Genomic DNA, 114486 nt, shown 5'->3' with positions numbered 1-114486 from the left:
GCAACACCTCCGGACTGGCGGCCCCTCGCAGGCCTCCCCCGCCAAGCTCGTGGCCTGGGTGAGCGTGGAGTGATAGTGAGCGCTACGGCAGCGGCTGCCCGCACGAATCATCGCGCCAGGTCTGGGGCGGCAATCGACCCAGCCACTATCAGGACGCGGCAGCGCCGACGCGCCGACCGGACCGGGCGCGTGAGACCAGCACGCTCACCACGACGAGCAGGGCGAGGAGTCCCGATAACCAGTAGCCGATGCCGTAGACGCCCTTGGCAGCGACCTCGAGACCGGTTCCGACCACCGGAACCAGGGAGGCGCTGAGGTCGGCGCTGACCAGTGCCGTGCCGAAGGCGAAACCCACGGCCATGGACGTACCGGCGATACCGGCCGCCATCCCGGCTTTCTCCTCGGGCACTGCCATCTGCACCATGGTGAACCCCGCTGCGTAGCCGATTCTGGTCCCGAGACCCATGACGGCAGCGCCCACGAGGTAGTGCCACTGCTGGTCGTGCGCGACGGCGAGCCAGGCCAGCCCCGATGCACTGATGAGCGCTCCGATGACGAAGACGGTCGCACCACGGCCGTTGAACAAGGCGCGGTCGAGTACGGTTCCGCGAATCAAGAACGCCGCCGCGAAAGGTGCCATGAGCCAGCCGGTCTGCAGCGCGCTGAGCCCGAGGCCGTAGGCGTCCGCTGGACGAAGATCCTCGGGAGTGATCTGGGCGTACGTGCTGAGCAGCAGCAGGAAGGCCGAGTTCACCGCGGCGAACAATGCGATGCACAAGCACGAAGCGGTGACCAAAGGCGCCTTCATCAGTGCGACGTCGAACACTGCCGAGGTCGACCGGCGCTCGACGCGCACCCAGGCGATGCCCCCGACGATGCCGGCCACCAACGGAATGAGTGCCGCGACGCCCCACACGAGGCCTTGCGTCAGAGTCAGCAGGATCGCGGCGACCCAAGCGATCATCCACACCGTGCCGAGTACCGCGATGCGGCCGGAACGCTCAGCAGGCGGGGTGTGTGGGATCACGGCATAGCATGCAACGGCTGTCACTGCGCACACTGTGGTGAGGATGATGAAAAAGCCTCGCAGCGAAAGACTCTCGACGATGAAGCCACCGCCGATCATGCCCACGACGATGCCGACACCGGTGGCGATGACCAGAACTGCAACACCCACCGTGATGCCGTCCTCGCCGAGATTGCGGCGCAGGAAACCGAGTGGAAGCAGCTGCGCCGCGCCCCCGAAGCCCATGAGAATACAGCCGACCAGAAGGGTCGAGTACGAGTCGCCGGCCGCCGGAACGAGCGCGCCGACCGCAAGGAATGTGGACGCCGCCACCGCGGCGTTGCGGTCGCCGAACAGATCGGCGAGGCGCGGCAGCAAGATGAAGCCCACTCCCCCGCCGAGGGTCAGCGCCGTGTAGAGCCACGTCGTCTCGGCCACTGTGGCGAGGCCGTACTGCGCCTGAATGATCGGCAACAGCGGCGGCAGGATGAAGATGACGGCGTTGGTCAGGACAATCAGTAGCGTGCCGACACCGATGAGCACTGCCTTGTTCGGCGCGGGGCGAGCAGTCGCCGCACGGCCGAGTCCGGCTTGCTGGTGGATCTCTGTCATGAATTGCTTCCTTCGATGATCACGCCGCCGTCTCGCATGATCATGTCGACCATGGCTTCTGCGGTGGCGTCGGGAGTGAGACACGTGAGTTCGTTGGTCACCGGGTTTGTCGCATCGGAATGCGCCGAGCCGCCTATGTGATCCGGCTCATACCGCAAGCCAAGTGAGTCGTATGATCAAGGCATATGACTATTTCTTCGCGTCGTTGCATGCACGTCACGACGGTTATTCGTGGCAATATGGCAACCCGCTTAACGCTCCGACTGGTAGCGTGGAACCGACTTGATCATCCGTTCAGATCTGTTGACAGGAGAAGGCATGGCTCGCATTCCCGCCGCCGAACGTCGCGCCGAACTGGTGGCGGCGGCCGTGCGCGTGATCGCTGCCGATGGGGTCGACGGCGCCACCACCCGCCGTATCGCGCAGGAGGCGAACGCTCCGCTGGCCACCCTGCACTACTGCTTCGCGACGAAGGAGGTACTGTTCGCGGCGGTCTTCGAGCACGTCGCCGGACAGTATCGAGAAGTGCTGACGCGCAACGATGTCCATGGCGACGTGGCGATCACCGCCCGCGCCCTGTTACGCGGCGTGATGGAGTGGTACCTGGTGAATCCGGACTTCGGCGCGGCGATCGTCGAGTTGATCAGCTGGGGCCAGCGTCAGGAGGGCCAGCAGGCCGAGATGGTGTACAACGAGGCCTTCGCGACCGTGCGCGCGATCCTCGAGACTGCCGCGACCGCCGGGGGCCGGCCGGTGGACCCGAGAACCCTCGACGAGCTGACGTACATCGTGTCCACATTGTCGGACGGATTCGCGCTCAACTGGCTGGTGTTCACCGACCCCACAGCGGCGGAACGACAGATCGAGCTCACCGTCGGCGTGCTCGACGCCTGGATGGCCGCCAACCTCGGCGATGCCGCCGAGCCTGCGGCCAAGCTCACGAAGGCCTCGCCCGAGGAAACCCTGCGTTCGCTCGTGTCCTGGGTAAGCGTGGAGTGATACCACGCTGAAACGAAAGTGGATGTCGGCCGCCACCTTTCGGTGGCGGCCGATCGTCTTTCGTGGGTCAGATCCGCCGACTGCCCTCGGCGACGATCCAGCTCAGCGCCGGATCGTCACGTTCCATCCACTCGGGATGCCACTGGACACCGAGCACCGCGGCCCCCGGCAGCTCGACCGCTTCGACGACGCCGTCGGCCGTGCGCCCCGTGACCACCAGGCCGGTCCCGCAGCGGTCGACCGCCTGGTGGTGCCACGAGTTGGTCACCGCGCCGGCACCGAACAGACCTTCCGCGATCGAGCCGGGCTCGAACGTCACCTTGTGGTCGTCGGCGCCGTCGGTGAGCGGGGGCGAACTCGACTGATGCCCGACGGAGCCGGGCGGCAGGTCCGCGATCAGCGTGCCGCCCAGAGCGACGTTCAGGATCTGTAGGCCCCGGCACACCCCGAGGACCGGGATATGTCTGGCGAGTGCGGCACGCACTAGCGCGATCTCGTACTCGTCCCGGTCGGGGTCGTGGACCATCGGATTATCCCGTGGATCCATGTCACGGACCACCGACAGATCCCCACCCCAGTACGCGGGATGAACATCCTGGCCTCCGGTGATGACCACGCCCGCCAGCCAATGGCAGAGTGCCTCCGGGTCGGCATCGTAGGGCAGGTTCACCGGAATCCCTCCGGCCCTGGCGATCCGGTCCGAGAAGTCGGACATGAAGGTGTCAGTGAGCAGGTGACCGTAGCGTTTGTCCAGCCCGTCGATCAGCCCCAGCCGGACCCGTCGACCGGTGATGCCGATCATCGGCCGGATCGTGCCCGGCGTCGCGTTCCCCGCGCTCACGGGAACTCGAAGTATCGCGCCGACTCCCATTCGGAAAGCTCGGCGAACGGATCACCGCCTGCGGTGTGGAACTGCATCCACTCCCAGCGCCGGGTACCGACCCAGTAGTCGACGAACTCGTCGCCGAGCTGCTCGCGCAGGATCAGGTCGGTCTCCAGCGCGGCGGCCGCCTTGGTGATGGTGTTCGGCAGCCGCTCGAGGTCGGGCACACACCACGCCAGGTCGCTGACCGGCTCGGGTGGCTCGATTTCGCCGTCGAGGCCGGCGATCACACCGGCGAGAATGGCCGCGACCGCGAGGTACAGGTTCGCGTCGGCGCCGGGAACGCGGTATTCGAGGCGGGAGTACGCCGGGTGACCGCACACTGCCCGCACCGCAGTGCTCTTGTTGGCGATGCCCCAGGTGATCGTCGTCGGCGGGCCGCTCAAGTCGACCAGGCGGCGGTACGAGGTGATCTGCGGGAGCATGACCGATGCCGCCCCGCTCATGGTCGCGAGCAGCCCGCCGACCGCGTGCCGCATCGTGGGCGACGGCCCGTCCTCGGCGTAGAACGCGTTGACCCCGTCGCGCTGCAGAGACAGGTTGACGTGCGAGGCCTGGCCGTAGCCCGCGGTCGGCTTGGCCATGAAGGTGACGGTGTGACCGCGCTCGAAGGCCACCTCGCGCATCACCTGCCGGGCACGAGCCCAGTTGTCGCAGACCGAGATCGGGTCTCCGGGAACCAGGTTGAGTTCGACCTGACCCGCCGCGTCCTCGTCGCTCCACGCTTCCCACTCGATGCCGATCTCGTCGAGGCGACGGGCGACCGCCGACATGTAGTCGATCCAGTCCTTCGACTTCGCGAGGTGGTACGCGGTTCCGGCTGAACCGCCGAGTGGGGTCAGGTCGCGATATCCCTTTTCCCGGGCCTCGTGGATGGACTCCTGGAACAGAGTCGCCTCGATCTCGACCGCAATGGTTGCCGCGAAACCGCGCGTGGCGAGTCGGTCGACCAGCTTTCGGGCGAGGTTACGCGGACAGGTCCCGATGGGGCTGCCGTCGGCCTGCCAGTAATCGCCGATCACGGACTGCAGACCCGGCTCCCACTGCACCAGCGTCGACATGTCAGGCCTGAACTGCACGTCGGACACGTGCCCACGCCACTCTGGGAAGGCGAAGCCGAAGGTCGGGGCGTTGCCCAGGTCGAGGCCGAACAGGAGATCCGCCATCGCGAAGCCCGAGCCCGCGCTCGCGGCGAACTTCTTGGGTGCCAGATTCTTGCCGAGGAAGCTGCCGTCGTGGTTGGTGGACTCGAGCCGGATCGTGTGCACCGGCGTCTCGAGCTCTGTTGCGGTGTAGGTGGTTTCAGACATCGTAACGAACCTTCCAGGATGCGGCGACCAGCACCGACAGCTGAGAGAACGTGCCGCGCACGCCGATCAGACCGGTGGACAGGGCGGCGATCAGGTCGTCGGCGCCCGAGAAGATGCCGGCCAGCAGATCCGGCGGGCCGGCGATCACATAGTGGGTCTCGCCCTCGCCGACGACGTGCTGATCCAGCCCCTCGGGGCCCTCCGTGATCGCGACGAGCATGTCGGGGATCCCCGGCACCGACCGGGCCGCGGCCCAGAACGAATCCGCGGCGACCTTCCAGTCCGGCAGCGGCGGCGCCAGCAGTGCCAGCGCCGCGGCAGCGAGATCGTCGTCGCCTGCGACAACAGGCTCACCGACCAGGGCGAACCGGCCGTTCAAGTCGACGGTCAACGCGAGGTCGGGCTCGACGAACACACCGCTCGATACTGCGACGACACCGTCGGAGATGCTGATCGTCGCAGCCTGCGGGGTGTCGTGGGAGCGGACGGCCACAGTGCCTGCCACCGCCGCCACGACGGAGTCCGCACCGTTCGCGCGGACGGAATCGGCAATGGTCCGGCCGATCAGCCGGACGATCGGACTCGCATCGTCCTCGATCCGAATGTCGACCCCGTCGACCACGTCAGCCCCGCGTGTCGCGTGGCCGATCGTCGTTTCGGTCATCCTTCTGTCCTTTCGATTCGACGAGATCGTGTGCGCGGTACACCCGTCAGCAGCGGATCCCATATGAAACGCGAACTTATAGTCAAATGACTGGATCACGTGACTATGATATTGAGGTACAGATCACTTCTTGTCAACGACTGCGAGGTTCCGAAATGAACGACGACGCTCCCGCCTGGTGGAATCTGCTCGACGACCAGGCCCAGGCCGTGGCCCGGATGATCACCCACGTGCTGCAGAAACCCATTCGTGAGCTGGGACCTGAGCAGGCCCGAGCGCTCCTGAACACGGCATCACCCGCCGAGTCGATCACGCCGCTGGACCATGTCGAACAATTGACCGTGCCGACCCGTGCGGGTTCGATCCGGGCTCGCCTGTACCGCGCAGACGGTGCCGGCCGTGACTGCAACAGTCCCGCCATCGTCTATCTGCATGGCGGAGGTTTCGTCCTCGGAACCCTGGACGGAGCCGACGAGCTGTGCCGCGCGATCGCCGCCGGATCCGGATGGACGGTCGTGTCCCTGGACTACCGCTTGGCTCCCGAAAACCCTTATCCGGCAGCGCTGGAAGACTGCCTCGACGCCTATGCGTGGCTTACCCGGACAGCACCGGAACTCGGCATCGATCCGGGACGCATCGCGATCGGGGGCGACTCCGCCGGCGGCAATCTCGCCGCCGCCCTCTGCCTGCACCGACGCGGCGGGCACGCCCCCCTCCCGTGACCCAAGTGCTCGCGTACCCCGCCGTCGACGGGACGTTCACCACTCCCTCGTGGTCGGAATTCGCCGATGCACCGCTGTTGAGCACTGCGGACGCGCGCTGGTTCTGGGACCAATACGTCGGCCCAGGACACCGAGCGGACGACCACCTCGCGGCACCCATGCGAGCCGAGTCGCTGCGCGGCCTGCCGTCGGCCCTGATCCTGACCGCGGAGGTCGACCCGATCCGCGACGACGCCGAGGCGTACGCGGCACGGCTGCAGCGCGACGGCGTCCCCGTCTCGCTGACCAGGTATACCGGCGTCTTCCACGGCTTCGTCACCGAGATCGGCGCGTTCGCGCAGACGAAGCAGGCGATCGACGAAGTGTGCCTGCACCTGCGCGAGGCCGCGCAGCGCATCGGCCGTACCTAGCGTTGCTTCAGCCAACACGCGATGCAGCGACCACGAGGACGCCACCATGGCTCCGTTGCGGACTCGAACTGCGAATCCATGGTCCGGCCCGCGGTCAGTGCGCGGCGACGACGAGCGGCGCGGTGATGGTCATCTCGATTCGAATCCACCTTTCGGTGCTCGCCCCACCCCCGTCTCGACCGCCGTCCCCGACCGAGCGCCCTGTGCGCGCGGTTCGTCGGAATTGTGACCGCATCCCGGGGGATGATCACCTCATGAAACGTGCGGAGGCCGGAAGCCACGGGACGTTGATGACGTTCGACCAGTTCGCGGACATCTTCCGGGACGTCGCCAGCCTCGGCGTCGTCAGAGACGACTTTCACCGGTTCGACGACGTCGTCACCGCGAAACTCTACGACCTGATCCTCGTCGCACAGGAGAGCGCGGCGGCCCAGCATCGGCACATCGTCGAACCCACCGACCTGCCGATCACCAGAGGGTTAGAGGAGAACATCGGATTGTTCCGCGAGCTCGGCCCCGGCCTCCGGGTAGACCCCATCGTCGAGCGACTGTCCGACTACCCGCCCCTCGACGGCATCCTCGCAACCGAAACTCGATCGGGGCTCACCGACATCACCGGCGGACTCAGCGTCGCCCTCGCGCGCACCTTCCGCACCGTCTACCCCGAGTTGAGAACCGTGCGGGCCCGAACCACGCACTGGTCGGTGATCAGTACCCTCGTCGACCTCTATCTCTGACCTCCCCATCCACGGCAGTCATGCATTCGGAACACACCCCGGGGTGCAGAAATCCACCCCTGGATGGATGACCGACCACCCCTTCAGGGGGCGGTGCCGGCCCCCTGTTCCGGCGAAGACTGGTGTTCGTCCACAAGGGACGCGGAAATTCACACACCACACTCAGGAGCAACGCAATGAACTCGACGAAGACACGCATCGCAGCAGCAGCCGCAACGGGCGCCGCCCTCGGACTGGGAATGTTCATGGCCCAGAGCGCGACTGCCGTCGCCGCACCCGCGCAGTCGACGTTCCCGCAAGTCGTCTCCCCCGAGTCCGGACTCTCCCCCTACAAGGTCGACGTCAGGGACCGTATCGGCTGCGCAAATGCATGGCCCATGGTCTCCTGCGACGCCCCCGACGAGGACGTCCCCCCGCAGGTGACCCTCGTCGAGCCCGGCACCACCCTGGTCGAGCCCGGCGGCACATCCCTCTACGGACCCGCCGCCGCTTCCGTGAACTCCCAGCAGGCCGCCACCATCCACCAGGTCAACTACCCACTCGAGCCCGACGACGGAGTGATCTCCCACTCGCTCGATCCGGACATGCCCTGGATGTGACATACGTTCGAGGCCGACTCACTCTCGGTCGCCAGCAGAGTCTCACGGCCGCCGGTGCCATTCGCGCCGGCGGCCGAGACGTGTGCGATGACGTGTGCCTTCCGCATCGCGGAGTATTTAGAGAGACGAACCATCGATGACATCCGAATCCATGAGGTGGAGGATGAAACAGACCGGTCTCGCTCTGATCGTGGAACGGGTCTCGTTGTGACGGGTCGTTTCAAGCGAATCGACTTCTCCGCAGTTCCCGAGTGAACGTGAGGCGACCGAGATGACGGCAGAAAACGTGATGGGCGCACAGAGCGCCGATCAAGAATGTGAAGACTGCGGCTACAAACCGGAGCTGAAGCGAACTCTGGGCTCCTTTCAGGTGTTCGCTGTCTCGTTCGCGTTCATCTCGGTGGCGGTCGGGATCTTCGGCACCTACGACGACGTGCTTCGAGACGCGGGGCCGGTGGGGATCTGGCTCTGGGTCATCGTGGCGTTGGGGCAGACCCTCGTTGCGCTGGTGATCGCCCAGTTCGCGGCCCGCATCCCACTCAGCGGCTCCTCCTACCAATGGGCCTCACGGCTGGCCAACCCGAAAGTCGGCTGGTTGTTCGGTTGGCTGACCTTCTGTTACCTGGCGCTCGGCGTGGTGACGGTCGACAATGCGATGGCAAGCAGCGCCCTCATGCCACTGTTCGGCATGCAGCCGGACGAGGGCACGGCGCGCATGATCACGCTCGTCGTGGTCCTCGTTCAGGCGGTGCTCGTCGTGTTCTCCACGCGCCTCGTCGGCTTGATCACGTCGGGCGCGGTGGGGCTCGAACTGGTGATCGTGGTGGTGCTGGCAATCGGGCTCTTCGTCGCTGTCGCAATCTCGGGCGAGGGCTCAGTCGGTAATCTGACCTCGCGCGGTATCACCGAGGGCGCCCCCAACTATTTCGCTGTCGGCGGCGGGTTGATGGCTGCGATGATCATGGGGCTCGCCACACTCGTCGGCTTCGACTCCGCGGCGAATATGGCTGAGGAGGCCAAGGATCCGTTTCGCAGCGTCCCGCGCGCGATCGTGGGATCGGTCGTGGCGGCGGCCGTGCTGGGACTGGTGTTCCTGATCGCGCTCACGATAGCGATCAAAGATATCCCCCGGGTGAGCGACAGTGACACGCCGGTGGCGGCGATCCTGCGCGATCAGCTGGGTCCGGTGATGGAGAGGTCGCTGCTGGTCGCGATCGCGTTCGCATTCTTCGGCGCCGGGATGGTGACCCTGGCCACCTGCTCGCGGATGGTGTTCGCGATGTCGCGCGACGCACGTTTCCCTGCTTACCGGCTGATGCGTCGGGTCAATCCGCGCACGCAGACACCCATTCCGGCGACCATCCTGATCGTCGTCGTGGGGGTCGTCCTCATGGCCGTGCTGCCGGGTGGCGCCCTGCTGGAGTTGCTCACGGTAGGGACGGTCATCTCGGCAGTCCTCTACGGCGCGATAATCGTCCTCTATCTGGCGGTGCGGGGACGACTGGATCGGAAGGCGGGTGCGTTCGATCTCGGGCGCTTCGAGTTGCCGGTCGCGATCAGCGCGCTCGTGTGGTCGGCTGTCGTGTTGTTCGTGATCGTCTCGCCCTCGACAGCTGTGACCTCGATCCTCATTGCGGTCGGCTTGCTCCTCGCGGGCGGGTTGTACTTCGGCTACCTGTTGATATTCAAACGCGAGGTACTGGACACCGAGCCAGGAGACGCCGATGTCTTCTCACACTGACCGAGAGGTGAAGCCCCTGATTGCCGCGACCACCATGCTCACGGGAGACGTGGTGCGTGCGGGCGACTCAGGTTACGAGGCGGCGCGGGTCGGCTGGAACCGCCTGTATTCCCGCTACCCCGAAGCCATCGTGTTCTGCTGCGACACACAGGACGTGGTCAACGCGGTCCGCTGGGCACGCACGGAGGGCATCGCCCTGCGTGCCCGCAGCGGTCGCCACAGCCTCGAGGGCTGGTCGTCGATCGACGGCGGGCTGGTCGTGGACGTCAGTCGGATGAAGAGCATCGTGATCGACGAAACGGCGCGCACGGCGACGGTCGGGACGGGGCTGACGCAGAAGGAGACGGTCGCGGCGCTCGGGCAACGCGGCTTCGTCGTTCCGACCGGCTCGGAGGGCGGCGTCGGTCTCGGTGGGGTGATTCTCGGGGGTGGCTTCGGGCTACTGACCCGAAGCATGGGTTTGGCCTGCGACAACCTACTCGCAGCGGAGGTCGTGGTAGCCGACGGCTCGCGCTCTGCGAAGGTCGTGGAGGCGACCGAGCACAGCAACTCCGACCTGCTGTGGGCGTGCCGTGGTGGAGGCGGCGGCAACTTCGGGATTGCGACGTCCTACACGTTGAGGCTGCACGAGCTCTCGAACGTCACATTCCTGGTCGCGAGGTGGACCGGTCACGGCGAGCTGGGCGCCCTACTTCGCGCGTGGCAGCGCGACGCGCCGGTCGCCGACGAGCGGCTGACCAGCGCGCTCGAGGTGGATTCGACCGCAGTCGAGCTGTCTGCGCTGCTGTACGGCGGTTCATGGCGAGAACTCGAGGACCAACTGCGCCCGCTGCTGACGATCGGCGACCCCGACGTGACTGTGACGGAGGACGCCTGGCCGACCGTGTACGGCGAAGTCGACAGGGGGCCGGATGACGTCGCCCTCTGGAAGTTCTACTCGCAGTTCGTCACCCAGCCGTTCCCCGACGACGCGATCGATCTGATCGTCCACTACATGGGCAACACGCCCAGCCCGCCGAGCAATTTCTTCTGCACGAGCTTCGGCGGGGCCGTCCGGCATGCGCCGCCCGGCGGATCCGCGTTCCCGCACCGCGACGCGTTGTTCTACTGCGAGCCGGGTGCCGCCTGGAACGACCCCGCCCTGAACTCGACGGCACTGGGCTGGGCGGCCGACTTCTGGCGCGCGTTGCGCCCCTACGGTGACGGCGCCTACGTCAACGTGCCCAACGCCGCGGCGGCGGACTGGGAACGTGAGTACTACGGCTCCCACCGCGAGCGACTGCGCGAGGTGAAGGCCACCTACGACCCGGAGAACGTGTTCAACTTCGAGCAGAGCGTGCCCCTGTCGCCGGCTGCCCCGTCCCGCGTCCTACGCTGGGGCGATGGCGGTCAACCGGAGTCGCAGGGCCAGGGGCGCCCGTAAACGCAAGCGTCGGATGGAGAGTGTCGAGCACGATCTCACCGCCGAGCAGTGGAGTGCACTCACCGAGGCGTGGGGCGGCTGCGCGTACTGCGGCGCGACCGACAAGCCACTGCAACGCGACTGCGTGCAGGCACTGTCCCGCGGCGGGCGTTATACCCTCGACAACATCGCCCCGGCCTGCGGCTCGTGCAACGCCAGTAAATGCAACGACGAAGTCACCGGCTGGCTGCGGCGCAAGCGGCTCGACGAGCGCGCCTTCCTGTTGCGTCACATCGAAATCAAGACAGCACTCGCGCTGCGGTTCCCCACGCAACCGGGCACCGAACTCGAGGCGCCGGAAACCACCGCCCCGTGACGACCGCGTCTACTACTTGGTGCCGAAGAGGCGGTCGCCGGCGTCCCCGATTCCGGGCAGAATGTAGCCGTGCTCGTCGAGTTGGCGGTCGACGGCGGCGGTGTAGATCGGGACGTCGGGGTGCGCCTTGTGCAGGGCGGCAACGCCTTCGGGGCAGGTCAGCAGGCAGACGAACTTGATGGATTTGGGACCGCATTCCTTCAGCCGCTCCACCGCCGCCACGGCGGAGTTGCCGGTGGCCAGCATCGGGTCGATCACCACCACGTCGCGCTCCTGCAGATCGCCGGGCATCTTGAAGTAGTACTCCACGGCTCCGAGGGTTTTGGGATCGCGGTAGAGACCGATATGACCGACGCGCGCACCCGGCACAATTGTCAGCATGCCGTCCAGGATGCCGGTGCCCGCGCGCAGGATGGAGACGAAGACCAGCTTCTTGCCGTCGATGACCTTGCCGGTCGTGAATTCCAGCGGTGTCTCGACGTCGATCTCCTGCATCGGGATGTCGCGGAGGACCTCGTAGGTCATCAGCGCGGAGATCTCGTTCGCCAATCGTCGAAAGCTGTTGGTGGAGGCATCCTTGCGGCGCATCATCGTGAGCTTGTGCTGCACCAGCGGGTGGTCGATCACGTGTACCGTGCCCATGTATTCGTCCTCGTTTCGTTCTAGAAGACCGTGCCGTCGCTGACGACGTTCAGTGGCGGCAGCCCACCACGCGAGCGCTGTGCCAGCGCACGGCCCGCCGCCCAGGTGCCGCCCTCCAGGACGCAGGCCAACGGCATCGCTCGGGAATCCGCGCCCAGACGTGCGCGCACCAGCGGGGCCAGCTCGTCCAGGAGCGCTACCGTCAACGCGCGCCACTCGACCACCAATTCGTCTCCCGCCGTCCAGCTTTGCGCAGCCCACGCCGGATCGTGCAGGCGGAGCACGCCGGTGTCGAGAAGCAGACCGCCGTTCCGGTATTCGGGCAGGCCGGTCAGCTCGTCCAACCCGACCACCTCGACACCGGCCCACTGGAAGGGCTCGAGCAACGAATAGCTCAGCCACTGCGACAGTTTGTGAAACGGCATCCAGCCCTGGGTCAGGCCCGGACCGGCCACCGCGTCGTGGCGCCAGCAGTCGCCCAACGGCTCGGCGCCGATGGCGTTGCCCGCCGGCCAGATGCCCGACAGCGACGTCAGGAGCTGCGACAGGATGTCGTGGGCCGCGACCGTCGCCGGGGCCGCACCCTGCGGGGCGACCAGAAGGTCGAACAGGCCACCCGGCCGGCCCTGCGGACCGAACACCTCGGGCTGTGCGGCGAGCGCCTCGCCCAGCCGTCGCAGCAGCAGCACGCGACCTTCGAGGCCTACCAGCGGATTGGACGGGCCTGCCTGGAACATCTCGGCCAGCCGGTCCGTGTCCAGACCGCGCAGTCCGGCCGCATCGACCTGCAGCGGGTGCGCCGCGTCGCTCGAGAACAGGCCGCCCAGGAACGCGTGCCAGCTCGCGACGCCCAGCCCCTCGGAACGGGCGAAGCGCTGCCCGCCGGCAACCTCGTGGTAGTGCCAGTCGGGACCGGCTCCCGCATCGAGCAGCACGCTGACCACGGCCACGTCGATCATGGCGCGGGCGCGGCCCGGTGCATCCAGCGCGGTCAGCCGTGCATCCAGCTCGGCCTTGCGGTCCACGCCGCCGGCTTCGAAATGGCGCCAGCGGCTGTGGTACGGGATCTTCAGGTTCGGATAGCGGGCACGCGTGACGTCGGAGACCTCGGCAGCGGCCGTCTGCAACGCGTCGTCGTCGATGTCGAACCAGAGTGAATCGCCCTCGCGTGCACGGGACAGCAGCTGTCGCGCGCGCTCCCGCACGGCCGACGTGGTGCGCAGAGCCGCGGCCGCGCCCTCGGCCCGCCCGGTGTCCAGGGCAGGACCGACGCCGATCACGCTCATCCGTCCAGCTCCCGGCCCTTGACCTTCGCCAATTCGTCAGCGTCCGGCACCGCGCCCGGGGTGAAGTAACCGGCCGCCATCTTGGCGTCGATCTCCACTCGCGCGTCGGCCGGGATCAGATCCGCGGGGAGGTCCACCCGCTCCACGACCTCGATACCCGAGCCGGTGATGGCGTCGTACTTCATGTTGCTCATGGAGACCAGGCGGTGGATCTTTCTGACGCCCAGCCAGTGCAGCACGTCGGGCATCATTTCCTGGAAGCGCATGTCCTGCACGCCGGCCACGCATTCGGTGCGGGCGAAGTACTGATCGGCCGTGTCGCCGCCCACCTGGCGCTTGCGCGCGTTGTAGACCAGGAACTTGGTCACCTCGCCGAGCGCACGGCCCTCCTTGCGGGAGTACGCCACCAAGCCCACGCCACCGCGCTGCGCACCCTGGATGCACTCCTCGATCGCGTGCGTGAGGTACGGGCGGCAGGTACAGATGTCGGAGCCGAAGACGTCCGAGCCGTTGCACTCGTCGTGTACGCGTGCGGTCAGCTCCACGCCAGGATCGGCAAGGTCACGAGCGTCGCCGAAGATGTACACGGTCTGACCCCCGATCGGGGGCAGGAACACCTCGAGGTCCGAGCGCGTCACCAGTTCGGGGTACATGCCGCCGGTCTCCTCGAACAGCACGCGACGCAGATCCGTCTCGCTGCAGTGAAAGCGCTCCGCCACACCCGGCAGGTGCCAGACGGGCTCGATGGCCGCCTTGGTGACCAGCGCAGCACCGCTGGGCAGGAGGAAGCGGCCGTCCGGGTGCAGGCGACCCTTCTGGATGGCCTCCATGACCTCCGGCAGGATCACGTGCGCCTTGGTAACAGCGATGCTGGGGCGAATGTCGTGACCGGCCGCCAATTCGGCGGCGAAGACTTCGGCCACCGTGGCACCCCACGGGTCCAGGCTCACGATCTTGCCGGGCTCGCTCCACTGCGGGTACGGGCCGATGATGTTCGTGGGCGCGGTATCGGTGAGGTCGGCCTTGTGATGGCGCGACAGCGCGCCCGACGCCACCGCCAGCGCCCGGTAGATGCTGTACGAGCCGCTGTGCGTTCCGATCACGTTGCGGTGGGCGCGGTTGGTGGTGGTGCCGACCACCGGCCCGCGCTCGGACGCCGTGGGCGCCCCCCAGTGGATCGGCAGGGCCCCGACACCGCCGCTGTGTGAGGTCAATCGGATGTGGCCGCCGGCGGACTCGGGCGTGGCGGCGACGGATTCAGCGGACATGGCGTTCCTCCGTTAAGGAAGGCCCGGCGGCACGGCATGCCGCCGGAACGTGTCTCCGGCGCCGGATGCTGCCGACCACCGGAAACCGAAGCATAACCACTCCGCCGCCACAATGTCGTGTGGCGACGACGGCGACCCGTCCAGGCGATCCGGCAGCATGGAAGGCACTCCACCTAGCGCGGAGTGAGCATCATGGGCACACCGTCGCGGGGCCGTAAGGCGATGTCGTAATTGGGCTCGAGCACGTAGCCGGACACGAGCTCGCGGTCGAACCGCTGGGCGACGGTTGCGACAACGACCTGCTGCTCCAGCAACGACAGGTTCGCACCGATGCACAGGCGCTGGCCGAGGCCGAACGGATAGTAGGCTTCGTTCGGCCGCTCGGCGGTGCGGTCGGGATCGAACCGCGTGGGGTCGAAGTTCTCGGGTTGGACCAGTGTTCCGTCAGCCGATGGGTGACATACGGGCTGATGATGAGTGCTGCCCCCGGCGGCAGGTTGTGCGGACCGAGGTGGTCGCTGCCGTAGGACGTGCGGAAGAACGTCGGAAAGGGTGGATACAGCCGCAAGGATTCGCTGATTACCTGGCGCGTGTAGATCAGCCGTGGCAGATCCTGCAACGACGGAACACGACCCCCCAGCACGGAGTCCAGCTCGGTCTGCAACCGCGCGTCCGCGTCGGGGTGCTGGGACAGCAGGTACCACGTCCAACCGAGCGCTGCGGCGGTCGACTCGTACCCCGCCATCAGGATGCTCATCACCTCGTCACGCACCTGCCGGTCGCCCATAGCCGTTCGGGTGCCTTCGTCTCGGGCAAGCAGCAGCATCGACAGTAGGTCCCCGCGGTCGGCCGGGTCTCTGCGGCGCTCCGCGACGATCCTCTCCACGGCCTCGTCGACGACTGACAATGCGGCAAGGAAGCGCCGGTGGCCGGGCCTCGGTATGCACATGGGGAGGAAGTAGCTGAAGACCAGCTTCTCGGAGTGGTGAAAGATGATGTCGGACGCGGCGCGGAGCTTTCCGATCTCGCAATGGTCGATGCTTGTGCCGAACAGCGTGCGCAAGACGATCTCGATGTTGATCGGCACCATTTCCTCGAGTAAGTCGACTGGCGCCTTTCGGGCGATCCGATCGTTCCAGCGGACTGTCGCCGCTTCGACGACTTCGGTCATGACCCCGACCATCTCGGTCAAACGCCGACGGTGGAAGGCCGGCGACATCAAGCGCCGCTGCTGTTGCCACAACTGTCCGTCGCTGCCGAACAGCCCGTCGCCGATGATCAGTTCGACCCCGCGAAGAATTGGTCCTTTCCAGTAGTTGGCGTGATTGTCCACCAACATGTGCCGGACACACGCAGGATCGCTGACGAGGTACACGGTGGCAGGGCCCAACCTCAGGCGTACCAGCCCGCCATAGTCGCGTGCAGCGCCAACCAGGTAGCCGAAGGGGTCGCGCGCGAGCGATGGGATGACACCGACGAGGGGATAGCCGCGAGGGCCTGGGATTACAACCTCCCTGGACGGGTGAGCCGCCATCTGCAACCTCACTGGGCTTCGCGGTGGTCGAGCGGAAGCGTCTGTTCGTTCCACTCCAGGACCGCTCGACGCGCTCGTTAAGGGTGCAGTCAGGAGGTCGGCACCGACGCGCACACAAAAGGCTGGGATAGTGTCGCCGACGTGACGAAGAATCGAGCGCGAACCGTCGACCTGCGAACCCAGATCGAGGCGGACGACGTCTTCGCGCGTGGCGACGCGTTGCAGGCCACCGTGCCGTCGAGTGCGCACGAGAGCGCCGCGGTCGGCGCTGGACGGCCGGATGTGCTCGATTTCGTCGAGGCCAGTAACCAGGGAAGGCTGGCGAATCTGATTCCGCTGCGAATCGGCCGGATGATCGCCTCCCCGTTCGCGTTCTTCCGCGGCGCCGCCGGCCTGATGGCGGCCGACCTCGCCACCTCTCCGGTCACCGGATTGACAGCGCAGCTGTGCGGCGACGCCCATGCGGCCAACTTCGGCCTGTACGGGACACCCGACGGTCAAATCGTCATGGACATCAACGATTTCGACGAGACCGTCCCAGGTCCGTGGGAATGGGATCTCAAACGCCTCGCCGCGAGCCTGGTCCTCGCCGGACGCGAAGGCGGTGTGTCCGAGAACGGTTGCATCGAGGCCGCCGAAGATGCCGTCAAATCGTATCGGCGCACCATCCGCGATCTCGCCGAACTGCCATTCCTTCAGTCCTGGAATGCGCTGCCGGACAAGTCGGTGCTCGAGCGGGCCAAGGCCGACGCTCTGCTCGACGACTTCGACAAGGCCGCGCAGAAAGCGCGACGCAATACCAGCGAGAAGGTGGCGGCGAAGTGGACCGCCCACCTCGAGGATCACGAGACCGGGATCCGCCGGCGACGGTTCATCGACGACCCGCCGGTCCTCACCCACGTCGACCGCGCAACCGCCGATGCCGTGACCGATGGTCTGGAACTCTATGTCGAGTCACTGCGCGAGTCTCGCAGGAACCTGATCACCCGATTCGCCGTGTCCGACGTCGCGTTCCGGATCGTCGGAACCGGCAGCGTGGGTCTGCGCAGCTATATCGCCCTGCTGCACGGAAATCGGGACGAGGTGCTCGTGCTTCAGCTGAAACAGGCCCGGCCGTCCGCACTGTCGGCGTTCCTACCGGTCGACGAGCCGAAACACGAGGGCAAGCGGATAGTGCACGGCGCCCGGCTGGTGCAGGCGGAATCGGACATCCTGCTGGGCTGGACGACGATCGACGGCCTCCCTTACATCGTGCGGCAGTTCCGAAATCTCAAAGGGGACATCGATCCAACCGGTCTGGAGCAAGACCATCTCGACGACTACGGCCGGCTCGCCGGCGCCCTGCTCGCGCGTGCACATACCCGCTCGCTCGATCCGCGGGTGCTCGCCGGTTACTTCGCCGGCGACACGGAACTGGACGAGGTGATCGGACGGTATGCCGTCAGCTACGCCGATCAGACCGAAGCCGATCACGCAACACTGGTCGCCGCGGTGAAATCGGGGCGAGTCGCTGCCGAGCAGGCCTGATCCGGCACGTCAGAACCACGAGTAGCTGGTGGCGAGCCGAGAGAGGTCGCCACTCCCCAAGATACGAGGCGCGGTTGCACCTCGTATCCGCCCGAGCCGGAATGCCTCGGATACGTGGGTGTGAGTGGCGACCTCTTTCGTCGCAACGAGAACATACCCCGCTCCTCTGACATGAATCGGCACCGCGAACTACTGTTCCGACGCCGACCCGATCAATATTCACAGGGCTCTGCCGCGGCAGAGCGTCGGCGCCGCCAGCTCATCCACCGGACGGACAGGGCAAGCACGCGCGGCACGACGAAATACACCGCCGTGGGAACGACGACACCGGTGAGCGACAAAGCCCGTAGCCATGTCGGCCAGGTGGCCGTGATCGGGCCCGACAAGGTCATGACGGTCATGCCCACCGTGACGAGCGGGAAGATGGACACCCAGGTGACGACCACCCGCAAGTGGATGGACGGGGCCCTCACCGGCCCGAGATCCCGAGCATGCCGGTCGGCACGTCCCGTTCGTGGAGGCCGGCGCTTCGTGGTCGTCGGAGCGAGATGTTCGACCACCGTAGATGCGAGAGCAAGAGATTCCATCCCGAGGTAGCCCTTCTCGTAACTCCAACTATTCAGTTGCCTTTTGACCGTAGGGGCTGGACAGGCAGATTGCAACCAGACAGTTGGAGTTGTCGTAGGATCCAGCCGTGGCATGGGATACCGAACGAACCAAGCGACTTCTCATCGAGGGCGGAGTTGCAGAATTCAGTTCGTTCGGTCTGGCCGGTGCTCGTGTCGATCGGATCGCCGACAAAGCAGGCGTGAACAAAGAGCGCATCTACCAGTACTTCGGCAAGAAGGAAGCGTTCTTCAGCGCGGTCCTCGAACATGAACTCGCAACCACGCTGGCCGCTGTCGAACTGTCCGGTCGCGGGGTCTCCGCCATCGCCGACTACGCCGGTCGCCGATTCGACTACCAACGCGAGCACCCCACTTTCACCCGATTGCTGTTCTGGGAGGGACTCGAACTCGAGGCACCTGTCGCGGAAGCATCGCGACAGAAGCACGCTCAGGCGATAGTCGCCAGCGCACGGGAAGCTGTCCCCGAACTTTCCGAGAGCGACGCCCAGGAACTGCTCATCACCGTGATCACCCTCGTCGACGGCTGGGTAGCCCTCCAGACCGCAGACCGGCTGTTTTCGACACCTCTCCCGCGTGGTCGCGACCGGGACTCGCGCCGACGCGATTTCATCGTGATGACGGTCGAGGCCGCAACGCAGGCCGCACTCACCCGAACCCAGTCGGCCCGAACATAGCCGTGGTGTCATCTCGGCGGTTCACGGAAGTGTGGTCTCTTGCGATCGTGTGCAATCTCCTCGAGAGAAGTAAGCAGGTCGTGGGAATCCAGCCCAGTGACAGAGGCTCACTCACTTATTTGCGCGGGCGAAGTGTTCACCCGCCACGGATGAGACGACGACAACGCGGAAATTCTAGACTCGACCTGTCGAGATACCGAGATTTGCCCTCAATTCCGGACTGGTTGCGAGGGAAGCACCATCCTGGCCTGGCTCCAGACGATAGATGAGAATTCTGAGCAACGGAGTGGTTGAAGAAAGCGACGAGTCCGCATGGATCCCTGTAACCCACGAGAACGCTCGATCTCGATGACGAGATCGCGGCCGCGCCGGGCGAGCTCGGAACGGTCGGCGTCCCGGGAACCACGGACGAGGTGACCCTCGAAAGGGGAATGCTGGCCTGGCGAGCGTGCACATTCGATATCTGCTCCACCTAGGCAGTCCACGTGCGGGACTGCCGTCCTCCAAGGAGACTCACACATGATGGATTCATTTTGGGACCTGCTCTGGTACACGCTGCTCGTGTTCGCGTTCGTCGCGTACCTGATGATTCTGTTCCAGATCCTCGGCGACCTGTTCCGCGACCGCAAGATGTCCGGCATCGTCAAAACCCTGTGGATCATCTTCCTGATCGTGGTGCCGTACCTCACTGCGTTCGTCTACCTGATCGCCCGCGGCCCCGGCATGGCGGAACGACACCTCGAGGCACAGGCTGCGGCGAGGCAGGCGACAGATCACTACATCAGGGAGGTCGCCGGGAAGTCCGCGGCCGAGCACATCGCCGACGCCAAGGCATTGCTCGACTCGGGCACCATCACTCAGGCCGAGTTCGACGTCCTCAAGGCAAAGGCGCTCAGCTGACACGCTCGGCTCGATCAAGGCGCATAGCGACCGCACCTCGACCCGGCGTTGCCCAGGCACGAGCGAGCATCGTGCCGATTGCGTGACCTCGAGGGTGCATGGAAGGAAATGCCGGAGTCCCCGGGCCAGGATGGACCAGGTGAGCGATCGAAGGCCGAGCGGAGGACGCGTTTCCGAACGGGGTCGTGCCGAATTCACCCAGGATCGGAGCGGCCACGCGGGGCGACTCACGGCTGGTTCTCGCCGCGGGTGATTGATCGCGGTTCCGCATTGCCGTGCACGTGAGCGGATGCAGCTGGCAAGGTCTAATCATGGCGTTCGGGTGGCGGTCGGTTACGGCAGAGTGGCCGCTGGTGATACCTCCGGTCTCCGTCGCGGTGCTGGGCCTGACGTGGGGACGAGACATCGGCACCGTTCTGGTGCTCGTCGTGGCGGTGGTGCTGGTCGGTGCAGTGCTGGCTGCTGTTCACCACGCCGAGGTGGTTGCGCACAGAGTCGGCGAGCCGTTCGGATCGCTGATTCTCGCCGTCGCGGTCACCGTCATCGAGGTCGGATTGATCGTGACGTTGATGATCTCGGGTGGCCCGGCGACCGCTTCGCTTGCCCGTGACACGGTATTTGCTGCGGTGATGCTCACCGTCAACGGCATCATGGGGTTGTCGCTGTTCGTCGGCTCACGCAGATACGGGGTCGCGCTGTTCAATGCGGAGGGTACCGGCGCGGCGCTGGCGACCGTGGCGTCGCTGGCGACCTTGAGCCTGGTGCTGCCGACCTTCACGACGAGCCGGCCGGGCCCCGAATTCTCCTCGGCTCAATTGATATTCGCGGCAGTGGCTTCGCTGGTTCTGTACGGGATGTTCGTCCTCACCCAGACCGGACCCCATCGGCACTTCTTCCTGCCCGTCATCGCCGATGAACCTCTGAACGTCGATGACCGGAACGCCGCACCCCCGACGGGCAGGATGGCGGGCATGAGCCTCGCCCTGCTGGTGCTGGCGCTGTGCGCAGTCGTGGGATTGGCGAAGGTCGAGTCCCCCGCGATCGAGGACGCGGTCGAGGATGCCGGATTGCCACAATCGATCGTCGGCGTGGTCATCGCACTGCTCGTACTCCTGCCGGAAACCCTCGCCGCGGTGCGGGCGGCGCAGAGGAACCGAATCCAGATCAGCCTGAATCTCGCCCTGGGCTCGGCGATGGCCAGCATCGGATTGACCATCCCCGCCATTGCCGTCGCCTCGATCTGGCTGGACGGCCCCCTCCTACTCGGTCTCGGTCCCACCCAGGTCGTGCTGCTCGCAATCACCGTGGTGGTGGGCATGCTGACGGTGGTCCCCGGCCGTGCCACCCGCCTCCAGGGTGGCGTCCACCTGGTGCTGCTGGCTGCCTACGTGTTCCTCTCCGTCAACCCTTGACCATCGCCCGGCGTGTCACCGCTCGTGGAAACATCACCAGCGAGCCTCGCCGATATGCGTTCGGGTAAGTTTCCGCGCATGAGAACCGCATCGTGGGTCAGCGCGGCGGCTGCGGTGCTGTTCGGTGCCACCACTGCCGCAGCGTGGCGGAAGGCAACCCTCGCCGATCAGGCCCGACGCGAGGCCGAGGCTGCGCTGGACGCGGCGCTCGAACAGGTCACCGCGTTGACCCGGATCGCCGAAGCCGCGCAGCGAGAATTCCCACAGCCGCAGGACGTCCAGTTCGAAGTCCAGCGCATCCGCGGACCCGTCGACCGGTTCCGGCTCCGCAACGTCGGAACCGGTACCGCCACCGACGTGCGGTTCGTCGTCGATCCCGCCGAGGAGCAGAACCGCCGGATTCCCACGCCGCAATGGCTGCAGGAAGAACCCGTGACATTGCTGCCGAAGGAATGGGCCGATTTCGCCGCGAGCGCGTTGTCTCCCGTCGGCGGCTCGTGGCGAATAGTCTTTCCGGCGTTCGTCACCGTGATCTGGGACGAAGCCGGCCCTCCACGACGGGTGGACCTGCCGACCGCTCTCGTTGCCGAAGACGGCGTGATCGGCTGACTCTCCGAAACCCGCACCCGGCGAGCAGCGGGACCGTCAGGGACCTCCCTGTCCCAGACGGTTCCCGACGCGATCGAACCATTCGAGTACGGCACGTTCGTACACGATCCCGAAGTCGAGTGTGGCCAGCGCAAATCGGTTGGATCCGTGCACTGCGGCCTCACGCTCGTATTCGGCGAGCTGACTCTCGTGCGCTGCGCGGTGTGAGTGCAGCATCGCGGCCAACCTCTCGGGCGGAAGGTGCGCGCCGAACGCGACGGTGAGCAGCATCGGATAGCGGATGTTCTCCGGGCCGGGGTCGCGCTCGATCCACTCCGCGAATGCCCGGCGACCGTCCTCGGTGAGCGTGTAGGGCTTGCGCTCGCGGGCGCCTCGCTCCCCCGCCTCGATCAACCCGGCACGCTCCATCGCGGCCAGCTCCCGATACACCTGGCTGGTCGTGATCGACCAGAACTTGCCGATGCGTTCCTGTGCGGTCACCACCAGGTCCCATCCGGTCTTGGATCCCTCGTGCAAGAACCCGAGGAGCGATGCCGCAGTGGCGTTGAGGGGGCGTTCGGCCATGGCACGGTCCTTCGCGCAGTCGGGGGTTGACATTCCACTGTGGCATATCGATGATAGTAGTAGCGACATTCCACAGTGGAATGTCAACGCTGAGGAGGGTCCGATGCAGAACGCGGACAACATCCGGATATCCGATTCCGAACGCGAGCAAGTCGTCGGTGAACTCGGGCGGCACCTCACCGCCGGGCGACTGACGATCGGCGAGTTCGACCAGCGGGTGGCACAGGTATATCGATCGACCACCCAGCAGCAGGCGCATCAGGTGTTGCGTGATCTTCCGCCGGCACCCCAGGCAGTTACCCCCGCGCGGCCCGGGGCACCGACGAGCCGCCCCTCGCGTCGCCGCATCCCGGGTCACCAGCGGATCGAGTGGCTCGCCTGGCTCGCCGCAGGTGGAATCAACATCGCGATCTGGGGCATCGTCTCGCTCGCTACCGGCGTGATGATCTACCCCTGGCCGATCTGGGTGATAGGCCCGTGGGGGGTGGTGCTGCTGGGCAGGACACTGCTCGGCCGCGAGGGCGGGTGCCGCAAGATCACCGATGCTCTGCGCGACGACCGGATCAGAGTCGCGGTGGGGCGCTGAATCCTCGCGGACGAACTGCGTTGCGCCCCGTTCCGCCGGTCACCCGGCGAAACGCGCGATCCAGAGTCGGATCGTCTCGTCGGTGGCACCGCGCCCCCGTAGCCACGCGTGCACGCCACCCGGGTGGGCGTCCCAACGGGCCAGGACACCCTCGATGGCCTCGGGGACGGCACCTCGAAGATCGCGGTCGTTGGGATGCGCCTGGCCCAGCTCGGGAGCGAAACGGGTAATTCGGGCCAGAACGGCGTCCATGTGCTCGTTGGTCGATTCGTAGTCGGCGACGATGTCGTCGGGCTCGACTCCGGCCGTACGCAACAGTAAAGCCACCGCGACGCCGGTGCGGTCCTTGCCTGCGGCGCAGTGCAGCAGCACCGGGCCCGGCGCGGTGGCTGCCACCTGCAGGACGTCCACGAGTCGCTCCCCCGCGTTGGTCAGAATCCCGAGGTAGATGTCGGCGAGCCGGGCGCCCTGGTTCGGCGCTGCGACCTCGGCATCGGACAGCAGCGAGATCTGGTGCACGGCAGTTTTCTGCGACCGCAGCGGATGCGCCCGGGTCGCGAATTCCCGGGGACTGCGCAGGTCGACGACGGTGCGGGCCGGCCACTCCTCGACCGCGGTCGGGCGGGCGTCGCCCGGTGCCGGCAGAGCGCTGCGGTAGAGCACCCCGGCCTGGGTCCGGCGCCCCTCGGCGAGCGGAAGCCCGCCGAGGTCGCGCAGGTTGGGGAGGACATCGAAGTCCGTGACGGTCATAGGAGCTTCCTTCCGAGGCGAGACGCAGTGACCAGGCAGAACGGTCCGTGTCCCCGCCGGACGCGGGCGGCGAGGGCCAGAAGATAGGTATACCCCCCGGTGATTCGGCCGATGCGCCATGTCCCCGCAGTGGGCGACGATGTGACCTGTCTCATACTCACGAACCGGGGTCGCCCGTTGGTCCGACGCCGCCACTGACGGAGGGTGCTCGCACCGATGAATGCCGAACCGATTACCTGCGGTGACTACGTCACGGCAACCTTCGCGCGTGATTTCGTCGCCGAGGGATTCGACCACGACGCTGTCGAACGCATCCACAGCGGTCTGTTCGACGAGTGGGGTCACGCCCTTGCTCAATCGGGTCTGTTCACCAACCGAACCGTCGCGGCCGCGCTGCACTCCTGGCAGGACGATCCGCACTCCCTCCTCGACGCCCTGCTCGCGAACGCGGACGAGATGACCCTCAAGCGCTACGACCTCGTCTGGGAGGCACTGGAGCGTGCCCACGTCGGTTCGGCCGAGCCCCTCGCCGAATACGCATGACGCAGCCGACGGCAGTGGCGCCGCGAAGTCCACCGGAGCCGTTCACCACCACTTCCACAGACATCACCGACCACACCGACGAACGAGAACAATGAGCACCAACACGTATCCCACCATCGAAACCATCCGCATCGGGCAGTCCGGTCACGAATGCCGCTACTGCGGGCACGCCGTCGCGAAGGATGGCCCAGGCTACCGGCACACCACTACCGGTCAGTACCGCTGCGATCCCGCCAGTCGAGCATTGAACGAAGCCCGGCTGTCCAACAGCATGGTTCGGAGCTGAGCACGATGAACGTGCAAGCGATGCAGGTGAGCGCGGCGCCCGAGCGGCTCGGCAGGTACCGCGACGCGGTCGATGCGCTGCGCGTCTTCGACAGTCCCGGCCACCGGACCGACCCCCGCACGGCACTGTTGTTCGACAGTCTCACCGATGATCTGATCGAGGCAGCTCAGACGGCCGGCGTGGGCGACACGGTTCCCCAGCGCGACATCTTCGCCGTGATCGACACCGCGATCTCCCGCCCACGCCCGTCACTCTGAACCTCCCGCGCCATCCGAGTGGGCAGTGACGGTCAACGCGATTCCACTTCCCCGCCTGATGGTGTTGTAGATCGGACAGGACGCCGCGAACTTCGCGGCCAGTGAGTCGGCCGTCGGCTGGTCCACCCCGTGAATCTCGATGCGCACTTCGGTGAAGTCGTAGCGAGTCGGGTCGGCCGCCCCCCGTCGATGAGATGCGTGTACCTCGATGTGCTCGACCCCGATCTCGTCGGCCTCGGCGTTGGACTGAATGTTCGCCATTGCGCACGAAACGATCGCTGCCAGGAGCAGTTCGCCGGCCTGGACGGCCTCGGCCGGCCCGAACCGCGAATCCGAGACGAGGTGGTTCTCGCGGGCATCGAGGATGAATCGTCCCGGCACCCCGGACACCGTGTGCCCGGACACCTCCGCGACGTCGGAAGTCACTGTGCGGCCTCGGCGGCTCGACGCACCCGGTTGGCCCACTCCCCGCTCTGTACTCGGGGTAGCCCGAGGTTCTCGCGCAGGGTGCTCCCCTCGTACTCCTTGCGGAACAGTCCTCGCTTCTGCAACTCCGGAACCACGTGGCGGGTGAAGTCCTCGAACCCTCCCGGTTGATACGGCGCCTGCACCATGAATCCGTCGCAGGCTCCCTGTCCGAACCATTCCTGCAGTCCGTCGGCGACTTCTGTTGCAGTGCCGATGAATCCACCTTCGACACGACCGCCGTAGCGCTTCCCGAGCTCGCGCAGAGTCAGCCCCTCCCGCTCGGTCATCTCCCTGACCTCCTGGTAGTGGCCTTCGACGCCGGGAACCTCGACGTCCGGGAGTCGCTCGTCGAGTGGGAACGTCGACAGGTCCACGTCCAAGTGGTACGCGAGTGTGGACAATCCACCGAGGGGCGGTACGAGGTCGAAGAGTTCTTCGAATGTCTGCTGCGCTATCGCCGTCGTGGCCCCGACGACGGGCGCGATGGACGGGAGGATCTTCACAGCCTCGGGGTCGCGGCCGTGAGCGGTGGCCCGTTCTTTGATCTCCTTGTAGAAGTCCTGCGCGGATTCGAGGGACGCGTGGCTGCAGAAGATCACGTCGGACCACCGTGCCGCGAAGTCCTTGCCCTTGGCGGACGCGCCGGCCTGGATCACCACGGGGTAGCCCTGCGGCGGCCTGGGGACGTTGAGCGGCCCCTGCACGGTGAACCAGTCACCCTTGTGACGGATCGGGTGCACTCGATCCGGATCGGCGAACAACGGCTGTTCGGTATCGAGGACAAGCGCGTCGTCCTCCCAGCTGTCCCAGAGCTTTCCCGCGGCCTCCAGGAACTCGTCGGCCCGCTCGTATCGCTGTTCACGGGGAAACTGCTCGTCCCGGTTGAAGTTTCGCGCCTCCGACTCTTGGAATGAGGTCACCACATTCCATGCCGCACGCCCCTCGGTCAGGTGGTCCAGGGTCGCGAAGGACCGGGCGACGGTGAACGGTTGCGCGTACGTGGTGGAGACCGTGGCGGCGAGGCCGAGGTGCGACGTGACCGCACCCATCGACGACAGCACGTGAAGCGGGTCGAGTCGCATCGAACCGAGTGCGCCGTTGCGTAGCTGGGAATCGGGGCTTCCGCCGAAGCGGTCGGGCACCGAGAGGATGTCGGCGAAGAACGCGAGATCGAAACGAGCGTCCTCGAGGGTGCGAGCGATGTTCTGGTAGTAGCCGGCGCTGAGCCAGCCGGGAACCGATCCCGGGTACCGCCAGCCGCCGGGCCGACCCGGGCCCGCGGTGACGAAGGCGGCCAGATGCATACGAGAGGGAGACATGTGCGGTGACACCTACTTCGCGAGGGCCTGGTTGACAACTGACTTGATCGAGTCGAAACGCGAGTCCTGCAACCAGGTTGTCACGTCGACTCGGTCCGGGTACACGCCGAGGTCGTGGAAGTTGTCCGCGAGGTCCTGGGTTCCGTTGATCGCCGCTGCATCCACCGCAGTGAATTCTCCTGCACCGGAATAGGACAGACGTCTCGCCTTCACCAGGTCGAGATATACCTGCTCCTCGAGATCGCTGTTCCCGAAACCACCCAGTTCCGCGAAAGCGGAGACCGCCACCTCGGGGTTGCCGTCGATCCAGCGCTGCGCATCGCGCACGTTCCGGACGAGTGTGGCGGCGGCATCCGGGTGGTTGAATGCGAAGTCCTCACTCGCGACGAAGAAGGCGTAGTCGTACGTCTTCACATCGGGAAGCGCGACCGCGTTGTGTTTCCGCTTGGCCAACTCGATGGTGGGCTGCCAACTGATCCACGCGTCGACCTTGCCCTCCGCGAAGGCAGCCTCCGCATCTGCGGCAGGAAGATTGACGTACTCGATGTCTTCGAGTGTGAGGCCGACCGATTCCAGATACTTCACCAGGCTGTATGTTCCGGTGGTGCCGCGATGATCCGCGACTTTGCGCCCTCGCAGATCTGCACCCGACCTGATGTCCGATCCCCGCGGCACCAGGATGTCGACCTCGTCGGCGGGAAGTGGATAGGCGACCAGCGGGACGATCGGCACACCACCGCCGATGGCGTAGATCACCGCGGTGGCGGTGGCGAAGGAGAAGTCGACACTTCCCGATTTGACGGCCTCCATCACCGGGAGCGAAGCCGGGAAACCCGACGGCCACTGCACGGGGACCCCCAGGTCCTTGGTGAGGTCGAATCCGCCCAGGCTGTTGCGCAGGATCGTGCCGGGCTCGGCCTTCCCGTCGCCGATCAATGCGTATCGCACCTCGGTCAGCGGGCCGCCCGCTGCGCCGGATGCCGACGCACCGCAGCCGGTCAACGAGAGGGCCGACAGGCCCAGGACTCCGGCGCCGGCGGCCCTGAGGAATCCTCGCCGATCGAGGGCGCGGGGTTGTGAAGTGACGCGGGGTGACATGGGGTGAGGGCCTTTCCAATGGGACCAGGGAAGTGGGACTCGGGAACTGGGGCTAGCGGGAGGAGAGGGCGGTGTCTGCCTGGAGGAGTCCGTCGAGCAACTCCTCCTTCCAGGCCGCGAGTTGGGCGTCTCCGCGGTGTCGTGGCCGGGCGTGCGGGATCCTCAGATCGCGGGTGATGCCCTGTTCGGTGAGGAGCAGCACCCGGTCGGAGAGTGCGAGCGCCTCTTCCACGTCGTGGGTCACGAGCAGAACCGTCCTCGGTTGCTCGGCGAGGACGCGTTCGAGAAGTTGCTGCATGGCCACGCGGGTGATCGCGTCCAGGGCACCGAACGGTTCGTCGAGCAAGAGGACATGAGGCCGGTGCAGCAACGCCCGTGCCAGCGCAACCCGTTGACGCTGCCCTCCGGAAAGTTCTGACGGCCAGTCTTTCTCACGCCCCGACAGACCTACATCGTGCAGCAGCTCGAGTGCGCGCTCGCGTTGGTGCCGAGTTCCGAGCTGCACGTTGTCCAGGACGTTCCGCCACGGAAGCAGACGATCCTCCTGGAACATCATCCGCGACATCGTGCCGCCCGAGGTGCCGCCGGTGGTTTCGACGACGCCGTGCGTCGGTTGTTCGAGCCCGGCGATGATCCGCAGAAGTGTGGACTTGCCGACCCCGCTGGGGCCGAGGAACGAGACGAACTCACCGGGCTCGACGGTCAGGTCGACATCGTGCAGAACGGTCTTGTCACGGTATCGGTGGCCGATGCCGACCAGATCGAGGCCGACGAGGTTGGTTGCAGGCATCAGCGATTTCCTCCCTGGTAGTGGGGGTTCCAGCGCAGGACACGGGCCTCGATCAGCCGGGTGATCTGGTCGGCGAGCAGTCCGGCGACGGCGTACAGCAGGATCGCGAGAACGATGCGGTCGTTGCGCAGCATGTCCCGGCCGTTCTGAGCGAGGAATCCGATGCCCTCACTGGTGGCAATCGTCTCGGCGATCACCAGCGTCAACCAGGCGACGCCGAGTGCATATCGGATGCCGGTGAGAATCATCGGCATGGCTCCGGGAACGATGATGTCGCGAATTCGGGCGCCGCGACCGAGCCCATAGGACTCGCCGAGCTGAACGAGTTTCGGGTCGACGGTGCGAATTCCTGCGACCGTGTTGAGGTACACCGGAAAGATCACACCCAGCGTGACGAGCACGACCTTCGGGAGTTCACCGATACCGAACGCCGCGATCAGAAGCGGGACCAGGGCGAGGTGCGGAAGCGCACGCAGCATCTGCAGGGTGCGGTCCACCAGCCCCTCGGCGATTCTCGAGAGCCCGACGACGAAGCCGAGCACCAGTCCGATCGAGGCACCGAGGGTGAACCCGATCAGAATTCGGCGCAGGCTCACCGTCAGGTGTCGCTGCAGCTCTCCGGCGGTCCACAACTGCTCTGCCGTGGCCAGGACCTTGCTGGGCGGAGGCAGGATGGAGGGTGAGATCGCCCCGGTCGAGGACGCCCACTGCCAGCCGAGGATCACGAGGACGGGCACCACCCACGGCAGCAACACCGACGGTTGAAGTCGGTGTCGCGTGGCGGCACGCCGCGGCCGACGACGATCCTCCCCCGTCGGCTCTGCCCGGGTGGGGCGCGGTGCGGCAAGTTGCGTCTCAGACATTCCCGACGACGTCCGATCCGGCGGCTGCTGATTCCCGGCCACGGACTCGCCGTGCTGAGTGGATATTCATGGCTTCTCCTTGTGCTGACGCGGAGGAGCCTACGAACGACTGCACATCTCTGTCTGCATCTGTATACACATGGATTCAAACTCTTTACTTCGGTTGCTCGCCTCTGGTAAGGCTTGCTTCGTGGCATGGCGTTCGTGCCCGGACAGGGGAACTCGGTGGAGAGAGAATCATCGGCGTACAAACAGCTGCGTGAGCGGATCACCGGCGGCGCCGACCGGCCCGGGACGATGTTGATACCGGCGACCATCGGCGCGGAGTTGGGACTGTCCCGCACACCGGTCCGGGAAGCGTTGCAGCGACTCGAATACGAGGGCCTGGTGGTCCAGGCGCCGCGTGGGTACCGGGTGCGCGAGCGCACCCCCGAGGAGGTACTCGAGATCTGCGAGGCACGGATCGCACTCGAGTCCGCGATCGCCTACTCCGCCGCGACACGCCACACCGAACTGGACCTGGCGCGGTTGAGCCGGTTGTTCGAGCAGGCGACCGAATCACCCGATCCCTCGACAAGCCTGGCGCTACACAACGAATGGCACAGCGCGCTTCGCAGCGCGGCTCACAATCAGACCATCGCACAGCTGATGGACCGACTCGACGCTCAGTTGCGGGTCTACGACGCGGAGGAAGCACAGGCCTCCTCCAATCTGCAGCAGATCGAAACGGAGCACCGCGAGATCCTGACCGCCGTGCAGAGCGGCGACGCCGAAAAGGCGCGGATCCTGATGATCGCGCACCAGGCTCGTACCCGCGATCTGCGAATCGCAGCAATGGCCCGGCGGTAGATCGCCGGCATCGTCGAGGAACGGGGCGCTACCTCACGTCTACTACCATGCTTCGCAGATGGGGATGCGCGGTCAGGGCGCCCGGTGAGACGAAGGATCGGCAATGACGAACGACCGCAGCGCGGACCCGAAATCTCGACCGTCCCCAGGACTGCGGCGTCGCCTGCCCTGGCTGCTGCTCGCCGCCGTGGTGGTCGTCGTGGCAGCGGTCGCCGTTGGCGCCTACGCGCTGACCTCCGGAGCCGACGAGGGCCGCAAGGCCCACGACTTCTCGCCGAGCGCGGACAATCCTGACCCGTCACTGGGGATCGAAGGGATCGTCATCATCGACTATCCGCCCGCCGCCCATGTGCAGGCACCGCAACGAGTGGCTTACGACCAGAGTCCCCCGTTCGGTGGCGCACACGACCAGTACTGGGCAACGTGCACGGGCATTGTCTATCCCGAAGCGATCCGCAGCGAGAACGCCGTGCACTCCCTCGAACACGGCGCCGTGTGGGTGACCTACGACCCGGACCGGCTGGACGACGACGACGTCGCGGCGCTGGCAGAGAACGTCGACGGCCAGCCGTACACCCTGATGTCGCCGTACCCCGGTCTCGATTCGGCGGTGTCCCTGCAGTCGTGGGGTCACCAACTGAAACTCGACGACGTCCACGACCGCCGGATCTCCGACTTCCTCGCGGCCTTGCGACAAAACCCGAACACCTACCCGGAACCGGGGGCAACCTGCTCGACGGTGCGGGGTGGATTCGATCCGGCCGACCCGCCACCGTTCGATCCGTCCGCACCGGGTGCGGATGCATTTCCGGTCGACGGTGAGTAGTCGCTTCAGCGAACGTTTCCCACACCACTTCGGACGAGAGCGGGATCCTGCGGTCGAAGCCGAAAATTACCTACCGAAAATGTGTTCCGCTTGTCGATATCGCGATCGCCGATTCGACGTATCAGTAGGAGCACATGAGGAGGTGAGAGCGATGTTGGCGGCACATCTGTTGTCCGGTCTGACCAGTGAAGAGGTCGATCTGATCGTGGCGGAGGAACTGCATCTGCTCGACGCCTTCGTATGAAGGGCGTCGACGCCGTGTCGAATACCGACCGATGACGAACGGGCACTGCTAGCCGGCCGAACCCGATCGGGGAATATCAGCATCGAGCGTGGTGGCGATCCGCGCCCTGATCGAACGGTAATCGAGGTCGGTCACGAATCGGTGTGCCGGCCCCCGTACCGGAGTGACGCCCCACACGGCGGCCCGGCCGTCCTCGTGGAGCACCCGGGGTCGAGCGTCGGCGGCGGACAGCACGACCGTGGGGTCGAGCATCACAGCGGCTGCGACGGAATCGTGTGCGGTGTAGATCGGGTCCTCGACGCGATATGTGCTGGTGCAGTATTGGTGATAGTCCTCGGTGATGTCGCGGACGAAGGTCGCCGTCCTTCCCACCGCCGAACGAGCAACGAGATCGGCCCAGGCCAATCGAAGTCGGCCGGTGACATTCATTCCCACCCACGTAATCTGCCCAGGCGCTGCAGCAACCACCGTAGCCGCGACTGGATCGTGGTTGGTGTTGGTGTCGCCTTTCTCGAGAAACTGTGGTTGTACTGCGGCCTCGACACCTTTACGGGAGGCAGGTCCCATGCCGCCCATGATGGTGACCGAACGGTAGCGGGTCAGGACCCGCGGGTCGCGCATGACGGCGGCGGCGATATTGGCCAGCGGACCCAGGCACAGCAGGTCTACCGCCCCGGGCCGGTCCTCGGCAACGCGGAGCAGTTGGTCGACGGCGGACTCGGGCGCCGGACCCACGCCCGGTGGTGGCCGATATCCGCGGTCGCCGAGTCCGTCGAGTCCGTGTGGCGAATCGGCGGCAGGTGGTGGCCCGGGACGTGGTTGTCCGATGCACACCGGAACATCGCGTAGGCCGGCGACGGACAGAACGGTGAGGGCGTTCCGCGCGGCCTGCTGTTCGGTGCAGTTCCCGAACGCTGTTCCCACACCCACGATCTCGGTTCCGGAGTGCTGTGCAATGGTGAGCATGGCAAGGGCATCGTCGATGCCGGTGTCGGTGTCGACGAGTACGTAGCGATCGGTCACTGCCAGTCCCGCCCCCCGTGGTCCCTGATCGACTCGATTACATTCGCGCGCAGTGTAACTGGCCCCGGGTCCCGCTCGTTCCGCCGGTCAGTAGCTGAAGGTGACCGCCCCTTCGTCGCCGATCCACTTCCACATCGGTACCGTCCCGGCGAGTTCGGCATTGGATACCAGTGCGTCCTTGTCGAGGTGCTTGGCCTCGAAGCAGATCGGACACACCATGTAGATGCCGCCCGCGGTCTCGAATCGTGCCGCCAGATCGGGAAGGGGCGGACAACCTTCGCAGGCCACGCCCTGAATCGTGCCGTCGAGCGCGAGCCGTACCGCTTCCTTTGTGAGAAACATCAGCGTCTCGCGCTGTTGTTCCGCCGCGCCGACCGCGACCAGAAACGCAACCGTCACCTTCTCGGCGTCCTCGAGACCGGTGGTGAGACTGACCACTGCTTTATTACTCATGGATTCGAGTCTTCGCCGCGCGAGGACTGCCGACAAGGGGCTCATCGAGTCACCGGATTCGCGCGCCGAGATCGGTGGCGGCTGCCGGTTTCGACCGCACCCGCCACTGATTCTCGCCTAACCTGAGTAGGTGTTCGAACAGCGTCCGTTTCAGCAGGTCTCGATGACGTTGCGCCTCACAGTCAGTCGCGATCGCTCCACCAGCGCATCCGCCGGCGAACGCATCGGGATTCACCCGCGGATGCTGACCCGAATCGGAGCCCAGCCGCGTCAGCAGGTTCGTGTGAACCACAGGGGAACGACCGCACTGTTCACACTGATCCCCAATGCCGATACGGAAGAAAACGACACCATCCGGATAACGGAGGGGGGCTGTCGTCGGCTCGGCGCGGAGCCTGGACAGACGGTGATTCTCGACCTTCGGTGCGTCGCCCCGGCGATGACCGAGGAAGAGGCCGAAAAAGAGGGTGAGTTCATCGAGCGGCTCGAAGACGACGGGCGACATCACCGTCTCGTGGTCCTGGCACCACACGGTGGCGCCATCGAAACCCGAACGGATCAGCAGGCTGAACAGGTCGTTGCTTCGCTCGGATCACGCGATTCGACGCTGTGGGCGTGTAAAGGGTGGCGACCGGTCGGCAACGCATATCGTTCATGGCACATTTCTTCGAGCGATCTCAGCGTGCACAGCTTTCCGCTTCTGCGCACCCTGTCAGCGAGACGATTCCAGTGGGCGCTGTCGTTTCACGGCTACCGAGGAAACGACGTCCTCATCGGCGGCCTCGCACCCGCGCGGCGCAAGGCGGACATCCGGAACGCGATCGCGCAGGCACTCGACGGAAGCGGAATCTGTGTTCGGGTCGCCGAACCCGGAGAACGACATAGCGGTGAATCTCCATCCAACCTCGTCAACCGCCTGACCATCGACGCTGCCGGCGGAATCCAGATCGAACAGTCCCGACCCGCGCGGACACTGCACGGCCGAGCGATCGCTGCAGCTGTCAGCGAGGTCTACGACGCATGGATCGACACCGACAATCGTCGGTGAGACTTCACGGGCCCGCGGGAGCCCAGCACGGCCCGTCCGGGGGCGGGGTGTGCTCGTAACCGGGATAGCACGGCAGCACCTGCGGGGCAGGCGCGGGCGCAGGGGCCGGCACAGGTGCCGGTGCAGGCGCATTCGCCGGTGGCGAGCCGGGCGGGAGACACGGACCGTCCGGGGGCGGGGTGTGCTCGTAACCCGGGTAGCACGGCAGCACCTGCGGAGCGGACGCTCCCGGAGGCGGTGCGGGTGTCGGCACTAGCGGTGGTGATTGCGGTGCCGGTGCCGGTATGACCTCCTCCTGAATGGGAGCCTCCGCCACCGGCGCCTGAGTCGGTGCTGGTGCTTGCACCGGCGGCACCTGATCGGCAGCGGTCGGGTTCGCCGTGGCGGTCGGTGACGACGACGGCGATGCCGGCCCGGCCGCGCTCGACGACGGCGTAGGAACGGCGACCTGTGGCGATGACGCTCCCGACCCGATGATCACGCCACCGACAATCGCGACCGCGATGATCGCGGCGAGCGCAAGTCCCGCGGCCACGAGACGGCGGTTCCGGGCGATCGCAGGGTCCGCGGGAGTGGGATCGGCGGCAGGCTGTTGCGGTGGCACCGCGACGCGAGCGGCAGCGGCCAGCTCGCCCGCCGACCGATAGCGCCGCGCGGGGTCGACGGCCGTTCCGCGTGCGATGACGGCGGCCATGCCGACGGGCGGCGTCGGGATCTCCGATGTCGGGAACACCTCGCCGGTGAGGCACTCGTACAACACACAGGTCAGCCCGTAGACGCCCGACGCGGCGCCGAGAATCACGGGGAGCCCGACGTCGGTGAGCTGGATCAGTCCCCCGTCCTGCACGACGACGTTCGCCGAGGACACTTCCTGCTCGACCAGCCCGGCCGCGCGCACTGCCTCCAGCGCCGACGCCAGCTGCTCGACGACGCCGACCGCGCGCGATACCTCCATCGGTCCGGTGGACTGGAGGAGCGTCCGCAGGTTAGTGCCCTGGGTCGTCGGCGTCGCGAGAAAGAGTCGGTTTCCGATCTGCCCGAAGTCGTGGATCGGTACCACGTGCGGGTTCCGGATGTGCGCCGCGATGCCGGCTTCCCGTTCGAACCGATCGCAGAATTCGTCGTCCTCGGAAGCGTCCGGCGGCAGTGCCCGCACCACGACGTGCCGGAACGTGACGGTGTCGAACGCCGCCCAGACCTCGCCGCTCACATCCACCGTCAGCGGACGGTCCAGCCGGTACTTGCCGAATAGCGTTCCAGCTTGCATTGCCACTCTCCGCGCTCGAAATTGCCGCGTCTGCGGAACTGTGCACCCGAATTCTAGGCGGTGCCGGCCACAGGGTCTCGTTGGAGCCGGGTAGTGTGCTCGTATGCGCAGAACGCACCAAGGCTAGCGTCTACGTAGATCTCGTACTATCTGCCATTGGTGTGGCGGGCGTTGGAGATAGACGTGTGTCACGGCTACCCGTATCGCTCTGTGGCGCCGCGGGTTTGATACCCACCGCGGTGCGATGCTCGTCGAGGATTGCGATCCTCTCCTCCAGCTGGGCGCGGACCTCCGGTGGGGCGGTGGCGGCTAGTCGTGTCAACCGGGCGGCTTTGCGGTGCAGCATCTGCCCTTCGGCCTGCAGGCGCGCCAGTTTGATTCCGAGGCCGCGGTCGTCGTAGGTCCAGCCTCGGTAGTCCGAGGACAGCCCGTCAGGGTTTTCGACGGTAATGGCGGCGGCACCTAGAGTCGACGGAGACCAATCGACCCCGACCGCCACGGTGGCCGAATCCAGATCACCTGAAGGGACGAGTTCGGTCGCCGCGCACCGCCAAAGCAAGCCCCGGTGGTCGAGGACCAAAGTCGGTAGATGCCAGTCGGTGATCGCCCGGCCGTGCAGGTGCTTAGGGATGGTGGCGGTCAGCCGCACCCGCCGCCACTGCGCCCGCCCCGCCGGGGCCGGGCTGGTCGGCAGCTTCACCGTCAACGCCAGCTCACGGTCTGTCACGGCGATCTGTGCGAGCTGCCGATCGACAGCCGACAGTCGGGCCATCGCGGCCATCCGGGGCGGTTCCTGCACGTCGGTGATCCGCAATCGGGTCGACTGCGCCCCGTCGGTGCGGCGGGCGTGGGCGATGAGCTGGCGTCGTACTTCTCGAGCAAAACCCGGTGGCACGTAGTCCGCCGGTCCGGTCGGCGGCGCCACAGCCCCGGTGGCCGGGTCGAATCGAGCGGACAGTGCCGTGATCGCGGTGTCCCGGTGTGTCAGGGTCCGCAGGGTCGCCATCACCTGCGCGGTCACCACCCGCGTGACCCGCGACGGCACGTAGATTCCGTCCGGATAGTTCGGGTTCCAGCCGAGGCGGGCCGCGGCGACATGACCCTGCACGGGCAGCTTGCGGTCCTGGCGGTCACGGCCTGCGGCGAGCACATCGAACGTCGCCGACTGCCACAACCGCGACACCAACTCAGCGCCGGCCGCGGCAATCAGGTCGAGCAACCACCCCACCCGGATATTGACATCATCGAGGCCAATCGCCTCACCTGTCGCGTCATCGACCGCCATATATGGGCGGGTGGTGAACGCGAACTGCCGCGGCGCAGTCGCAACCCGCCCGGTCACGCTGGGCACAACTCACGATCAGCGAGCACCCACGCTCGACGAAGGCCTGCGATCCCCCGAGATGCTCAACGGCTACCCCTCCCCAACCGTGCGACGGCTTTGCCCTGAAGCTGGTGTTGATCTTGTTTCGACCGCAGCTGATAGAACCGGCCGGACTACGATGCTGGCAACGGGCTTGACGCCATCCATCAAATCTTTCATCAGCGGTCTGCCACCCCTTGTCTCGCGGGACCCGACTGTAACGCCGACCTCCGACACGTACCTCCCGATCCACGCCACCGACGGACCGGGCCAACCGATCCCGCCCCACCACCTGCTGCACCGACGTGAACCGGCCATGGATCGCGTAGTCGAGCATCCAGTCGCGCCCCACCCGCTGCTCCCTCGAGACCCGAACCGCGATCCCGGCAGACCAGGTATACCCACCAGTGGCGCTCTCCCCCAGAATCTTTTCCTGATCGGCAGCGACACCTCTCGCCCTGCCGAGCCCGACACCCGGCAATACAATGCCTCCATCCTCTCCGGCGTCACTCCCGCACACTCCGATGCAGCCCGCCCAGATAAGCGTCGGGGTCCAGGCGGTCAAAAATTCGGTGACCCGAACCGGCACGCCGAGAAGACAACCACCCCTCCTATGCCGCCCTGCGCACCCCAACTACCGACATCCTCAGGTATTCCGCAGCCTCACCAATTCGCGCAGTTGAGAGCTTGATGCGTACTAACTCTGCAATGCCCCGTTCACCGCATTTGATCACCGGATCGGTTGTGGCCGAATCCGTGAATGGATCCTGCATGTCGGTCAGTCGTGGGACACCTACGATGTCGCACCGTTCGTGCCCGGGCGCGCCCGGAACGAGTCGCGCCATTAGTTCTCGCGCGCCGCCCGGGCGACGAGGAACTCGTCGGTCTCCGCATCGATGCGGGTGCCGAAGCCGCGGCTGATCCCGTCGAGAACCCGCCGCAGCCATTCGGTGTCACTGGTCGACGCTTTGTGCAGTCGCATCTGCCGGGATTTCATCGGCACCATTCGCAGCTCGCGCAGTTCGTGGGTGCGCGCGTCGAGGGTCACCAGGTAGAGCAGACGCAGGTCGTCGCGGAAGCGTTCGTGTCCTCCGATGCCCTCGTAGTCGTTGATCAGGTCGCCGCAGCCGTACAAGATCGGATGGCCTCGGTAGATCTCGACCGGCCGCGGGTGATGAGACGAGTGCCCGAAGACCACGTCGACGCCACCGTCGACGAGCCGATGCGCGAACTCGACATGCGCATCCGGCACGTCGTATCCCCAGTTCGAACCCCAGTGCAGAGAGACCACCACCACGTCCGTGTTCCGCCGTATCACCCGCGTCCGGTCGAGCACACGGTCCGCCTCGGCGCAGGTGGTTTCGGACAGGTACGCGACGCCAGGCCGGCCCCGGCGGGCCGCCCCGTGCGGCGAGACCCCGCTCGACGACATACCTGCTGCCCAGATCAGCAGCCGGCGCCCCGTCCCGGCCTCCACGACCACGGGACACCACGCTTGCGCCACGGTGCGCCCCGCTCCGACGGTCCGCACGCCGCTGCGGGCCAGCACGTCGACGGTCTCCACGAGCCCATCGGGACCGAAGTCGAGCAGGTGATTGTTCGCCAGTACGCAGACGTCGATCCGCGCAGCGGTGAGCACCCCTACGTTCGACGGATGCATTCTGTAGTTGATTCCCTTGGACGCGAAGCGGGCACACGTGGTGACGGTCGTTTCGAGATTGATGACGCGGGCGTCGGGCTCCGCAGCGTCGAGGACGCGCAACGCCTCGCCCCACGGCCAGCCGAACTCGACGGGGCCGGGGATCGAACCATTTCGCTTCTCCACCAACGCCACGTACTCGCGGGCGTCGCGGACGCAAGGCTCCCGCAACTCCGGGTCGCCGGGAGAGGGGAGGATCTGGTCGACTCCCCTACCGGTCATCACGTCGCCGGCGAGGAACATCCTGATGGTGTCGGACATCGAAATCCTCAGCGACAGCTCGAGTACCGGGAACATACTCGGAGACCGACATCACGGCTCGGAGAATGCACCCGTCGCTCGCACTGTCATCAGGCACGAGCGCCGGCTCGGTCGAGCTGAGATACCCGTTGCGGGCTCAGCTCGAGGATGACACCGATATCACGCACCGAGAGACCCGATCGGCGCAGATGCGCCACCGCGGCCCGCGAGGCCCGCGCTGCACATTCCTGCGCGTGGGCGGCGGACTCGACCTGCAAGTGGGCCGCTCTGGCCTCCATGAGCGCCGCTGAATCCCCGATCTCGTAATCGAGGACAACCTCGACGTCCTCGACCGGCACATCCTCGACGAGATGCACGGCATCCGCCACGATCGCAGAAACCTGATCGAGCCGCCGTGCTTGGGTGAGAGCCGCCTCGACTCCCGGAACCTCCACCACCCACCAGCCGCCGCAACGGGTGGCCTTCGCCGTCACCTTCATCACGAACCACTTCCTACCCGGCTCGCATCTTGTGCGAAACTCGCCCCTCCCACGACAAGTCTAGTCCCCCTCTACTGGGCAGAACTACACGGACAGAAGACCTTCAGCGTGCGTGACCGCTGGAGGAACGACACGTCGACACCGGCACGCTCACCAGAAATCCAGTGCCTGTGCAGTCGCGGTGGACTCCGCGTGGGTGGGCCGTAGCGCACCGCCGATGGCGTAGACGGTGTGACCGACCGTCGCGACGGACATCCCGTGAGCCCCCGTGGGCATGGGCGGCAATTGTGACCAGGTCCCCGAGGCGACGTCGTAGGCCTCTACCGTCGACAGCACCTTGGTCGGTTGTTCGCCACCGACCGCGACGATGCGGCCGTCGATGAACGCCGCGCCGAGTCCGCCGCGAGGAGTGGGCATGGCGGGCAACGTCGTCCACGTGTCCGCGGCGGGGTCGAAGCGTTCGACCGCGGCGGTGTTCTGGTCCGACGCCAGGTCGCGTCCGCCGATGGCATAGAAGTACGTGCCGTCCGACACTGCGGCCAGGTGTTCCCGTGGTGTGGGGATGTCCGGGACGGTTGTCCATTTCGTGCCGTCGAACACTTCGGTCGTCGCCACCAGTTCGCCGTCCGCCTGTCCCCCGGCGACCACGATCTGGTCGCCGACCACGGCTGCGGCACCAGCAGCCCGCGGCTCGTTCATCGGCGCCAGATCCACCCATTTGCCGTTCCGAAGCGCGAGCACCCGGTCCGACGTCGTCCCGGTGAGGTTCGGACCTTTCGGCACCCAGCCTCCGAGGACCACCAACTCGCCCCCGTACTCGACGGCCATCGCGTGATTGAGGGGGACCGGAAGGTCGGGGCCCGCCTTCCAGGTGTCGATGGCGGGGTCGTTTCCCTCGACCTTCGGGGTCGACCCCGCATTGTCGAGTCCGCCGAGCACCCAGATCGTGCCGTCCGCGACGGCCGTCGCCGTCTGCTGACGGGCGATCGGCGCATCCTTCAGCGGACGCCACGCCGGCGCCCATTGGGTCTTGCGTGGCGCGAGCTGCAGGGCCTCGGAAACAGCAGTCGATTCGGCGTGTGTCGGTTTGACACCGCCGCCGACGGCATACACCGTGTCGCCGACCGCGCCGACCGCCATCCCGTGCCGCGGTGTGCGCAGAGCCGGCAATTGCGACCACGTCCCCGCGACCACGTCGTAGGCCTCGACCGTCGACAGCACCCGGGTCGGTTCTTCACCACCGACAGCGACGATGCGGCCGTCGATGAACGCCGCACCGAGCCCGCCGCGAGGAGTGGGTATAGGAGGCAACGTCGCCCACGTTCCGGCGACGGGATCGAACCGTTCGACCGCGGCGGTGTTCTGGTCCGACGCCAGGTCCCGTCCACCGATCGCATAGAAGTACGTACCGTCCGACACCCCGGCCAGATGCTCCCGTGGCGTGGGGACAGGGGCGAAGGTCGTCCACTTCGTGCCGTCGAACACCTCGGTCGTCGCCACCAGTTGACCATTCGCCTGTCCGCCCGCGACCACGATCCTGTCGCCGACCACGGCCGCGGCCCCAGCCGCCCGCGGTGCGTTCAGCGGCGGCAGGTCCACCCACCGACCGTCGCGCATGGCCATCACTCGATCGGAGTCGACCGCGGTCAGGTTCTGACCTTCCGCCTTCCAACCGCCGATCAGCACAGGTTCGTCGTTGTAGGTGACGGCCATCGCATGATTGAGCGGAACCGGAAGGTCGGGGCCGGCCTTCCAGGTGTCGATTGCCGGGTCGTAGCCCTCCTGCCGGGCCGAGACGCCGTTGTCGTCCAACCCTCCGAAGACCCAGATCGTCCCGTCCGCGACTGTCGTTGCCGTCTGCTGGCGGGCAACACGGGCATCCTCCACCGGTCGCCACGCCGCAGTCGGGTCGACGGCAGGAGGCGCGCCGGCGTCCTGAACGGTCGGTCCTGCGGTGCCGGGTCCGGTGGTTTCTCGAAGCACGAGGTACCCGCCGCCGGCCAGCACCAGCGCGACGACCAGTGCGAGCGCGGTCAGGACCGCACGCCGACCTGTGCGGGGCTCTCCGACGCTGCCCGGACCTACGGCCGGCGGCCAGGGCGGCGGGCCCGTCGGCGGCCAGAGCGGTGGACCCGAGGGATGAGAATCAGGCTGGAGCTGCTGGGACGGTTCGACCCACAGACGCTGACCGCTGTCCGACCCTTCGTACCGGATTCGACGGTATCCATCGGCACCGGACTCCGACCGGTGCGCCTCGGTCGTCTGCACGGTCTCCAGGGGTGCCAGTGCCATCGCGTCCGAGCGCAATCCGATGTGTCGCTGAGCGGCTTGAAGTTCGTGTCCGAACTCCTCGGCGGTCGGCGGCCGAGCAGCGGGATTCGTCGCCATCGCCCTCTCGATCACGGCGCACACGCCGTCCGGGATGCCTTGGGCGCGCAGGTCCGGCACCGGCTGGCTGCTGATCCTCACGAACTGCGCAACAAGTTCCTCACCGGTCTTCCGCTCGAACGCCGCCCTCCCCGCGATCAGTGAAAAGATCGTCGCGCCCAGTCCGTACACGTCGGACCTCGCCGTCGGCGATTCCCCGTTGAGCACCTCCGGCGCGGTGAACGCCAGTGAGCCGGTAAACCCGCCGGTGGCCGTTTCGTACCCGCCGGCGATGTGCGCGATGCCGAAATCGGTGAGCTGCGGCTCGCCGTAGTCGGTGAGAAGGATGTTCGCGGGTTTGATGTCGCGATGCAGCGTGCCGGTCCGGTGCGCCGTCTCCAAGGCCCCCGCCAACTTCACCCCGATGCTGATCGCTTCCGGCCACGGCAGCGGACCTTCGCGGCGTATCTGGACCGCCAGTGAATCGCGCGGGTGATAGTGCATGACGATGTACGGGCGACCGGTGTCGGTCACGCCGACCTGCAGTATGTTGACGATGTTCGGATGACCGGAGAGCCCACCCATCGCGTACCCCTCGCGCAGGAAGCGCTCACGATTCTCGGGGTCCAGGTCCGACGTCAGCACCTTGATCGCGACGATTCGACCCAGCGAACGCTGCAGGCAGCGATATACGACACCGAACCCGCCCCGGCCGACTTCCTCGGCACCCGCGAACCCGGCAGCGTCCAACTCGGCCACGATCCCGTGGCCGACTGCACGGACCGACGCCGCCTGGGTCGCATCTGGGTCGAAATCGGCCATCGGGCGCCTCAGTTCCTTCCGACATCCACGACGATGTCGCGGCTAGGCCTGCCGAGTAGGGCCGGCTTCGTGCCGACGTGCGCACTCGTGTTCATCGCATTCACCTCTGATGCAGGTCGCCCAGACACGCCGATGCGTTCACCAGCAGTCGACGACACGAATATCTTTCTGTCACAAGGGCGAAGCGCGGAGTCTTTTCGTCGGATCTCGACGGGATCCGTCCTGTCCAGAAAGTATTCGACGGGTCGAGATCCGCGTCAAGATGACAATTTTTCCCTCTAGGGTGCCTAGCGGCAGCCACAACTTCATGTCACGTCGGCCGCAGCGCACCGATCGCGTTCTGCGGCCGTCCTAGAAGGGGCCGTCGTAGAGCGCGTATCCGCCCGCCCCCGCAGCCTTCGCCCGATACATCGCCGAGTCTGCCCGGCGGACGAGTTCTTCGCGGGTGCACTCCGGATCGGAGAGTGCAACACCGATACTGGCACTGATCGGCCAGTCGAGAGATCCTGCCCGGTTCAGGTCGGCGAAGCTTCCGGTGATCCGAGCGGCAATCGCCACCGCCTCCGCTGCGCCCGCGACGTGCTCACACACCACCACGAATTCGTCACCGCCGAGGCGGGCAACGGTGTCGCCCGGGCGCACCGCCGACCGCAGATGCCTGGCGAGAACGATCAGTGCGTCGTCGCCGCCGGCATGGCCGAGGCTGTCGTTGACGATCTTGAAGTCGTCGAGATCGACCAACAACAGCGCAACGCGCGGGCCGCCGCGCGGCGCGGCGTCCAGGGCGTCGTCGAGCCGGCGGCGGGCCAGTGCGCGGTTCGGTAACCCGGTCAGCGGATCGTGCAAGCTCTGGTGCACCAACGCGGCTTCGGCCTCGATGCGGCGGATCGCCGCGGACAGTACCGCCGTCACCGAGCGCAGAAAGGTCAGATCACGGTCGGTGTATTCGCGGGGACGACGACTGTGCGCGGTCAACACTCCCCACACCGCTTCGGAGCCGATCGGAACGCACACACCGCTGTGCAGCCCGCGCCCGGTCATCCCGACAGTGGAGAACCGGGTCTCGTGGACCCGATCGGCGCAGACGATCACCGACCCGCTGGCGGCGGCATACCCGGGTTGCGAGCCCCTTCCCGGGGCGAACGTCGTCGGCGAGGGCTCGGGTCCCCGATAGGCCAGCACGGCGAGTTCGCCGCCGTCGGACATCTGCGCGATCGACGAGCACTGCACACCCATCAATGCGGCGGCCGCACCGGCTGCCGCCGCGAGGAGCTCGTCGAGGTCTCCGCCGACGGCGAGTTGGCTCAAGTCTGCGATCACCTGCTGCTCGCGGGCCCGGTACGCGGACTCCCCCAGAGCGCGCTGCAGGCGTTGTTCGTCCTCTTCGGCGCCGCGGCGATCCTGTGCGATCGAGGCGATCAGCGACGGCCCGGTGCGTGTGTACTGCAGCACGAACGTCGAGATCAGCATCGGGATCGGCTCGCCCGTCACGAAATGGCGGAATTCCGTCAGCCCGTTCCACTCTCCCCGCACGACCAGCGCCGACTCCACCTCACGGGCCTGCACGAGACCGACATCGGTGAACAGCTCCGCCGTCGTCCTCGCGTACGCGTGCGCGGCATCCCCCAATCCGAGCAGACCGACGCCGGCGGGATTGGCATACACGATCCGCCCGGAGACGAATTCGGACACGAACACCAACACCGGAGCGTGTTCGAGGACTGCGAGCAACATCCCCGAATCCGGCAGAGCCTCCATGGATACTCCCTCCCCTGCGAACCGTCCCACACCCGCCTGTGACCTCCTCCACGATAAGCGCGTCGGCAACGCCGCGGCGGTGCGGGCGTGGCACGTTGATTCTGCCCCGATGTAGGCGCACGATCGTGGGCATGCGCAGAGCGCGTTGGCCGGCATTCGCGCCGCCGGCAGCCAGTGGGACCGCGGTGCACGGTCCCACCATTCTCGCGTCCAGAACTCACATCACCCTCGACTTGCTCGGAATCGTCGCCTTCTCGTCCGGAATCCATGTCCGACTCGCGCTGACTGCGACGGGACGCGCCGCCGAACGTGCGCATCACGAGACGCGATCGCTGTCCGATCCCACCGATCCCGACACCCAGTGGTCGTATCTGTCGGTGCTGCTGCAGCTGGGGCCCGTGGCGGGCGAAGCCGACCCCTACCTGCCGCGATCCGGTTCGCCGCTGAAGTGGGGCGGGGTACCCGCGTACCGCACCGAGCCGAATTATTGGCTCGGAACCTGTACACGCCCGCACGACATCATGATCTCGGCAGGGTGGCCGGAGATCGGTCTCGGCCCCACCTGTGTCACGGCCCTCCTCGAAGCCAGTCCGTCCGCTGTCACATCCGACTGACCCGAAAGGTCCAGTCCTCTCCCTTCCCGAAGTGGTTGCGGCTAGCGTCGGAACGACATGCCCCGACATGGAGGTTCACGATGCGTTTGTCCACGAGGAACCAGCTCGCCGGAACGATCACCGAGGTCACCCTCGGCAGTGTGATGGCCACGGTGAAAGTGAAACTCGACGGAGGCGAGCAGATCGTCACCGCATCCATCACGAAGGAGGCGGTCGAGGAACTCGGTCTGAAGGCGGGTGTGGCTGCGACGGTGCTCGTGAAATCCACCGAGGTGATGCTCGGCGTCGAGTAGGCCGAACCTCAGCAGCTCAGCGACCCGCGCACTGCTAGTGCGCCGAGGTCGTGAGGGAATCGGGTGCCGTCACGATCTCGAACGGCATTTCGATATGCGCAACCGTCCCCGATCGAGGTCCGGGGTGGACGGAGAAGCTGCCTCCCGCAGCGACGACACGGAGTTCGTGCGAAGTCAGTCCGATGTGGCCTCTGCTGAGGCTGCGGTCGATCGCCTCACGGGAGATGCCGCACCCGTCATCGGTGACATCGAGGACCGCATGCTCACCCCACCGCGCCAGCTCGACTCGGACGGTACGGGCTTGCGCGTGTTTCACCACGTTGCTGAGCAATTCGCGTGCCGCGCTGAACAGCACATCATCAGCCGTGGTGCGAAGGTCGTCGACCCATTCCGAGGTCAGGAGCTCCACGTCGAAACCGCCACGTGCCTGGGCGGATCGGGTGATGTCGCCGAGAGCGCGAGCGAGACCGACACGATCGAGCACGGTGGGATGCAGCTCCGAGACGGTCGCCCTGAGCAGGGTCGCGGATTCGGTGAGTGCGTGGGTGATGCGATCCACCGCTTCCGGGTCGGCACTGTCGGTGAGGTCGTCGAGGTCCATTTTCGCGGCCAGGACGAATTGAAGCGCCCCGTCGTGGAGTTGCTCGGACAACGCACGTCGTTCGCGTTGTTCGAGACCCATCAACTCCGCGAGCAGGGCGGTGCGGTCGCGCACCAGGTGACCGATGGTCAGCACTCTGGAGCGTTGAATTCTGCTGAGCACGACGGCGCCTGCACCGAGGACGGCGAGGGCCATCGTGCTGAGCAGGATGGAGGTCCAGGGTTCTTCGTTCGAAGCCATCGTGGCCCAGCTGGCGGCCAGGAATACCAGGACCGTAGGCACGACCACGGACGCGCAGACACCTGGGCGCAGCTGCGTGGAGGCCAGTAGCGGGATCACGAACAAACCGTTGCTCAGGATGTCTGCGGTCCAACTCTGTTGTGCTGCAATACCAGTCAACAGGGTGAGGCAGCCGAGGACCGCGAGGTCGACGAACAGTGCGAGCCACATCGCGTTCACCGGCCCCGGACCGCCTCGACGAGTCCACAGCGCGAGCCCGCCGGACCAGAGTGCGTAGCAGATCAGGACCGCGACGCACACGCCCGCATCGTTCATGGGCGGGACGAACCCGAGAGTCAACGCAATGAAGAGCACCAGCACACCGCGAAGCGCGAGTTGCAGATAGGCGCCGCGGTAAGCGTGCTCGAGGATGATGCGTTCGAGATCTGGGCTGCCGCCGAGATCCGCGGGTAGTACCGATGACTCAGCCATGGGACGGCCTCCTCGGCCGGGCGACTCCGACAGGAAGATGCGGGGACATCAACTGCTGGACCTGCGACAATGCCCAAGATTCTAGCACCGGCGAGGTGCGGACCCCGGGTACTTGACGGTCTGCGCGCGGGCCCTGCGGACCTCCGCGAACTGCGCCTCGAGTTCGCCGTGCAGTCGCTGATTGTCCAGCGCCAGAGTGGTTGCGGCCCGCACGGCCGTTAGAAGCCTCGGCTGGTCGGCGACCGCCCGGTCGTACACCAACGCCCCCACCAGGACGCCGTCGCGGATGAGGGCAGTCGCCTCGCGGGGATCGTTCCTGGGTGGCAGAACCTGCGGACGCCCCTGCGCGTCCACGTACCCGTCGTCTGCGCGGGAGAACGACCACAACGCCAGGTCCGGGTCGCGCAATGCCGCACGCAGCGCGTCGATGAAGCCGTCACCGAGCGGGGCGGTGCCGATCTCGATCATCAGGTTGCGCACTGCGGCTCGGGCGACGCGGTAGCGCCACATCCCGACCAGCACCGCAAGCGGGATGAGCGCAGTCGACGGATATCGCAGAAGCAGCGTCCACGTGTGCTGTGAGCTGTGCACCCACACGGAGACCAGCGGTGTCCACGCGGTGGCGGCGGTCCCGAGCAGAGCGGCGATCCACAGCGGCGCCACGGCGGCCCGATAGGCCGGTGAACCCGACCTCCATCGGGCGATCACCACGCCGATCAGGACCACACCGAGGGCGATCCCCACCACGCCGAACATCACTTGCAGCGCCGCGAAGACCCTCGGGTCGTCACTCACCAAGAGCAGATTCAACGACGGCGGATGGGCCGGGCTGATGCGGTGGATGTCGAGGAACGCAAGCTCGGACACGACGGCGACCGCATAGTACGCGTAGCTTCCGCCGACGAACCACCGCTCCCACCGGTGGCGCAACCGACCCCAGGGAAAACTGAACACGAGTTGGATCAGCACCGCAATGTACATGTTGGTCAGCGCCGCGCCGGCCGTGAACAGCACCGGAACCGTCGACAGTCGAAACCCCTTCACCAGCCACAGCAGCCCGGCGGCAACCAGCAGCCACCCCAGGTTGTCCTGCGGCCGGTGGCTCTTGGCAACCAGACCCGCCGCCACGAACACCACTCCGACCATCACGAACAACGCCAATTCCGTCGGACTGAAAACGCCCCGGCACAACTGCCAGTCGACGGATGCCGCCACCGCGACCGCCAGTACGGCGGTCACCAGGCCGGTCGCACTCTGCGCGCGAAGACTCACCGGGTGCCACCCGCGAGTACGGGCAATTCGAGGAACACGAGATCGATCCTCGTGGGGATCCGGATCCGGCACCATCACCACAGGGTGGGGTAATGCGACACCCTGGGTGGACCTTCTCGACACCTTCGGTCACCTACCGCCGCGGTGTTTCGGCGCGGATCGATCGATGCCACCCGGCACACCGGTATTCGTGGGAACATCTCATCCGATCGGTGCAGCAGACTGAAGCGGAAGGGGTGTGGTTCATGACCAGGGTTCGACTTCGGTCCGCGGTGGCACTGGCATCGATCGCCGGTGCGTCGTCCCTGTTTCTTGCGGCCTGCACCCAGGACGCGTCGTCGACCGATGGCACCGAATCGGCTGCGCCGCCGAGCACCTCCAGCGAGGCACCGGCCGCGGAGGCACCGGTCAACGGTGTCGATGCGAAGGTGTACGCCTCCAGCGACCCGGAAACCGATACCTACGGCTTCGTCACACCGTCAGGGAAATGGCGGTGCTCGATCATTCCCACCAAGAATCTGGCCGGATGCGCCACTCATCCCACCGCGGGGCCTTTGGGAGTTCCGGGGACTCCACAGATCGCCTCGCCGGACGGAGGCCCGCCGGCCGAGGCGAACGTCATCGCGGTCGAGGCGGGGAAGGAGCCGAGCTTCCAGAACTGGAACCAAACGGTCTTTCCGGACAACGCCAACGTCCTCCCCTACGACACCACGCTGGCGATCGACGGATTCAGTTGCAATGTGCAGTTCTCCGGCGTCTCCTGCAGGGAGGATGCAACGGACAAGGGGTTCACGATCTCCACCAGCGGCTACAAGTTCGAGTTCACCCCGATTCCCGTGAGCTTCCCCAGCGCGAGCCCGGCGCAGATCGCGCCCACGGCGGCCCCGCTCCCCCAGCAGGCGCGCGGATCGAATCAGTGTGGCCCTGTTGTCTATCCGGAGACGGGAAAGCCTGCGACCGTGGTCATCGTGAAGGGAACGCTCCGCTGCGACGAGGCCCACGCGATGCTCACCAAGTATTTCGCCGCGCCTGACAAGAGTGAACCGGTGTACAGCTTCGACGGGTGGGAATGCCGCCTCGCGGGAGACCCGGAATCCGCGGAGATCGGCTACACGATCAACTGCACCGACGACAACGGGAACACCGTGGTCGCACAGCCGTAGACTGATCACCCGCGATTTCAGGTCAGTCCCCGCGAGACTCGACGCTCGATGTCTACGCTGACGCTATGCAACCACCGAATGACGAGGCCGGCACCTGGGAGGGCTCGTGGCTCGCGGCGATGACGGTGATCAAGAGTGCTCAGCGGGTTTTCACGCCGGAGAACCGCCCTCCCTCCGAGCTCATTCCTCTCGTCGAACCCCTGAGCCGGCTGGGTGATGCGCTCCGGGCAGCACCGCCCGACCCTGAAGAGTCCCGCCGTCGCGCGGCCGACCTGGTGGCCGATCGAGACCTGATCGAATGGGCATGTCAGCCGGATCAGCCCAGCGAGATCCGGGAGTTCGGGGCGACCTTGGCCTTCTTGTCCATGAAACTGACCACCTGAGTGTCGGGCTGACCGCTCAGAAGTCGTAGTCCACGACGACCGGAGCGTGATCGCTCATCCGGCGGTCGGCCGCCGGCTCACGGTCGGTGCCGGCCGTGACCGCCGCTCGTGCCAGTTGCGGCGTCGCGAGGTGGTAGTCGATGCGCCAGCCGATGTCGTTCACGAACGACTGCCCCAGCCACGACCACCACGAGTACGGACCGTCGACGCCCGGATGCTGTCGCCGGACGACATCGACGAGGGTGCGCGGCGACAGGATGGAGTCGAACCACTCGCGCTCCTCCGGCAGAAATCCCTCGGCCTGGTTGCTACGCCGCCAGTTCCGTACGTCGGAACGAGTGTGCGCGATGTTGAGGTCACCCATCAGCAGAAGCTCCCTGCCTCGTGCGCGTGCCGTGCGCCGCGAGCGGGTCAGCTGTCGCGCGAACGCGGAGAGGAAGCGCATCTTGCGGTCGTACCGGGCGCCGCCGTCAGGCGCCTCCCGCATCCGCCCGGGCTTCTGGAGGTGGGCCGGAAGACCACCCTTCGGCAGGTACATCGATGCCACCGTGATCGGCGCCTCGTCGAGGTCGACCTCGACGTACCGACCCTGGTTCGCGAACTCTCCCAGCCCCCGAGCCAGCGGCTCCGGATCCAGTGCGACGCTTTCGGTGTGCATTTCACCCGGTGCACGTATCAGCGCCGTGCCACTCCACGTTCGAACTGCGACGGGCGCACGCCGGGTCAGGACCGCGACACCATTGCGGCCCGCGACGTCCCCCTCGTCGTATGTGAGGTGGTAGGCGCCGAACACCCCCGGCGGGATGGCCTCGGCACGAGCCCGCACCTCCTGAAGCGCGACCACATCGGGGCCGCGGTCGCCCAACCAGTCCTCGAAGCCGCGCCGCTGCGCCGCGCGGATCCCGTTGACGTTGAAGGTCGCGATTCGCACGAGTGACAGTGTAAGGATCCGTCTGACGCGTCGTATGACTGGTGGTGTGCGGTATTCGAAAGGTGCGGTATTTCTCCACCCGTGGCACGAGGGTCAGCCCAGTCCCATCCACTGCCGTTGCAGCTCGATCAGCGCGTACCGCCATCCATCCGGGATGGGTATGTACCAAACCCACCAATCCACGGATTGTCCTTCTCCCCTACCGGCGGTGCCCTCGTCGGAAAGCCCTCGTCTACCGCATCGTTCCGTGAGTCCTGAGTCATTGCCGCTGGTCGGAGCGGATATCGTTCAGTCAACGGCATCTCATGCGTGGCCCAGGCAAAAGAGATCCGGGGTGTCCGTCCATCCGGCTGCCGTGAGCCACCGTTGAACGCCTCGGTCAGGTTGCCGTTCTTCGCTTGCTCGGCGAGCGCTCATGCTGCGACTCGGGACGCTGATCCCGCGTCGACACTCGGCCGTACCCGATCCTCACATCGGGGAATGTATCGCGTACCCCCGACAACGTGACGTTGTTCCGTACACGGTGTTCTTTACACATCCGACCTGGGTAAACGTCAACCGGTCAGTGATGTCTCATGAACGACCGTTTGTGTGTGGGGGGTGTCCCTATGGTTTTCGTCAAGCCGCTGAGGGGGTTGGATTCCGGTAGAGTTCCTTGTTCTTGAGCATGGCGTAGAGAACGTCGCAGCGGCGTCGGGCGAGGCAGATCAGGGCCGCGTTGTGTTTCTTCTTCTCGTCCCGTTTCTTGTCGTAGTAGGCGCGACTGGTGGGGTCGTGGAGGGCGGCGAAGGCGGACAGGAACAGGGCGCGTTTGAGTTTCTTGTTGCCGGAGCGGGCGGGGTGCTCGCCACGGATGGAGGATCCCGATTTTCGGGTGACCGGTGCGATGCCGGCATAGGCCGCCAGGTGGGCGGCGGAGGGGAAGGCGGAGCCGTCGCCGACCTCGATCAAGATCCGAGCTGCCGTCCTGACGCCGATGCCGGGCATCGAGGTCAGGACTGGGGAAAGAGGGTGGTCATCGAGGGCCCTCTCCACGTCCGCGGCGACCGCTTTGCGTTGTAACAGGGTCTCTTTCAGTGAATCCGCGAGTTTGGGGAGAACGGTTTCGGCGGCCGCGGTGCCGGGCACCACCACGGCCTGCTCGTCGAGGGCGGCAAGGATGTCGGTGGCCAACCTGGCGCCCATTCGGGGTGCGTGCTTGACCGCGATCGCGGTGAGCTTGCGCTTGCCGGCCTGCCGGATTCCGGCCGGCCCGCCGCAGCGGGAGAGGATCTCGAGCACCGCCGGATGGGTGATGCGGGGGCCGAGGACCCGCTCAAGGGCAGGGTGGATGGAGGTGAGCAGGCCTCGGATGCGGTTGCTGACCCGGGTGGCCCCACCGGCAAGGTCGTCGTCGAATCCGACGAGGACCTCAAGCTCGGCGAGGGCCTCGTCGCCGGTATCGACCCGGCGCAGGGTGTGCGGCATGGTGCGGGCGGTATCGGCGATGATGAACGCGTCTCGGGCGTCTGTTTTCGCCTGTCCGGGGTACAGGTCGGCGATGCGGCGCATCGCCAGTCCGGGCAGGTAGCCGACCTCGTGGCCGCCTACGCGGGCCACGGTGACCGGCAGGGCGCCGATCGTATTGGGTTGGTCGACGACCACCAGCACCGATCCGTGGCTGGCCAGGCGGTCGAAGACCGCCCGCAGTTTCGCTTCGTCGTTCGGCAACGCCTTGTCGTAGATCTTCTTTCCGGCGGCGGTCAGTCCGACGGCGTGGTGTTCGCCTTTGCCGACGTCGATGCCGCAGTACACCGCATAGTTCGAGTCCATTCAGGGGTCGTCCCTTGTGTCTCGGTCGGCCGGTCGCCGATCCGGCATCGACGCCCGGCACCCACGTTACAAAGAGACCTACCCAATTTCGGTTGGCCGTGTCCCTATCAGCGGTCCGTCGACGCCACCACACCCCGGCGACACCACCCCCCGGATCATGCGAGAGACAGGGGCAAGGAGTCATACCGGGTCTGGCGACCGTAGCCCTTCTGTGAAGGACCGTAAATAAGGTAACGGGGATCTGACCGGTCGCCATCTCCGCGCAGACCCGCCATTGTTCGAGCGCCGGAGCAGGGCGGGAGAATCCTACCGCCGACGCTCACCGCAGTTCCCGCGCGATCGCTCGGGCCGCGCGGCGAGCCTGCTTCGCCGCGAACCCGATCTGCGACGGCCTGGGCACGAACCCGATGAAACGCAACCTCTCGGCGGCCGGCTTTTCACCGGTGGCGTGCGGCCGACCTCGCTCGTCCAGTACGCCGAGGTGCCCGACCAGCTTTTCGAGTTCCTGGCGGAACCCCGTCGCGCAGACCATCGCCTCCGGGTCGATTCGCACACCGTCCACCAGCCACACGCTGTCCGCGTCGAGTGACTCGACTCCGCGAACGACCTCGATGGACCTGTCTCGGATCGCGGCGATGAGCTCCTTGTCGACGATCGCCGGTGCCACGCCGAGGCGGGCGCTGCGGGCGAAGATCCCCTCGTCGGGGATCGGTAATCCGAACTCGCGCAGGTCGCCGATGCTCCTCTCCCGGCCGAACCGAGCGATTGCGTCCGCGATACGGACCGGGGCATGGTAGAGCGGCGTCGCGATGAAGTCTCCCGGTATGCCACCAGGTCCCAGGCGGAGCATGATGTTCGGCGGTGTGCGAGCCGAAAGCCAGACCTTTGCCGCGCCTCCGGTGGCGAGGTCGTAGGCAATTTCCATGCCCGAGCAGCCCGCTCCCACCACGAGGACCCGTTTCCCGTTGTACTGCGAGGGATTCCGGTACTGCGAGGAATGAACCAGTGCACCCCGCCAGTCCCCGCGTCCGGGCCAGTCCGGGACGAAGGGCTCATGATCGAAGCCGGTCGCGACCACCACCTCGGCAGCGTCGACCGAACCGGCAGCGGTGGTCAACCGCCAGTGCCCGTCCGTTAGGTCGAGCCGTTCCACCGGGCAGCCCAGGCGCAGCTCGATCCCGTCCGCACGTGCGTGCCGCTCGAGATGCTCGATCACCTGTTCCCGCGTGGGAAAGGTCGGCGTGCCCTTGGGGTAGGGGCGGTTCGGCAGGTGGGAGAACTGCCTGCCGGTGTTCAGTCGCAGCCGGTCATAACGAGAGTGCCACGACGAACCGACTTGGTCGGCTCGGTCGATCAGCAACGGGTTGATGCCACGGTCGGCGAGGGCCACGGCCGCCGCGACCCCGGAGGTGCCGGCACCGACGATTGCGACTTGATGCTCGCTCATCGTGTGTTCCTTGGGTGTTGTCTTGTTTCATGCGGTTTCGGCGGCAATGACGCTCATCGGGCCGGTGAGCGAGCGATGGTCGCGGTAGCGCCAGCCAGTGTCCTGCAGCCAGGCGATGCCTTCTCCGACGCTGTAGACGTCGCCGTGTTCGAGGTGGACCGCGAATTCGCCCGCCATCAGGGCAGCCGCGACCGGCTGGGTGTGGGTGGGGTCGGTCCAGAAGTCGGCAATCAGCAGCGTGGCGCCGGGTGCGGCGACGTCGCGAATGCGTTGTAGCAGCGCACGATTCTGCTCCGGCGACCAGTAATGCACCAGGTTCGCGACCAGGAAGGCGTCGTATCCGGCGGGCAGCGGGTCGGCCGTCGCGTCGCCGGCGCATACGTCGATTCGCCCCTCCAGCCCGACCGACGCGATGCGGTCCTGCGCGGTCTGGGCAACCGCCGGCAGCTCGAACACGGTCGCGCTCAGTTGCGGGCAGTGGCGCGCCACCGCGATGGACCAGGAGCCGGTGCCGCCGCCGATGTCGAGGAGTCGATGACTGCCGGACAGATCGACCGTGTCCGGCAGGGCGAGCGAGGGGCCGGCCGAAAACGCCTCGATACCGATCGAGGCGATGGGTTGCAGGGCGGCGTCGAGGTCGAAGATCTGGCGTTTCGGCCCGCGGGCGAGTGCGCCGGCCAGGTCTTCCCACGCCGGGAAGCTGATCTTGTCCCAGAACCGCAGCAGCGGACGCAGGTCGGCGGGCGATCCGCCGGCGAGGAACGCGGCCGCCGTCTCGGTATTGACATACTGTTCGCCTCGGCGTTCGAGCATACCCAGCGCGACCATGGCGTCGGCGCTGATCCGGGTGGCTCGGGCAGTAAGCCCGGTGCGGGCGGCCAGGCCATGCAGGTCGGTGGGGCCCTCGCCCAACGCCTCGAACAAACCGAGTTCGCTGGCGGCGAAGAGGTGTTTGGCGGCCATGAACCCGGACGCCAGCTGCATGATCGGCTCCGGGTTAGGCAGGTCGTGGTCGGTTTCGGCGGAGGTATGGGCTGTCATCGTCATGAAACCAGCGTCGTCGTTGTCGGTTCTGCGTCATATCCCTGAATCCTGGGGAATTCACCCAGATTTCTGGGGTAGGCAGCCCTAACCTGCTGCGATACACTTCGGACATGGCGCAGAGCATGCTGCCACGAGTCCGCGATCAAATCTCGCGTGCCGCCGCCGACCAGCTGGACTGGGTGGGGTACAGCGCGCGAATGAGCGAGGCCCTGCGCACGGTGATCCCACATGACCGCTGCTGCTGGCACACCGTCGACCCGGGCACCATCCTGTTCACCGGCAGCGTCAACCGGAACGTCGGGTGTTCCGGATCCTGGTTGGCGCACTACGAATACGAGGTCGAGGACGTCGACAAGTGGGCGTTTCTTGCGCACAGTGGCCGCCTGGCGGGTGCACTTGGTCTGGATACCCACGGAGATTTGTCCCGCAGTGCACGGCACCGTTCGCACGAGGCGTACGGAATCGGCGACGAGCTGCGGGTCTCCCTGGTGTCGGACGGGGTCTATTGGGGTGCAGCGGCATTCCTGCGCGATGCGGGCGCGCCGTGGTACACCGCCGAGCACGTCCGCGCAATCGCCGCGCTGGCGCCCGCGCTCGCGACCGGTCTGCGACGTTCAATGCTCCACGAGGTCGAGGCCGCCGTGACGACCGTGGACTACGGCCCCGGCGTGGTGGTCTTCGACGCCGCGGGCAACCCGGAATCGGTCTCACCCGCCGCGGAACGCTGGATCGACGAAATTGTCGAGGTCCCGGCGCCGTCGACGCCGTTCGAATCGAAGGTCGTGCAGGCCATCGCGGCCCGGGCGCGGGCGATCGAACCGGGCACCGATCCGCTGGAACTTGCCGCGCGCTCGCGGGTACGCACGCGATCCGGCGCCTGGCTGTTGCTGTACGGGACCAGGCTTTCCGGCGTCGAAGACGGACGCACCGCCGTCATCATCCAACCCGCGACGCCGCATGAGATCGCGCCCGTCATTGCCATGGCCTACGGGCTGTCCCAACGCGAATGCCATCTCACTGCGCTGTGCATCCAAGGGCGATCGACAAGGGAGATGGCGCACGCAATGTCGTTATCCGTCTACACAATTCAAGACCACATGAAGTCGATCTTCGACAAGACCGGGGTGCACAGCCGCGGGGAACTGGTGGGGCAGATATTCCTCGAGCACTACGCGCCACGCTGGGAGCTTGCGGCATCCCCGCCATCCGGATGGTGGGCGAAGGGCATCAACTGAATTCGCCGAACTCTCAGCTGTGCGTATCTGCTTCACGGCCAATGGCGCGCCAACCAAGACGGTTCACCGCCCGAACCATCTCTCCTTCCACGACGCCGGCGCTCACCGACAGTTTGCCGTCGACCAGGAAGGTGCCCCTCGCACATTCTGTCGCCGCCGCAGCGAACGGAGGTGGCCCCGACTCCCTCCGTTCGTCCTGCAAGCCCAATCCCAATTCACACGACCAACGGCGGCTCCGCGAGTCCGGCAGGCAGCGCCATGTAAAGCCGCGAAATCAATGCCACTTATCGCCGTGAGTCACAACCGATCCACCGGTCAAAGGGGGTGTCGAAAAGGGATCGATTCTCGACGGCTCGAGAGGACGTGGGTCGGATTCGAACTCAGCTCTCCACCACTTCGTGCGCAATTTGATCGTCCATTGCGGGACCGGGCGAACCGCCGTGTCCGCTGTTACCGAGATTCAGTAGAGCTACTCCGATAATGATGAGCGCAATACCGCTATCGCCAGGCCGGACAGTGTTTCTCGGAACAATACGACACCTAGGATCGCGACGACCGTTGTGCCTGCGGCAGCCCAAATGGCGTAGCCGACGCTGATCGGCAGACCGCGGTTGAGTGCCAAGCCGAGCAGCGTGAAGCTGCACACGTAGCCGATCACCACGAGGATCGAGGGCGGCAACTTGCTAAAACCTTCGGACATCTTCAGTGACAGTGTCGCGACGATCTCGCAGACGATGGCTCCGATGAGCAGGACGTACGCGATCACGCGTAAACCCCCTCATGGTGAAGACTGTCCTGAACGGTACGGCGGCAGACCCACGGCCCGACTGCCAGAGCGAGTACGCCCGACGCCACCGACAGTTCTTTCACTCCGTCGTATTCGGTGTTCTCAGACATGTTTTCCTTGTTTCGGAAGTGGGCGCGAAGGATGACGAGCCAGCAAATCTGCTCGCACAGCAAATCCTGAACGGGGCGCTGCGGAGTCGGGGCATCGAGTACGACCCCCGGGAGGGCGGCAAGAGATGCGCCGCGCGATCTGCCGCACCCTCGGTTACCGGACAGTCCCACAATCGACCCTGCCGAAGGTGTCCGGGTCGACCGGCCGCTCGGCGCGGGGAAGGTTTTCCACCACGAGCAGGTACGACTCGGTCACCAGATCGCCCACCAGGCCCTTGTCGATCGACCCACCCGGTGACAATGTGACCCAGTGCCGCTTGTTCATGTGGTAGCCGGCCGTGATGTCCTCGTGGGCGCTGCGCAGCGCCTCGCCGTCGGCCGGAGCGGCCTTGAGGATCACGATCGGCTCGCCGGTGACCTCGGTCAACAGCATGAACACCTTGCTGCGGACCTTGTACACCTCCCATTCCGGTCCGAACGGGTGCTCGAGATTCGCGCCCGGGAGTTCGGCTGCCCGCGATTTTGCGTGTGCCTGCAGCGTGGTGCCCTTCATACCGTTCCCATCGATCGTTGGCCGCTGTCAGTGCTGCCCGATGAATTCGAGTAGCTGGGAGTTGAATGCTTGGTACTCGTTCAGATGTGGTTCGTGTCCACTGTGTTCGAAGACGCTGAGGTACCCGTTCCGGACGGTGTCGGCGAACCAGCGCATACCGTCGAGCTCGTAGTATGGCGAGTGACGGCCGGTGACGACCCACGTGGGGATGGGAATGCGGGGCAGAACGTCACGCCAGTCTGCGACGAAGTGGTCGAGCAGCAGAGGACGAACCCTTGCGACCGGGAACTCCTTCCACCAATCGTCACCCGACGGTCGGAGTGGCTTGACATGGTCGGGGGCAGGGGGTTCACGGTCCGCATTCGACCAATCGAATCGGAAGTCGGCAGCGTCGTATAGGTTTTCGCCGGTGATGTCGCGAACACCCCACTGCCAGTCCCCTTCGTTGACGATCTTCGGGGACTGATCGATCGCAACGAAGGTCGTGATCCGGTCCCACACGCACCCGGCGATCGAGAAGTACGCCAAGCTGACCGACACACCCATGGAGTGACCGACAAGGACCACGTCGTGGACGTCGAGGGCGGCGATCAATTCGCCGAGGTCCAGGCCGAGACGGCTCATCCTCTGCCCGTGGGCGGGAGCATCCGACCGGCCATGCATCCGGTGATCGAATCGGATGACGCGGTACCCGGCCTCCACCAAGGCGTCGCGCTGGAAAACCCAGCTCGAACCCTGATCTGCGAAGCCGGAAGCAAACACGACGGGACGTCCTTCGCCCTCGTCGTCGTACCGGATGGTCACGCCATCCGAGGTCATTAGAGACAAGTTCGTGCCGCTCATTGATCTCTTTTCCGTTCCGGCTCACAGCGCGTCCTCGAGCCGGTGTGACTGGCAATGGAGGCGCCCTCGAGGCACGTGCCTTGATTGCGGGCGCCTCCTTGGCATGGTTCGCTTTCCTTGTTGGGAGCGTCAGTACGTGTCGGCAGTGGACGGGTGGTCGCGCCAGATCCAGCGGATCGTCCGGGGGAATACAGATCCGCCGTGGCGCAGCGTGTGTCCGCCTTCGCCGAAGATGAACCGGTGGTCGTAGTAGCGGTACTCCAGTGCCGCAGCCATATCCTGGTTCGCGATCGCGAGGTCGCCGAAGACCACCCTCGCATCGCGCCGCCCGCTCTGGAGCCACATGCGGATCGGTTTGCGCGCGTTGCGCCGCACGTGCGGTGCATGGTTGTGGCCCCCTCGGATGTCGACGAAGGACCCGCAGTGTGTGATCACATTGCCGAAGTAGTCCGGTCGGTGCCATGCGGCGGTGAAGGACGCGTTGCCGCCTGAGCTGAACCCGACGATGACGTGGTCACGCGGGTCCGTCGACAGGTTCAGGTGACCTACCGCGTCCGGGAGCAACTCCTCGATGAGGAACCGGGCCCAGGCGTCGTCGATCGAGTCGAACTCGACGCTGCGATTGTCCGAGCCACCGAAGATCGGGTACCCCGGTCCCTGCTGGCCCGCCTCCACGAAGACTGCGACCGTCAGCGGGATCTCGCCGTTGGCGATGAGATTGTCCAAGGCCACGTCGGCACGGAAGTCTCCGGCAAGATATTCCAATCCATCGAGGAACACGATCAACGACGCCGGCACCGAGCCGTCGTACTGTGCCGGCACGTACACCCGATAGTCACGTTCGACATCCGGGTACGCGATTCGGCTCGTGTGCTGATGGACCGTGATCGAACCCGCTGCCACGCCCTCACGGGGGCGTGAGTTCGAGCCGAGCGAGTACTCCGGCCAGGTATCGTCCGCGTCCGCGTACGCTGCCCGGTCTGCGGTCGTGATGTGCTTGTCGGCGAACCACTCCTCCCATTCCTCGGCGGACATGCCGGCGTTTCCTGCGTTGCTACGTTCGTCGGTCATGAAAGCCTTCCTTGTGCTCGGCCTGATGTTGTAGTCGTTTCGCCTTCGGCGCGACCGGGCGCCGCACGCTGGCGGGCGGCGGCGAACTGCCGCCGGGACCGGTCACCACCGGCATTCGGTTAATCCCCACGGGAAACCGCTGCGGTCACTGGCGTCCGATTCGTTTGTAGACCTCGGGGCGCCACCGCTGCAGGGCGCAGGCCAGCACGAAACCAAATGCAAAGACGCCGTAAACGAAAACGAGTAAGAGATTGGAGACGGTCTGCGATCCACCGGTCAGGATCGGGAATCTGAAGATTGACAGCATCACCACAGAGCCGAAGCCCGCCGCGGCGGCCAGGGGAAGGACGATCGATTTCATCACGTGGTCCTTGTGATTGCCTGTTCGCTTCAGGTAGATCGGGATTGCGATAGCAGTGACGAACTGCACCGTGATACCTGTCAGTGCAGCTACGCCCAGCACGGCGGCATAGAACGCCATCGCATCGATGTTCAGGACGACTACCACCATGTTCACGGCGAGGGCTGCCGCACTCATCACCATCGATGCAATGTGAGGTGATCCGTGGCGTGCGTGCACACCGCTGAGGGCCCGTGGGAAGACTCCGTCTGCACTCATGTTGAACAGGTAGCGTGCGCCGACATTGTGGGCGCAGACGAGCACGGCGAGGACGCTGGTGTTGACCAGCACAGTTGCGGCATCGAGGAGGAATCGGCTGCCGAAGGTGACCATCGTCGAATCCATGGCCCCAGTCGGGTCGGCCGTGACCAGCGATACCGCGTCATCAGTTCCGAGTGCGTTGATGAAAAGCCATGTCGTCGTGGCATAGATGACTACCGCGCAGGCGATGAGGCCATACGTTGCCCGGGGAATCGTCTTGGCCGGGTTGCGCACCTCGTCGCGGAACAACACGGTGACCTCGTAGCCGCCGAACATGCCAGCAGCCAGGAGCAGTCCGATCGCGAACGATCCATCGAACCAGTTGCTCGGGCTGAATGGTGCAGCACTCAGTCCTTCGGCACCCCCACGCGCCAAGATCGCCACGTCGTAGATGAAGACGACGATCAGTTCGCCGAACAGGACCGCGGCGGTGACCTTTGCCGAGAAGTCGACCCGGAGATAGCCCAGAACTGCAACGATCAACCAGAACACCAGCGCCCAGACGTACCAGGGCAAATCCGGTCCGTGCAGGGTATTCGAGACGAGCGAGCCGAGCACGATGCCGCCGAAGGGAAGATACCCAACGCAGCAACAGAAGTATGCGAGAAGCATGGCCAGACCGGAACCGAGACCGATTTTCTTGCCGAGGCCCGCCGTGATGTACGCGTAGAACGCGCCCGGACGTGCCAGAACCTCCGACATCCGGAGGAACCCCGTGGCGAAGGCCGCCACGATGAGGCCGCCGATGATGAAGAGCACCGGTGTGCCGAGGCCGTTGCCAATGGCGATCATTATGGGGATCACACCGATCACCACGACGAGCGGGGCGTTGAACGCCATCACGCTGAAGAAGAGCCCGAGAGTCCCGAGGTTGCCCTTCAGCTTGGGGTCTTTGTCATCGAGCGGATCGCTGAGAGTACGCACACTCGTACCGTTGTCAGTCAAGACACTGCCCTCCTGGTGACTGCGATGGACGCAGATTTGGTCTCAGGCGTGCGAGTGCCAAGTGGCTTCGCGCCGCGTAGATGTGCAAGGTGTCGAGTTGTGGACACCGGTGGTTGTTCTTCGCTGTGACCGCGGCGGAAAGAGCGGAGCCCGACTCGCTGCGAATCGATCACTACGCACCCGCGTCCCCGTGCGGAGTTTCCCTGGCAGGTACGGACGCCTTGCCGACCGATTGCGACCGTCGAGGGTGCCGAGAAGTTCGAGCATCGGCTGCCCATCGTCGAGCGGTCACCGCCAGAACGAACACGGCCTCAGGCGGTTTCGGTGATCGGGCGGTCGACCCAGCTCATCAGGTCGCGCAGCTTCTTGCCGGTGACCTCGATCGGGTGCTCGGCGTTGGCCTTGCGCAGGCCCTCGAGCTCGGTGTTGCCGTTCTCGACGTTGGCGACGAGGCGGCGGGTGAACTCACCCGACTGGATGTCGGCCAGGATCGCCTTCATGCGCTCCTTGGTGCCGGCGTCGATGACGCGCGGGCCGGAGAGGTAGCCACCGAACTCCGCGGTGTCGGACACCGAGTAGTTCATGCGGGCGATGCCACCCTCGTACATGAGGTCGACGATGAGCTTGAGCTCGTGCAGCACCTCGAAGTACGCCATCTCGGGCGCGTAGCCGGCCTCGACCATGACCTCGAAACCGGTCTTGACCAGTTCCTCGGTGCCGCCGCAGAGCACGGCCTGCTCGCCGAAGAGGTCCGTCTCGGTCTCTTCCTTGAACGTGGTCTCGAGGACGCCGGCGCGGGTGCCGCCGATGCCCTTGGCGTAGGACAGCGCGAGGGCCTGGCCCTCACCCTTCGGGTCCTGGTCGATCGCGATGAGCGCGGGAACACCCTTGCCGTCGACGAACTGACGACGCACCAGGTGGCCGGGGCCCTTGGGGGCGACCATGCCGACGGTGACGAACTCCGGAGCCTTGATCAGGTCGAAGTGGATGTTGAGGCCGTGTCCGAAGAACAGCGCGTCGCCGTCCTTCAGGTTCGGCTCGATGTCATTGGTGAAGATCGACGCCTGCGCGGTGTCGGGTGCCAGCACCATGATCACGTCGGCCCACTCGGAGACCTCGGCGGGGGTACCGACGGTCAGGCCCTGCTCCTCGGCCTTCGCGCGGGACTTCGAGCCCTCCTCGAGGCCGATACGCACATCGACGCCCGAATCGCGCAGGCTCAGCGAGTGCGCGTGGCCCTGGCTTCCGTAACCGATCACAGCGACCTTACGGCCCTGGATGATCGACAGATCGGCATCGTCGTCGTAGAACATCTTCACTGTCATGGTGGGTGTTTCTGCGGTGAGCACGTGTGCTGCTTTCTCTTCACGGGGATGGACCGGTCGATCGGATGAGCCGACTCGGTGCGGGTAATGATGTTGGTCGATAACGGGTTTGCGTGGTTCCGGATGTCCGCCGATCCAGATGTTGTCAGTCACTGAGCACGCCGGCGGCGAGGAACCCGCCGTCGACGGGAATGACATGGCCGTTGATATAGGCCGCGTCGTCGGAGGCGAGGAAGTCGACGGCGCCGGCGACCTCGCCCGGTGTGCCGTAGCGCTGCGCCGGTACCAGGCGGTTGTAGGCGGCGCGGGTGGCGGCGGTGTGGACCGCTTGCGATAGTGGTGTTTCGATGGGCCCGGGCGCGACGGCATTCGCAGTGATGCCGTGCGGGGCCAGCTCCACTGCTATCTGGCGGGTCAGACCGATCAGGCCCGCCTTCGAGGTGCCGTACGCGGTGCGACCGGCACCGGCACGCATCCCGCTGGTCGAGGCGATGTTGATGATGCGACCCCATTGCTGTTCGAGCATCAGTCGGGCTGCCTGCTGAGCGCAGCGGAACGCCCCGGTGAGATTGACGCGCAGGGTCGCCTCCCAGTGATCGTCGGGATAGTCGAGGAAGGGGAGCGTCTTGGCGATACCCGCATTGTTGACCAGGATGTCGCAGCGTCCGTAGGTTTCGGTGATCCACTTGAAGCCCGCCTCGATCGAGGCGCGGTCACCGATGTCCATCGTCAGTGCGTCCGCGCTCATGCCGCGGCTGGTCATATCGGCAGCGAGAGCATGCGCGGCATCGTGATTCAGATCGGCCAGCACCACGTGCCGCCCGTGCTCACCCAGACGTTCGGCGATGGCAGCCCCGATCCCTGCCCCGGATCCGGTGACAAGGGCTATGCGTTCATTCATCGTGGTTCCAATTCTTTCGTTGCCATTAGGTGTGTATGCGCTGGGCAGCGCGTGGGCATTCAGTCGTCATGCCGACGGCTTGGGAAAGGGGTGCGGCGCTGCCGGACTCCGGGACACCACCGACTGAACCGCCTTCAATGTGGGTGGGGCGCGTGTTCACGATCGGCCGTGCGCTGGCCGACGTCGTCGGATCCTCCGCTGGACTTGGTTCGCCGGGCGTCGAGGATCGCCACGATCAGGGCGGCGAGGATGACCCCGACCCCGATGATCCAGAAGCCCGAGGCGGTGTTGCCGGACGTGGCGACCAGACCGATCAGGAGGGGTCCGACCAGGCCGCCGAAGTTTCCGCAGAGGTTGACGAAACCAACCGAGGCCCCGGCCTGGTTGCGGGGAACGATCTGCATCACCCAGGTCCACCAGAGTGCGAGGGCTGCGTAGATGGAGCCGGCGGCGACGACGAGCATCGCGAAACTGAAAACCGCTCCGAAGTGCACGAAATGTTGGACGATCATCGCTGTGCCGCTGATCGCGATGGGCAGTGCGATGAACGAACCGAGTGAGCGGCCACTGGCGACGGCACGCTTGGTGACCAGATAGAGAGCGGCGGTGCCGACGAGGAACGGGATGGCCGTCAAGAGTCCGACGAGGAACGAGCCCTGTCCGGTGAGATCGCCGATGACGGTGGGCAGCCAGAGCGTGAGTGCGTAGATGCCCATGACCCAGAAGAAGTAGATCAGCGCCAGCAACCACACCACCGGCCGCATGAACACCTGCAACAGGGTCGACTCGTCGGTGGTCTCGACGGTGCGCGTGGCGAGGATGTGGTCCCGTTCCTGGGAGCTCAGGCGGGGGTCGTCTTCCGGCTTCTCGGTGGCCGAGAAGTATAGCCAGATCGCGACGAGGATGGCGGGAATGGCTTGGATGATGAACATCGCGCGCCAGTTGGTGACCTCGATCAGCCATCCGGACAGGGGTGCCATCACCGCCGAGGACAGCGGCACGGTGTACATCGTCAAGGCGACGGCGAGGCCGCGTTCGCGGGAGGGGAACCAGCTGATGAACATGACTGCGAAGGCCGGGAAGATGGCTCCTTCGGCGAGTCCGAGGACGATGCGTGCCGCCATCAGAACCGGCAGGTTGTGGACAGCACCGGTCACGGCCGCGGACAGCCCGATGATCAACATGCACGCCACGATGATGTTCTTGGCGTGTCCCCTGCCGGCCCACGCGCCGGCGGGCATCCCGCTGACGACGTAACCCCAGAAGAAGGCCGAGAACACCAGGCCCATTGCGGCCGCGCTCAACTGCAGTTCGTCGGCCATGTGCGGGGAGGCGACACTGATGTTGGTTCGGTCCATGAAGCAGATGAAGTAGGTCACGAACAGCGGGATACCGATGCGTGCCCACCGAACCTGTCGGATATCGATTCGTGGAGGCCGTGCGGCCGCGGACGTCGGAGTCATTGCGGGTCCTGTCTTTCATCGAGCAAGTTGGGGGCGGAAGAAGTGCTGGCGGGTTCTGCACCGCCCTCCTTCCCAGGAGACCAAGGGCGTGACCTGAGTCACGCTGTGGTGTGACTGTGTTCCCTTCCAGCATGTGACGTCAAGCAGGCAGCCAAAGCCGCAGGAAATCGGTCCATATTATGGAATTGTTGACCGAGATCCAGCTCACGTTTTACTGTCATTTGCAGGCCAGCGCGCCGCCAATCCATTCCAATCTCGCACGACGTGCCCCGAGGGAGATTTCACAATGCGGAACGATTCCATCGACTCGGTGTCGGCTCGCGCCGGCCGGGACGCCCTTCCTGGTTCGCAGAGTGTGCGCCGCGCTCTCGATCTGCTGTCGATGGTGGCGGGCTGGGATCGTGTCGGCGGGCTGTCCCTGGCGGAGTTGGCCTCGGAGAGTGGACTCAGTAAGCCGACGGTGCACCGATTGCTGTCGGAGTTGGTGAGCACCGGCTATCTCGAGCAGGCCGACGACCGGCGGTACCTGCTCGGTCCGGAGGCGTACACCGTCGGAAATGCCGCCGAACGGCGGCACGGACTGCAGCAGCAGGCCCTGGCCTCGGTGGTGCGGCTCGCGCAGGTGTCCGAGGACGCGGCCTTCATCTCGGTGCGCCGCGGCACTCACTCGGTGTGTGTACATCGCGAGGAGGGAACGTGGCCGATCCGCAGTCACGTTCTGCAGGCCGGCGACCGGTACCCGCTCGGCGTCGGGGCGCACGGCATGGCCTTACTCGCTGCCCTGCCTCCGCAGGTCGCCTCCAGTGTGATGGCGGCCAATGCGCCCGAACTGGCCCAGCGGTATCCCGAGCTGACGCCCGACCGGTTGCTCGAGCAAGCCGAGCGCACCCGCCGGCGCGGCGGCATTGCGGTCAACGAGGGCATGGTCGTTCCCGAATCGTGGGCGATCGGGATCGCCGTCCTCGACTCCCACGGCGAACCCGCGCTCGCGCTGAGCATCGCGGCCATCAGCTCCCGGATGGGGCCGGACCGACAAGCGCGTCTGGCCATCCTGCTCAAGGAGGAAGCCGCCCGGCTCGCTCCCACCCTGCGCACCGAATCATCAGCCCTGTAACCACAACCACCGCGGCCACCTGCCCCTGTCGCCGCGACACCGATATCGGAGAAAACATGACTTCTCGCACATCCATCACCGGGTGGGGACACTCGAAGTTCGGCAGACTGAACGAACCCGACGTCACCGCCCTGATCGGTTCCGTCGTTCCCGAAGCCCTCACCCACGCTCACGTGGAGCCCAGCGAAGTCGACGGCATCTTCGTCGGCGTCTACAACAACGGCTTCTCCGACCAGGACTTTCAGGCGTCCCTGGTGTCCCTGTCGATGCCCGAATTCCAGCACACTCCCGCGATGCGCGTCGAGAATGCTTGTGGCACAGGAAGTGCCGCACTGTACGCCGCATGCGACTTCATCGACTCCGGACGCGGTGACGTCGCGTTGGTCATCGGCGCCGAGAAGATGACCGCAGTCGACACCCCTCGCGCCGGGGAAATTCTGCTCTCCGGCTGCTACCGGCCCGAAGAATCGAACGTCACAGGCGGATTCGCCGGTGTCTTCGCCGGAATCGCCCGCGCCTACGCCGAACGCTACGGAGATCCGAGCGCGGCAATGGCCGCCATCGCCGCCAAGAATCACCACAACGGCATGAGCAACCCGTACGCCCAGCTGCACAAGGACCTCGGCTTCGACTTCTGCAACACCGTCTCCGACAAGAACCCCTATGTGGCGGAGCCGTTGCGGCGCACGGACTGCTCCCTGCTCTCCGACGGCGCAGTGGCACTGGTGATCACCAGTGCCGACCGCGCCCAGGCCGCACCGCGCCGGGTGGCCTTCCGCGCCCGCGCCCACGCCAACGACTTCCTCCCGCTCTCGCGCCGCGACCCGATCGAGTTCGCCGGCGCCCGCCTGGCCTGGAATCGGGCACTCGAGCAGGCGGCGACCTCGACCGTCGACCTCGATTTCATCGAAACCCACGATTGCTTCACCATCGCCGAACTGATCCAGTACGAAGTGTTCGGGCTGGCAGAACGCGGCCGCGGCCACGAGGTGGTCGACGAGGGACTCGCCCTGCCCGACGGCAAGCTCCCCATCAACCGCTCCGGCGGTCTGAAAGCCAAGGGCCATCCGATCGGGGCCACCGGGGTGTCGATGCACGCGATCGCGGCCATGCAGCTCACCGCCGAAGCCGGCACCTTCCAACTCCCCACTGCAGACCTCGGAGGCGTATTCAACATGGGTGGTACCGCCGTCACCAACTACGCCTCCATCCTGGAAAGGTGGTGACCAGCATGTCCGCCCTCGAGACCACCACCGCACCGCAACGCACCACCAACCTGGCAACCCTGCTCACCCAGGCCGCCGCCCGGCTCTCGGACCGACCCGCCGTCATCCGCGGGGACGACACCTGGACGTGGGCCCAGCTCGACGACCGCGTCAGCGCCCTGGCCGCCGCGATGCGCGGCCACGGACTCACCGCCGGATCGGTGGTGCTGCTCCACAGCCCCAACTGCATGGACACGCTCACCGTCTTGTTCGCCACCTGGCGACTCGGGGCGGTCATCGTCCCCACCAACTGCAAGCTGGTGCCCGACGACGTCGCCCCCCTCGCCGACCTCGTCACACCGGACCTGGTGATCTGCCACGACACCTGCGCCCCCCACGCCGACGCGCTGAACCGATACGAAACCTGGGCGATCGGCGACGACCGCGACGCCGCCCAGTTCGGCAGCGTCCACGTCGCGGAACTGATCGACAAGCACCTCCCCCACGCGGTCAGCGTCGACGCACCGGTCCATGTCGGAACTCCGGCCTGGTACTTCTTCACCTCAGGGACCAGCGGGCGACCGAAAGCCGCGGTGCTCACCCACGATCAGATGGCGTTCGTGGTCACCAACCACCTGTGCGATCTGATGCCGCAGCTCACCGACCGCGACGCCACCCTCGTGCTGGCACCGCTCTCGCACGGCGCCGGGGTGCACGCCCTGACCCACGTCGCCCGCGGAGCGGCGATCGTGCTGACAGGCAGCGACTCCCTCGACGCCGGTGAGGCATGGCAGCTGATCGAGCGGCACGCCGTCTCGACCATGTTCACCGTCCCGACCATCCTCAACAAGCTGGTCCAGGCCGCCGACGGTCACGATCCCGCACGCAGCAGCCTGCGCTACGTCGTCTATGCGGGAGCCCCGATGTCCTCACGGGACCAGCGGATCGCCCTCGATGTCCTCGGCAAAGTGCTGGTTCAGTACTACGGCCTGTGCGAGGTCACCGGCAACATCACCGTCCTGCCACCCGAACTGCACGGCACGACACCCGAACCGGACGGCATCGGCACCGCGGGCTACGCCCGCACCGGCATGACGATCAGCATCCAGGACGACGGCGGCCGCGAACTGGCCGCCGGTGAGCGGGGCGAGATCTGCGTATGCGGGCCGGCCGTATTCGCCGGATACCTCGACAACCCCGAGGCGAACCGGAAAGCCTTCCGCGACGGCTGGTTCCGCACCGGTGACCTCGGCTACCTCGACGAGTCCGGACTGCTGTACATCACCGGGCGGGCCTCGGACATGTTCATCTCCGGTGGCTCCAACATCGACCCTCGGGAAGTGGAAGAAAAGCTGCTCAAGCATCCGGACGTGGTCGCTGCCGGTGTCGTCGGCGCCCCCGACCCCACCTGGGGAGAGGTCGGCTACGCCCTCTGCGTGCTGCGGCCGGGATCGACCCTGACCACCGACGAGCTGCTCACCTGGTGCCGATCGAACATGGCCCGCTACAAGGTGCCCAAGCGGATCGAATTCGCACCCACCCTGCCCACCTCCGGCTACGGAAAGGTCACCACCACCCTGCTGAAGAACGAATTCTTCCAGTTGGGGCTGTGGCCGAGCGAGGTCGGCTCGTGACCGTCCCCGACATCTCCCTGCTCCCGGGGGTGCCGCGCCTCGAGCACCCGGGCCCACCCGCATCCCAGCGTGTGGACGCCTATCCGGCGACCCTCCACCACATCGACACCGAACTCCCCGCAGGTCAGGCGCTGCTCCCCGCCCTGTACGACGCGGTGTTCGCACGCGGATTCACCAGCGCCTTCGGTGAATTGCGCGGAGGGACATTCGAAGCCTTCGACTACTACATCCCCTCGATCTGCCACGCCGGTACCAGTGTGGCGACCTTCAGCGAACCCCGGCGGGGCCAGGGCCCCGCGACCTTCGTCCGGGGCGGGGTGACCATCGGAAAGCGTGACGGCGAGATCTTCGCGCACTGCCACGCCCAATTCGTCGGCGCCGACGGGGTCATGCGTGCCGGGCACCTGATACCGGACTCGGTGCTCCTCGGCGCCGGTGTCCTGGCCGATCTTTACGCCACCGACGACGTCGCCATGACGGTGACCCCGGATCCGGAGATCAACTTCCCGGTGTTCCAACCACAACCGGCGCAGCACCACACCACGACACACGCGGGCGGGCTGCGCTCGGTGGTGGCCCGGATCCACCCCAACGTCGACATCGTCGCCGCCGTCGAGGACCTCGCCGAAACCCACGGGTTCGACAACGCGGTCGTGCGCGGCAAGATCGGCTCCTTCATCGGCGCCACCCTCACCCAGGGCACACAGATCATCACCGCACCCGGGCCGGCCACCGAAGTGATGTACCTCGACGGGGCGATCACCCGAGACAGCGACGGCCGGGCACGGGCAGAGCTGTCCTGCGCCGCCGTCGCGATCGACGGCAACGTGTACACGGGATCGGTGGTACGCGGCCACAACCCGATCGCCATGACCTTCGAACTCGCCTTGTCCGAACCAGATAGGACCAACCTGTGACCGACACCCTCCGACAGACCACCCCGCCGCGGGACACCGGTGGCGCATCCCTCGAGGGACAAGTTGCCCTCCTGTTCGGGGCGGGTACCGCCGACGACGGGTGGAGTAACGGCGGCGCCGTCGCCATGACCTTCGCCCGCGCCGGTGCCACCGTCATCTGCGGCGACATCGACCTCACGGCAGCGACCCGCACCGTGGACGCCATCACTGACGACGGTGGCAAGGCCACCGCACTGCAGGTCGACGTCACCGCCGAAGACTCGGTAGCCGCCGCCGTCGCCACGGTGATCGACCAACACCACCGCATCGACATCGTGCACAACAACGTCGGCGTGACGAAGATGGGAGATCCCGTCAGCCTCTCCACCGAAGACTGGAAGCGCGCGCTCGACATCAACCTCACCAGCGTCTTCCACTCCTGCAAATACGTGCTGCCGCACATGCGCAAGGCCAAATCAGGTGCCATTATCAACATCTCGTCGCTCGCCGCGGTCCGCCATACCGGACTGCCCTACAGCTCGTACTACGCGACAAAAGCAGCGGTCAACCATCTGACCAGCACCCTCGCCGTCGACGAAGCCGCCCACGGTATCCGCATCAACGCCATCATGCCGGGACTGATCGACAGCCCACTGATCTACCGTCAGATCGCCGGTCAGTACGCCGACGCGGAGGAGATGGTCGCGGCCCGCAACGCGATCGCCCCGATCGGGCGAATGGGCACCGTGTGGGAGCTCGCCGCCGCCGCCCGGTTCCTCGCCAGCGATGACGCCAGCTACATCACCGGTGTCTGCCTGGCAGTCGACGGTGGACTCGAAACGCGGTGCATCGCATGACCGACACACTGACCACCGGCGTACCGTCCTCCGCCCTTCTCGACGCCCTCCCGGCGGCCTGCACCACCACCGATCCCGCTGTGCTCGAGACGTACTCTCGGGATCAGGCAAGCTGGGCAGCCCACGGCACCCCCCTCGCGCTCGTGCGCCCCACCACCACAGACGAGGTACAGCGCACTGTCCGCGCCTGTTACGAGCACCACGTGCCGGTCGTCGCCCGGGGCGCCGGCACCGGTCTGGCCGGAGCGGCGAATGCCGTCGAGGGTTCGGTGGTGATCTCGTTCGAGAAGATGAATCGAGTCAAGACGATCGACACCCTCGAACGCTTCGCTGTCGTCGAACCCGGTGTCATCAATGACGATCTGCGGGCCGCCTGCGCCGCCGAAGGGCTCTGGTATCCGCCCGACCCCGCCAGCTCCCCCTGGTCCACCCTCGGTGGGAACGTCGCCACCAACGCAGGAGGTTTGTGCTGCGTCAAGTACGGCGTCACCAGGGACTATGTGCTCGCGCTCGAGATCGTCACCGGGACCGGAGAACTCACCACAGTCGGCCGCCGAACCGCCAAGGGCGTCGCCGGGTACGACCTGGTCGGACTTCTCACCGGATCCGAGGGAACCCTCGCCCTCGTCACCGAAATCACCGTCCGCCTGCGCCCCATGCAGGCACCACCAACGACGATCGTCGGTTCCTTCGACTCCACAGTCGACGCCGGAAACGCTGTCCGCGCCATCGCCCGCGCCGGACTCACCCCGGCCGCCCTCGAACTCATGGACCGCCACTGCCTCGAAGCGATCGACCAGTGGAAACGAATGGACTTGTCCACCGACGCCACCGTCCTGCTCCTCGCCCGCACCGACACCCCTGGCGACACCGGTACCGAGGAAGCCGACGCGATCGCGGAATGCTTCACCAGCGCCGGCGCCGCCTGGGCGATGCGATCGAATGACGACGCCGAAGCCGAAGCTCTGTTCGCTGCACGCAAACTCGCCTATCCTGCGGTCGAACGTCTCGGCAACGTCCTCACCGAAGACGTGTGCGTCCCGAAAGACCAGCTGCCCGCCATGCTGGCCGCGGTCGAGGAAATCGCCCACCGCAACGACACCCTCGTTGCTACCATCGCCCATGCCGGCGACGGCAACCTCCACCCGCTTATCGTCACCACCCCCGGCGACGCCGACCAAAAAGCCCGCGCGCACCGCACGTTCGAGGAGATTATGGACGTCGCGCTCGACCTCGGCGGCACCATCACCGGCGAACACGGCATCGGCACACTCAAGATGAGCGGTCTCACCCGCGAGCTGCCACCACCGGTCCAGGCAATGCAGACCGCCATCAAGAACGCCCTCGACCCGCGCGGCATCCTCAACCCCGGAAAGGTCCTCGCGTGACGACCCCGATCACCATCAACGGGCACAGGCCCACCGTCGCCGCTACCGCATGGGTGGCACCGAACGCCACCCTCATCGGCGATGCACACCTCGGCGGCGAAAGCAGCCTCTGGTACAACGCAGTCATACGCGCCGACGCGGACCGCATCACCATCGGATCGCGCAGCAACATCCAAGATGGATGCGTACTCCACGCAGACCCAGGAGCCCCGCTGGCCATCGGCTCCGGCGTCTCCGTCGGACACAATGCCGTCCTGCACGGCTGCACCATCGACGACGACGTCCTGGTCGGTATGGGCGCGATCGTGATGAACCACGCCAAAATCGGACGAGGGACTATCATCGCGGCCGGTGCCCTGGTGCCCGAAGGCGTCGTCATCGAACCGAACTCACTCGTCGCGGGCATACCCGGCAGAGTTCGGCGCACATGCACTCCGGACGAACTCGAGCAGATACGACACAACGCCGACAACTACGTCCAGAGAATGTCCCACTACACCCCGAAATCCTGAAGTGGGCCACCCAACTTGTCGGGTGTGGCTGTTGCTTCGGCGGTCTCGATTCGGAAGACACCCGATCGCGGGAAAGCTGCACGTTGAGCACGAGGGCACGAGTCCCCGATCCAACCTGTAGATCCGTTCTTCGCGCGGGGGCGTCTGCCGGTGATTACCACAGCGTGAGAGGAAGTCCGGCGTCTTCGGCGCACCGGATCCGTTCCTCGATCTGCTTGGTGGTGTGGCCGCGCGACAGGCCGGTGCGGACGGCGGCGGCGACTGCGCGGATGCGCCCGGCCGGGCCGCGGACGTCGGCGAGGGGGCTGGCGAGGTTGCGGCGCCGGAGGTGGCATTCGGTGCGGTTGACGGCGTTGGTGCCCAAACGCATGTGATGAGGGTTGACACAACCGGCGAAGTCGCATTGGTGACACAGCACCGTGTCGTCGGCACCGGACCACCCCAGCCGCGGGATGACGCCGTATTCGAGTTGGTAGGCGAACACGTGCGCCGGGACGGTGCTGCGGAGGGGGGACCGGGCAGACTGGCGGCATAAAGACTGGTGGGGTGCGGTATTCGAAAGGTGCGGTATTCCTCCACCCGTAGCACGTGGGTCAGACCGGCGCATCTCATGCGTGGCCCGGGCATATCCGGTACGACCGTGGTACCGGCCCGTGCGATACCCGAACCGGGTCGTCTCGGCACGATCGTTCGATCCCTTCCCTCGCCGGTCGGGACAGCTCATCATCCCGCCCAGCCGGCACGCACCTGACACTCGAACAGGCCCGAGCAACCGCGGTCAGTCCACACGGAAAGGCCGCGCGGCAGCGACGATCACCCAGGGTCAGGTTGAGAATCGTCGAGGCGCGAGGTGCACCTACTCCCGCGCCGACAGGAGCGCCCCGCCTATTGGCGGGACGTGGCGACCCGCACCACTTCTGCGGGGTCGATGAGGTGGGAGTGGTCGTCCGTGCCGACGTCGATCTGGACGACGTGGATGCGGCCGGTGAACCCGGTGGGGTCGTGGTAGTCGGTGCTCACCGGTGTCCCGTAGTCGTCGCCGATGTCGGTGGTCTCGTCGGCGGAGAAGATCAACGGCTGGGTCTGCTCGACCCGGCCGGCGCCCACTTCGCGGCCGTCGTAGAAGAGGGTCACATTCCCACCCTTCGCGAGGCCTCCTCCGTCGTAGGCGAATTCGGCCCGGACCTGATGACTGCCGGTGGTGAGGTCTTCCGTTGCGCCGACGACGAACTCCTTCATGCCCAGGAGGTTGTAGACGAACTTGGCGCGCCCGTCGTTGACGTAGAGGGCCCACCCGCCGAAGCGGCCGCCCTGAGCGATGAGGACCCCGTTGGTGGGCCCGTTCTCCGGTGCCTCGATCGCCGCGGTGACCGAGAAGGACCGGTTTTTGACGTCGATGACGCTGTTCTCGCTGAGCCGCCGCATCCGGGGGAACAGGGTCTGTGTGGTCCCGGTAACCAGTTGCGGTCGGCCGGCGATGGTCGCGTTCAGGCGTTCGAAGCGGCGGTCGTCGATCGGGAGCACGTTGTATTTCACGGCCTCGATCAACCAGAGCCGTTGCAGAGCGGCGAGTTTCTCGGGCATCTCGGCTGCGAGGTCGTGGGACTGGGACCAGTCGACGCTGCCGTCGTAGAGTTCCCACACGTCCTCGTCCAGCGGGGGGAGTTGCTCGTTCGGCAGCCACGGGGTGCTGTGCCGGGTGACCGCGCTCCAGCCCTTGTAGTAGATGCCGCGGTTGCCGGCCATCTCGAAGTACTGCAGATCGTGCCGTTCCGGCGCATCCGCTTGGTCGAAGCTGTAGAGCATGCTCGGGCCCTCGAGCGGGGATTGCTGTACCCCGTTGACGAACGTGGGCTCGGGCAGCCCCGCGGCCTCGAGAACCGTCGCCGCGACGTCGATGACATGGGTGAACTGCGACCGCACCTCCCCCTTGCTGGCGATGCCGGCCGGCCAGTGCACGATGGTTCCGTTGCGGGTGCCACCCCAGTGCGAGGCAACTTGTTTGGTCCACTGCAATGGCGTGCACATTGCCCACGCCCAGCCCACCGAGTAGTGGTTGTAGGCGTCGGCCGTGCCGAGTTTGTCCTTGACCTGCGCCATGAACTCCGGGGTCTCGATGGCGGCGAGTCCGTTGAAGTTCGCCATCTCGTTGAACGCCCCGTTGACGGTGCCCTCGGCGGAGGCACCGTTGTCGCCGATGATGTAGTAGATCAGGGTGTTGTCGAGGGCACCGAGTTCCTCGATCGCGTCGATGAGGCGGCCGACGTGGAAGTCGGTGTGCTCGAGGAACCCCGCGTAGACCTCCATCTGACGCTCCAGCGCCGGTTTGAGGGCGTCGTCCATGTCGTCCCAGGCCGGGATCGCGTCCGGTCGCTGGGTCAACTCCGTGTCCGGGGGGATGACGCCGCGTTGCTTCTGCCGCTCGACGGTGGCCTCGCGTTGGGCGTCCCACCCGCCCGAGAACCGGCCGGCGTACTTGTCCGCCCACTCCGGCGGCACGTGGTGCGGGGCGTGGGTGGCGCCGGGAGCGAAGTAGACGAAGAACGGCTTGTCCGGGGCCAGGGACTTCTGGGTGCCGATCCAGTCGATGGCGTGATCGGTCAGGTCCTCGGTGAGGTGGTAACCCTCCTCGGGGGTCTTGTCCGGCTCGACCGGCGCGAACCCCTCGTACAGCGCCGGGTAGTACTGGTTGTTCTCACCGCCGATGAACCCGTAGAAGTACTCGAAGCCGCCGCCCCCGGACGGCCAGGCATCGAACGGGCCGATCGGGGACGTCTGCCACGGCGGCACTTCGTGACACTTGCCGAACTGCGCCGTCGAATACCCGTTGAGCTTCAACGTCATCGGCAACGCGGCTTTCGTGTTCGGCCGCAACCCCGACGAACCGGGCGCCGCCGTCGCGGTCTCGGTGATCATGCCCATCCCGACCGAATGATGGTTGCGGCCGCTGAGCAGCGCCGCCCGGGTCGGTGCGCACAATGCGGTGGTGTGGAATCGGTTGTAGGTCAGGCCGTCGCGTTGCAGGCGCTCCGCGGTCGGGGTGTGCGCCGGCCCGCCGAAGGCACTGGCGGCCCCGAACCCCACGTCGTCGAGCAGGACCACGAGCACGTTCGGCGCACCGTCGGGAGGGAGCAGGGGTTCGATCGGGGGGAAAGTCGTGTCTGGATCCTTGGCGTCATAGGTGACCAGACCGAGGTAGGGCCGATCCGGAATCGGGAGAACCTCGCGACGCACACCCGTTCGCTCCACCATGACCACTCACATCCCGTTCCCGGACGTCGGAACGCTCACGGGTCCCTGCTGGGCCCGGAGTGCAGTGCTGCAACCAACGATATTCTCGCCCTTGGGGCGCGCGGACGAGAATGGGCATGCCCGCCTGCACGCAACCCCGAATCTGCGGTCAGCCCCGGTCCCGGGATGGGTGCCCAGCTGCTCCCGGGGATCGCGCCCGCTCCCAGAGGTCGAGGTGCGTCTCGACGATCCGTCCCCGCACGCCCAACGCTCCGTTACGGTCCTCATGGCGAACCAACGTGCGCGGGCACGGTGCCACGTCGAGACATGCCGGGCAGGCTCGCGGCACGGAAGGAGCCGTGCCCGGTGGACGAGACGCTGCCGAGCCACACCGGCCACCCGGGCGCCGGTAGGTCTTCGCCTCGAACCGCGCCACAACAGTGGGGTCGTCGAGCCAGGACCGCCACAGCCGTTCGGGGACCCGGATCGGTTGCGGCCGGCCGATCAGGGCGAGTTGCGCGGCCTCGCGGCCCGTCGTGGAGGCGGGCGTCCCTGGCAGCATCGGTGCGGCGGTGACCATGAGGTACCTCCGCTTTCGGGCTCGTCGGGCCTGTAACCGGTGAGGCCAAGGGGTAGGCCTGACACAAAACATCGGGCGAAGACCTGAGCCGCAGGTGGTGTCACCGGGGCGGATGTGCGGTGCGTGCGGCGAGGTAGTCGGCGTGGTCGCGGGCGGCGAGTGCACACCACCGGGCCGCGGCACCGATGAAGATGCCGAGGAGGTCGGCGAGCACGGGTGCGGGCAGGTCGACGGCCAGTGCCACCAGCGCCGCCCCGCGGGCGGACCGCACCGTGAACCCGGCCGTGCGCAGCAGGAGTGCGAGCCGACCGGGATCGAGGTGGAGCCGGGGCGCCTGCCCGGAAACAACCGGGCCGGTGCCGTCGACGGGGCGAGCGCGGCGGAACGACGCTGACCCGGCCTGTCGATGAGTTCGGTGATCAGTGTGGCAAGCAGGACAGGACGGTCGTGCAGTCGCAGGAAGCTGTCGCCCCGCGTGTCGGTGCTGAGATGGGCGGTGGTGAGTTCGACGATGCGGGTGGGGATCTGGCCGTAGAGCAGAACGAGGGCAGCGGCCACCCGCACCCGCAGGTCGAGGTCGTCGTGGGTCAGGCACCGGCGCAGCGCGGACCAGCGTTCGTGGTCGCCGAGGAGGTGTTCGGGCAGACCGTCGCGGCCGAGCCAGGACACGTGCAGGTCGGCGGCGAGATCGTTCTGGTGTGCCCAGCGCACGAAGTCCCGTAGTCGGTGGCGGGTGCTGGCACCTCCCCCAGCCAGCGGTCGACGTCGGCCTGGTCGCCTCGGCGAGGGTGCGGTCCTGCTCGGTGAGCCAGGACAGGAGGTTGGCGGCGACTTGGAGGCGTAGTTCTCGCCATACCTTTCACATGCCGTCTGCCAGTTCTGCGGAGTTGCCCGATTTGTATGTGAACTCGAGTACGCGTTGCTAGCCTTCCCGTGATCGAGACCACACTGCAGGGGGAGATCTGGATGCGGATCGCGCGGACGCGGCCAGGATGTGCGCGGCGAGGTGTGGCTACCGCGGCCCTGGCGGTAGCGGTCGTCCTCGGGGTCGCGACGAGCCCCGCGCCTGCCGTCGCGTCAGCCGAGACGTTTTTCTTCGACGACGTCGGTTCGACGGCCGTTCCGCGGGCGAACTGCGGTCCCGGTTCGCTGCCCGAAACGGGTCTGCAGGGCGACGTTCCGGCCGAGGACCGAAACAACGGCCGAAGCACCCAGGGTTATCGATGCAACATGTCGCTGGTCGGAGGCTTGCAGGATCGCGGTGGTGGCCTGCTGTCGGTGACCTACGACCACTGCTCCTACACCAGCACGTTCTTCCCCGGGAACCTGCTCAACCCCACAACGCCGGGCGTACAGGTGCTCGACGTGTCGAACCCCGCGCGGCCGGTGCTGTCCACGACCCTCAACGAACCCGCGATGCTGGGCGGAACCTGGGAGAGTCTCAAGGTCAACAAGGCACGCAAGTTGCTCGCGGCCACGGCGGTGCCGATCGCTGCCGGCACCGGTTACTTCTCCGTCTACGACATTTCCGACTGTGCCCACCCCCGGTTGCTCAACCGTGGTGCCGGTACCGACGTCACGATGCCGCTGCCCTTCATCTCCCACGAGGGCGGCTTCTCCCCGGACGGCAACACCTACTGGGTGTCCGGTCCCGCACCGGGATTCCTCACCGCCATCGACATCAGAAACCCGGCCGAGCCGCGGATCCTCTGGCAGGGATTGCACGGACTGGGCGGGCACGGATTCGGCATCACCCCAGACGGAAATAGGATGTACCTGTCGAATCTCGGTGGGATCACCGTCCTCGACATCAGCGCGGTGCAACGAGGCGACCCATATCCCACCGTGCCGCAGATCGCCACCTATCTGTGGACCGACGGCTTCTTCAATCAGCACAGCATCCCGGTCACGTATGGGGACAAGCCCTACATCTTCACCGTCGACGAAACCGGCGGCGGGGGAATCAAGGTCTTCGATGTCGCCGACCCGGCGCACGCCGAGATCGTGCAGAAGATCAAGCTCGAGATCCAACTTCCGGCCAATACCGCCGCGAACCTTCGGTCGTCGCAAGGCGGCTCGGTGTTCTCCTACGATCCGCACTACTGCGTGGTCGACCGTCCAGCCGACCCGACCGCGCTCGCGTGCTCCTGGGAATCGTCCGGGATACGCGTGTTCGATATCCGCGATCTGAGCCGCATCAGTGAGATCGCCTACTACAACCCGCCGGCACAGACCGGTAAGAACGTTCAGCTCACCAACTCTCCACACGCATTGTCCTCGCTGATCGGTGTCTCACTCTTCAACTTCGTTCCGCTCGCCCGCGCCGTCTTCGAGGGCAAGACGGATCCGCGGGTCGCGTTCGGCCCACGCGCCGGAATGGTGGCGTTCGGCGACCTGTCCGCGGACTGGTGCTTCTCACCGCCGGAGTTCCACGGCAACCAGATCTGGACCTCGTGCAGCGACAACGGATTCATGGCGCTGCAACTGGACGACACCGTGTATCAACCACCGGCGAATCAGGCATCGACTTATGGGCAGTGACACCAAGCCTTCGTCGTCCCACGGTCCCCTCGTCCTATTGCTGAGCGCCATCCTGCTCGGCGCCGCCGGGATCGCCGCCGGAATGTGGTTGCAATCGGAACGCGACACGAACCCCGAGGGGGTGCAATTGTCATCAGCGGACATCGGTTTCGCTCAGGACATGTCGGTGCACCACGAGCAGGCCGTGCTGATCGCCCAGACGCTGTCGCGGGACATCGATCCGCAGATCCGGGTCATCGCCGATCAGATCGTCGTCGCACAGACCTCCGAGATCGCGACGATGCGCGGTTGGCTCAACCTCTTCGACGAACCGTTCACCACACCGCGCCCGATGCAATGGATGCACGGATCGGATCCCGCCATGAGTGACCACGGCGGCGCACCCATGCCGGGGGCAGCGAGTACCAGCGAGATCACCCGGCTCGCCGGCCTGCGCGGAGCAGATGCCGAGACACTGTTTCTGCAGCTCATGATTCGGCACCACCAAGGAGGAGTCGACATGGCCGAGGCAGCCACCCACTCGGTTGCATCGGAACCGATCCGCCGCATCGCACGCGGGATGATCCGTGACCAGAGCAATGAAATCGCAGTGATGACAGCAATACTCGATACCCGAGACGCGACACCGCTCCCCCACCCTTGAGGCGTTGAGGCTCGCCACCGCTCCACACCCGGAAGCCCACTGTGCGTCCGCCCTTGCCCGGCCGCGAGGACTGTAGAAGCATTTCCGTAGGCGGAGGCCGACCGGTGACTGCATATCGCGCAGATGCCGGGACTGCAAGCTGCCCTCCCTCGCCGCGCCGATGACATGGCGGATTCGGTCAGGGTTGAAACGGCGCAGCCCGCGACGGCGTCCCCTGGGGTCGCGATCAGTCCTGCCGACGGCTGCGGCAGGTCCGAGGAGGAAGCGTGGGCGCTCTGCTCGCAAGCATCCCGACCATCGGCAGCCGACGCTACCGATCGGAGAAACTATGACCACCGAAACCACTCCAGTCTCCATCCAGCGCGAACCGGGACTGGCCGGACAAACCGTCGTCGTGATCGGCGGCAGCGCAGGCATCGGGCTCGAAACGGCTCGCCGCGCCCGGGCGGAGGGTGCCGATGTCATCCTCACCGGCCGCAATCCTGACCGGCTCGAGCACGCAGCGACAGACGTCGGCGCGCAGCGCACCGCGGCCTTCGACGCCAACGACACCGCCTCCTTGGCGAGCTTCTTCCACGACCTGCCGACACCGATCGACCATGTGTTGGTCACTGCCGGGGGCCCGCGCTACGCGCCCCTGCTCGAGATGGACTCCGACGAGGTGCGCGAGCAACTCAGCGGTCACGTGGTGCTGGGGCTCGAGGTCGCGCGCAACGCGGCGAGCAAGATGAGGCCCGGGGGCACTCTGCTACTGATGGGCGGAACCGGCGGTCGGCGCATCGGTCACGGACTGGGGATCGCGTCCGCCGCCACCGCCGCGCTACCCCCGTTCACGGCGGCCCTCGCGCTCGAGCTCGCGCCGGTTCGCGTCAATCTCATTGCCGCCGGCTTCGTCGACACCCCACTGTCGGCATCGCTGCTCGGAGATCGGCTGGACGCGCGCCGGAACGAATTGCGGACAACACTTCCGATCGGCCGGGTCGTCGGCCCCGCCGACGTGGCCGCACTGGCCGTCCACATCATGAGCAACACCGCGCTCACCGGCGCGACATACGACATCGACGGTGGCCAGCAGTTCGTCTCCTGATGACCACACGGCGAAACGTGGGTGGCTCGAACGACCCGCCCCGATCAATCCCCACGACGAAAAACAGAGAGGCAACCATGAGCACCAACGAAGCAACCAACACGCAGGTCGCGCCGGTCGACATGAAGTTGGAGGTCGTCGTCATCCCCGTCACGGATGTCGACCGCGCCACCGACTTCTACACCCGGCTCGGTTGGAGACAAGACGTCACACCGCCGGGCTCCGGCGTCGTCCAGTTCACCCCGCCCGGCGCCGACGCCTCGATCCACTTCGGCGCCGACCTCACAACGGCCGCACCCGGTTCCGCCAAGGGATACCTCATTGTCTCCGACATCGAGGCTGCCCGTGACCAACTGGTCGCCGCCGGCATCGAGGTGACCCTATTTCACCTCGGCACGGACGGCCCGGGCGACGGGCTGGACCCGGACCGTCGCAGCTACTTCTCGCTGGCGTCGTTCAGCGACCCCGATGGCAACGACTGGGTGCTGCAAGAGATCACCACCAGGCTTCCCGGGCGCATCGATACCGCCGTCACCTCGTTCGGCTCTGCACGCGACCTCGCGACCGCACTGCGGCGCGCGGCGGCTGCCCACGGCCGGCACGAAGAGCGCACCGGCGAAGAAGACCCGAACTGGCCGGACTGGTACGCCGAGTACATGGCCGCCGAACAGTCCGGGGCGGAGCTGCCCACCTGAGGAGTTGTGAGGCCACGGCCATCGGCAGCTTGCGGTACGACGGGCCATGGGTCGGGACGGTGTCGGGCCCAATCCAGTCGGTGACGGGCAGCATTTGTCACACTGGCTTCATGAATGATGTCTGGCCGATCGTGCATGCGGAGCGTGCGGCGCTGATCGATGACCTCACCGACCTGACCGACGACCAGTGGGCCCACCCCTCACTCTGTGGTGACTGGACTGTGCACGATGTCGCCGCCCACTTGATCAACAACGCGAAGACCACCCGCCTCGGCATCGTGCGCAATATGGCCCGGGCGCGCTTCAACTTCGATCGCCAGAACGCCCAAGGCGTCGAACGCGAACGCGGCGCCACACCCCGCCAAACGCTCGCCCGGCTCGAGCAGGTAGCAACACGCACGTCGACGCCGCCGGCACCGCTCGACAGCAGGCTGGTCGAAGAGGTCGTCCATGGCGAAGACATCCGTCGGCCGCTGGGCATCAACCGTATATATCCGTCGGAGGCGGTCGTCAGATCGCTGCGGTACCAGGCGCGCACCCCGGTATCCCTGGGAGGTGCGAAGCAACTCATTGCCCAGGTCCGGTTGCGGGCCACCGACGCAGACGTGTCGATCGGTGACGGCCCAGAAGTCTGCGGCCCTGCGCTATCACTGCTCATGGCAATATCGGGACGTAAGTCGGCGCTGGGTGACCTCGACGGACCCGGAGTATCTGCGCTGAAGTGACAGTCTGGCGACAGCGCCCCGACGGACAGGTGGTTCCGCAGAGCGGATATCTGTCGATCGTCGCGCGGTTGTCCGCAAGCCGAACCCTCACCGGGGCGCGACAGGCGCCCAGCGCATTTCGGGCAGCAGCCGGCGCCCGTCCCGAAGCACGCTGGTCAGGAAGCAACCGTGGTCGCGTCGAGGACCAGCTTCCCTCGGACGTGTCCTGCCCGGCCCACTTCGTGGGCAGCTTGCGCCTCGGTGAGGGGATACACGGAGCTGACCGTGGGCCGCACTCTGCCGTCATCGACGAGCCGGGAGATCTTGGTCAGCGTGTCGGCGTTCGGTTCGACGCTGAAGTGTCGCGTCCGTATACCGCGTCGCTCGGCTTCGGCCTTGACCTCGTCCGGAACCTCTGCTGGCAGGGCGACGAGAACCCCGTCTCGCTTCAGCACGTCCAGGGACCGCTGTTGGACTGTGCCGCCGACCGTGTCGATCACGGCATGCACCGGAGCCACCGACGTCTCGAACCGCTGCTCGCGGTAGTCGACGAACTCGTCAGCGCCGAGCGAGTTCACGTACTCCCGGTTGGAGCCGGACGCGGTTGCGACCACGTGCGCTCCCAGGGCCTTCGCAAATTGCACGGCCAGATGGCCGACACCACCGGAGGCTGCATGGATCAACACGCGCTGCCCTCGTTGTAGACCGGCCTCGTCGAAGAGGGCCCTCCACGCCGTCAATCCGGTCATCGGCACCGCCGCCGCTTGTATGTGGTCCAGGATGGGCGGCTTGGCGACGACCTGACTGGCGGGGACTGCCGTGTACTCGGCGTAGGCGTTTCCGGGTTCGGGCAGCCGAACCATTCCATAGACGCTGTCGCCCTGCCGGAACCCGCTGACGCCGTTACCGACCACTTCCACTACTCCCGAGATGTCCCACCCCGGAATCCACGGCAGCGGAACATCGGGAAAGTCTTCGAACCCGCCTTCGCCCAGCAACCAGTCCAGCACGTTGACCCCCGCAGCATGCACCCGCACCACGAGTTCGTCCCCGGCAGGGTCCGGACGGGGGGCATCCTCGTAGACCAGATTCTCCGGTCCGCCATAGGCGTGGAGCCGCACCGCTTTCATTTCTTCCATGTTCCTCTACCTCTCCGGCCTCTGCCACGACGGTGACGACAGAAGAGAGGTCAGGACCTCCTGCGACCTCCGCGCGCCGGCCTGCCCGACCCCAGTCAAGGACGGGCGGGTGTCGATCTAGCCTGTGCTCGGGCTGGTCGGGGTCTGGATCCGCCGCCGCGTCGCCGAACCGCCCGCGTTCGAGGAGCTCCGGGAGAACAACGAACTCGCCGCCAGCCCCCTGAAAGACGCCTTCGCCACCAAAGCCAATCGCCGGCGCATGCTCATGGCCGCATCCCTGCCCCTGCTGAACAGCGTCGGCTACTACGTGCTGTTCAACTACCTGCCCACCTACCTGACGAAGCAACTGAACTTCAGCTCCTCCGCCAGCTTCACCATCACCTCCATCGGACTTCTCGCCCTGATCACCCGCCGTCCCGGTCGCCGCCCTCCTCTCCGACAAATACGGACGCCGGCCCCTGCTCTTCGGCTCCGGCGTCGCCATGGCCCTGCTCGCATACCCCGCCTACCTCGTCATGCAACAGGGCACCATCGTGCTCGCCGTCCTCGGCATCGTCGTGCTCGCCGTGCTCTTCGCCGGCCACACCGGAGTCATCCACACCGCACTGATGGAACTCTTCCCCGCCTCCGTCCGGACCACGTCCTACTCGATCGGTTACAACATCGGCCTGGCCATCTTCGGGGGCGCCGGACCGCTCATCGTCACCGCCCTGATCGCGAGCACCGGCGACCCGGGGATCCCCGCCTACTACGTGATCCTTGCGGCACTCGCCACCGCCGGCTGCGCCTTCTTCCTGTCCGAGACACGCAACAGCGGTGTAGACGCCTGACCGGCGCCCGGGAACCCACCCCGGGAGGCATCCCCCAGCACCCGACCGGCTGGACGGGCACCGCACAGGCCGGCGCCCAGGATCGATGACCGGTACCCGATCACGTGGACCGTCGCGCACTGGGGGCGTTCCCGCGTCTTCCAGACGCGACAGCAACATGTCGTCCCGCACGACCTTTCGAAACCCTGGGTTGACCGCAGCTTTGCGGAAAGAACATGTCGAGATCCCAACCCCGGCTCCGTCCCAGCATCGCATCGGCACAACACCAATTGGAGGATGGATCCCATGGCACACGTACAACGATTCGACCACATCGGCATCACCGTCGCCGACCTCGACTCGGCAACGGCGTTCTTCGTCGGACTGGGCCTCGAGGTCGAGGGCACCGGATCCGTGGAGGGCGAATTCGTGGAGACCGTCTGCGGCATCCCCGGCGCGCACTGTGAGATCGCAATGCTGCGACCGCCCAACGGAGGATCCCGGCTGGAGCTCGCGACCTTCGTCACGCCCGACCACGTGCCCGGATCGCCCACAGCGATGGCCAACGAGCTTGGCCTGCGCAACGTGTCCTTCGAGGTCGGCGACCTCCAGGCGGCCGTCGACGCGGTGGCCGCGGACGGGTACGGGCTCATCGGCGGCATCGGTGAGTACGAGAACAGCGTGCGAATGGCCTACGTGCGTGGGCCCGAAGGGATCATCGTGTCCCTGTTCGAGCAGATCGGCTGACGCACGTGCGCGTTACCCACGTGTGTCTACGTCACCAGTAGCGGATCCCCTCGCGGGAATCGGCTCGGCGGCTCAACGAGCAGATGGCTCGTACCGGCCACGGTCCCAAGTGGCCGCCACCGTGAACTACTCAGGATGGTTCTCGAAGCTGTAGACGAGAGTCAGGACGCCTTGGCGGGCCTCGGTGGCGCGACCGGACAGTCCGGTCAGCTCCGCAGTACCCGAATGCGGGATCACGGTGCCGAACGTTGTCTGGTCTGCGCCGTCGGCCACACCGCCATGTTGAATCACGAACGTCCCGCGCCGGCCGTCCAGAGTCGCGTGGATACGTTCCGAGGCAACGTAACCGGCACCTTCGGGCCCCTGCGTCGTAAGAACGTCCGCGACCCCGGTACCGTCCAGGGCGCCTCGATAGGTCTTGCGAATCACGACCCTGGTCAATTTCGGGCCTTCGTCTGGCTCGTCATAGGGAACTTCATCCCAGCTGTCGATGTCGAACTCGGCGTCGACTGTTCGTTGCGTCGTGGTGTCAGCCATGAGGACAAAGAATGCCAGACCGGACTGACAACCTGTGACGGCACTGCAGCGTCCGCACGCGGATCGGCGCCCGATGTCATCTCAGGTCCTCTGTGCCTCGTGGCGGAGTCTCAGTCGCCGATGTAGCCGGTCTCGGGGTTGATCTGACTGAGGAAGTCGCGGATCGACTCCCGATGCTCGTCAATCGTGTTCGGCTGGAGCGGGGCGGATGGAGCGTTCGGTCCGGATTCCCAGTCACAGTCGCAGGCGCCTGGTTCCTCTGGACGTAGCGTCACGGTGAAGACCTCGCCATCGACCGTCAGCGTGAACGACCCGTCGTCAGCCGTCGGTCGGCTGCCACCTGCGGACTCGTCGTGATTCTCAGTACGCATGAACGCATCTTCACATGCGCCGAGCTTGTGGTCAGGCGCGCTGTGGTGGGCTATGGGGCGTCTTGTCGAGTGCCGGTAGACGGCGGGGCAGATGAGCAGTGTCGACAACCGGTCGGGTCGGTGGGCAGGAAATAGGTTGGACGGGGTTCGGTTCAGGTTGATAGCGTGCGCGAGACCGTGACGTCACGCGAGGAGGTGAGACCCATGAACGCAATAACCATGTGGGTGCTCCCACTCGTGTTCACGGTTCGGCGATTGACGTAGGTGTCGTCGGGAGCGCCTCGACAACACGGCAATCCCGAAAGGCAACACCATGCACTTCACCTCTGAGACATCGTCGAACGGTGTCATCGAACGCAATTTCACTCTGGATGAGATCACCGGCGTGCTCTGGTCGCCCACATCCGGAGCCCTTGGCGCACCGCTGCTGCTGTCGGGGCACTCCGGCGGCATGCACAAGAAGGCGCCGGGGCTGGTAGCCAGTGCACTCCGCTGCGTGACCACCTATGGGTTCACCGTCGCCGCCATCGACGCGCCCGGACATGGCGACCGGCCGCGAAGCCTTCAGGATCAATGGTGGGCCGAGGCGATCCACCAGGCCCGGGCGGCGATCGAGCCGATCGCCCCGATCGTCATCGACTACAACATGTCGCTGGCGGAGCGTGCGGTGCCGGAATGGCAGGCGACCCTGGACGCCCTGCAATCGCTGCCCGAGATCGGCGCCGAAGCGCCGATCGGCTACGGCGGGGTGAATTTGGGCGTCGTGACCGGGCTGATGCTGACGGCGGTCGAATCCCGGATCGCTGCCGTGAGCTTCGGTGGGGTTTACGTACACGACGCTCTGATCGAGGCGGCAAGGAAGATCACCGTCCCGGTCGAGTACCGGATTCCGTGGGACGAGGACGAAATCGACCACACCTCTGCGGTGGCGTTGTTCGACGCCTTCGCCTCGAGGGAAAAGACACTGCACGCCCACCCTGGCAGGCACAACCAGGTGCCCGAATACGAGCGCGACAGTTCGGCCCGGTTCTTCGCCCGCCACCTCGGACGAGCCGTCGACACGGCTTCGGACTGACGTGGACGGTATCGGCGTCCGGCCCGGCGCCGGACGCCGATACCGCCATTTCCACGATCCTGCCGGCCGGATCAGAACAGCGTGTCGCCACCGACTCGTCATTCTGGCCGACCATCGAAATCGGCCGACCACCACCTCAGCCCGAGGCCCGCTCGCCGAGCATGCGTCGGTGCGCAAGTGCCACGACAAGCCCCACCCCGAGCAGACCACCGCACCGCCGGGTCCGCCGCAGCCTGCCCGCCGTGACACCGCGGTTGGAGGTGACTCCGAAACCGCATGTTCCTGCATCACGAGCGTCGGTGTGAAACACGGTCAAACCCGCACCACCGCACGGTGATACGGGTAGCCGTGACACACGTCTACCTCCCGCACCTGCCACGCCAGTGGCAGATAGTATGAGATCTGCGTAGACGCTTGGACGAGGTGGTTGCCGATTCACACGGCCCCCTCGGCCCGACCATCCAGCGTGATGCGCACATACGAAAGGGAATCGCTGATGACCGTCCGCACCGTGAACACAGAGGCAGGGCGACTCTCCGGTGACCACGCCGACGGGGTCACCCGATTCCTGGGAATCCCCTACGCGGCAGCTCCAGCGGGCGAACGCCGATTCGCATCCCCTGGCCCTACCGAACGATGGGCAGGGACCAGGAACGCCACCGGTTACGGCGCTACCGCACCCCAGCCGCCATTGCACCCCGCTCATGCGAATCTGGCGCCGCTGATCGGGCCCGGATGGGTCACCGGAGACGGCGACTACCTCAATCTCAACGTCTGGACACCCGACCCCGGCGCGAGCGGGCTTCCGGTGATGGTCTACGTCCACGGCGGCGGGTTCATGATCGGCTCGGGCGCCGCCCCCGCCTTCGACGGCACCTCGTTCGCGCGCGACGGCGTCATCCTGGTCACTGTCAATTACCGACTCGGGGCGGAGGGCTTCCTCGCACTGCCCGGTGAGATCACGAACATTGGATTGCGCGATCAGATCGCAGCACTGCGCTGGGTTCGCGACAACATCACCGGGTTCGGCGGGAACCCGGACAACGTCACCGTCTTCGGCGAATCGGCCGGCGGCTCCTCGGTCGCGTTCCTGCTGCACTCCCCGCTGGCCGCCGGACTGTTCCAGCGAGCGATCGTCCAGAGCGGACACGACGAGATGGCCCGCCGGCTCGACATCGCCGAAGAACTCACGAAGGCACTCGCCGACCGGCTTGGAACCTCACCGACCACAGACGCATTCCGAGCATTCTCTGCCCCCGACCTGTTGCGCGCGCAGGCAGCTCTGCTCAGAAACGAACCCCGCCCCGACCTGCGCGACGACAACGGCGTCGACCCAGGCCACCGTCGTGCGCTGTTCCTCCCCACCACGGGTGACGACGTCCTCCCCGACCCGGTCGGAGTCCCGAACACACACTCGCGGGGCGTCGACCTGTTGATCGGCACAACACTCGAGGAAGCCAACCTCGGTTTCGGTGCCGACGAGTTCGCCGCCTTCGACGCGCATGACGCCGTAGCCGAGCTGGCCGCCACCTACCCTGATGCCGAAGCGCTCCTCGAACGACACGGTCTACACGACCCGGCCGTCACCCCCGCGCACGCACTCACAGCCGCCTTTACGGACCTGATGTTCCGATCACCGAGCCGCCGCACCGCGCGCCGCCACCCAGGCCCCACCTACGTCTACGAATTCGCATGGCGATCACCACTGCACGGCGCCGCACACGGCCTCGACGTCCCCTTCGTCTTCGACACCACACAAGCATGCCGCGGCCTCGTCGGCGACGCCGCACCCGGCGCCCTCACCCACGCGATGCACCAAACCTGGCTCGACTTCGCGACCCACGGAGATCCCGGCTGGCCCACCTACGACGACGCCAGAATAGCGATGAGGTTCGATGCCAGCCCACACCTCTGCGAGGACACCGCTCCCGACGACACCGGCGCCGAATACCTGCCGTACACCTCCACAAACCGCAGCTCCGCGCACGGGCGAGCATGAGAAACCCGCTCCCAATTTCGGCGCTTGACGAATATAGGACCGTCGCACGAGGTGCGCAGCTTGTGCTGACGGGCAACGCAGTTCATTGCACCCACCCGTCCCAGCATCGCATCGGCACAACAACAATTGGAGGATGGATCCCATGGCACACGTACAACGATTCGACCACATCGGCATCACCGTCGCCGACCTCGACTCGGCAACGGCGTTCTTCGTCGGACTGGGCCTCGAGGTCGAGGGCACCGGATCCGTGGAGGGCGAATTCGTGGAGACCGTCTGCGGCATCCCCGGCGCGCACTGTGAGATCGCAATGCTGCGGCCGCCCAACGGAGGATCCCGCCTGGAGCTCGCGACCTTCGTCACGCCCGACCACGTGCCCGGATCGCCCACAGCGATGGCCAACGCGCTTGGCCTGCGCAACGTGTCCTTCGAGGTCGGCGACCTCCAGGCGGCCGTCGACGCGGTGGCCGCGGACGGGTACGGGCTCATCGGCGGCATCGGCGAGTACGAGAACAGCGTGCGAATGGCCTACGTGCGTGGGCCCGAAGGGATCATCGTGTCCCTGTTCGAGCAGATCGGCTGACGCACGTGCGCGTTACCCACGTGTGTCAATCCGTCGCCATGGACGCGGCCGTAGCTCGACGACGTTTCAGAATGCCCGTCTGTATCCGTCCCGTACGCGGATCCCTGTTCGGTCAGCTCTGTGCACGGTCGTCGGCGCTCAGCCCTCGCCCTTGTGAAGCAGCGAAACCATGACGCGAGATCCCGCCCGACTGGCGACCGGGACTGCAAGCGCGCGGCCCTCCACGTGGCCGGCGATATCGAGGCCGGGGTGTGGATCGTCAACCAAGTGCACGGGTTCGGCGGATACGCGGTCGCATCCCTGGTACTGCTACTGGCGATAGATCTCCACGTGGGCGTTCGTGATCACGCCGGCATCCAACGAGGGGGCACCCCAATTCGTGCTGCACGCCCCCGTGGCCTGACCTGTCGGCACGAATGAGCGACTGGACTGACTGAAAGGCCCGATCGCGTAGAACGGAAAGGCGTTGGGGATGCCGTGAAGGCCCCAACAGTCGACGATCAGCGCGTACTCCCTGCCAGCGGGCGCATCGGTGTCATGGCAGGTCGCCGTCGCGCTGAAGGCATCCCGCTGGATGACGCAGTCCTGGGGGTCCGCCTGGGCGGTGCCGGAGCCGATGATCGCTGTGAAGGCCAGCCCCGATACGACGGCGGCCGTGACGCGTGCTGCAGCAATAATTGTGCTTCTCATTGAGATCCTCTCAGTAGCAAGACGTCTGATGTCGGGCAGCCCCCGCTGGGCCCGTCCGATGCCCGACGGCCCGCGCATCGTGCAAGGAAAAATAACGTTTCTGTTCTTGTGCGAATCCACTAGGCACAGACGAGGGTCGAAGCGAAGAGTGGTTACGACGGCTATGTCACGGATGTTGTCCGGCGTCGAGTGGCCGGGTTCGGAAGGTCTCGGGTCGAGGAGCGGGCAGCCTGATCGGGGTGTGGCCGACCATCGGCCTCGGCCGGACTCAGCCGACAGATGCACATTCGCTGGCAAGTTCGTAGCGACAATGCCGAGCGGCTGGCCTGCTCAGATGACGATGGGTGCCCCCGTGACGAGGTCCCAGAGTCCCAGACCCAGGAACAGCACAGCACCCACTGCCGACTGCACCGGATTTCCGTTCAGAAAACCCTCAGCACCCCAGGCGACCAAATCGGTGAAAATTTCAGACGAACCCACAGTTCTCGCTCCTTGTTGTCGGTATCTTGCGTTAACACCTTGATCGCCCAGACCGACTGGTCTGTTACGGATTCACATCCCTCGGCCGCGCACGGGCGCGGAGTGCCACACGTCGGCGAGCAGGTCGTAGGACTTCAGCCAGGATTTCGGTGGTCTCGGCCTGGGAGGCATCACCTCGTCGGCCTGCGCGTGTTCAGCGAACTCGTCGAGGTACGCCTTGACCGGTCCTCGATCATTGTGCGGCGGTTGGCGTGCGGTGCGCCATCCTCGGCTTGCGTCTCCAGTAGGTCGATACAGCACTCTTTGCTACGTGGATGACGACGAGCTCTACTCCATCGGCCAGTTGGCCGAGCGCAGCGAGCTGCCGGTGCGCACGATCCGCTTCTACTCCGACGAGGGGATCGTGCCGCCGACCGAACGCAGCCCGGCCGGCTACCGCCGGTGCGACGCTCAGGCAGTGGCTCGCCTCGACCTGGTCCGCACGCTACGCGATCTCGGACTGTCTCTGCCCACCATCCGCACGGTGCTGAACAACGACGTGTCCCTGAAGCAAGTCGCGGCCATACACGCTCAGGCACTTGACGTCCAGATCCACACCCTCCGGCTGCGACGCGCCGTCCTGCGCGCCGTAGCCAAGCTCGACACCACCCCAGAGGAGATGACACTGATGCATCAGCCGGCCAAGATGTCCGACGCCGAACGCCATCGGCGCATCCAGAACTTCATCGACGAGGTTATCCGCAGTCGGCATACCGGCTTTCAGCCACCGCGCGCGGTGACGGTCCTCTGTCGAGCCAGACTCCGGACGGAGAACATGGGGAAGCAGAACCCTCCGAGAGCCAAGCCTCGACTTGTCGGGTGGCACGAAGCCGTCGAGCCATCCCCTCGTTCTCCTGCGATTCGCTACGAACCGTCGGTTCGAACACATAGCGGCCACGCAATTCCAGCCGGAGACCGGAGGACTGGTCTGCGTAACGGAAGGTGGTGCCGTCGTAGACGGTCAACGCCGTTGGTGAGAGCGCGATGGCGCAGGATCCATCAAATCCCGGTGCTGTTCGGCGGTGCTCGTCGGCTGTTCGACGTGTTGCCCGCCCGCGTCGAGTTGGAGATCGTTCGGGTGATCGACACGCCGGAGGCCGGCCATATCCGCTACCGCGTGCGTCACTGAGCCTGCTACTTGCTCGTCGCTTCGCGCGCGAGTCACATCTGGTCGGCGCAGGGCGATACGCATACATGAGGGGCGAAACGCGCACACTGATCCTGTCCGTCGCAATGATGACTTGTATCGCGCTGGCTACGGGCTGTCAGTCGACCAGCGAACAAACCGGATCCGTCGACGGGACGACGATCCCGTGGAGCACGGTCCCCGCCGCACAGTCCGGTGGAGGTGCCGCGCCCCAACCACCGGATCCTCCCCCACCGACGTACCCGAACGGGGGTCCCGGCGCCCCCGACCCTCCCACACCGACGACACCGGGCCCGACGATATCCGGCATCCCATTCTTCCCGCCCACAGCGCTGGTGACCCCACCCGTCCCCGGAGTTACGGCCAGCGGCATGCACATCGAGCGGCACGACGGATTCGATCGCATCGTCTACGACTTCGGCGGCACATACGCGCCTGGCTGGCGCGCCGAATACGTCGCCGAGGCAACGCAACGCGGTCAAGAGACCGCGACACGACTCCACGGTCGATCGATCCTGCAGATCTACTTCTTCGACACGGACTCCCCGGCCGAGAGTGGGATCGCCGCGTACAACGGACCGAACCCGTTGTCGGACCCCGCGGCGTACAGCGTGGTCGAGGTACACCTCACACCGAACTACGAGAGAGGCACCCAGTCGTTCGTCGGCCTCCGTACCGACTACCCGCAGTTCCAGGTCACGACTCTCACAGAACCGACGAGAATCGCCGTCGACATCCACGACTAGCGCCGCATTCGGGCACTCGGCGCCCCGGCAGAGATTGCATTCCCGGGGCGACACGAGCCGACTTTCGTGACAGATCGTCAAACTCGTTGACATACTTGAAGTGATGACTATCCGGATAATGCTCGACGGCTTTCACAAGGATGCGATCTCGATGCGAGATAACAGGCCCGCAACCTCCGCACTGCAGCTCTACCGCGCCTTTCAGCACCAGCACCCCCGAACTCCGGTCCCGGCCGACTACGTCACCGAATGCGGTTTCCGACTGGGACGTTGGCAGGACCGCCAGCGGATTGCCCGCATGCTCGGCACACTGCCACCCCAGCGCATCGAGCAACTCGACGCGATCGGCTTTCTGTGGAGCGATGACGACGTCCCACTTCCGGCCGTGTCACGTACCGACGCCAAGCGGCGACGGATGCTCACCGCCATCGCCGCCTACCGCGAAGAGCACGGCAACGCCCTTGTTCCCGCGAACTATGTCACCGCAGACGGTGAACAGGTGGGCCAATGGCTCTACCGGGCGGTGAAGAAGTGGAGGGCCGACGCCTTGCCGGACAAAGAGCGTCGCACACTCTCCGTCCTCGGGGTCTCCCCCGGTCCACGACCACGAGGCCCCCGAACATCGGCACACCTTGTCGGACAGGCGACGTAAGGCAGACGGCCCGCACCCTGAATACTGTTGCTGTACAGATCTTCGAGCATCAGGTCATTCCCCGGACAGGTCGGCCGAAAGATCCCGAACCTCGACACCGGCTGAAATCTCGACCTCGACGGCCAACTCGGGCCGGTCGTCGAATTCGAGACGAAGACCGGTGTCAACACCGGAACTATGGAAGGGTCCGAGCCGGCAGGCCGTTGAAAGCACGAGGCGAGGAAGATGAGCTCATGGATGTGCCCCACCGTGTCGGCGTGCTCGTGTTCGACGGCGTGAAGATGCTCGACGTCGCCGGTCCATCCGAGGTCTTCACCGAGGCCAATCGACTCGGCGCCACGTACCAGTTGATGCTGTGCTCGGTCGGGGCGGTCGACGTGACCGCGTCCACCGGGATGCGGATTTCCGTCGATGTCGATGCCGCGGACACAGGTCTTCTGTCAACCGCGCTGGTGATGGGCGGCGACCGATTTCCGTCGACGCCGGTGAGCCCGGAACTCGCGGCTGCGGCCACCACTCTGGCCGCCAAGGCCGACCGGATGGCCTCGATCTGCACCGGTGCGTTCATCCTGGCGGCGGCCAGGCTCCTCGACGGTAGACGCGCGACCACTCACTGGCAGCACGCCGATACCCTCGCGCGCGGATATCCCCGGATCACCGTGGAACCCGACGCAATCTTCGTCGAGGACGGCACCATCTTCTCCTCGGCAGGAGTCACCGCAGGCATCGACTTGGCCCTGGCTCTCGTCGAACGCGATCACGGCACCGAACTGGCACGAACGGTCGCCCAATCGCTCGTGGTGTTCCTCCAGCGACCGGGCGGTCAGTCCCAGTTCTCCCCCAGCCTGCGCGGGCCGCGGCCACGCACCGGACAGCTCCGCGAGGTGGTCGATGCCGTGGCCGCGGATCCCGCCGGTGACCACTCCATCACTCGGCTCGCCGCACGCGCCAACGTCAGCCCCCGGCACCTGACCAGGCTGTTCCAGGACGAGTTGGGCACCACCCCGGCCAAGTACGTCGAACTGATCCGATTCGACACTGCAAAAGCCATGCTCGATGCAGGCCACACCGTGACTTCCGCGGCGCAGCACAGCGGATTCGGCAGCCCGGAGACTTTGCGACGCAGTTTCATCCAGCATCTCGGGGTGTCGCCGCGGGCGTATCGGCAGCGATTCCACTCCGCCCATCGCTGAGAGCAGCCGACCGGACATGTCCCGATCTGTGCGGAAGTGGGCCGGAATGGCGGTTTCCGCCGCGGTTGACAATGTCACTGTGAAGTAGATCAGCCGCGCCCCGCGGACCAGAACTTCCGGAAGCGAGAAACGCATGACCGACACCGTCGCAGGCATTGACATTCCCGACACCGTCCTGGTCACCGAAGCCACGGAATTGGTGCGGGAGGCCGCGAACCCGTTGATCTACCACCACTCCCGGCGCGTGTTCCTGTTCGGCTCACTCCGAGCCCGGCACCAGAAACTCGCGTTCGATGCCGAACTGTTGTACGTCGGGGCCATGTTCCACGACCTCGGACTCACGACGAAATACCGACGCGCGGATCAGCGATTCGAGATCGACGGAGCCGACGAGGCCCGCAATTTCCTCCGCTCCCACGGAATCGGCGAATACGAGGTAGACACGGTGTGGACGAGCATCGCACTCCACACCACCCCCGAGATTCCACTGCATATGGCACCGGAGATCGCGCTGCTTACCCGCGGCGTCGAACTCGACGTACTCGGTATCGGCTACGACGCGATCACCGACGAGGAACGCGCCGCCGTCGTTGCCTCCCACCCGCGGCCGGCCTTCAAGAACGAGATCCTCGCTGCCTTCACGGATGGACTCGAAGACCGCCCGGATACCACGTTCGGCAACGTGAAGGCCGATGTGCTGGCACACTTCGTTCCCGGCTTCGTCCGGGGTGACTTCGTCGATGTAATCCTGAACTCCGCGTGGTCCGAATGATGTCCGTGCCGGTTCTTCAGTTGACACCGCCCGGCAGATGACATTGCAGCAACGCCGCTGCCGAAACCCAGTCCAGGTTCATAATCTCGGCCGCCCGTTCGTCACCGACACACCCTCGAACTTTGGCTTCGAAATCTGCGACGGATGCAGGCCGGCGCGGATGCCCCATCGGCAGGTCGACCACGGCCTCGAGTTGTGATCCGTCGCGGAGTTCGACGACTACCGTGCAGTCTCCATCGAGCACTCCCTCCCCCACTGGCTCGGCAACCACGCTGACACTGTCGAGAATTCTCCGCACTTCCGGCCGCTGCACAGCAGCGTCCGTGAAGCTCCCGATATCAGGGAATCCGTCCAGCAGGGCGGCCGCTATACCGTAGTTCAGCGAGAACTTGCCTTCCAGGCCTGAACTCGGATAGTTGTGGATCAATGGCAAAACCGCGCTGTGCGGAGTGCGCAGCCGTATACGGGCGATGTCGTCGATCGACAACCTACCGAGCGACCGGACCGCCGAGATAGGACGCTGGAGCGCGTAACAACACGGGTGAAGCTTCAGCCCGAGGCCATCCGGGATGATGGGACCTTCGAACTGCAGGGATCTCTGCCCCCCGACGAGCCGGAACCATTCACCGACAGCACGAGGGTCGGCAGTCGCGCCCGCTGCCGCGAGCGTGGCCGCACGCACACCAGCCTGGGCAGCGAATCCGACTTGCATCGACTTGCCTGCGGTGCCGAAGGCTTGGCGGACGCCACCTGCGGCGGGGACAGCATGCGCCATCGCAGTAGCGATACCGTCAGAATCGAGCCCGAGCGACAGCCCCGCCGCAACAGCAGCCGAGATGGCACCGACCGTCGCGGTGGTGTGCCATCCCTGCGTGTAGTGCTCCCAACCGAGCGCTGCACCCAGGCGTGCCATGACACCCGCCGCCGCCAGGTACTCCCGCGCACCGCCGCCCGCTGCCAACGTGGCAGGAACGCACACCACACTGATGTGCGTCGTGGAGGGTATGTGCAGATCGTCGAAATCGAGCACGTGCCCGACCGCTGCCCAACGCAGTGCAGCCGGCAGACCATCCGTCCACGCAGCCACCGGATCGTCCAGTGCAGCAAGGGCCACTGCAACGGTATCGACAAGAGCACGTCGAGCGAGGTCGAGATCCGCGGCCCCTGGCTCGATACCGGCGGCCCACCTTGCGAGATCGTGCGCGCTGACATCGGTTGATTCATGCGGCGCAATCCTCATAGCCCACTCCTTTTCCCCACCGGTGCGCCCGCTGCGCCCAGCTGGACACTGATGGCACACCATACCGTTCACCGGCACACCCCACAAGAAATCACTCCCGAGATAAGTCGCCGCATGTTCGCTACCTTCCGCTTGTCCTACCAAGCCTGTAGGCCAACGCACTCCACCCCCCGTCGACGAACGTGACGAACCAACCTTGACAGAGTGTGATCCGAAGCACGATACTCATTTTTCGACACACTGTGCCGGTAATTAGCACACCTGTTGTCGGCTCCACTATCTACGCGCCTGTGACGAGCTCGCATCGATCGCAGAGTTTCCCCGTGCGATGTTCGAAGCCACAGACCCGGGGCAGTGCGTCGAACCCGCCCACGAAGCGCCCTCATCGAGCCACAGGCGGCCGAGTGCCTTCCAGAATCACGAGCAATGCCTTCACAGAAAGACACTTCTCAATGAAGATAGAAACATCCGATCAAACGGCTATCTTGAACCCGAGACGACAGCTGATCGCCGGGACCATCGGACACTCGGTCGAGTTCTTCGATTTCCTCGCATACTCGTACCTCGCGGTCTACTTCGCATCGTCCTTCTTCCCCACTTCCGAATCCTCGGGACTGGTACCGCTCTTGAGCGCATTCGGCGTTTTTGCCGTCGGATTCCTCGCACGTCCGCTGGCAGGCCTTTTCATCGGACTCTTCGCAGATCGTTACGGCCGCCGGCGCGCCTTGAGTCTCACCATCAGTCTCATGGCCGGCGGCAGCCTGCTTGTCGCCATCTGCCCCACGTACAGCCAGATCGGTGTCGCCGCGCCCGTGATTCTCACTGTTGCCCGCATCCTGCAGGGGTTGTCCGCCGGAGGCGAATACACGACTGCAGGCGCCTTCATCGTCGAATCCGCGCCCGCCGGCCGACGTGGTTTCTACTCGAGCTTCATGTTCGTCGCCTCGGGCATAGGGAAGTTGACATGTCTCGCCTTCATCACCGTGTTCGTCGCACTCATCGGCGAAGATGCGATGCGGGACTACGGTTGGCGAATCCCCTTCGCTGTCGGCGCCCTGGCTGCGATCGTGGCCTGGTACATTCGCCGCGGGACGCAAGAAACGCTCGAGACCACCGTCTCCGACGAGGGCGCGGCACCGGTTAGTCGCAACCCGCTCAATGCTCTGCAGCGTTACCCCAGACAGTCCCTGATCGTGTTTGCAATCGCAACCGGAATGGGTGTTGGACAATACTTTTGGGCGACCTATCTGACTACGTACTTCCAGATCCAGAACGGCGCCTCTGCCACCACCGCAATGACGGTCGGCATCATCACGCTGATCCTCTACACACTCGCACAGCCGGTGGCCGGGCTGATCTCCGACAGATATGGACGTAAACCGTGCATGTACGCATTCGGCGTCGGCACCGTCATCGTAACGCCTTTCCTGCTCTCGATCACAAGTTCGACCTTTTCAGTCCTGATATGCATTCAGCTCATCGGGCTACTGTTGTTGAGCCTCTGCACATCGATCACGTCAGCTGTGATGGTCGAAAACTTCCCACCGCACGTACGAGTGAGCGGCCTGGGCTTTCCCTACTCGCTCTCGGTGGCAATCTTCGGTGGAACGGTCCCGCTTGTAGCCACTAGCCTGGCCAATGCCGGTTACTCCCAGTATTTTCCGTGGTACATCGTGGCCACCGCGATTATTACGCTCATGGGGGCCATAGCGGTGCCGGAAACGTTCCGCAGCGATATTTCGGGCGACGAATCCTGACCGGCATTTCTCCCCTGTTCGCGGGATTCGCTCCTTCTCGGGCCGCCCCTGGCGGCCCGAGAAGGACCCGTCAACTTCTGCCTATGGTGTTTCGGTAGGTGAAGTGCTCGGGTAAGTAGAAACTGATCGCCAGCTCGACTGCCCGACTATCCGAATCGAGATACACGCGATCGGCGCGCAACAGTGGATGTCCGGCGGGGCAGTCGAGGTGATCGGCGGTCTCCTCGGACGCCGGCGCCACGGTGATCGACTGCACGAGTTCGACAACGGGAGTCGACAGGTGGGGTTCCAGGAGACCGATGATCGTGTGCGCTCCGATCGCGCCCGGCTCCGTCCCCGCGCCGCCACATAGGTGCTGCGCATGAGGATCCGGCAGATGGACGGTCGTCATCGCGAACACGATCCCCGCGTAGCGGCGTACATACGCGATCGTGGAGACGAAGTCATCGTCGAGGCGTAAACGGCTTGCGGCTTCGATATCGGCCCTCCGTCGCAGAGGCGCGACAATTTCCGTGGTGGTGCCAGCGGGGAGATTGGTCAGTTCTTCAATCGCTCCGAGCCGCCGAAGACGCCTACTCCCCAGTTCGGAGACGAACGTGCCCCTCCCCGGAACGCGATACACCAGGCCATCCGCCACCAGATCGTAGAATGCTCGCCGCACCGTCTGCCGACTCACTACATACGTCTCGGCAAGTTCGAGTTCGGTGGGAAGCTGGCGGCCACCGTCGAAGTGGCCCGCGGCGATTTGCTCGCGCAGCGCGTGGGACAACCGCCGATGTGCCGGCGCTCGTTCGTTGTCACGGCCACCCATGAGCCCACACCGCTCCGTTCCTGTCGCCCTTCGGCATCATTCATTGCCGCGACGCGCTGTCTTCACATGCCGATCCATCGGGATCGTCCGCGAATCATAGTAGGTCGAATTAGCACGATATGCCAGATATCGGCACACCACCGGAGTCGCGGGGCACCCACCGAACCTGCTCCCACCCGGTATCCCGTCCGACAACAGGGAACGCACACCCCGTTCCGACCTCGACGCGTATACAGCCCGTACCAGCACTGACGAAGCTCCCGCCGTCCACTCGCCGGAGGGAGGGTTGACCAATACGGCTTCCGTACGGCATCCTGATCGATATCGGAACACTGTGCCGCATAGAGGCACGGATGAAGGGTTGAAGCCTCATGACTGCTGTAGTTGACGACGTCGGGTCGTCAGGAGCCGGATATCTCACCGACGAGCGCCTCGCGATCCAGGCGATGGCGCGGGAGTTCGCCGCCAAGGAAGTGCTGCCCGTGGCGAACGAACTCGATCCGGTCAAGGGCGAAATTCCGATGGAACTGCGCCAGAAGATGGCCGACCTAGGCTTCTTCGGTGTTCTGATTCCCGAGGAATACGGCGGGCTGGGCCTCGGGGTCTTCGAGTACGCCCTGATCGTCGAGGAACTTTCCCGCGCGTGGATGAGCGTGTCGAGCCTGATCGCTCGCGGACAACAATTCACCGCGGGATTCACCGAGGAACAGCGCAGCAAGTACCTGCCACGGATGGCTACGGGCGACTTCCTCAGCGCCTTTGCCTTGTCCGAGCCCGATGCGGGATCCGATGTGGCAGCGCTGTCGACTCGGGCCCGCAGGGAAGCCGACGGGTGGCGGATCAGCGGCCAGAAGATGTGGTGCACGTTCGCCGACGGAGCCGACTACCTTCAGGTATTCGCCCGTACGTCACCCATTGACCGCGACCACCGATCGCGCGGTATCAGCTGTTTCATCATGCCGAAGCCTCGCGGTGAGCTGCCCCCGGGAGTGACGGGCACACCGGTACGCAAGATCGGATATCACGGATGGAAGACCTGGGAGTTGTCCTTCGACAACGCCTACGCCGCTGGTGACTCCATGGTCGGCCCCGAAGGCGAGGGCTTCAAGGTCGCCATGGGCGATCTCGAGACCGCCCGGATTCATACCGCCGCCCGCGCCATCGGCGTGGCACGCGGAGCGCTCGAGGACTCCGTTGCCTATGCGCGGCAACGCGTCCAGTTCGGCCGTCCGATCGGCGAGAACCAGGCGATTCGGTTCAAGATCGCGCACATGGCCACCGAGGTGGAGGCGGCCCGATCGCTGATGTACCGGGTGTGCACCGAGGTCGACGCCGGCCGGCGCAACACCGTGGAGGCGTCGATGGTCAAGTACCTCGCCACCGAGATGGCCGAACGAGTAACCAGTGAGGCCCTGCAGATTCACGGCGGTGCCGGATACACCACCGATTTCGCCGTCGAACGGTACTGGCGGGATGCCAAGCTCACCAAAATCTTCGAGGGCACGTCGGAAATCCAGCTGAAGATCATCTCGGATTCGATCCTCGGAAGGCAGACACGATGAGATCGCCGGCCGCCGGGCCACTGAACGATGTCGTGGTGATCGACCTGACGACCATGCTCGCGGGTCCCTTCGCCACCATGGTCCTCGGAGATCTGGGCGCCGACGTGATCAAGGTCGAACCCCCGCATGGTGACTTCATCCGAGAGCAGGGACCGTTCGCACCGGATGACGAACTACGCGCATTCGGTGGGTATTTCCAGAGCGTCAATCGCAACAAGCGCAGTGTCGTTCTCGACCTCACCACCGAGGAGGGGCGCGCCTCGCTGCTCGAACTGGTCGCGCACGCCGATGTCGTCGTGGAGAACTTCCGCCACGGGGTCATGGACCGGCTGGGGCTGTCCTACGAGCGACTCCAGGAGAAGAATCCCCACCTGGTTTATGCGGCGATCCGCGGATTCGGTGACGAACGCACCGGCAGCAGCCCGATGCGGGACTGGCCGGCGTACGACATCACCGTCCAGGCCGTCAGCGGCTTGATGGAGATCACCGGCGAGCCCGACCGCCCCCCGATCAAGACCGGTCCCGGTCTCGGTGACACCGTGCCTGCGCTCTTCGCGGTGATCGGCCTGCTGTCGGCCGTGCACCGTGCTCGCCGCGACGGAGTCGGCGGCTTCGTCGACGTGTCGATGTACGACGCCATGCTGGCCATGTGCGAACGCGCCGTCTACCAGCACTCCTACAACGGCGACGTACCGACCCGGCAGGGAAACAGCCATCCCCTGCTCTGTCCCTTCGATGTCGTGCCCGCGGCAGACGGGTGGGTCAGTATCGCCGCGCCGGGCAACAAACATTGGCAGCAACTCTGCGCGGTAATCGGGCGCCCCGAGTTGGCGACGGACGAACGCACAAGGGACAACGTCAGCCGACTGGACAATCGTGACTTCACCATGTCTGCGGTGACCGCGTGGACAACCACCCGGACCAAGGACCAGATCGTGGAAACACTCGGCGGCAAGGTCCCGGTGGCACCGGTCAATACCGTCGAGGACATCTATGCGGATCCCCACGTGCGTGCCCGCAACATGCTGGTCGAGGTCGATCATCCCGGTGTGTCCCACCCGCTGACGATCGCCAACACCCCGATCAAGTTCGCGGATGCGCCCCCGACCCACCTCCGGCGAGCACCGCTACTCGGCGAACATACCGACGAAGTGCTGGCCCAGTTCGACAACACCACAGCTGCCTTCCAGCTCGAAGAAACAAGATAGGGAGATCATGTCCAGAACACAACGACCGCGGCGTTCCTGCCTCGCGGTTCCCGGTTCGAACCCGAAGATGATCGAGAAGGCGAAGGGTCTCGATTCCGACCAGGTCTTCCTGGACCTCGAGGACGCGTGTGCTCCACTCGCGAAACCTGGTGCGCGCAAGACCATCGTCGCGGCACTCAACGAAGGCGGGTGGGGATCGAAGATTCGCGTGGTGCGGGTCAACGATCTCACCACCCACTGGACCTATCGTGACGTGGTCGAGGTCGTCGAAGGTGCCGGTCAGAATCTCGACTGCATCATGCTTCCGAAGGTGCAGTCGGCTGCCCAGATCGCCTGGCTCGACTTCACCCTGACCCAGATCGAGAAGACCATGGGTTTCGAGGTAGGCCGGATCGGAATCGAGGCGCAGATCGAGGACGCCGCCGGATTGATCAACGTCGACGAGATCGCAGCCGCGTCGCCGCGTACCGAAACGATCATCTTCGGCCCCGGCGACTTCATGGCGAGTATCAACATGAAGTCGCTCGTGATCGGTGAGCAGCCGCCGGGCTACGGTGTCGGCGACGCATTCCACTACCCGCTGATGCGGATCCTGATGGCCGCCCGAGCGAACGGGCTGCAGGCAATCGACGGACCGTATGTGCAGGTCCGCAACGTCGAGGGCTTCCGCCGGGTTGCCGGACAAGCCGCCGCGCTCGGCTACGACGGGAAATGGGTGCTGCATCCGGCCCAGATCGACGCCGCCAACGACACCTTCAGTCCAGCCCAAGCCGACTACGACCACGCCGAGAACATCCTCGCCGCGTACGAGTGGTTCACCTCCGACCAGGGCGGCCGCAAGGGCGCCGTGATGCTCGGCGACGAAATGATCGACGAGGCGTCCCGCAAGATGGCGTTGGTCATCGCCGGCCAGGGGCGCGCGGCCGGCATGGAACGACTCGATGTGTGGAAGCCGGAGATCGAGACCGTAGAGAGCGGTGTGTGAACAGTGACGACCACGGAGAAAGAGCAGAACATGCAGTTCGGTCGGTACTTCGAGGATTTCGAAGTCGGAGCAATCTACAGGCATTGGCCAGGCAAGACCGTCACCGAATACGACGATCACCTGTTCTGCCTGCTGACGATGAACCACCACCCACTGCACATCAACTCCCACTTCGCGGAGGCGACAACAGAATTCGGCCGCAACGTGGTCGTGGGCAACTACGTCTACTCGCTTCTGCTCGGAATGTCCGTACAGGATGTGTCCGGCAAAGCGATCGCCAACCTCGAAATCGAATCGTTGCGGCACGTCAAGCCGACGTTCCACGGTGACACGATCTATGGCGAAACCGAGGTCCTGGAAGTCACGCCCTCGAAGTCCAAGGACGACCGAGGCGTCGTGTACGTCGAAACCCGTGGCTACAAGCAGGACGGGCAGATCGTCTGCATCTTCCGACGCAAAGTTCTCGTACCCAAGCGAAGCTACGGCGACGCGCGCGGCGGCGAACAACCCGCCCGACCGCTGCCACACGCGTAGTCGCCTCCGGTTGGGGAGCGTTCCCGTCTGCAACACCCACAGCCGTTCTCACCGAAGCCGGATGGGATCTGCGGGTCGGCTGCGCGATCCGCGGATCGAGGATTTCGTCCCTCCGATCTTGGATCCGGGCCGGGTGTTCCCCCGATGGTGGGAGGACACCCGGCCCTTGACAGAGATCGCGGGAACGAACCAAGCTGTCAACAGAAACACTGTGCCATATATCGGCACAAACCCGGTGCGGCCGGTCACCCGGGTGCACCACTCGGAATAGGAAGCACAATGCGAGAGCGTTACGAAACGTTCGTCGGCGGACATGACGAGCCCAGTAAGAGTGGGCAGTACTTTTCCACTCGTGATCCCGCCACAGGCGACGTCATCGCCGAAGTCGCGCTCGGCGGAGCGGAGGATATCGAGGCAGCAGTTGCCGTAGCGCAGAGCGCCTTCCGCTCGTGGCGTGACACCCCGGCCGCCACTCGCGGTCGCATTCTCCTCGAGGTCGCCCGCACACTGCGTGAACATTCAGACGAACTGGCCCGAATCGAAACACTCGACACCGGTCAGACGTTGTCGCAGTCGAACGTGGACATCGAGACTGCCGCACGATACTTCGAGTACTACGGCGGGGCGGCAGACAAGGTACACGGCGAGACGATTCCGCTGGGACCCGACTACCTCTCGTACACCCGCAACGAACCGTTCGGCGTGATCGGTGTCGTCACACCCTGGAATGCGCCGATCAACCAGGCCGCGCGGGCCATCGCGCCCGCATTGGCGATGGGCAACGTGGTGGTCCTCAAACCCGCCGAGGACACGCCACTGTCGGCACTGGAGATGAGCCGTCTCGCCGTCGAAGCGGGACTGCCCGCGGGGATTCTCAACGTCGTCCCCGGATTCGGTGCCGATGCGGGAGCTGCGCTGACCGGCCACGACAAGGTCCGCAAGATCGTCTTCACCGGCTCGGTGGAGACCGGCCGGGCGATCATGCGGGCGGCCGCCCAACGGCTGATTCCGCTGACTCTAGAGTTGGGCGGCAAGTCCCCCAACATCGTCTTCGACGACGCCGATCTCGACGCCGCCGCGGCAGGCGCCTGGACCGCGTTTACCACCAAGGCGGGGCAGGTATGTTCTGCCGGCAGCCGGTTGCTGGTGCATTCTTCGGTGCACGACGAGTTGGTCGATCGGCTCGTCCAGCACGCGAAGACCACGGTCATCGCGCCGGGCATCGAGGACCCGGACATCGGATCCCTGGCCACGCGAGGGCAGTTCGACAAGGTCCGCTCGTATCTCGACCTCGGCCCCAGCGAGGGTGCACGTGTCGCGACCGGTGGACACGTCGCCGACACCGGGCGGCTGGGCCGCGGGTTGTTCATCGAGCCGACCATTTTCGTCGACGTCGTCAACACGATGCGCGTGGCGCGCGAGGAGATCTTCGGCCCGGTGCTGACGGTGCTCCGATTCGATTCCGATCAGGAGGCGGTCGAGATCGCCAACGACAGCGACTACGGACTCGTCGCGGGGGTCTGGACCCGAGACCACGGCCGGGCTCATCGCGTGGCCGGCGCCATCGAGGCGGGGCAGGTCTTCATCAACCAGTATTTCGCCGGTGGTGTCGAAACACCGTTCGGTGGCTACAAGTTGAGCGGTTTCGGCCGGGAGAAGGGCTTCGAGGCGCTCAAGCACTACTGCCAGCTCAAGACGATTACCGCACGGTTATGAGGTCCGCGGATCACGTCTCTCCATGACTGAGTACGCCGACGAGACAATCAACGGGACAGATGGCAGCACCCCTGAGCGGTGCAGTAGCTGGGGCGTCGACGGGAGTGCGAAATGCACCAAACCCGAGGAGGCCCGAGTCGTCCACAATGCCGATCGGCATCGCTTCGAACTCCGGGTTCGAGGAGAGCCGGTCGGCATTCTGGGGTATTTCGATCTGCGACACCTCACTGAACCGCTCAGGATCCAAGGCAATATCGGGCCCAGCCCGAGGACGTCGTGATGTCCTACTCCCACACGAAGTCGTGGAAGAGGTCGAAAACCGTTCATTCGCTGCCCTATTCGTGCGACAGGCGCTCGACCTCGCCCGCGACTACCGATGAAAGGTGCGACCGGTCTGCCCGTATGTTCGAAGTTCCTTGACGATCGACCGGAATACGGCGATCTCATTGTTCGCCCGGACGCGTAGGCGGGCGCGTCACACCGCGACAACGCCCCGGTACAGCGCACAGCTCAACACGGGGCGTTCTCCATCGCTAAAGCATTGTGGAAGGCATTTCCCAAAAGTAGTAGCGATCCGCTGGCTCGTAGAAGCAACGGACCGCGACCCAGGAACCCGTAGCCCTGTCCATCCTCCCGATCACGACTGACGTACCTCGAAGCCCGGTGACTACGAACACGCTCGCAGTGAACACCGCCCGATCGTCGACCGGTGCGGTGCCACCTCCCTGCGGCAGTGCGACGAACCGGGAATTGACCAATGAGGACATTCTCACGAGGTCGAAACAGTGACCAACTGTCGTGGAGCCGGCTGTCAGCTCGGCGACTTGTCGGACAATTCGTTGAGTGGTTGTCGATCGTAAACCGGGTGACGCCGAAACGATCCCCGATCATGTCGACCGCATCACGAATCATGAAGAATCTCACCGCTGCAGCAAGTCGGTCGCCGGCTCGTCCGCGCTGTGCGCAATAGAAGCGCACTCGGGAACCTCGCCACGGCCGTCCCGTCCGGAATCGTGGGGCACACCCCGCGAGCCGACCGTGATTTCCGCAGGTATGGCGCGATCGGGTGTTGTCCTGGGTTGCCCACTCCGATCCACTCCGCATTGCCGCCCGCTTGTCGCCACCAAATCGAGCGGACGGATGCCGGCATCCTCCGAATGACGAACCTACCCGCAGGCGAACCACACTTCGCTCGGGTGTTGAAGGGTCGTGCCGAGACGGGCAGTCAGCGGTGTTGCCAGACAGGGGGACGTTTGGCGAGAAAGGCGGTAATCCCCTCTTGCGCATCGTAAGCGGTGGCATTTACTGCCATCGTCTCTTGCATCTGTCGGTACGCTTCGTCCTCGGACAATTCGATTTGTCGGTAGAAGGCTTCTTTCCCGGTAGCCAGGGTCAGTGCGCTCGCCCCCGCGACCGTTTCCGCCAACGATCGCGTTACCTCGGTCAGGGTTTGGGGTTCGGCGACAAGGTTGATCAGCCCCCAGGTCTCTGCCGTGACCGCATCGATCATCTCACCGGTAAGGAGCATCCGTAGGACCCGCTTTCTGCCAATCGCACGGGAAAGGGCGACCATCGGTGTCGAGCAGAACAAGCCGATCTTGACCCCCGGAGTGCCGAATCGAGCCGTCGAGGACGCCACCGCCAGGTCACAGGCAGCGACAAGTTGACAACCCGCGGCGAGTGCCACACCCTGCACCGAGGCGATGACCGGTTGAGGAACGCGATGTATCGCCTGCATCATCTCGATGCAAGCAGCGAAGACCGCGCGTCCGTCATCGAGAGAGCACCCAACGAGTTCATTGAGGTCGTGGCCGGCGGAAAATGCCGCCCCGTTCGCCTGGAGCACGATCACTCGGATCGAGTTATCGCCTCCCAACGCACCGAGAGCGTCCCGAATCCCTCGCATCATGTTCACCGACAGTGGATTACGTCGATCAGGATCCGTCAGAGTGATCCATCCAATGGGTCCGTCGGCGCTGATGCCGATTGACGCCGAGCCAATTCTCGAGTCGGTCATCGTCTCCCTTTCTGAACCAGCAGCAGGACGATGCAGCCGCTGGGCGCTGATGGCACTCGGCCTAGGGGTAGTTAGCTCTCGCGGATACGCTCGGCGGACGCGAGGGACTTGAGCCCGTACACGACAGCACCTCCGGCTCTGAGGCTGGCAGCGATATAGGTCGCCTCCGCCAACTCTTCATCGCTTGCACCGCAGGCGACGGCATCATTGGTGTGCACCTTGATGCATCCTTCGCACTGCGTGGTCAGTGCGACCGCCACGGCCATGAGTTCTCGATATTTGCGGGGGATCTCACCGGGTCCGGTGAAGACCGAGGCGTTGAAGGCGGCCAGCGCCTGACCCATCGAGCTGGCTCGGTCACCGAGGGGCGCCGTGCGATGGTTGTGCGTCATCACAGTCATCAAGTTTCCTTCAGATAATGGCTCGAATAGCGTTTCGAGACAACGGTCGCCAACTACACCTACGTGTCGATGGTCGGGTTCGCCTATTCCGCGTTCTGCGTCGATGTCTTCTCCCGCCGAATTCTAGGTTGGCGGGTGATGACTACGAGGCCACGCCGTTGCTCAGCGGCGTCCTCGAACAAGCGCTGTTCACGCGACGGAGGACTGATTTCCGTTTCACTTTAACAGGTTTGGTGCATCACGCGGACGCGGGCAGTCAGTACACGTCGCTCGCGTCGACCGAGGCGTTGGTCGAATCCGGGATCACGGGCTCGATCGGCAGCGTCGCCGACACCCTCGATAATGCCATGATGAAATCGGCCATAGGGGCTCTACAAGACCGAGCCCATCCGCCGGGAATGGGTATGGACCGGACGGGCCGAGGCGGAGCGGGAGACGGCCGAGTGAGTTCGCTGGTTCAATGCTCGGCATAGACCTGGGGCACCGTGGGAGCAGCAGCCAGATAGGTCAACCGTGGACAACATCAGATCGGCCATTATGGCCCGACCACCGACGCTATCTCTGACTTACTGAAAACGGGAATTGACAACGCAGACTCGGTGTTGGACTATCAACACGCGGCGTGCCGACCAGCGGAACGGCATGCCAACAAATTGAGCTGCGGCGCGGATCTCCTGCGCACACACCGACAAGAAGGCGGAACCATGGGCGTGGGACTTGACGATGACCTGCTACGTGACTTTTTCGGCAACGCCGAACAACGTGCGATCTTCGACGGACCGCAGCGACTGCAGGGGTGGCTGGATGTAGAGCGTGCTCTAGCACAAACTCAGGCTGAACTCGGAATCATCCCGGCCGAAGCTGCGCAGCGTATTTCAGCGCACTGCCAGAGCGATCTTTTCGATATCAATAAGCTGCGCCAACACGTCAGCGCAACACAGCATCCAATCGTTCCGATGGTTAATGCGCTGGAGAAGTTGGTTGGCACAGAGTTTGGACAGTTCGTGCACTATGGTGCAACTTCTCAAGACATCATGGATTCCGGTCAAGCCCTTCAACTGCGTCAATCACTGCAGGGTATTGAGCGCGATGTAGCTGCAGCCACGAAGGCGGCCGCGTCGCTCGCTCTGAAGCATCGCAACACTACTCAAGTTGGTCGAACGCATGGACAACACGCCGTTCCGATCTCATTCGGTCTGAAGGCCGCTACCTGGGTAGATGAGCTGCAGCGGTTGCAAACACGCATAGCAGAATCGCGTGATCGAATTCTCACAGTTCAGATCTTCGGTGCCGCCGGAAGCATGGCGGGGTACGGTGACCGTGCCTTCGAAGTAAAAGCGGGTGTGGCATCGCGGCTCGGCCTTACGGAACCGGTGGCACCCTGGCACGCGACTCGAGACCGCATAGCCGAACTAGGTTCCTTGATGGCCCTCCTCGCTGGTGTATCCGAGAGGATCGCGGCAGAGGTGATTCGCCTGCAATCCACAGAATTTGGGGAACTGGTCGAGCCTCTCCAGCCTGGTCACATCGGATCATCGACGATGCCGCAAAAGCGAAATCCGCACCTTTCCGAAGGCATCGTAGCCAAAGCGCGAATTGCGCAAAGCCTATCCGCTGGGCTACTCCGAAATGGCGCTCACCAGCACGAACGAGACATGGGGGCATGGGCTGTCGAGTGGCTGACTGTCCCTGAGTTGATGGTTGGATCTGGCGCGATGGCAGCGGATCTGAACCATCTGCTGGAAGGTTTGCAAGTAAATGTCGAGCGTATGCGAAGAAATGTCGGAATCACCGGGGGCCAGGTCAATGCCGAATCTCTGATGATGATTCTTGATTCATCCATTGGACGTGATCATGCCCATCACCTTCTTGTTGAGTTGACTCGATCCGCCGACCTTCGAAACCTGAACTTCTCCGAGGTTGCGACGGCGGATGAACGAGTAGCCTCCCACCTGTCGCAAGATCAGATAATGAAAGCTCTTGATCCAACCCAATACCTAGGTTTCGCGCCCGAGGTTGCAGACCGCATCAGTCGCGCGCTCACCGCTGATGCGGAGGACCGACCCTCGATCAGCCCATAGCCCGGCATCTGATTCTTCGGCTCAGCTCTGCCGCCTGCGACAACATCAAGTTCTGGCGAAGCGTGCCCTGACTGGCAGCAGGTGGAGGGGACTTGTACGGCGTTCCAGAGAAGTTGATTTCGAGCGCACACTCGTGCCCTATTCGGTTCACGAGGGCACGAGCGCAGAAGGCCCACCGGCGGTCGTGACTACTTGTCGCGCACACCACACAAGATGCAGTCGAAACAAGGCCGAACGCAAGCGCTGGGCTGACGAATCGTAAGGAACAAGAATTTGAAACTTGGACTTCGGATACCACAACGCGACAAGGTGAACCTTCGTCTAGACGTCACCGAGGTGGCTCAGACTGCGGAGAATAACGGATTTGACAGCCTCTGGGTCTATGAGCGAAGCCTCTATCCCCTGACGCCCGAGGAACCCTATCCATACTCGGATCCGCCCGGCGGCGATTGGCCATCCTATTATCGGCAAACCGCAGATCCACTCAGCGTACTTGCCGCTGCCGCGATGGTAACCAGTCACGTGCGTCTTGGGACGAGCGTGCTCATCGCCGCGCAACATATTCCTTTCCAACTGGCGAAAACAATAGCAACAATCGATCAGATCAGTGAAGGCCGATTCGTCGCGGGCTTCGGTGCCGGATGGTCGAAGGACGAAATGCGCGCCGCAGGAGCGGATCCCATTCTTCGAGGGCGCTACCTCGACGAGACGCTCGACGTCCTCGCGGCAGCATGGGGACCGGATCCAGTGAGCTACCAAGGACGACGCACGATCGTCAGCAACGCTATCGTCGGCCCGAAGCCGGCGTCACGAGTGCCTGTTCTCATCGGGGGCGGAGGTACCCCCCGGACCATCGAACGAATCGCTTCTCGAGCCGATGGATGGCTGTCCATTCCCTTCGGCTCAAAAGGATTCCAGGAGATCGAATCCACCTGGAACAAGATCCGCGAGCGAGCCGTCGAACTAGGTCGCTCCGCCGAACACCTCGAGCACATCGTTTGTGCAAATATAACTCTCACCTCCGAGCTCGCAGGGGCCGAACGCACACCTTTCGTCGGCACGATCGACCAAATTGTCGAGGACGTCGTCGCCGCGTCGGAAGTGGGTGTCGACGAGCTGATCATCGATCTGAACCTTCAAGATCCGTGGTTCACCGATAGCAGAAGGATGCTAGACACGGCACTCGACATCTTCCACCGTGTCAACAAAACGCTGAAACATACGGTAGCCGATAAGATATCGGGTACTTCGGAACCACGATAGGGAGATATCGGCGTACTTGATCTCGTCGACCGAAGTGGTCTTGTCGTACACCGGCGTATCGAAGGGGAAGGTCTGCGCCTCACAGTGATTGAGCGCCTCGGTGGCCGCGATATCATGGAGCGCAACCGTGATGGTGGTTGCGCTGTTGGTCACCGTCGACGAGCACGTGACAGTGGCCGAACCGATTGCCGGGTTCGCGATCAGGGCGAGAGCGGAGAATCCGGCGATCACGCCGGCACAGACGACACGGCGCGTGATTGATGCAGCCACGTGACTGTACCTTTTCGAGTCACCGCGTTCCCGCGCACCGGTTGCCCAGGCGTCGCTTCCACCGATTGTGGTAACGACGCGGCTGTCCGATCCGGAAGACGTCCTGGGGACGACGAACCCCCGCTCCGATTTCACTACCGACCGGCTTCGACGGGAAGCTTTCGCGGCTGCCCCTTCGTGAGCCGGCGAACTCGGTCCTCCGTCGGGGCTGCGGGAAGAACACTGCGTGGCTCGACGTTGATCAGGCTCGATGTTCACGGGAGGCCAGCGGTGCACTGGCCATCGGTGCGCACGATGTTGGCGAGCCGACAGTCGACCCAACAATCCGCGGCTGGCTCGATCGGCTACCGGGCATCAGTTGTCGTTGTGGTCGCCGTGCAGAGCCACAAACGCAAGCAAGGTGCGGAATCCGGTGACAAAGCGCTCGACGGATCAGAGCAGTGAACTCACGTTCGCTGCAGTGTCGGAGACCTGCTTTCCCCACCAGGGCACACGATGCTCGTCGAAACGGGTCTCCGGCATCGAGATCCCGATGCCACCTACCGGGCATCCCCCCTCCCCCAGCACAGCTGCCCCGACGGCACACACTCCCATCCGGTTCTGATTGACGTTCACCGCATATCCGACGCGGCGGATTTCCTCGATCTTCTTTCGGATCGATTCGGGATCGGTGTCGGTCTGCGGAGTGAGTTGCTGGATGGGGCTGGAGAGAATTCTGTCGACCTCGTCGTCCGGGAGGCGCGCCATGATCGCCATTCCCCCCGACGTGTGAGGTAGCTGCCATGTGCTGCCGACCTTGATGAAGGTGCGAACCGCCTGATGGGAATCCATGCGTTCGATCTGAACCACCCGTTCCGCACCGTCACGGACCTGGAGTGTGATGGTCTCGTTCGTCAGATCCCGCAGCTCACGCATCGGTTCGAGCGCGACCGTTCGCAAGTCTCCCTTGTCCCAGCCGCGCCGGCCCACGGCGAGTGCCCGTGAGGTGAGCTTCCATCGCGTGTACTCGCTCTCATCGCTGCGGATCCAGCCGGCGGATGCGAGTGCCTGAAGAGTCCGCTGCACGGTCGATTTCGGCAACTGAAGGGTGCGTGACAGTTCGCCTACTCCGACCGGCTGGCTCTCCGCAACAGCTTCGAGTACGCGCAAACCTCGTTCGATGCCCTGCACCTACTGTTCCTCTCCCTCGACCGCCGCTCCGCGCGGTGCAACATTTCGTACTGTGCCGATTATCGGCACAGTATGTCGAAATGTCCAGTCTTGATGTCCGCTACGGACTCACCGAAGGCGACTCTCTGCGGCCCCGCCGACGCCGACAGGCGTCGAACTGTCCGCGAGGATCTTGAAGACGCCCGTCGCTGTTGCCACCACCGAGTCGTTCACCCGCAGGTCGGAGTCCGCGAAGACGATCGATGCCGTGCGCCGCACGATACGGGGTGAGCTCGTCAAGAGGTCACCGACCCGGACGATACCGAGGAAACTGACATTCAGCTGCACGGTCGCCATATTCTGCGTGGCGGTTTCCGCGAGGGCGGTCGAACCGAGGGCTCGGTCGGCGAAGGCCATGATCAGGCCCCCTTGCACGACTCCTCGAAGGTTTCGATGTTTGGGTTCACACCGCAGTCCGTATTCCCGTGCACCGCCTTCGCCGCGACGCAGCAGCAGTGGACCGATCAGCCCGATGAACCCACCGTCGTGCACCTCGTCCCATTCGACTTCGCTCACGCCCACCTCAACTTCTACTTCCATCCCGGCTTCGATCTTTCATACCCATCGAGTCGGGTCGCGACCTGACGGGTGGCGCGGTGCCGCCGACGGCGAGGTTGGAGGAACTCGCTCGTCGGCGGCCCGCGAGGTTGCGCCGGCCCCGTGCCTCGTGACCACCACGAGCACTGCCGGCCGCGCAACCGGTCAGTGGTTACTGGGTAGCCGAAAGCACCTTCGACGGCACGGCCGAGTCACGGATTTCCCACAGCACCGGCTTGATGCACCGGAAGAACTGGGCTGCGTCCTCGCTCATCGGGAAGTGTCCGAGTCCCACCATCGGAACGACCTTCGCACCCTCGATCCGCGCGCCGAGTTCCTCGGCCTCCTCCGGTCCCGTCGCGAAGTCGTATTCGCCGTTGAGGATGTACACGGCGGTCTTCGACGTATCGATGTTCTGTGCCGTTTCCCGAAGATCGTGCTCGACGCTGTAGTAGTGGAGATCACCCTTGAAGACCGGCGGGGACCCCTGGCTGTAGACCCAGGTCGTTTCCCTGCGGCCGACCTCGGGCGCCGTCGGCGAGGTGAGCGCGTACATCGCCGCCGGCTTGGAGTCGTTGCTGATCTCGGGGTGGAACCAGTAGTCGAGGTAGAAGCCGGGCGAATGCAACGCCGCCTCGAGCGCGATCACGGCACGGAACACGCCGGGGTAGTGCAGGGCCAGATCGGGGGCGAGGTTGCCGCCCATCGAACTACCCATGTACACCGCGTCCTCGCAGTCGAGAGCCTCGGCCAGGGCAACGACGAACTTCATGAAGAAGTCCTGGGTCAGGTTGTACTCCTGCTCCCACCATCGCACGGAGAGCGGCGGCAGCGACCGCCCGTGATACGGCAGATCCCACGTGATCACGCGGAAGTGCGACGTGATCTCCTCGTCCTCGAGCAGATGACGATACTGGCGGCCGTCACAGCCGGCGGTGTGCTGGAGAAGTAGCGGGATTCCGGACCCGCTCTCCTCGTAGTAGACCCGGTACTCGACGTCGTCGATCGTGAGATGGACGTACCGCCCGACCGCCTTGTCGAACTTCGTCGTGGTCATTTCGCCTCCTCGGCAACGTTGGTGTACGAACGCATGAAATCGAACAGTCGCCTGAGCGCGGCGTAGTAGGCGAAGAACATCTTCATGTCTCCCCCATAGCGGAAGTTGTGCCGGGTGACCGCCGAGAAGAGGTCCTGATAGAACGGGCGAGGCACCCGCTGGAAGAACTTGCTCCATTCTTCGATCGGCGCCGAGATCTCGATGTCGTAGTTCCGCGCAACCGTCATGAGGTTGTTGCCCTCGGGCGGTGCCATGGAGTCGAGTCGACCGTCACGAATCACCAGCACGTAGGTTTCATCGCCGATCTCCAACCGGACGATGGCGTTCCAGAAGCGCGCCGCAATCTTGAATTCGGGATCCAAGTTGAGCGCCTCCGTGAACCTCTCCGTGTCCACAAATGGCATGGCCTTTCCCTTTCCAGTAAGTCGCTATTCGACCTGCGATCACACGCGGGCGGCGTGGGGTTCGCGAGACATGGCGACCGCGGGGGCGTCCCTAGCGGAACTGTGCCGTCCAGCGGTACGCCGTGTCAGTTTCGAGTATGTGGACTGGCTCACAATTTGTCAATACGCTGACGTGAACCTCCGATGCCCGAGCTCGACACACCCCGCCCGGCGCCGAACTGCATCGCTCGGAGACGCGCCTGCTCCATAGGGTTCGTCGGTTGACGTGAATCTCACTATGTGGCACCGCTATTCCAGCATTTGGCTGAGCGCGATAGCTTCTGTGGACCGACGCCCCTTCCGCCCGCTGCACCCCTGCACTCGGCTGGGCGACTCGTCACGCGCGGAAACAGTCCCACGTTCACAGTTCGGAGATCTGATGAAAATTGCAGTCATTCCCGGGGACGGAATCGGCCCCGAAGTCATCGCCCAGGCGGTCAGCACCTTGCACGAGGTTGCCCCCACCATCGACACCAGCTACTTCGACCTGGGCGCCCGAAACTTCCGGGCAACAGGTCGCCTCCTCGCCCCGGAAACACTCGACGAGATCCGGCATCACGATGCGATCCTGCTCGGCGCAATCGGCGACCCCACCGTCCCCCCCGGCACGCTGGAACGTGGCATCCTGCTCGAAATGCGCTTCGCGCTAGATCATCACATCAACCTACGTCCTACGAAGACGATGCCCGGCGCGCCTCGAGTGCTTGCCGGAGATGTGAATGTCGACCTGTTGGTAGTCCGGGAGGGAACCGAAGGCCCGTACACCGGCAACGGGGGCGCACTCCGCGTCGGAACGCCCCATGAAGTCGCTACGGAAGTCAGTGTCAACACACGCTTCGGCGTCGATCGACTTCTCCGGGAGGCGTTCGAGCGCGCCACGGTCAGGCGGCAGAGGTTGACGATCGTGCACAAACCGAACGTTCTCGCCTTCGCAGGCTCCTTGTGGACCCGCGCTGCCAACGACCTGGCAGCGCTGTATCCGGACGTCGAGGTCGATCACATGCTCGTCGATGCGGCCATGCTGCATCTCGTCACAAACCCCGCCCGATTCGACGTCATCGCCACCGACAACCTCTTCGGCGACCTCATCACCGATCTCACGTCCGCCCTCGGCGGGGGTGTCGGACTGGCGGCAAGCGCGAACATCGACGGCTCACGGAGGAACCCCGGCATGTTCGAACCGGTACACGGGAGCGCCCCGGATATCGCAGGTCGAGGAGTCGCCGATCCCACAGCCGC

Annotated in this window: 110 protein-coding genes and 6 pseudogenes (2 of these 116 only partly in view); 59 read left to right on the top strand and 57 right to left on the bottom strand. The window is 65.4% G+C overall.

Translation table 11 applies throughout. The features are described from left to right. On the top strand, positions 1–62 hold the end of the coding sequence (locus CJ177_RS32915; RefSeq protein ID WP_143548733.1) for a TetR family transcriptional regulator. Its footprint begins 592 nt before the window's first position; only the last 62 of its 654 coding nucleotides appear in the window; its start codon lies off the left edge, out of view; it ends in the stop codon at positions 60–62. An 86-nt stretch (positions 63–148) separates the two neighbouring features. Here the strand turns inward: CJ177_RS32915 and CJ177_RS32910 are convergent, their stop codons facing one another. Next, the gene (locus CJ177_RS32910; RefSeq protein ID WP_061700230.1) at positions 149–1618 is read right to left on the bottom strand and encodes an MFS transporter; all 1470 of its coding nucleotides are present in this window, start codon (positions 1616–1618) and stop codon (positions 149–151) included. 318 nt (positions 1619–1936) lie between these two features. On the opposite strand from CJ177_RS32910, the gene CJ177_RS32905 reads away from it, so the two are divergent. Beyond that, positions 1937–2617, top strand: a complete 681-nt coding sequence (locus CJ177_RS32905) for a TetR/AcrR family transcriptional regulator (RefSeq protein ID WP_005246578.1) — start codon at positions 1937–1939, stop codon at positions 2615–2617. A gap of 67 nt (positions 2618–2684) precedes the next feature. On the opposite strand, the gene CJ177_RS32900 is transcribed toward CJ177_RS32905, so the two are convergent. Genes CJ177_RS32900 through CJ177_RS32890 form a run of 3 tightly spaced genes read right to left on the bottom strand, consistent with a single transcriptional unit; the run spans position 2685 to position 5474 of the window. Continuing rightward, the gene (locus CJ177_RS32900; RefSeq protein ID WP_095869517.1) at positions 2685–3458 is read right to left on the bottom strand and encodes a gamma-glutamyl-gamma-aminobutyrate hydrolase family protein; all 774 of its coding nucleotides are present in this window, start codon (positions 3456–3458) and stop codon (positions 2685–2687) included. Beyond that, positions 3455–4810, bottom strand: a complete 1356-nt coding sequence (locus tag CJ177_RS32895) for a glutamine synthetase family protein (RefSeq protein WP_061701296.1) — start codon at positions 4808–4810, stop codon at positions 3455–3457. The genes CJ177_RS32900 and CJ177_RS32895 overlap by 4 nt, the downstream gene beginning before the upstream one ends. Next, entirely contained in the window at positions 4803–5474 is a 672-nt protein-coding gene (locus CJ177_RS32890) for a hypothetical protein (RefSeq protein ID WP_061701295.1), read from the bottom strand. The genes CJ177_RS32895 and CJ177_RS32890 overlap by 8 nt, the downstream gene beginning before the upstream one ends. Before the next feature lie 155 nt (positions 5475–5629). On the opposite strand from CJ177_RS32890, the gene CJ177_RS48595 reads away from it, so the two are divergent. The 7 genes from CJ177_RS48595 to CJ177_RS32860 all read left to right on the top strand — a co-directional run bounded on the left by CJ177_RS48595 (position 5630) and on the right by CJ177_RS32860 (position 11461). Next, positions 5630–6196, top strand: coding sequence for an alpha/beta hydrolase (locus tag CJ177_RS48595; protein WP_257014784.1), 567 nt, complete (start codon positions 5630–5632; stop codon positions 6194–6196). After that, on the top strand, positions 6193–6606 hold the full coding sequence (locus CJ177_RS48590) for an alpha/beta hydrolase (RefSeq protein ID WP_257014783.1): 414 nt from the start codon (positions 6193–6195) through the stop codon (positions 6604–6606). The genes CJ177_RS48595 and CJ177_RS48590 overlap by 4 nt, the downstream gene beginning before the upstream one ends. 254 nt (positions 6607–6860) lie before the next feature. Continuing rightward, positions 6861–7343 carry a DUF1931 family protein gene (locus CJ177_RS32880; protein WP_095869516.1) on the top strand — a complete coding sequence of 161 codons (483 nt, stop codon included), beginning with the start codon at positions 6861–6863 and terminating at the stop codon, positions 7341–7343. Positions 7344–7519: 176 nt separating this feature from the next. Beyond that, positions 7520–7942, top strand: a complete 423-nt coding sequence (locus CJ177_RS32875) for a hypothetical protein (RefSeq protein ID WP_005246587.1) — start codon at positions 7520–7522, stop codon at positions 7940–7942. 271 nt (positions 7943–8213) lie between these two features. Then, on the top strand, positions 8214–9683 hold the full coding sequence (locus CJ177_RS32870) for an APC family permease (protein WP_005246592.1): 1470 nt from the start codon (positions 8214–8216) through the stop codon (positions 9681–9683). Beyond that, entirely contained in the window at positions 9667–11106 is a 1440-nt protein-coding gene (locus CJ177_RS32865; protein WP_231914420.1) for an FAD-binding oxidoreductase, read from the top strand. Before CJ177_RS32870 ends, CJ177_RS32865 begins: the two co-directional genes overlap by 17 nt. 13 nt (positions 11107–11119) lie before the next feature. Then, positions 11120–11461 carry an HNH endonuclease gene (locus tag CJ177_RS32860; RefSeq protein ID WP_005246596.1) on the top strand — a complete coding sequence of 114 codons (342 nt, stop codon included), beginning with the start codon at positions 11120–11122 and terminating at the stop codon, positions 11459–11461. Positions 11462–11473: 12 nt separating this feature from the next. On the opposite strand, the gene upp is transcribed toward CJ177_RS32860, so the two are convergent. From upp to CJ177_RS32840, 4 genes and pseudogenes are all read right to left on the bottom strand, one after another. Beyond that, positions 11474–12103: a uracil phosphoribosyltransferase gene (upp, locus tag CJ177_RS32855; RefSeq protein WP_005246597.1), complete on the bottom strand. Its 630-nt coding sequence runs from the start codon at positions 12101–12103 to the stop codon at positions 11474–11476. Positions 12104–12123: 20 nt separating this feature from the next. Continuing rightward, positions 12124–13389: a URC4/urg3 family protein gene (locus CJ177_RS32850; RefSeq protein WP_061041773.1), complete on the bottom strand. Its 1266-nt coding sequence runs from the start codon at positions 13387–13389 to the stop codon at positions 12124–12126. Continuing rightward, positions 13386–14657 (bottom strand): GTP cyclohydrolase II, encoded by a 1272-nt coding sequence (locus tag CJ177_RS32845; protein ID WP_061041774.1) that lies wholly within the window; start codon positions 14655–14657, stop codon positions 13386–13388. The genes CJ177_RS32850 and CJ177_RS32845 overlap by 4 nt, the downstream gene beginning before the upstream one ends. 173 nt (positions 14658–14830) lie before the next feature. Next, positions 14831–16191: pseudogene (locus tag CJ177_RS32840) on the bottom strand (cytochrome P450). A gap of 141 nt (positions 16192–16332) precedes the next feature. Here CJ177_RS32840 and CJ177_RS32835 point away from each other — a divergent pair. Then, complete coding sequence (locus CJ177_RS32835; RefSeq protein WP_061701292.1) at positions 16333–17718, top strand: DUF2252 domain-containing protein; 1386 nt, start codon at positions 16333–16335, stop codon at positions 17716–17718. 212 nt (positions 17719–17930) lie between these two features. Here CJ177_RS32835 and CJ177_RS32830 read toward each other — a convergent pair whose 3' ends face one another. Continuing rightward, entirely contained in the window at positions 17931–18191 is a 261-nt protein-coding gene (locus CJ177_RS32830) for a hypothetical protein (RefSeq protein ID WP_226955490.1), read from the bottom strand. 221 nt (positions 18192–18412) lie between these two features. Here CJ177_RS32830 and CJ177_RS32825 point away from each other — a divergent pair, with 221 nt between their 5' ends. The 4 genes from CJ177_RS32825 to CJ177_RS32810 all read left to right on the top strand — a co-directional run bounded on the left by CJ177_RS32825 (position 18413) and on the right by CJ177_RS32810 (position 21942). Next, entirely contained in the window at positions 18413–19021 is a 609-nt protein-coding gene (locus CJ177_RS32825; RefSeq protein WP_061041778.1) for a TetR/AcrR family transcriptional regulator, read from the top strand. A gap of 519 nt (positions 19022–19540) precedes the next feature. Further along, the gene (locus CJ177_RS32820; RefSeq protein ID WP_005246608.1) at positions 19541–19921 is read left to right on the top strand and encodes an SHOCT domain-containing protein; all 381 of its coding nucleotides are present in this window, start codon (positions 19541–19543) and stop codon (positions 19919–19921) included. A gap of 311 nt (positions 19922–20232) precedes the next feature. Further along, on the top strand, positions 20233–21333 hold the full coding sequence (locus CJ177_RS32815) for a calcium:proton antiporter (protein WP_005246609.1): 1101 nt from the start codon (positions 20233–20235) through the stop codon (positions 21331–21333). Positions 21334–21411: 78 nt separating this feature from the next. After that, positions 21412–21942, top strand: a complete 531-nt coding sequence (locus tag CJ177_RS32810) for a hypothetical protein (protein ID WP_257014781.1) — start codon at positions 21412–21414, stop codon at positions 21940–21942. A gap of 36 nt (positions 21943–21978) precedes the next feature. On the opposite strand, the gene CJ177_RS32805 is transcribed toward CJ177_RS32810, so the two are convergent. Next, positions 21979–22506 carry a PadR family transcriptional regulator gene (locus CJ177_RS32805; protein ID WP_005246612.1) on the bottom strand — a complete coding sequence of 176 codons (528 nt, stop codon included), beginning with the start codon at positions 22504–22506 and terminating at the stop codon, positions 21979–21981. Between the two features lie 103 nt (positions 22507–22609). On the opposite strand from CJ177_RS32805, the gene CJ177_RS32800 reads away from it, so the two are divergent. Then, a complete protein-coding gene (locus CJ177_RS32800) occupies positions 22610–23092 on the top strand; it encodes a DUF1707 domain-containing protein (protein WP_061041780.1) in 483 nt (160 codons plus the stop codon). A 39-nt stretch (positions 23093–23131) separates the two neighbouring features. Here CJ177_RS32800 and CJ177_RS32795 read toward each other — a convergent pair whose 3' ends face one another. Next, positions 23132–23842, bottom strand: a complete 711-nt coding sequence (locus CJ177_RS32795; protein WP_061041781.1) for a tyrosine-protein phosphatase — start codon at positions 23840–23842, stop codon at positions 23132–23134. 216 nt (positions 23843–24058) lie between these two features. On the opposite strand from CJ177_RS32795, the gene CJ177_RS32790 reads away from it, so the two are divergent. The 3 genes from CJ177_RS32790 (at position 24059) to CJ177_RS32780 (ending at position 24928) form a co-directional block, all read left to right on the top strand. After that, positions 24059–24385 carry a hypothetical protein gene (locus CJ177_RS32790; protein WP_005246620.1) on the top strand — a complete coding sequence of 109 codons (327 nt, stop codon included), beginning with the start codon at positions 24059–24061 and terminating at the stop codon, positions 24383–24385. A 91-nt stretch (positions 24386–24476) separates the two neighbouring features. Further along, positions 24477–24671, top strand: coding sequence for a hypothetical protein (locus CJ177_RS32785; RefSeq protein ID WP_005253188.1), 195 nt, complete (start codon positions 24477–24479; stop codon positions 24669–24671). A 5-nt stretch (positions 24672–24676) separates the two neighbouring features. Further along, entirely contained in the window at positions 24677–24928 is a 252-nt protein-coding gene (locus CJ177_RS32780; protein WP_061041782.1) for a hypothetical protein, read from the top strand. On the opposite strand, the gene CJ177_RS32775 is transcribed toward CJ177_RS32780, so the two are convergent. The 5 genes from CJ177_RS32775 to CJ177_RS32755 are packed head-to-tail and all read right to left on the bottom strand — an operon-like array spanning position 24920 to position 29466. Further along, positions 24920–25354 (bottom strand): OsmC family protein, encoded by a 435-nt coding sequence (locus tag CJ177_RS32775; protein ID WP_061041783.1) that lies wholly within the window; start codon positions 25352–25354, stop codon positions 24920–24922. The two genes, CJ177_RS32780 and CJ177_RS32775, sit on opposite strands and share 9 nt — an antisense overlap. Further along, positions 25351–26715 carry an LLM class flavin-dependent oxidoreductase gene (locus tag CJ177_RS32770; RefSeq protein WP_061041784.1) on the bottom strand — a complete coding sequence of 455 codons (1365 nt, stop codon included), beginning with the start codon at positions 26713–26715 and terminating at the stop codon, positions 25351–25353. The genes CJ177_RS32775 and CJ177_RS32770 overlap by 4 nt, the downstream gene beginning before the upstream one ends. A 12-nt stretch (positions 26716–26727) precedes the next feature. Next, positions 26728–27813 (bottom strand): NrtA/SsuA/CpmA family ABC transporter substrate-binding protein, encoded by a 1086-nt coding sequence (locus CJ177_RS32765; RefSeq protein WP_095869514.1) that lies wholly within the window; start codon positions 27811–27813, stop codon positions 26728–26730. A gap of 52 nt (positions 27814–27865) precedes the next feature. Continuing rightward, positions 27866–28603 (bottom strand): ABC transporter ATP-binding protein, encoded by a 738-nt coding sequence (locus CJ177_RS32760; RefSeq protein ID WP_025432639.1) that lies wholly within the window; start codon positions 28601–28603, stop codon positions 27866–27868. Then, positions 28603–29466, bottom strand: a complete 864-nt coding sequence (locus tag CJ177_RS32755) for an ABC transporter permease subunit (RefSeq protein WP_082764478.1) — start codon at positions 29464–29466, stop codon at positions 28603–28605. The genes CJ177_RS32760 and CJ177_RS32755 overlap by 1 nt, the downstream gene beginning before the upstream one ends. A 225-nt stretch (positions 29467–29691) precedes the next feature. Between CJ177_RS32755 and CJ177_RS32750 the strand changes: the two genes are divergently transcribed. Both CJ177_RS32750 and CJ177_RS32745 read left to right on the top strand, forming a co-directional pair. Beyond that, entirely contained in the window at positions 29692–30315 is a 624-nt protein-coding gene (locus tag CJ177_RS32750; RefSeq protein ID WP_257014779.1) for a GntR family transcriptional regulator, read from the top strand. A gap of 103 nt (positions 30316–30418) precedes the next feature. After that, positions 30419–31141 (top strand): DUF3105 domain-containing protein, encoded by a 723-nt coding sequence (locus tag CJ177_RS32745; protein ID WP_005246635.1) that lies wholly within the window; start codon positions 30419–30421, stop codon positions 31139–31141. Between the two features lie 292 nt (positions 31142–31433). Here CJ177_RS32745 and CJ177_RS32740 read toward each other — a convergent pair whose 3' ends face one another. The 3 genes from CJ177_RS32740 to CJ177_RS48585 all read right to left on the bottom strand — a co-directional run bounded on the left by CJ177_RS32740 (position 31434) and on the right by CJ177_RS48585 (position 33366). Further along, positions 31434–32408, bottom strand: coding sequence for a nucleoside hydrolase (locus tag CJ177_RS32740; RefSeq protein WP_095869512.1), 975 nt, complete (start codon positions 32406–32408; stop codon positions 31434–31436). An 87-nt stretch (positions 32409–32495) separates the two neighbouring features. After that, positions 32496–32861, bottom strand: coding sequence for a peroxiredoxin (locus CJ177_RS32735; RefSeq protein WP_037233968.1), 366 nt, complete (start codon positions 32859–32861; stop codon positions 32496–32498). Positions 32862–32910: 49 nt separating this feature from the next. Further along, on the bottom strand, positions 32911–33366 hold the full coding sequence (locus tag CJ177_RS48585) for a hypothetical protein (protein ID WP_257014790.1): 456 nt from the start codon (positions 33364–33366) through the stop codon (positions 32911–32913). Between CJ177_RS48585 and CJ177_RS32730 the strand changes: the two genes are divergently transcribed. Then, the gene (locus CJ177_RS32730; protein WP_226955790.1) at positions 33301–33909 is read left to right on the top strand and encodes a poly-gamma-glutamate hydrolase family protein; all 609 of its coding nucleotides are present in this window, start codon (positions 33301–33303) and stop codon (positions 33907–33909) included. The genes CJ177_RS48585 and CJ177_RS32730 overlap by 66 nt on opposite strands. Positions 33910–33913: 4 nt before the next feature. Here CJ177_RS32730 and CJ177_RS32725 read toward each other — a convergent pair whose 3' ends face one another. The 6 genes and pseudogenes from CJ177_RS32725 to CJ177_RS32695 form a co-directional block, all read right to left on the bottom strand. Continuing rightward, positions 33914–35176 carry a serine/threonine-protein kinase gene (locus CJ177_RS32725; RefSeq protein WP_061041790.1) on the bottom strand — a complete coding sequence of 421 codons (1263 nt, stop codon included), beginning with the start codon at positions 35174–35176 and terminating at the stop codon, positions 33914–33916. Positions 35177–35399: 223 nt separating this feature from the next. After that, positions 35400–36518, bottom strand: a pseudogene (locus tag CJ177_RS32720) (transposase); the annotation flags it as partial. 865 nt (positions 36519–37383) lie between these two features. Then, the gene (locus CJ177_RS32710; protein WP_005246654.1) at positions 37384–38499 is read right to left on the bottom strand and encodes a CapA family protein; all 1116 of its coding nucleotides are present in this window, start codon (positions 38497–38499) and stop codon (positions 37384–37386) included. Positions 38500–38588: 89 nt separating this feature from the next. Continuing rightward, on the bottom strand, positions 38589–38978 hold the full coding sequence (locus tag CJ177_RS32705; RefSeq protein WP_005246656.1) for a hypothetical protein: 390 nt from the start codon (positions 38976–38978) through the stop codon (positions 38589–38591). Positions 38979–39128: 150 nt separating this feature from the next. Next, positions 39129–42167 carry a serine/threonine-protein kinase gene (locus tag CJ177_RS32700; protein WP_095869511.1) on the bottom strand — a complete coding sequence of 1013 codons (3039 nt, stop codon included), beginning with the start codon at positions 42165–42167 and terminating at the stop codon, positions 39129–39131. A gap of 351 nt (positions 42168–42518) precedes the next feature. Next, entirely contained in the window at positions 42519–43925 is a 1407-nt protein-coding gene (locus tag CJ177_RS32695) for a sensor domain-containing diguanylate cyclase (protein WP_095869510.1), read from the bottom strand. 131 nt (positions 43926–44056) lie between these two features. On the opposite strand from CJ177_RS32695, the gene CJ177_RS32690 reads away from it, so the two are divergent. Continuing rightward, on the top strand, positions 44057–44539 hold the full coding sequence (locus CJ177_RS32690; RefSeq protein ID WP_179443330.1) for a hypothetical protein: 483 nt from the start codon (positions 44057–44059) through the stop codon (positions 44537–44539). An 80-nt stretch (positions 44540–44619) separates the two neighbouring features. Continuing rightward, the gene (locus tag CJ177_RS32685; protein WP_005246663.1) at positions 44620–44832 is read left to right on the top strand and encodes a molybdopterin-binding protein; all 213 of its coding nucleotides are present in this window, start codon (positions 44620–44622) and stop codon (positions 44830–44832) included. 34 nt (positions 44833–44866) lie between these two features. On the opposite strand, the gene CJ177_RS32680 is transcribed toward CJ177_RS32685, so the two are convergent. Together CJ177_RS32680 and CJ177_RS32675 are read right to left on the bottom strand one after the other, a co-directional pair. Beyond that, entirely contained in the window at positions 44867–46144 is a 1278-nt protein-coding gene (locus CJ177_RS32680; RefSeq protein ID WP_061043157.1) for a sensor histidine kinase, read from the bottom strand. A gap of 81 nt (positions 46145–46225) precedes the next feature. After that, entirely contained in the window at positions 46226–47416 is a 1191-nt protein-coding gene (locus CJ177_RS32675; RefSeq protein WP_037180818.1) for a hypothetical protein, read from the bottom strand. 245 nt (positions 47417–47661) lie between these two features. Between CJ177_RS32675 and CJ177_RS32670 the strand changes: the two genes are divergently transcribed. Both CJ177_RS32670 and CJ177_RS32665 read left to right on the top strand, forming a co-directional pair. Then, positions 47662–48579 (top strand): hypothetical protein, encoded by a 918-nt coding sequence (locus CJ177_RS32670; protein WP_061699717.1) that lies wholly within the window; start codon positions 47662–47664, stop codon positions 48577–48579. Positions 48580–48644: 65 nt separating this feature from the next. Next, a complete protein-coding gene (locus CJ177_RS32665; RefSeq protein ID WP_005246671.1) occupies positions 48645–48962 on the top strand; it encodes a hypothetical protein in 318 nt (105 codons plus the stop codon). Positions 48963–48978: 16 nt separating this feature from the next. On the opposite strand, the gene CJ177_RS32660 is transcribed toward CJ177_RS32665, so the two are convergent. From CJ177_RS32660 to CJ177_RS32640, 4 genes are all read right to left on the bottom strand, one after another. Continuing rightward, positions 48979–49893: an exodeoxyribonuclease III gene (locus CJ177_RS32660; RefSeq protein ID WP_095869509.1), complete on the bottom strand. Its 915-nt coding sequence runs from the start codon at positions 49891–49893 to the stop codon at positions 48979–48981. Between the two features lie 618 nt (positions 49894–50511). After that, complete coding sequence (locus tag CJ177_RS32650) at positions 50512–51705, bottom strand: IS110 family transposase (RefSeq protein WP_005242826.1); 1194 nt, start codon at positions 51703–51705, stop codon at positions 50512–50514. A 319-nt stretch (positions 51706–52024) separates the two neighbouring features. Then, positions 52025–53152 (bottom strand): NAD(P)/FAD-dependent oxidoreductase, encoded by a 1128-nt coding sequence (locus CJ177_RS32645; protein WP_095869508.1) that lies wholly within the window; start codon positions 53150–53152, stop codon positions 52025–52027. Between the two features lie 27 nt (positions 53153–53179). Beyond that, on the bottom strand, positions 53180–54199 hold the full coding sequence (locus tag CJ177_RS32640; RefSeq protein ID WP_095869507.1) for a methyltransferase: 1020 nt from the start codon (positions 54197–54199) through the stop codon (positions 53180–53182). Between the two features lie 107 nt (positions 54200–54306). Here CJ177_RS32640 and CJ177_RS32635 point away from each other — a divergent pair, with 107 nt between their 5' ends. Next, positions 54307–55431 (top strand): helix-turn-helix transcriptional regulator, encoded by a 1125-nt coding sequence (locus tag CJ177_RS32635; RefSeq protein WP_095869506.1) that lies wholly within the window; start codon positions 54307–54309, stop codon positions 55429–55431. A gap of 469 nt (positions 55432–55900) precedes the next feature. Here the strand turns inward: CJ177_RS32635 and CJ177_RS32625 are convergent, their stop codons facing one another. From CJ177_RS32625 to CJ177_RS32585, 8 genes are all read right to left on the bottom strand, one after another. After that, positions 55901–56197 carry a multidrug efflux SMR transporter gene (locus CJ177_RS32625; RefSeq protein ID WP_257014777.1) on the bottom strand — a complete coding sequence of 99 codons (297 nt, stop codon included), beginning with the start codon at positions 56195–56197 and terminating at the stop codon, positions 55901–55903. 285 nt (positions 56198–56482) lie between these two features. After that, complete coding sequence (locus tag CJ177_RS32615; RefSeq protein ID WP_061699715.1) at positions 56483–56881, bottom strand: MmcQ/YjbR family DNA-binding protein; 399 nt, start codon at positions 56879–56881, stop codon at positions 56483–56485. A gap of 27 nt (positions 56882–56908) precedes the next feature. Further along, a complete protein-coding gene (locus tag CJ177_RS32610) occupies positions 56909–57724 on the bottom strand; it encodes an alpha/beta fold hydrolase (RefSeq protein WP_082833493.1) in 816 nt (271 codons plus the stop codon). Between the two features lie 129 nt (positions 57725–57853). Beyond that, positions 57854–58795, bottom strand: coding sequence for an esterase family protein (locus tag CJ177_RS32605; RefSeq protein WP_025432647.1), 942 nt, complete (start codon positions 58793–58795; stop codon positions 57854–57856). 145 nt (positions 58796–58940) lie between these two features. Next, positions 58941–60401: an APC family permease gene (locus CJ177_RS32600; protein WP_218835143.1), complete on the bottom strand. Its 1461-nt coding sequence runs from the start codon at positions 60399–60401 to the stop codon at positions 58941–58943. 311 nt (positions 60402–60712) lie between these two features. Beyond that, a complete protein-coding gene (ilvC, locus tag CJ177_RS32595) occupies positions 60713–61726 on the bottom strand; it encodes a ketol-acid reductoisomerase (protein WP_095869543.1) in 1014 nt (337 codons plus the stop codon). Positions 61727–61871: 145 nt separating this feature from the next. Next, positions 61872–62627 carry an SDR family NAD(P)-dependent oxidoreductase gene (locus tag CJ177_RS32590; protein WP_061042159.1) on the bottom strand — a complete coding sequence of 252 codons (756 nt, stop codon included), beginning with the start codon at positions 62625–62627 and terminating at the stop codon, positions 61872–61874. 134 nt (positions 62628–62761) lie between these two features. After that, positions 62762–64090, bottom strand: coding sequence for an MFS transporter (locus CJ177_RS32585; protein WP_095869503.1), 1329 nt, complete (start codon positions 64088–64090; stop codon positions 62762–62764). 286 nt (positions 64091–64376) lie between these two features. On the opposite strand from CJ177_RS32585, the gene CJ177_RS32580 reads away from it, so the two are divergent. The 7 genes from CJ177_RS32580 to CJ177_RS32550 are packed head-to-tail and all read left to right on the top strand — an operon-like array spanning position 64377 to position 71696. After that, positions 64377–65204 carry an IclR family transcriptional regulator gene (locus CJ177_RS32580; RefSeq protein ID WP_037180826.1) on the top strand — a complete coding sequence of 276 codons (828 nt, stop codon included), beginning with the start codon at positions 64377–64379 and terminating at the stop codon, positions 65202–65204. A 56-nt stretch (positions 65205–65260) separates the two neighbouring features. After that, positions 65261–66430, top strand: a complete 1170-nt coding sequence (locus CJ177_RS32575) for an acetyl-CoA acetyltransferase (RefSeq protein WP_005246701.1) — start codon at positions 65261–65263, stop codon at positions 66428–66430. 5 nt (positions 66431–66435) lie between these two features. Further along, positions 66436–68043, top strand: a complete 1608-nt coding sequence (locus CJ177_RS32570) for an AMP-binding protein (protein WP_257014776.1) — start codon at positions 66436–66438, stop codon at positions 68041–68043. Further along, on the top strand, positions 68040–68960 hold the full coding sequence (locus tag CJ177_RS32565) for a PCC domain-containing protein (protein WP_231914109.1): 921 nt from the start codon (positions 68040–68042) through the stop codon (positions 68958–68960). The genes CJ177_RS32570 and CJ177_RS32565 overlap by 4 nt, the downstream gene beginning before the upstream one ends. Beyond that, positions 68957–69796 carry an SDR family NAD(P)-dependent oxidoreductase gene (locus tag CJ177_RS32560; protein ID WP_095869501.1) on the top strand — a complete coding sequence of 280 codons (840 nt, stop codon included), beginning with the start codon at positions 68957–68959 and terminating at the stop codon, positions 69794–69796. The genes CJ177_RS32565 and CJ177_RS32560 overlap by 4 nt, the downstream gene beginning before the upstream one ends. Beyond that, the gene (locus tag CJ177_RS32555) at positions 69793–71184 is read left to right on the top strand and encodes an FAD-binding oxidoreductase (RefSeq protein ID WP_095869500.1); all 1392 of its coding nucleotides are present in this window, start codon (positions 69793–69795) and stop codon (positions 71182–71184) included. The genes CJ177_RS32560 and CJ177_RS32555 overlap by 4 nt, the downstream gene beginning before the upstream one ends. Then, positions 71181–71696, top strand: a complete 516-nt coding sequence (locus CJ177_RS32550; protein ID WP_095869499.1) for a gamma carbonic anhydrase family protein — start codon at positions 71181–71183, stop codon at positions 71694–71696. The genes CJ177_RS32555 and CJ177_RS32550 overlap by 4 nt, the downstream gene beginning before the upstream one ends. 154 nt (positions 71697–71850) lie before the next feature. On the opposite strand, the pseudogene CJ177_RS32545 reads toward CJ177_RS32550, so the two are convergent. The 4 genes and pseudogenes from CJ177_RS32545 to CJ177_RS47575 form a co-directional block, all read right to left on the bottom strand. After that, a pseudogene (locus tag CJ177_RS32545) lies at positions 71851–72236 on the bottom strand (hypothetical protein); the annotation flags it as partial. A 345-nt stretch (positions 72237–72581) separates the two neighbouring features. Further along, positions 72582–74948 carry an arylsulfatase gene (locus CJ177_RS32540; RefSeq protein ID WP_025432654.1) on the bottom strand — a complete coding sequence of 789 codons (2367 nt, stop codon included), beginning with the start codon at positions 74946–74948 and terminating at the stop codon, positions 72582–72584. A 275-nt stretch (positions 74949–75223) separates the two neighbouring features. Continuing rightward, positions 75224–75489 (bottom strand): annotated as a pseudogene (locus CJ177_RS32535) (hypothetical protein); the annotation flags it as partial. 118 nt (positions 75490–75607) lie between these two features. Continuing rightward, positions 75608–75778 carry a hypothetical protein gene (locus CJ177_RS47575; protein WP_179443329.1) on the bottom strand — a complete coding sequence of 57 codons (171 nt, stop codon included), beginning with the start codon at positions 75776–75778 and terminating at the stop codon, positions 75608–75610. A gap of 176 nt (positions 75779–75954) precedes the next feature. On the opposite strand from CJ177_RS47575, the gene CJ177_RS32530 reads away from it, so the two are divergent. The 6 genes from CJ177_RS32530 to CJ177_RS32505 all read left to right on the top strand — a co-directional run bounded on the left by CJ177_RS32530 (position 75955) and on the right by CJ177_RS32505 (position 81198). Continuing rightward, a complete protein-coding gene (locus CJ177_RS32530; protein WP_143548731.1) occupies positions 75955–76230 on the top strand; it encodes a hypothetical protein in 276 nt (91 codons plus the stop codon). A gap of 243 nt (positions 76231–76473) precedes the next feature. Beyond that, positions 76474–78048 (top strand): LVIVD repeat-containing protein, encoded by a 1575-nt coding sequence (locus CJ177_RS32525; protein WP_005242047.1) that lies wholly within the window; start codon positions 76474–76476, stop codon positions 78046–78048. Then, entirely contained in the window at positions 78038–78691 is a 654-nt protein-coding gene (locus CJ177_RS32520; RefSeq protein ID WP_005242050.1) for a DUF305 domain-containing protein, read from the top strand. The genes CJ177_RS32525 and CJ177_RS32520 overlap by 11 nt, the downstream gene beginning before the upstream one ends. A gap of 328 nt (positions 78692–79019) precedes the next feature. Continuing rightward, positions 79020–79778: an SDR family oxidoreductase gene (locus tag CJ177_RS32515; RefSeq protein ID WP_095869497.1), complete on the top strand. Its 759-nt coding sequence runs from the start codon at positions 79020–79022 to the stop codon at positions 79776–79778. A 77-nt stretch (positions 79779–79855) separates the two neighbouring features. Beyond that, positions 79856–80473, top strand: coding sequence for a VOC family protein (locus CJ177_RS32510; RefSeq protein WP_025432656.1), 618 nt, complete (start codon positions 79856–79858; stop codon positions 80471–80473). 110 nt (positions 80474–80583) lie between these two features. Next, positions 80584–81198 carry a maleylpyruvate isomerase family mycothiol-dependent enzyme gene (locus tag CJ177_RS32505; protein ID WP_025432657.1) on the top strand — a complete coding sequence of 205 codons (615 nt, stop codon included), beginning with the start codon at positions 80584–80586 and terminating at the stop codon, positions 81196–81198. A 155-nt stretch (positions 81199–81353) separates the two neighbouring features. Here CJ177_RS32505 and CJ177_RS32500 read toward each other — a convergent pair whose 3' ends face one another. After that, positions 81354–82316, bottom strand: a complete 963-nt coding sequence (locus CJ177_RS32500; RefSeq protein ID WP_005242063.1) for an NADP-dependent oxidoreductase — start codon at positions 82314–82316, stop codon at positions 81354–81356. A 422-nt stretch (positions 82317–82738) separates the two neighbouring features. Between CJ177_RS32500 and CJ177_RS32495 the strand changes: the two are divergent. Both CJ177_RS32495 and CJ177_RS32490 read left to right on the top strand, forming a co-directional pair. Next, a pseudogene (locus CJ177_RS32495) lies at positions 82739–83146 on the top strand (MFS transporter); the annotation flags it as partial. Between the two features lie 285 nt (positions 83147–83431). After that, positions 83432–83872 carry a VOC family protein gene (locus tag CJ177_RS32490; RefSeq protein WP_063819574.1) on the top strand — a complete coding sequence of 147 codons (441 nt, stop codon included), beginning with the start codon at positions 83432–83434 and terminating at the stop codon, positions 83870–83872. 126 nt (positions 83873–83998) lie between these two features. Here the strand turns inward: CJ177_RS32490 and CJ177_RS32485 are convergent, their stop codons facing one another. Next, positions 83999–84409: a DUF3224 domain-containing protein gene (locus tag CJ177_RS32485; RefSeq protein WP_095869496.1), complete on the bottom strand. Its 411-nt coding sequence runs from the start codon at positions 84407–84409 to the stop codon at positions 83999–84001. Positions 84410–84519: 110 nt separating this feature from the next. Then, positions 84520–84780, bottom strand: a complete 261-nt coding sequence (locus tag CJ177_RS32480) for a hypothetical protein (RefSeq protein ID WP_005242069.1) — start codon at positions 84778–84780, stop codon at positions 84520–84522. A 313-nt stretch (positions 84781–85093) separates the two neighbouring features. Between CJ177_RS32480 and CJ177_RS32475 the strand changes: the two genes are divergently transcribed. The 3 genes from CJ177_RS32475 to CJ177_RS32460 all read left to right on the top strand — a co-directional run bounded on the left by CJ177_RS32475 (position 85094) and on the right by CJ177_RS32460 (position 88437). Next, positions 85094–85855: an alpha/beta hydrolase gene (locus CJ177_RS32475; RefSeq protein WP_095869495.1), complete on the top strand. Its 762-nt coding sequence runs from the start codon at positions 85094–85096 to the stop codon at positions 85853–85855. A gap of 496 nt (positions 85856–86351) precedes the next feature. After that, positions 86352–87854: a carboxylesterase/lipase family protein gene (locus tag CJ177_RS32465; protein WP_061043565.1), complete on the top strand. Its 1503-nt coding sequence runs from the start codon at positions 86352–86354 to the stop codon at positions 87852–87854. Positions 87855–87996: 142 nt separating this feature from the next. Further along, the gene (locus CJ177_RS32460; protein ID WP_025432658.1) at positions 87997–88437 is read left to right on the top strand and encodes a VOC family protein; all 441 of its coding nucleotides are present in this window, start codon (positions 87997–87999) and stop codon (positions 88435–88437) included. Between the two features lie 309 nt (positions 88438–88746). On the opposite strand, the gene CJ177_RS32455 is transcribed toward CJ177_RS32460, so the two are convergent. Further along, positions 88747–89127, bottom strand: a complete 381-nt coding sequence (locus tag CJ177_RS32455; protein ID WP_025432659.1) for a hypothetical protein — start codon at positions 89125–89127, stop codon at positions 88747–88749. Between the two features lie 330 nt (positions 89128–89457). Then, positions 89458–89607, bottom strand: coding sequence for a hypothetical protein (locus CJ177_RS47570; RefSeq protein WP_167344014.1), 150 nt, complete (start codon positions 89605–89607; stop codon positions 89458–89460). A gap of 310 nt (positions 89608–89917) precedes the next feature. Between CJ177_RS47570 and CJ177_RS32445 the strand changes: the two genes are divergently transcribed. From CJ177_RS32445 to CJ177_RS32425, 5 genes are all read left to right on the top strand, one after another. Then, positions 89918–90775 carry a MerR family transcriptional regulator gene (locus CJ177_RS32445; RefSeq protein WP_095869494.1) on the top strand — a complete coding sequence of 286 codons (858 nt, stop codon included), beginning with the start codon at positions 89918–89920 and terminating at the stop codon, positions 90773–90775. Positions 90776–90840: 65 nt separating this feature from the next. Next, positions 90841–91539 (top strand): hypothetical protein, encoded by a 699-nt coding sequence (locus CJ177_RS48575; RefSeq protein WP_226955497.1) that lies wholly within the window; start codon positions 90841–90843, stop codon positions 91537–91539. A gap of 151 nt (positions 91540–91690) precedes the next feature. Continuing rightward, complete coding sequence (locus CJ177_RS32435; protein ID WP_005242081.1) at positions 91691–92191, top strand: helicase associated domain-containing protein; 501 nt, start codon at positions 91691–91693, stop codon at positions 92189–92191. Positions 92192–92424: 233 nt separating this feature from the next. Beyond that, complete coding sequence (locus CJ177_RS32430) at positions 92425–93384, top strand: GlxA family transcriptional regulator (protein WP_095869493.1); 960 nt, start codon at positions 92425–92427, stop codon at positions 93382–93384. Positions 93385–93517: 133 nt separating this feature from the next. Further along, on the top strand, positions 93518–94156 hold the full coding sequence (locus tag CJ177_RS32425) for an HD domain-containing protein (RefSeq protein WP_061042789.1): 639 nt from the start codon (positions 93518–93520) through the stop codon (positions 94154–94156). A gap of 16 nt (positions 94157–94172) precedes the next feature. On the opposite strand, the gene CJ177_RS32420 is transcribed toward CJ177_RS32425, so the two are convergent. Next, entirely contained in the window at positions 94173–95540 is a 1368-nt protein-coding gene (locus tag CJ177_RS32420) for an MmgE/PrpD family protein (RefSeq protein WP_231914111.1), read from the bottom strand. A gap of 308 nt (positions 95541–95848) precedes the next feature. Between CJ177_RS32420 and CJ177_RS32415 the strand changes: the two genes are divergently transcribed. Next, on the top strand, positions 95849–97153 hold the full coding sequence (locus CJ177_RS32415) for an MFS transporter (RefSeq protein WP_095869492.1): 1305 nt from the start codon (positions 95849–95851) through the stop codon (positions 97151–97153). A 70-nt stretch (positions 97154–97223) separates the two neighbouring features. Here the strand turns inward: CJ177_RS32415 and CJ177_RS32410 are convergent, their stop codons facing one another. Next, the gene (locus CJ177_RS32410; RefSeq protein WP_005242092.1) at positions 97224–97964 is read right to left on the bottom strand and encodes a GntR family transcriptional regulator; all 741 of its coding nucleotides are present in this window, start codon (positions 97962–97964) and stop codon (positions 97224–97226) included. A 371-nt stretch (positions 97965–98335) separates the two neighbouring features. Between CJ177_RS32410 and CJ177_RS32405 the strand changes: the two genes are divergently transcribed. The 5 genes from CJ177_RS32405 to CJ177_RS32385 all read left to right on the top strand — a co-directional run bounded on the left by CJ177_RS32405 (position 98336) and on the right by CJ177_RS32385 (position 103969). After that, entirely contained in the window at positions 98336–99526 is a 1191-nt protein-coding gene (locus CJ177_RS32405) for an acyl-CoA dehydrogenase family protein (RefSeq protein ID WP_005242094.1), read from the top strand. After that, positions 99523–100734, top strand: coding sequence for a CaiB/BaiF CoA-transferase family protein (locus CJ177_RS32400; protein ID WP_095869491.1), 1212 nt, complete (start codon positions 99523–99525; stop codon positions 100732–100734). Before CJ177_RS32405 ends, CJ177_RS32400 begins: the two co-directional genes overlap by 4 nt. 7 nt (positions 100735–100741) lie before the next feature. Further along, a complete protein-coding gene (locus CJ177_RS32395) occupies positions 100742–101719 on the top strand; it encodes a CoA ester lyase (RefSeq protein ID WP_005242097.1) in 978 nt (325 codons plus the stop codon). Between the two features lie 30 nt (positions 101720–101749). Beyond that, the gene (locus CJ177_RS32390; RefSeq protein ID WP_025432664.1) at positions 101750–102253 is read left to right on the top strand and encodes a MaoC family dehydratase; all 504 of its coding nucleotides are present in this window, start codon (positions 101750–101752) and stop codon (positions 102251–102253) included. Between the two features lie 279 nt (positions 102254–102532). Then, on the top strand, positions 102533–103969 hold the full coding sequence (locus CJ177_RS32385) for an aldehyde dehydrogenase family protein (RefSeq protein WP_061698370.1): 1437 nt from the start codon (positions 102533–102535) through the stop codon (positions 103967–103969). Positions 103970–105194: 1225 nt separating this feature from the next. On the opposite strand, the gene CJ177_RS32375 is transcribed toward CJ177_RS32385, so the two are convergent. Both CJ177_RS32375 and CJ177_RS32370 read right to left on the bottom strand, forming a co-directional pair. Continuing rightward, positions 105195–105986, bottom strand: coding sequence for an enoyl-CoA hydratase (locus CJ177_RS32375; protein WP_061698372.1), 792 nt, complete (start codon positions 105984–105986; stop codon positions 105195–105197). Between the two features lie 71 nt (positions 105987–106057). Further along, positions 106058–106387 carry a carboxymuconolactone decarboxylase family protein gene (locus CJ177_RS32370; protein ID WP_095869490.1) on the bottom strand — a complete coding sequence of 110 codons (330 nt, stop codon included), beginning with the start codon at positions 106385–106387 and terminating at the stop codon, positions 106058–106060. A gap of 45 nt (positions 106388–106432) precedes the next feature. Here CJ177_RS32370 and CJ177_RS32365 point away from each other — a divergent pair. The 3 genes and pseudogenes from CJ177_RS32365 to CJ177_RS32355 form a co-directional block, all read left to right on the top strand. Beyond that, a pseudogene (locus tag CJ177_RS32365) lies at positions 106433–106828 on the top strand (DDE-type integrase/transposase/recombinase); the annotation flags it as partial. 263 nt (positions 106829–107091) lie between these two features. After that, positions 107092–108468: an adenylosuccinate lyase family protein gene (locus CJ177_RS32360; protein ID WP_257014774.1), complete on the top strand. Its 1377-nt coding sequence runs from the start codon at positions 107092–107094 to the stop codon at positions 108466–108468. Positions 108469–108741: 273 nt separating this feature from the next. After that, a complete protein-coding gene (locus CJ177_RS32355; RefSeq protein WP_005242113.1) occupies positions 108742–109731 on the top strand; it encodes an LLM class F420-dependent oxidoreductase in 990 nt (329 codons plus the stop codon). Here the strand turns inward: CJ177_RS32355 and CJ177_RS46930 are convergent. The 5 genes from CJ177_RS46930 to CJ177_RS32335 form a co-directional block, all read right to left on the bottom strand. Next, positions 109639–110001: a hypothetical protein gene (locus CJ177_RS46930; RefSeq protein WP_005242114.1), complete on the bottom strand. Its 363-nt coding sequence runs from the start codon at positions 109999–110001 to the stop codon at positions 109639–109641. The two genes, CJ177_RS32355 and CJ177_RS46930, sit on opposite strands and share 93 nt — an antisense overlap. Positions 110002–110433: 432 nt before the next feature. After that, on the bottom strand, positions 110434–111171 hold the full coding sequence (locus CJ177_RS32350) for an IclR family transcriptional regulator (RefSeq protein WP_005242115.1): 738 nt from the start codon (positions 111169–111171) through the stop codon (positions 110434–110436). A 108-nt stretch (positions 111172–111279) separates the two neighbouring features. Then, the gene (locus CJ177_RS32345; protein WP_257014773.1) at positions 111280–111726 is read right to left on the bottom strand and encodes a PaaI family thioesterase; all 447 of its coding nucleotides are present in this window, start codon (positions 111724–111726) and stop codon (positions 111280–111282) included. Positions 111727–111919: 193 nt separating this feature from the next. Then, positions 111920–112804 (bottom strand): alpha/beta fold hydrolase, encoded by an 885-nt coding sequence (locus tag CJ177_RS32340; RefSeq protein WP_095869487.1) that lies wholly within the window; start codon positions 112802–112804, stop codon positions 111920–111922. Next, the gene (locus CJ177_RS32335) at positions 112801–113208 is read right to left on the bottom strand and encodes a hypothetical protein (RefSeq protein ID WP_037202755.1); all 408 of its coding nucleotides are present in this window, start codon (positions 113206–113208) and stop codon (positions 112801–112803) included. The genes CJ177_RS32340 and CJ177_RS32335 overlap by 4 nt, the downstream gene beginning before the upstream one ends. 415 nt (positions 113209–113623) lie before the next feature. On the opposite strand from CJ177_RS32335, the gene CJ177_RS32330 reads away from it, so the two are divergent. After that, positions 113624–114486, top strand: the 5' portion of a protein-coding gene (locus tag CJ177_RS32330; protein WP_179443334.1) for a 3-isopropylmalate dehydrogenase. 160 nt of this gene lie beyond the right edge of the window; 863 of the gene's 1023 nt are visible here — the first part of the coding sequence; its start codon is at positions 113624–113626; its stop codon lies off the right edge, out of view.

The organism is Rhodococcus sp. ACPA1, from assembly GCF_002300195.1.
Classification (GTDB): Bacteria; Actinomycetota; Actinomycetes; order Mycobacteriales; family Mycobacteriaceae; genus Rhodococcus_F; species Rhodococcus_F opacus.
Note: the sequence above shows the minus strand (reverse complement) of the source record. Positions and strands in the feature narration are given on the sequence as shown.

What these genes read in the sequence shown, in the direction of transcription:
- CJ177_RS32805 (WP_005246612.1), bottom strand. Translation starts at nt 22,506, where the DNA reads ATGGCCGAACGCCCCCTCAACGCCACTGCGGCATCGCTCCTCGGGTTC.
- CJ177_RS32485 (WP_095869496.1), bottom strand. Translation starts at nt 84,409, where the DNA reads ATGGCTGACACCACGACGCAACGAACAGTCGACGCCGAGTTCGACATC.
- CJ177_RS32820 (WP_005246608.1), top strand. Translation starts at nt 19,541, where the DNA reads ATGATGGATTCATTTTGGGACCTGCTCTGGTACACGCTGCTCGTGTTC.
- CJ177_RS32480 (WP_005242069.1), bottom strand. Translation starts at nt 84,780, where the DNA reads ATGCGTACTGAGAATCACGACGAGTCCGCAGGTGGCAGCCGACCGACG.
- CJ177_RS32370 (WP_095869490.1), bottom strand. Translation starts at nt 106,387, where the DNA reads ATGACTGTGATGACGCACAACCATCGCACGGCGCCCCTCGGTGACCGA.
- CJ177_RS32610 (WP_082833493.1), bottom strand. Translation starts at nt 57,724, where the DNA reads ATGAGCGGCACGAACTTGTCTCTAATGACCTCGGATGGCGTGACCATC.
- CJ177_RS32860 (WP_005246596.1), top strand. Translation starts at nt 11,120, where the DNA reads ATGGAGAGTGTCGAGCACGATCTCACCGCCGAGCAGTGGAGTGCACTC.
- CJ177_RS48595 (WP_257014784.1), top strand. Translation starts at nt 5,630, where the DNA reads ATGAACGACGACGCTCCCGCCTGGTGGAATCTGCTCGACGACCAGGCC.
- CJ177_RS32425 (WP_061042789.1), top strand. Translation starts at nt 93,518, where the DNA reads ATGACCGACACCGTCGCAGGCATTGACATTCCCGACACCGTCCTGGTC.
- CJ177_RS32850 (WP_061041773.1), bottom strand. Translation starts at nt 13,389, where the DNA reads ATGAGCGTGATCGGCGTCGGTCCTGCCCTGGACACCGGGCGGGCCGAG.
- CJ177_RS32395 (WP_005242097.1), top strand. Translation starts at nt 100,742, where the DNA reads ATGTCCAGAACACAACGACCGCGGCGTTCCTGCCTCGCGGTTCCCGGT.
- CJ177_RS32725 (WP_061041790.1), bottom strand. Translation starts at nt 35,176, where the DNA reads ATGCAAGCTGGAACGCTATTCGGCAAGTACCGGCTGGACCGTCCGCTG.
- CJ177_RS32770 (WP_061041784.1), bottom strand. Translation starts at nt 26,715, where the DNA reads ATGTCTCCCTCTCGTATGCATCTGGCCGCCTTCGTCACCGCGGGCCCG.
- CJ177_RS32690 (WP_179443330.1), top strand. Translation starts at nt 44,057, where the DNA reads ATGCGCAGAGCGCGTTGGCCGGCATTCGCGCCGCCGGCAGCCAGTGGG.
- CJ177_RS48585 (WP_257014790.1), bottom strand. Translation starts at nt 33,366, where the DNA reads ATGTCGCCCGTCGTCTTCGAGCCGCTCGATGAACTCACCCTCTTTTTC.
- CJ177_RS32670 (WP_061699717.1), top strand. Translation starts at nt 47,662, where the DNA reads ATGACCAGGGTTCGACTTCGGTCCGCGGTGGCACTGGCATCGATCGCC.
- CJ177_RS32515 (WP_095869497.1), top strand. Translation starts at nt 79,020, where the DNA reads ATGACCACCGAAACCACTCCAGTCTCCATCCAGCGCGAACCGGGACTG.
- CJ177_RS32410 (WP_005242092.1), bottom strand. Translation starts at nt 97,964, where the DNA reads ATGGGTGGCCGTGACAACGAACGAGCGCCGGCACATCGGCGGTTGTCC.
- CJ177_RS32895 (WP_061701296.1), bottom strand. Translation starts at nt 4,810, where the DNA reads ATGTCTGAAACCACCTACACCGCAACAGAGCTCGAGACGCCGGTGCAC.
- CJ177_RS32505 (WP_025432657.1), top strand. Translation starts at nt 80,584, where the DNA reads ATGAATGATGTCTGGCCGATCGTGCATGCGGAGCGTGCGGCGCTGATC.
- CJ177_RS32400 (WP_095869491.1), top strand. Translation starts at nt 99,523, where the DNA reads ATGAGATCGCCGGCCGCCGGGCCACTGAACGATGTCGTGGTGATCGAC.
- CJ177_RS32405 (WP_005242094.1), top strand. Translation starts at nt 98,336, where the DNA reads ATGACTGCTGTAGTTGACGACGTCGGGTCGTCAGGAGCCGGATATCTC.
- CJ177_RS32685 (WP_005246663.1), top strand. Translation starts at nt 44,620, where the DNA reads ATGCGTTTGTCCACGAGGAACCAGCTCGCCGGAACGATCACCGAGGTC.
- CJ177_RS32735 (WP_037233968.1), bottom strand. Translation starts at nt 32,861, where the DNA reads ATGAGTAATAAAGCAGTGGTCAGTCTCACCACCGGTCTCGAGGACGCC.
- CJ177_RS32650 (WP_005242826.1), bottom strand. Translation starts at nt 51,705, where the DNA reads ATGGACTCGAACTATGCGGTGTACTGCGGCATCGACGTCGGCAAAGGC.
- CJ177_RS32700 (WP_095869511.1), bottom strand. Translation starts at nt 42,167, where the DNA reads ATGGCCGATTTCGACCCAGATGCGACCCAGGCGGCGTCGGTCCGTGCA.
- CJ177_RS32360 (WP_257014774.1), top strand. Translation starts at nt 107,092, where the DNA reads ATGGGCGTGGGACTTGACGATGACCTGCTACGTGACTTTTTCGGCAAC.
- CJ177_RS32590 (WP_061042159.1), bottom strand. Translation starts at nt 62,627, where the DNA reads ATGAATGAACGCATAGCCCTTGTCACCGGATCCGGGGCAGGGATCGGG.
- CJ177_RS32780 (WP_061041782.1), top strand. Translation starts at nt 24,677, where the DNA reads ATGAACGTGCAAGCGATGCAGGTGAGCGCGGCGCCCGAGCGGCTCGGC.
- CJ177_RS48575 (WP_226955497.1), top strand. Translation starts at nt 90,841, where the DNA reads ATGAGGGGCGAAACGCGCACACTGATCCTGTCCGTCGCAATGATGACT.
- CJ177_RS32800 (WP_061041780.1), top strand. Translation starts at nt 22,610, where the DNA reads ATGCAGAACGCGGACAACATCCGGATATCCGATTCCGAACGCGAGCAA.
- CJ177_RS32880 (WP_095869516.1), top strand. Translation starts at nt 6,861, where the DNA reads ATGAAACGTGCGGAGGCCGGAAGCCACGGGACGTTGATGACGTTCGAC.
- CJ177_RS32795 (WP_061041781.1), bottom strand. Translation starts at nt 23,842, where the DNA reads ATGACCGTCACGGACTTCGATGTCCTCCCCAACCTGCGCGACCTCGGC.
- CJ177_RS32475 (WP_095869495.1), top strand. Translation starts at nt 85,094, where the DNA reads ATGCACTTCACCTCTGAGACATCGTCGAACGGTGTCATCGAACGCAAT.
- CJ177_RS32390 (WP_025432664.1), top strand. Translation starts at nt 101,750, where the DNA reads ATGCAGTTCGGTCGGTACTTCGAGGATTTCGAAGTCGGAGCAATCTAC.
- CJ177_RS32525 (WP_005242047.1), top strand. Translation starts at nt 76,474, where the DNA reads ATGCGGATCGCGCGGACGCGGCCAGGATGTGCGCGGCGAGGTGTGGCT.
- CJ177_RS32335 (WP_037202755.1), bottom strand. Translation starts at nt 113,208, where the DNA reads ATGCCATTTGTGGACACGGAGAGGTTCACGGAGGCGCTCAACTTGGAT.
- CJ177_RS32865 (WP_231914420.1), top strand. Translation starts at nt 9,667, where the DNA reads ATGTCTTCTCACACTGACCGAGAGGTGAAGCCCCTGATTGCCGCGACC.
- CJ177_RS32705 (WP_005246656.1), bottom strand. Translation starts at nt 38,978, where the DNA reads ATGAAGGTGACGGCGAAGGCCACCCGTTGCGGCGGCTGGTGGGTGGTG.
- CJ177_RS32635 (WP_095869506.1), top strand. Translation starts at nt 54,307, where the DNA reads ATGGCGCAGAGCATGCTGCCACGAGTCCGCGATCAAATCTCGCGTGCC.
- CJ177_RS32615 (WP_061699715.1), bottom strand. Translation starts at nt 56,881, where the DNA reads ATGAAGGGCACCACGCTGCAGGCACACGCAAAATCGCGGGCAGCCGAA.
- CJ177_RS32430 (WP_095869493.1), top strand. Translation starts at nt 92,425, where the DNA reads ATGGATGTGCCCCACCGTGTCGGCGTGCTCGTGTTCGACGGCGTGAAG.
- CJ177_RS32570 (WP_257014776.1), top strand. Translation starts at nt 66,436, where the DNA reads ATGTCCGCCCTCGAGACCACCACCGCACCGCAACGCACCACCAACCTG.
- ilvC (WP_095869543.1), bottom strand. Translation starts at nt 61,726, where the DNA reads ATGACAGTGAAGATGTTCTACGACGACGATGCCGATCTGTCGATCATC.
- CJ177_RS32640 (WP_095869507.1), bottom strand. Translation starts at nt 54,199, where the DNA reads ATGACGATGACAGCCCATACCTCCGCCGAAACCGACCACGACCTGCCT.
- CJ177_RS32790 (WP_005246620.1), top strand. Translation starts at nt 24,059, where the DNA reads ATGAATGCCGAACCGATTACCTGCGGTGACTACGTCACGGCAACCTTC.
- CJ177_RS32460 (WP_025432658.1), top strand. Translation starts at nt 87,997, where the DNA reads ATGGCACACGTACAACGATTCGACCACATCGGCATCACCGTCGCCGAC.
- CJ177_RS32510 (WP_025432656.1), top strand. Translation starts at nt 79,856, where the DNA reads ATGAGCACCAACGAAGCAACCAACACGCAGGTCGCGCCGGTCGACATG.
- CJ177_RS32870 (WP_005246592.1), top strand. Translation starts at nt 8,214, where the DNA reads ATGACGGCAGAAAACGTGATGGGCGCACAGAGCGCCGATCAAGAATGT.
- CJ177_RS32465 (WP_061043565.1), top strand. Translation starts at nt 86,352, where the DNA reads ATGACCGTCCGCACCGTGAACACAGAGGCAGGGCGACTCTCCGGTGAC.
- CJ177_RS32765 (WP_095869514.1), bottom strand. Translation starts at nt 27,813, where the DNA reads ATGTCACCCCGCGTCACTTCACAACCCCGCGCCCTCGATCGGCGAGGA.
- CJ177_RS32375 (WP_061698372.1), bottom strand. Translation starts at nt 105,986, where the DNA reads ATGACCGACTCGAGAATTGGCTCGGCGTCAATCGGCATCAGCGCCGAC.
- CJ177_RS32680 (WP_061043157.1), bottom strand. Translation starts at nt 46,144, where the DNA reads ATGGCTGAGTCATCGGTACTACCCGCGGATCTCGGCGGCAGCCCAGAT.
- CJ177_RS32760 (WP_025432639.1), bottom strand. Translation starts at nt 28,603, where the DNA reads ATGCCTGCAACCAACCTCGTCGGCCTCGATCTGGTCGGCATCGGCCAC.
- CJ177_RS32730 (WP_226955790.1), top strand. Translation starts at nt 33,301, where the DNA reads ATGACCGAGGAAGAGGCCGAAAAAGAGGGTGAGTTCATCGAGCGGCTC.
- CJ177_RS32845 (WP_061041774.1), bottom strand. Translation starts at nt 14,657, where the DNA reads ATGTCCGCTGAATCCGTCGCCGCCACGCCCGAGTCCGCCGGCGGCCAC.
- CJ177_RS32810 (WP_257014781.1), top strand. Translation starts at nt 21,412, where the DNA reads ATGAGAACCGCATCGTGGGTCAGCGCGGCGGCTGCGGTGCTGTTCGGT.
- CJ177_RS32905 (WP_005246578.1), top strand. Translation starts at nt 1,937, where the DNA reads ATGGCTCGCATTCCCGCCGCCGAACGTCGCGCCGAACTGGTGGCGGCG.
- CJ177_RS32520 (WP_005242050.1), top strand. Translation starts at nt 78,038, where the DNA reads ATGGGCAGTGACACCAAGCCTTCGTCGTCCCACGGTCCCCTCGTCCTA.
- upp (WP_005246597.1), bottom strand. Translation starts at nt 12,103, where the DNA reads ATGGGCACGGTACACGTGATCGACCACCCGCTGGTGCAGCACAAGCTC.
- CJ177_RS32385 (WP_061698370.1), top strand. Translation starts at nt 102,533, where the DNA reads ATGCGAGAGCGTTACGAAACGTTCGTCGGCGGACATGACGAGCCCAGT.
- CJ177_RS32490 (WP_063819574.1), top strand. Translation starts at nt 83,432, where the DNA reads ATGGCACACGTACAACGATTCGACCACATCGGCATCACCGTCGCCGAC.
- CJ177_RS32815 (WP_005246609.1), top strand. Translation starts at nt 20,233, where the DNA reads ATGGCGTTCGGGTGGCGGTCGGTTACGGCAGAGTGGCCGCTGGTGATA.
- CJ177_RS32910 (WP_061700230.1), bottom strand. Translation starts at nt 1,618, where the DNA reads ATGACAGAGATCCACCAGCAAGCCGGACTCGGCCGTGCGGCGACTGCT.
- CJ177_RS32500 (WP_005242063.1), bottom strand. Translation starts at nt 82,316, where the DNA reads ATGGAAGAAATGAAAGCGGTGCGGCTCCACGCCTATGGCGGACCGGAG.
- CJ177_RS32415 (WP_095869492.1), top strand. Translation starts at nt 95,849, where the DNA reads ATGAAGATAGAAACATCCGATCAAACGGCTATCTTGAACCCGAGACGA.
- CJ177_RS32435 (WP_005242081.1), top strand. Translation starts at nt 91,691, where the DNA reads ATGCGAGATAACAGGCCCGCAACCTCCGCACTGCAGCTCTACCGCGCC.
- CJ177_RS32890 (WP_061701295.1), bottom strand. Translation starts at nt 5,474, where the DNA reads ATGACCGAAACGACGATCGGCCACGCGACACGCGGGGCTGACGTGGTC.
- CJ177_RS32340 (WP_095869487.1), bottom strand. Translation starts at nt 112,804, where the DNA reads ATGACCACGACGAAGTTCGACAAGGCGGTCGGGCGGTACGTCCATCTC.
- CJ177_RS32645 (WP_095869508.1), bottom strand. Translation starts at nt 53,152, where the DNA reads ATGAGCGAGCATCAAGTCGCAATCGTCGGTGCCGGCACCTCCGGGGTC.
- CJ177_RS32665 (WP_005246671.1), top strand. Translation starts at nt 48,645, where the DNA reads ATGCAACCACCGAATGACGAGGCCGGCACCTGGGAGGGCTCGTGGCTC.
- CJ177_RS32455 (WP_025432659.1), bottom strand. Translation starts at nt 89,127, where the DNA reads ATGAGAAGCACAATTATTGCTGCAGCACGCGTCACGGCCGCCGTCGTA.
- CJ177_RS32580 (WP_037180826.1), top strand. Translation starts at nt 64,377, where the DNA reads ATGCGGAACGATTCCATCGACTCGGTGTCGGCTCGCGCCGGCCGGGAC.
- CJ177_RS32745 (WP_005246635.1), top strand. Translation starts at nt 30,419, where the DNA reads ATGACGAACGACCGCAGCGCGGACCCGAAATCTCGACCGTCCCCAGGA.
- CJ177_RS32695 (WP_095869510.1), bottom strand. Translation starts at nt 43,925, where the DNA reads ATGGAGGCTCTGCCGGATTCGGGGATGTTGCTCGCAGTCCTCGAACAC.
- CJ177_RS32710 (WP_005246654.1), bottom strand. Translation starts at nt 38,499, where the DNA reads ATGTCCGACACCATCAGGATGTTCCTCGCCGGCGACGTGATGACCGGT.
- CJ177_RS32605 (WP_025432647.1), bottom strand. Translation starts at nt 58,795, where the DNA reads ATGACCGACGAACGTAGCAACGCAGGAAACGCCGGCATGTCCGCCGAG.
- CJ177_RS32555 (WP_095869500.1), top strand. Translation starts at nt 69,793, where the DNA reads ATGACCGACACACTGACCACCGGCGTACCGTCCTCCGCCCTTCTCGAC.
- CJ177_RS32755 (WP_082764478.1), bottom strand. Translation starts at nt 29,466, where the DNA reads ATGTCTGAGACGCAACTTGCCGCACCGCGCCCCACCCGGGCAGAGCCG.
- CJ177_RS32875 (WP_005246587.1), top strand. Translation starts at nt 7,520, where the DNA reads ATGAACTCGACGAAGACACGCATCGCAGCAGCAGCCGCAACGGGCGCC.
- CJ177_RS32540 (WP_025432654.1), bottom strand. Translation starts at nt 74,948, where the DNA reads ATGGTGGAGCGAACGGGTGTGCGTCGCGAGGTTCTCCCGATTCCGGAT.
- CJ177_RS32585 (WP_095869503.1), bottom strand. Translation starts at nt 64,090, where the DNA reads ATGACTCCGACGTCCGCGGCCGCACGGCCTCCACGAATCGATATCCGA.
- CJ177_RS32575 (WP_005246701.1), top strand. Translation starts at nt 65,261, where the DNA reads ATGACTTCTCGCACATCCATCACCGGGTGGGGACACTCGAAGTTCGGC.
- CJ177_RS32785 (WP_005253188.1), top strand. Translation starts at nt 24,477, where the DNA reads ATGAGCACCAACACGTATCCCACCATCGAAACCATCCGCATCGGGCAG.